Genomic DNA, 115,343 nt, shown 5'->3' on the forward strand with positions numbered 1-115,343 from the left:
GCCTCAAATACCTCATATCCTTCACTTTCAAGTATTTTAACTCTATTTGTTATATTTGCTTTTTGATTTTCAATCCAACCTGCTCTTGTTAATATTTTTTACTTTTTCTTCCAACATATTATTTCACCTTTCCTACATTATTTAATTTTCCAAATGTTCTTTTGCAATTTTCGCATGGTTTAGCATAATTTCCCCAAGTAGTTTCTAAACATTTAAAGCTAATATCATTAAATTTAGCACCATTTAATATTGCTTTTCTAATACTCCATACTTCTGCACAATTCTCTACATTCCAATCTTGAAAAGAAGGTTGCCCAGTAATTTCACTAAATTTTCCAGATATTCTAGCCTCATTCTTAGTATTTTCAATGGCATCTGTCAATTTCTTCATTTCAGAAATGACATCATCTTTTCTAAGACCTTTACTTGTGAAATACTCATCTGTTAATGTATTTTTTATATAACTTTCAGTTAATGTATTTTCATAATATTTTGAATAAGCAACTGATTCGTCTCCACACTCTTCAAGTATTTTATTATACATAATTTTGTATTGAGTAAAACATTGTTACTCATTGAATTTATCCCAAATTATTGTTCCTTTTTCATTAACAATATTATCTAATGCTTCCCAAACACTATCTCCTACCCAACCTATCGATTTGAATATTCTTCCAGACTCAGATATATATAAATTTATCTCAAAATCATAAAGCGAACCTATAAGCATAACTTTCTCATTTACATATTCCTCCAAACTAAAGTGTAAGCTATTTAACACTCCTATTGTTTCCTTAATACAAGTACTATGCTTAGATACATCTGTAGTTCCATCCTCATCAATCTCTTCAACATTTATTTTTAATTCGCCAAATTCCTCCATAAACCTTTTAGCACTCTCTAACACTTCAAATCCTCTTTCTTGAAGAAATTTTACATTTTCTGATATATCTATTTTTCTTCCCTCATACCATCCTGAATTCTTTAATACTTCTATTGTTTTATTTGATATTTCCATCTTAAATACCTCCTAATAATCAATGTTGTAAGTTCCTTTAAATGTTTTCCTGCAATTTTTACAAGGTTCCGCAAATCCACCACTTAAATTTTCTGTACGATAAACCAAATCATCATATCTTGCACCTTTTAAAATTGCATCTCTTGAACTCCAAATCTCTGCACAATTATCAACATTCCAGTCAGATTTAAAACTCGGTTCGCCATATACATTAAATTTACCTTTATCTGCAGCTTCACTTTTAACTCTTTCAATATCAGCTCTTAATTTAGCCATATCTTCTTTAACAAACTCTTTATTTTTTCCAATCCAAAAGCTATCAGGTAAACTTTCTAAATACTCATCTGATAATAAACTTCTATAATATTTAGTATAATCCTCAGTTGTTTTACAAAATTCTCTAGGATCAACTCCTGTATAATCTTTTATTGTTGGGTTATATTTCCAGATACCACTTCCAGCTTCACCTTTTAAGTTTAAATCTCCCAAATCCACAGTCGAACAAATTTTACTTATATCCTGTACATCTTCATTATTTATTAATTCTTTTCTATATTTTTTTAAAGTATTCGTTATTTGTTCTCTACAATTATTTAAATTAAATTGCTTTATTCTATCAGCTTCAGTAACTACATTTTCAGCTTCAGCCACCCCATTATTTACACTTCCACCTTCATTTGGTTTTATTATCCTATTTAATTCATTTTCAAAATCATCAATTTTATTTGCAGTTTTACTACATACTTTAGTGCCTTTTAATTTATCTATAAGTTCTTTTACTTTTTTACTTTTTGATAATGCAATTGATCCTTTAGCTGCTCCAATTAGTAAAGAAATGCCTCCTGACAATATTAATGTATTTTCATAAATATTTGTAAATCCTTCAAATGCTCTTTCATCACCTGAAAGATTCTTAAAAAACTTATGTACTCCTTTTTGAAGTTCAGTTATACGTTCTATACTTTCAGTATTTTCCTTATAGGTATTTTCGTCTCCAAGTCCTGTTTTCTCTCCAAACCATCTAGCACCCATAGGTAACCATTTTAATGGTTCAATTAGCAATTCTGCATGTACATCTGTAACAGCAGCTCCTACCAACTGTTCTGTTGGCTTCGCTTTTTCATATGATTCTTCTCCAGCTTTTATAAACTCACCATAATCATCTACTGCTGCATATAGTGATCCGTCTTTTTTAGGTTTCATAGTTGCCGGAAAATCTTTACCATTTAAATTTACTTTTACCCTGTCACCTTCATTATAATTTTTCTCTTTATTATATTGTGGTAAATCTCCTTCTGTTTTACTATCACCTGTGCTATTCACAACTGCATTAGCTCCATCAGCCGCTGCTAATAAAGCAGCTTCATTCATTTTCATTTGTTCTTCTAATGCCTCAGCTACTCCATTTTGTGGATCATCATCTGTAAATGCTTCATATGTGTCTCTACAGCTTCCATTTATGTGTCTCTACAGCTTCCATTTTCGTATACTGCATTACTTTGATTATAGCATTCTCCTTCAAGTGAAATATAGCTTGATTTGTTTTTTTGAACTAATACTTTATTACTTCCACTTATGGATACACTTCCTCCACTTAAGCTTATTCCACCTGATGCTCCTAAGCTTAAATTTCCTGAACTGCTTATATTAATTCCATTTTCATCATTTAAGTTGACATTCATTCCACCTGTATAGAAATTAATAGCTCCTGGTAATATGTCTAAATTATTTCCACTTTCAGTTGAAAAGTATCTATTATTTGTATTTGATATTTTAGAGCAGCTACTTCCATTTTTTCTTACACATCCAGTTACAATAGGTTCATCATATCTGTTAGGAAAATAGAGCATTACGCTTTCTCCTATGTTTGGCATTGCATACATTATGTTTCCTGTTGGTGGAGCATACTTAAACCATGATGCCTTGCTTATATCTTGGGTTTCATCTATATTTAAATGAAGCTTTACCCTTTCTCCATCTACTGCAAGAACTTTTCCTTCTATGGATATACCACTTAATTTTTCATTATATATTTTTTCTTGCCAAATTCCATTTTTTCTACAAAACCTATATTTATATATTAATTCCCTATTATGCATTTGTCCATAATATTGGTTTATATAAAAATCTCTTTCTTTAAATTTTATTAAATCTCCAATGTCCATTTTTTCTCTAAGCATTACTTCATAATAAAAGAAATCTGTATCATGGAAATCAATTCCTAAAGTTAAGACTTTATAATATTTTTCTAAATCTTTACTTGCCTTATAATTAATTTCATTATTTAAAGCATAAAATTTTAAGCTAGGCTTTCCAAAATAAATTATATTATTTGTATTTACTACATCGCAGATTAGTTCTAAACCTAGATAACTTCCTATTCTTTTTAAAAATTCATAATCTGTTTCTTTATATTGAAAGAGTGGCTTTTCAATACTCATAGGTCTATTCATGCATTGAGCAAATCCATATCCTTCATAATTTTTTAGGATTTCATTTATTAATTCATCATAACTCATATTTATATCTTGAAAAGATCTTGTCCTTTTTTCAATATCAAGTAATGAGCTACTAGATGAACCTTCTAATTCTAAATAATATATTCCATTAATATTAGTTGTTTTAATATTCTCTATTATTCCATTAAATATTATTGTTCTTTTTTCTTCATTTGATGTATTTTCATTATTATTTAAGTCTGTGTTTTCTATTTCTTCATAAACACATATTTTATCATTTGTGGAAGCTTCTATAGAATACTTAAAATTTACGCTATCATCTATTAAGCATTTTAAATATACTTTTCCATGTTCATTAGGTTTGCAGAAAATTTTAATATCTTCTATTTTAAGTATTTCATATGGACATTCTACTTTTAGTTTTTTTGTTGCTTCCATAATAACTCAAGTCACCTCCTTGCTATTAACCTTCTTGTCCACTAGTTACAAAAGTTATATTACCGCCACGACAGCAATATATTACTGAATCTGTTGTAAGTGCTGGTTCGCCTTCTACTATAGTATCACCTTTAGTTTTTATCCAATCATGAACTATTTGTGGTACACACTTTATCCCAGTTTTTATATTTCCATCTTTATCTATTACTGTTATTTCAGTTTTTTCTACAAAGCATCCCTTTTCTTCGCATACTCCAAAATAACTTATATTTTGTTCTGTATTGTCCTTTTTATTTAATATTGGATTACCATTTGCATAACTTCCATGACTTACAGGAATGTTTATCTTTCTTTCATTACTTCCTTTATTGCACTTCATTTTTGCTCCTCTTACTATATAGTAAACTGCCATGCTCTCACCTCCATTAATTATTTATTTTTCACTTCTAATTTTTCTAATAAAATTCCATTAAAATTACGTCTTAATATACTCTCTGCTACATCTAATCTAACAACGATTAAAGTTTGCTCACTTTCTTTAACTTTAAATATTTTCTTATTTTTAATTTTATTTTCATCTAACACTATTTTTTTAACTACACTTTTATTTAAATTGAATTCTGATTCTTCGCTCAAAGCTTGTACTTCTTCAAATATAGGCAAATAATAAATATGTTGCTCTAATTTTTTATAATCAGTTAATGCAATCATTTTAAAAATTATATTAGAATTATATTTTGATAATATCTTTTGCAAGTCTTCTGAAACTAAAAACATTGGGGTATAAAGAATATCCAAATACTCAATTCCTTGTGCTGATTTAACATAAAGAAGGTTATTATCTTCAATATTATCTGCTCTTACTAAATTCAAATCTTTAGTATTAAAATTCTTAAATAAGTTTAAAATTTGTGGAGTATTAGAGTATCTTTTATCTTGTTTTAATAAAAAAATAATATCTAAGGTGCTGTTTTACCACCTTAGATATTATTTATATAACTATAAAGGGATACATTCCTCTATAAGGTATGTATCCCCACATTATTATAAACTTATTTCTAAGTTCTTTCTTATTTCTTTTATGAATTCAAAGGTATTAACCTTTTTTATATTATCATGAATTGCAATTGCTGCTAAATCACCTGTCATTATTCCGTTCTCTATTGTTTTTAAAGATGCAGCTTCAAGCTTACTTGCAAAATCAATTAATGCTTTATTATTGTCTAGCTCTCCTCTTTTTCTAAGTGCACCACTCCATGCAAATATTGTTGCTATAGAATTAGTTGAAGTTTCTTTCCCATTCAAGTGATCATAATACTGATCTTGAACTGTTCCATGAGCCGCTTCATATTCATAATTTCCATCTGGTGAAACTAGTATTGATGTCATCATAGCTATTGATCCAAATGCTGCTGCAATCATATCACTCATAACATCACCATCATAATTTTTGCAAGCCCAAATCATTCCACCATGTGATTTTATTACATTTGCCACTGCTGAATCTATAAGCATATAAGTATATTTTATACCTAGTGCTTCAAACTTTTCTTTATATTCATTTTCATAAATCTCTTCAAATATATCTTTAAAAGTATGGTCATATTTTTTTGAGATTGTATCTTTAGCTCCAAACCATAAATCTTGTTTTAAATCTATTGAATAATTAAAACAACTTCTTGCAAAGCTTTTAATTGATTTATTTATATTATGCATCCCCATAACAATACCCTCATCATTGAAGTTATGTATAAGCTCTCTCTTTTCCTCACCATCTTCAGCTGTAAATACAAGTTCGCATTTACCTTTACCTTCTATTTTCATTTCAGATGCTTTGTATATATCACCATAAGCATGTCTAGCTATTGTTATTGGTTTACTCCAAGTTCTAACGTAAGGTTTAACTACATCAACTATAATAGGTGCTCTAAATACTGTTCCATCTAAAATAGCTCTAATAGTTCCATTTGGACTTTTCCACATTTCTTTAAGATTATATTCTTTCACTCTTGCGCTATTTGGAGTTATAGTTGCACATTTTACTCCTACTCTGTGTTTTTTTATTGCTTCTGCTGCTTGTACTGTAACATTATCATCTGTTGCATTTCTATTTTCTAAACCTAAATCATAATATTCTGTATTTAATTCGATAAATGGATTTAATAACTCATCCTTTATCATTCCCCAAACTATTCTTGTCATTTCATCTCCATCAATTTCAACTAATGGATTAGACATTTTTATTTTTTCCATTTAATTGCCCCCTTGTTTTAGATGATAGTGTAAAGCTGTTTACACCATTTTTTTAATTAAACTCTACTTTAGAAAAGTGTTGATATATGAATAAGCAAAGTGAACTAAGTAATTGAACTTAGGAATACTAAGATTAAAAGCACTATGATTTTTAATCTTTTATCTAAATAAATTTTATAAATATTATACATTACTTATATTATATATACAACTTTATATAGTTCTGATATATTTTAATTTATATCATTCTCTTAAGTCGTCTATCATATTAATGTAAAATAGCTAATAACTTTAAATAAAAATTATTAGTTTTTTTGCTTTATATTTTTAATAAAATATCTTAATTTGTTTTTACTGATTAAATTCACATATGTATTATTTTTAAAGTACAAATCTTATTAATGTAAGAGCAAATATTATTTGAAAACTTCCAACTATTAATCCATACATCATTGATTTTGGTCCTTCTTTTATTAAATCTTCAAACTTAACTCGCATACCAATTGCAGCTAGTGCAATGATTTCAAAATTACTGCTTATTAATTTAAATACTTTTTGAATTGAAGTTGGTACAAAACCTAAACTATTTATTATGCAAAAGATGAAGAATCCTATTATATACCAAGGCACACTAACTTTAGCTTTCTTTTCTCTTTCAATTATTGCTTTTTCTGACATATTCTCATTTTCATCAACTTTAATTCTAGAGAATGCAATAACTACAACAACTAAAAATATTATTCTTATTATTTTAAATATGGTTGCTAACGTAACAATATCTTCGTTTATAAATTTAGCTGACGCTATTACTTGACCAACTGATTGTAAAATTCCTCCAATCATTGCTGATGTTTGTATTAAACTATTTTTATATATTGCCATTGTAATTAGTGGAATTACAAACATTAATATTGTACCAGTTAAGTTTACAATAGTTACTGAAATTGCCTTATCTTTAGAATCTGCATTAATTGTTGGTGCTACTGCTGCTATTGCAGATGATCCACATACCGCATTTCCAGATGCCATAAGTAATGAGTATTTTTTAGAAAATCCTAATTTTTTTCCAACAAAATATGTAAGTAATATTGTAAAAGTCATTTGGATTGCTATAAATAAAACTCCTCTAAATCCAAGTGATTTTATTTCCATAAAGCTTATTGTTGATCCCATAAGTACTATTGAATATGATAAAAGGTCTTTTTCTGAAAACTGAGAACCTTTATTATATTTAGGTTTATTAAATATAGTATTTCCTAAAATAATTCCTAAAATTATTGAAAAACTCGCTCCGCCAATAGAAGGAAAAAAACTACCTAATATTTTTCCGAGTATTGCTATAATTATGCATATTAAAAGTCCTGGGATAATATCTATTATTTTTTCTTTCATTAACAATCACCTCTAAATCACTGTTTTTTCAACAGCTTTCTTTTGCTCGAGTTAATTATAATAAATTTGAGATTGAAAATGAAATACTTATTATAATATGATATTAATAGTCTTTTACTTATATATTATTTTAATGAATAACTTATAAAATTCTTCATATTTTTACTTAGGAATTTATCACGATGATGTATAAGTCTTAAATCTCTCTTTATTTTTCCTTCTTTTAACCTATACCCTTTTAAACATCCACTTTTGATTTTTTCGTCTACACTTCTAGAAGATAAACAACTAACTCCTAAGTTAGCTTCCACACTTTTTTTAATTGCTTCAGTATTACCAAGTTCCATAAAAATCCTATAATCTATCTTATTGTTTTTTAAATATGATTCTATTATTTCTCTTGTGCCACTTCCTTGTTCTCTCATTATAAGTTTTTCTTTTATTATATCTTTTTTACTTAACATTTCTTTTTTAGTCCAAGGATGATTTAAACTAGATATAAATATAAGTTCATCTTCCCATATTTTCGATTGAACTATTTCATCTAAATTAGTTGTTCCTTCAATATAAGCAAAATCAACTTTATTTTCTAATATCATTTTTTCTATATTGGAAGTATTATCTATTGCTAGAGAAATTTCTATTCCACTATGCTCTTTAAGAAATCCTTTTATTATATCCGGTAGTATATATATTCCAATAGTTGTACTAGCACCTATTTTTATCTTACCCTTTTCATTTGTATTTATGTCATTAATAGTTCTTATAGATTCATCATATAAATTAAGTATTCTTCTTGTATAGTTTAAATAAATTTCTCCCTCATGTGTTAAATAAAGTTTTTTACCTATTCTATCAAATAATTTAACTTCTAATTCATCTTCTATCTCATGTATCGCTTGACTTATAGATGGCTGACTTATATACAATTTCTTAGCTACACTGGTCATATTTAATTCAGTTGCTGTCTCATAAAATATCTTTAATTTTCTAAAATTCATCACTGTCACCCCATTTAAATTGATATTCTTTTTATTATTATAACCTTATATTATAAAAAATAGAGATAGACTTCAACAAGTCTATCTCTATACTATAACTTCAAATATTTCTTTTTTATCTATACTATATTTTTCATTTATATATTCCTTATTTTTATTAAAATTAAATATTAAAAGATATCCTTTATCTAAACCTTCTATATCTAAATAATTTTTAAGCTGTTTTAATCCCTTTTGATGTGCTATGTCTCCATGCCATATTTTTGTTTCTATAACATATTTATTATGATTATATTGAATTACTATATCTAGCCTTCTCTCTTCTGATATCTGTACTTCCTTATAGTCAAAACCCACACCATTTATTATTGGTTTTATAAATGATAAAAATAGTAAAACTCCTTGTCTTTCTAAAAATTCAGTATCTCTTGTGCTATAATTTTCTTTCATAAACTGTTGAAATCTTAAAAGTATTTTTTCCATGTGAAGTCCATTATTTTCAGTTATAAAGTTATCTTTAAAATTGTACTTAGACATTATCTTACTATCAGTTTTAGATACTAAATAATTATAAATCCTTTCTCTTATTATCTTATTTGATACAATAGTATTATTATTTTCATCCTTACTTAAATATCCAAACATAACCCCTAAATTTATAATTGGGTTGTCTATATTAAAAATAGATGTTACATTTAAAATAAGTAAATTATACAGGTATTCATATAGATTATTGTTATTTTCCATATTCTTTATTAAGTCATCAAACAATGTATTATTTTCTTGTAATAATATTTTTATAGCTTTTTGAATATGAATTTTATTCCAGGTAGTATCTCTATTTATTAATATATTTTCATCAATTATTTGACAGATTCTACTTACTAAAAATGGATATCCACTTGTGAATTTATATATTTCCTTACTTAAATTTTCTATATGAAAATTTAGCTTATTTTCATCTGAATATTCACTTAACATAGTTCCTATTTCATATTCATTAAAGCTCATATCCACATCAAATTTTACTGCAATATTCCAAGGTGAATTATACTTTATATCTGTAGCATCTCTAAATTTTATTTTAAGATTCTTAATATCATGAACTCCAGCTAATATTACAGATTTAAATGTATTACTATCTCCTTTAGCTCTTGATAAGTATAATGATCGAAGCATTCCTAAAAAATCTAAAAATAACTTATTATTTGAAGCTTTATCCACCTCATCAATAATTAATATAATATCTGTATCATTTGTAATTTCCTTTATAATATTAATTAAATCTAAAAATTCAAAAACTATAGGTAAGTCCAATTCAAGAGAAGAATTTATATGATTTATAAAATATCTACAAAAACTTTGCTCTGATTCAAATACATTTCCTAATCCTTCAAAATCTAAACTAACAACCTTATATCTAGTTTTTAATATTTTTTCAAGTCTACTAAGTATTGTTGTTTTTCCATACTGTCTAGGTCTATTGATTACAAAATAAGAATCATTTTGAATTAATTTAATAATATTCTTAATTTTATTATCTACATTAACCATATAATGCTTGGTTTCTATACATAATCCTGCTGTATTAAAATTTTTTTTATCAGACTCATATTCATCAAAAAATTCTAAATATTCTTCCATATACTTACCTCCTATCTTAATTAAATATTGAATTTATAATATTATTATAACATTACAATTTAATTACTGCTCTTATTTTTTTATTTACTCTTATACTAATAAAATACTTTCATTATCACTCTAAAACACAACATCAACTACTTATTTTTATTTATTTAAACCACAAAATTTTTAATAAGCTCATCAATTTTTAATGCTATATTAGCTTGTTCTTCTGCTGCCATTAAAACTTGTTTCATTGCAAGTGATGTATCATTTATACTATTTTTAATATTATCAATATTTTTAGCTGATTTATCACTATCTATTCCTATGTTATATATAGACTTGCCTACTTCTCCCATATTTGAATCTACTTCTTTTGATAATATTGCTAATTCATTTGACATATCACTCATGAAATTACCATCCTCAATATATTTACTACTTATTTCTGAATAGTCATTTAAATTCTTATTTATATCTTTTCCTATAAAACTCAATATATCATTGCTACTTTCTAATAAATTATTAACTGATAATTCAACTTTATTTATAGTATTTTTAATCGTACTTACTGCATTTGATGATTCTTCAGCTAATCTTTTTACTTCATTTGCAACAACACTAAATCCTTTTCCAGCTTCTCCTGCTCTTGCAGCTTCAATTGAAGCATTTAATGCTAAAAGATTAGTTTGCTCTGAAATATTATCTATTATATCAGCCATTTTTTTAATTTCATTTACTACTTTTACATCTTCAATTGCACTTAAAATTTCTGCTTTTTTATTTGAATATATATTGGATATATTATTTAGTGCTTTTTCACTATCTTTTTTTATTGTAATTGCTTTACTTTTAATCTTATTTGAATTAATATTACCATCTTCTGCTTTATGATATAATTTTTCCATATTATTATTAACATTGCTAATAGCATTATTTATTTCACTATAAGTTTTACTAGTTTGTTTCATTGAATTATTTATATCCTCTGTAGATGTATTTACCAATTCTACTTTTGAATTTACTTCTTGTACAGTAGCAGATAATTCTTCACTTAATGAGCTTAAATCATATGATTCTCTAATTATTAATGATATCAAAGCTCTAATATTTTCTTGAGATCTATTTAATAATTTTCCAGTTATTCCAAATTCATCTTCACTATTTAAATCTATATTTTCTGAAATATCATACTTAGACATTCTCTCTGCTAAATTTTCTATTTCCTTTAAAGGATTTATTATAAGTCTGCCTATTAGAAATATTAATATAAATGAAGTAGCTAATCCTATTAAAGCTATTATTATAGTCATTATTGAAACTGATTTAAATATTTTATTATTTTCTACATCACATTTTTCAGCATTACTTTCAGATAAATTAATGAGTGTTTTTAATAAATCATAAACGTTATTTTTCATTCTAAGCATATCTTTATTATATATTTCATTTGCTTCATTTATTTTTCCAGAATCTATTAAATTTAATATATCTAAAGAATACTTTTCCAGATTATTTATGTCATCTTTTAATTGTACAAATTTATTTATTTCAATTTCTGAAGTATTTATATTTTCGTAATTTTCTAGAAATGTATTTGTTTGTTGTAATAATATTTTAATTTTATTAGAATATTTATAACTCTCATTAGTGTCAGAACTCATAAATATATTCATAAAATATGAATCAAGTTCTTTTATATTTGAATTAATATTATCTATAGTTTGTATAACTTTAAAATTTATATTGTAGATTCTACTAGAGTTTCTACTCACAGTATCTATGCTTTTAATAGAGATTAATGCTATTAAAAATATTAATAAAGATAATATTATATATGAAGCTCTTAATTTAACTTTCACACTTAAACTTTTTAAAAACCCAATATTCTTTTTATAATTCTCTTTTTTACTCTTTGTATAAAATATATTTTTCCTCATGTAATATTCCCTTCTAATTATTTAAGTATAATTTATCAAATTTTAAATAATATAATAATTAGAACCGTTTCCAATTATTATATTATCATTGTAATTCCACTTTTTCAATTAATATTTTTCAATATTTTCTAAATTGTGAATTTTATCTTAATTATTCAATTTATTTATAATAAAATAAATTTTTCCCTTGTATAATACTTGAAAATTAAAATATGTGATGATATACTTAATTCAAGAAAACGATTTATATTGTTTTTTGTACAAGCTTATATCGTTTTTAGGAATCGTTTCCGATATATTTTATTAATATTTTTATTTTTCTAATCACAGTAAACGAATTCAAATGTTAAATATAAATTAAAGGTAAAAAAGATAGGCATATATTTAATATTATTCGTATATAATTTAGTAACATGTATTTCGGAATCGTTTCCATATATGGTTATATAGTCAACTATTTTATAGGAGGGGTACAAAATGAAATTAAGAATGAAAAAAACATTATCAACAGTATTAGCAGCTTCACTTCTATTAGGTACAGTAGCTGGTTGTTCATCATCTAATGCTGGAAATAGTGCTAAAAAGGATGGAAAAGGAAAAACAGTTAGAGTGTTTCAATTAAAAGTTGAAATCAATGATCAATTAAAAGAACTTGCTAAAAAATATGAAGATGAAACAGGTGTTAAGGTAGATATAACTTCTGTTGGTGGTGGTGCTGATTATGGTGCTGCACTAAAAGCTGAATTCCAAAAAGGTACTGAACCTGATATATTCATGATTCAAGGTGCTGGAGATTACGGTGTATGGCAACATAAAATTGATGAATTAACTACTGAACCTTGGGTAAAAGATGCAGTTCATGGTACATTAGATACAGTTACAGTTGATGGTAAGGTTTATGGTATGCCTGCTGCAACTGAAGGCTATGGATTAATGTATAATAAAGATATCTTAGATAAAGCTGAAATAGATCCTGCTTCTATAGATACTTTTGATAAATTAAAAGCTACATTTGAAAAATTAGATTCTATGAAAGCTGAATTAGGAATAGACAATGTAGTATCTTATACAACTAAAGAAACTTGGGTTACTGGTAACCATACTTTCAATATTCCTTTAGCAGTACAAGATAATCCTACTCAATTTGTTAAAGATTATATTGATGGAAAAGCTGACTTTGTTAATAATCAATATTTTAAAGATTGGATGAACTTAGTTGAATTACTTGTTAAATATGGCGGGGGTGCTACTCTAGATACAATAGATTATACTACTCAAGTTGGTAACTTTGGAGCATCACACAAAACTGCTTTCTTACATCAAGGTAACTGGACTAGTAAAGATTTAGCTGGCTTAGACGCAAACTTTCCTAAAGGTTTTATTCCATTAGCAATTAACAATGATCCAAAAATAAGTGGAAGTATTCCTGTTGGAGTACCTATGTACTGGGTTGTTAATAAAGATTCAGCTGTTAATAAAGAAGCTAAAGATTTCTTAAATTGGATGGTAACTAGTGAAGCTGGACAAAATTCTCTAGTAAAAGATATGAAGATGATTCCTGCATTCACAAACTTCACAGTTGAACCTGAAGATGAATTAGCTAAATCTATAGTTGAATTCAACAAAGCTGGTAAGACTATTCCTTGGGCATTCACAAATCTTCCTGATGGATTCACAATGAATAATATTGGACCTGTATTCTCTAAATTTGCCAGAGGAGAAATTGATAAAAATCAAATGCTTCAACAATTACAAGATGCTACTAAATAATGTTTTTTAAATTTAGCTCTGTTTTAGCAGAGTGTTGATATATGCATAAGCAAAGTGAACTTAGTAATTGAACTTATTGCATATATTAACACACATTTAAAACAGAGCTAAAAATTAACTTCATAAGGAGATTACTTTACCTTATGGATGTTTATCATTACATATAGCATTAATTACACATAAGTTGTATTTGTATATATAGTGATTTTTATTACAAAGGAGTGAAAATATGAAAAAGAATAGTAAAGAACAAAGAGACTTTTGGCTTTTTATAGGTCCATGTTTGTTCTCTCTTATCATGGTAGTAATAATCCCTTTCTTTATGGGTATTTATTACACATTTACAGACTGGAATGGTGCTAATCCAAAATATGGTTTCGTTGGATTTGAAAATTATTTAAGTATTTGGAAAGATACTCAATTTCTTTATTCATTTAAAATAACAATTCTATATACTATTGCAAGCGTAATTACTATTAATTTAATTGGGTTTGGACTAGCATATATAGTTACTAGAAATTTAAAAACTAAGAATATTTTAAGAACTGGTTTCTTCATGCCAAACTTAATAGGTGGATTAATTTTAGGATTTATATGGCAATTTTTATTCAACTCTGTATTTACTTCAATTGGCCAAAACATAGGTTCATCATTCTTAGGAACTTCACTATTACAAAATCCTGGTACAGCAATGTTTGCAATGTTAATAGTTGCTTCATGGCAATATGCTGGATATATAATGGTTATTTATGTTGCTTCCCTTGAAAATGTACCTACTGATTTATTAGAGGCTAGTCATATTGATGGAGCTAATGGCTTGCAAACTTTCAAACATATTACAATTCCTATGGTAAGACCTGCAATTACAGTATGTTTATTCTTAACATTAGCTAATTCATTTAAAATGTTTGATTTAAATTTCTCTTTAACATCTGCAAAGACAACTGAAATGTTATCTTTAAATATATATAGGGAAGCTTTTTTAGTAAACAACATGGGCGTAGGACAAGCAAAGGCTATTATTTTCTTTATATTTGTAACTGCTGTCTCATTAACACAAGTGTACTTTAATAAAAAGAAGGAGGTAGAAGCATAATGAAAACAAATGTTGTAGAAAACACTAGTAGTTCACCTAAAAAAGCCAAAAAATTATCAACATTAAATGGATATAGCCGTAAATTAGGCGTATTAGAAATACTAACATGGATTGCATTAATAATTTATCTAACTCCTTTTTACTTAATGTTTATAAACTCTTTTAAAACTAGAAGAGAAATCTTTGTAAATACAACTGGTTTACCATCTACATGGAACTTTATCAATTACTTAGACGCTATTGATAGAATGCATATGACTAGTGCTTTCATCAACTCTATCATAATAACTGTTATAAGTGTTGCTTTAATAATTTTATTTTCTTCAATGGCATCTTGGGTTTTAGTTCGTAATGAATCTAAGGCCAGTAAAATTATATTTTACTTATTTGTTGCTGCTATGGTAGTTCCTTTCCAAGCTGTAATGTTACCACTTGTTAAATGGATGGGCATTTTAGGCATCGATTCCATTAATTTTAGCATGTTAGGTACACATTATGGATTAATCTTTATGTATATTGGATTTGGATCAAGTATGAGCATATTCTTGTACCACGGTGTAATAAAAGGAATTCCTAAAGAAATTGAAGAGGCTGCTATCATAGATGGTTGTAGTAAATGGAAAGTTTTCACTAAAGTAATTCTTCCACTTTTAAAACCTACTACTGTAACTGTAGCTGTATTAAATGGAATATGGGTATGGAACGACTTCTTGCTACCATTCTTAACTGTCAATGGTAAGATAAACACTATTCCACTTGCTATGAATAATTTCTTTGGTGCTTTCTCAAAACAATGGGAACTTGCAATGGCTGCTTTAATATTAGCTATTATCCCAATAATTATCTTTTACTTCTTTGTACAAAGACAAATTATTCAAGGAATCGTTCAAGGCTCTATCAAATAAAATTATGTGTATAAAAAAAGGGCGTTATGCCCTTTTTTTAGTTGAGAGTTGAGAATTTACAGGTTGAAAGTCCTAAATATCTTCTTTAAAAATTATATTTTAAAATTCCAATAAAAAATTTTTTTATTTACTCTCCACTTTCCACTCTCAATTCTCACCTTTATTATTAGTATAAGATAATATTGTACTTAAAAATATACCTATACATATTACACTCGTTATAGCTATAACCACAGCCATAAGTTTAGCTTCTACTGTAACTGGCACTATATCCCCATAACCGATTGTAGTAAATGTCATTATTGTATAATAAAATAGATCAATATTACCACTTACATTTGTATAAGAATCTGGTGAAATACTATTTATAAAGCAAACACCTAAAAATAAATTTATTATTATAAGTATAATTATTAATATAGCTGACACTAGTATACTATTAAAACTATTTTCTTCCTTTATTTTAAGAGTTGCTGGATTTCTTATAACATTAACAAGTACCTTTAAATTTAATATGTAGCATATGACAACTCCTAACAATCCTATTATGTAATTCTTTTTAAATTCATCAGGTAACAATATTAATATAGTAAAATATGAACTTAATATAAAATAAGATAAAAGCAAGTCTATCTTAGTAGTTTTGTCTTCAACTCTATGAAATATAGCATGTATTCTACTTATAATTAATAATACATATCCAACAGAATAATGTATTACAGTTATTATTCCTAATATAAGTACCAATTTAACTAATAAATCCAATCTATGTGCTAAAAATAAGTCAAAATTTTTAATTATACCTACTGATACTGTTATACTTATAAAAAATTCTGCCCCTATTAACATAATAATTTGACCATTTCTAAGTAATAAAGATTTTTCTTTAAATAAATTTCTGTACGTTCTATTGGTCTCCTTTAATACTTTTTTGATTTTTTTATATATACTAACATTTCTATTAAGATTTCTTAAAAATATAATAATTATTGCTATTATTGTAGTTAGTATCATAAAGATTCTACCCATCATTAAACTCTCCTACTCTATCTTCTTTTCATATTTCTAATTATATTTTTTTCATCTTTATCAACTCTATATGATTCTATAATTTTTTGTAGAGTTTTATTATAAGTAAAATCATCTAATTCATTACTCTTTAAATATTTCATAGTTTTTTCAGGATATTTAATATAACATATTGAAATAGCCCAAGCTTCAAATATTTTTTCTTTTATATACTGTTTATCCATAATATATAAATTTCCTTTCTAAATTTTTTCCTTAATTATCTACATTATATTATACAGGAAAATATTCCTTTATTTTAGACTGTATTTTTGTTAAATGCTTATATACATTGATAATGTCAACATATTCATTTAAATTGACAACATATTATATTTTATTCCATTTTTTACATTATTTTAATTTAGAGGTATAATATTTATATATTATTTAAATATTAATTTTAGTTATTGAAAGGATAATAATTTATGAAAAGACTATTTACAATTCTTCTATCTACCTTAATGTTATTTTTAATAGGATGTAGTCCCAGTACTCCTACTTTAAGTAATACTGAAAATTTAAAACCATTAAGTACTGAAGAAAAATTAGAGGATTTTGAATATATGTATAAAATTCTAGAAGAAAACTATCCTTATTTTGAAGTTAACAAAAGAATGAATAATTTAGATTGGTTATCCAAAAAGGATGATTATATTTCTATGATAAAAAATACTACTGATGATATAGACTTTTTTAATACATTAGAAAAAGTTTTATCTGATCTTAACAATGGACATACTGATATGATTTCCAAAGAAAGATTTTCTCGCCTTAAAGCTTTATATGAGCAAGATCGCAAATCTAATAAAGCATGGGTAAAAAAATTAAATGAACATAAAGTGCTTCAAAGATATGCCTTTAATTCAAATGATAAAAATTCTGATTTATCTTCATCTAATAAAGATAAGATAACAAAAGATAATATAAATACTAAAATATTTGAAGAAGGTAAAGCTGCTTATCTGTCTATAAAATCACTTAATAGTTTTAATATAGAAAATGATTTTAAAATTATACTTCCATTTTTAAAAGAAATAAAAGACTATAAAGGATTAATTATAGATATAAGAGGTAATGGTGGTGGAGATACACGTTATTGGACTGACAATCTTGTCCCTGCTTTAATAAATGAGCCTTTGAGTAGTTCAAATTACACAGTTTACAGAGGCGGAAATTTAACTGAGGAATTTGTTCAATGTAGATGGAATGGTGGCTATAAAAATTTTAATTCTATTTCTGATATAGATAAAGAAAAACTAACAAATCCTCCTAAAGAATTAAAAGAAGATTTTAAATATTACTCTGCTGACACTATAAATATTTCACCAAAAAACCCTATTGATTTTAAAGGTAAAATATATTTACTAGTAGATAAATATGTTTTTTCTTCATCAGAAGCATTTGCAAGCTTTGCAAAAAATACTAAGTTTGCTACATTAATAGGTGAAAAAACTGGTGGAGATGGCATTGGTTCTGACCCTGCAATAGCAGTTCTTCCTAATAGTGGTTATATCTTTAGGTTTCCTAAAGAAATGGGATTAGCTGCTGATGGCAGTTGCAATTTTGAATGTAGAACAGATCCAGACATAATCATTGATGCTACAAAAACTTTAGATTTAAAAGATGATAACTCGATTCAAAAAGCTATAGAACTTATAAATTAATTAAAACCTCATAAATAGTTATTGTGATTAAAACTATTTATGAGGTTATATTATTTATTTGATATTATATTAAAATTTTCATCAATTGCTTCTGCAATTGCCTTTGCAACTTTCTTTTGATAATATGAATCTGCACATCTCTCTGCTTCTTCAGTATTGGTTATAAATCCAACTTCAACTAAGACTGCTGGCATATTAGTATTTCTAAGTACAAATAATGTACGTTCAGAATCACTCTTAGCTCCACGATTTTTAGTATCTATGACTTTTACAATACTATCATTTATAACTTTAGCCATTTTTTTGCTTTTTTCAAGTCTATTATAATCTAAATTCCCACCATACTTATCATCTTTAGGTGCAGTGCTATAATAAGTCTCAACCCCTTTAGCAGTTTCTACTGCTGAATTATGATGGATGCTTATAAAGAAATCGGCATTTTCATCATTAGCAGTATCTGTTTTATGAGAAAGACTTGCTGTTAAAGATCCATAAGATGGTCTTTCTTTAGCTTTTCTTGTCATTATTACATTAAATCCTCTATCTTCTAATTCACTTTTAAGTTTAGATGCAACTTGTATATTTAAATCTGTTTCACTATAGGTTGTTCCATCGATTTTATTTTCAGATCCATAATCTTTTCCATAATCATGACCTGCATCTATAACTATTGTTTTCTCTTCTGAATTTTTATCATTATCCTTCTTCATATCTTTGTCTTTATTTTTATCATTATACTTATTTGATTCTTTATCAGAAGATAAACCCAATCTCTTACCATCTAAACCAATAACATATCCACCTATCACACTATCTACTATCATTTTTCCTGTATTTCCATCTAAATAATAATTATCTCCATTGCTTAAAATCCAACCTTTTGCTAATGATCCATCATCATTTAAGAAATACCAATTGTTATCAACATTAATCCAGCCTTTTGCCATGGCTCCAGTGTCATATAAATAATAACTTGTTCCATTAATATTTAACCAACCTATTTGCATATCTCCACTTAAACTGAAGTAATACCAATAATTATTGACTTTTTCCCAACCAACTTTCATTGAACCACTATTATCAAAATAATATATTTTATTGTTTATCTTATTAAGTCCATTCACCATAGCCCCACTATCTTTTAAATAGTACCATGTACCATTAATGTTAAGCCATCCTTTTGCCATAGCTCCTGAGCTTTTTAAGTAATACCAAGTGTTATTTAAGTTTATCCAACCATTTTTCATATATCCATTTTGATCTAAATAATACCAATTTCCATCTGGATTTATCCATCCATTAGCCTTTGTATTATCTAATTTATAATATAACCAATATCCATTTGCATATTTCCAACCAATATTAGATGAAATATTAACATTATCACTATTTTGATTATTAGTAACTTCATTTATATTGGGTAAACTAGGCTTATTCTCTGGAATTGCTGGATTAGGTAATACATTTGATGAATTACCTTTATCATCACTATCTTCTACTTTCGCTCCAGAATATCTTAATAAATCATTATAAAGAGCATTTACTTCTTTACCATATGTAGAACTTGGAGCCCAAACACCACTTAATTCTTTAACTGTTTTTGCTTTTCCTTTTATAGTTCTAAAATTTCTTGGATCATAGCTGTCACTTTTAGGATATCCCTTGGCACCTGCATATAATGCTAAGTGATCCATGTGAGCTTGTACTCCTTCATCCCAATTATCAAATTTTTCATGGGCATTTTTATCATTGTCATCTCCACCTGCTGCTGTCTTAAGCCCACACGGATTATTATAACTTTCATCTAAAACACCAGTAAAATTACCATATCCAGTTTCTTTAGCTGATTGTACATATGCTATTGCTGGATTTACATCACCACAATCCTCTGCATATTCCCAATACAAATCTGCTAAACCAATAAAGGTCTTAGTTGCACCTTTAGATTTAGCCCAATTTTTAGCTTCTTTTACTGTTACATCATTATCTGATATTATTTTATTATCATTACTTGCAGCTTGTACATTCATTGTTGGAATACCAATAAACATTATTGCAACAGCAAATATAACAATAGTAAGTTTCTTCTTAATATTCAATATTATTCATCCCCTTTTATGTTATATTTTAACACTAAATACATGTTTTAACTACATAATATTCCCTTGTAATATATTAATTTTTTATTAAGACTACGTTTTAAATATGCGTGGATATATGCAATAGATTAAGTGGTATTGTAATTTGGCTTTAAGAATTCTTAATTTGAAATTTATTTACTTATACAAAAAATTCACAAAAAAAAGACCATAAATATTTAATTTATAGTCCTAAATTTCATAATAAAATTTTATTTTACTTATATATTTCAAAATTATTTTGGATAATATTTGAAAAATTTGGTATTATAATTTTTAAGTATAAAATTTTCTAACAAATAATTTTCTGATGCATTTTTTAGTATGAATTCACATCCATAATAATATAAATTATCCTTTTCATATTTTCTTTTAGTAATAGTTTCTATATATATTTTTTTATCTTCTATAGGTAATTCAATGAAAAAGTTAATATCTTCTGGAATGTCTAAAACACACTCTAATAGTATTCCTCTAATACTTAAATTTTTACTTGTCATAAAAATAGGTTTAGATAGCTGCATTACGTTTTCACATATGTTACGTATCTTAGCTACTTTTAAAGGTATATTTACAATAATTCTATTGTTATTTCTTCTTTCTTTATCTAGTAAAAACTTTATATTTTTAACCACTATAGTATTTTTTAATATATTATTTATGATACCATTGTATATGGAGATACCTTGATTATTATTAAAAATATTTATAAAAACTTCTTCCCCAACTTTTAACTTCGTTTTTTCATTAGCACATATAATTAAAATATCTTTCTGGAATTTTTGAACTATTCCCATAGTTATTATTTTTTCATCAATAGAAGTTAATTTTGCTAAAGAATATTCAATACTATTTTTTATTACCAAACTTATTAAACTCCTTCTAATATATATAGTTAATATTATAAATATAGTTTTCTATATAATATTAATATTTCCATATATATACTCGTGCTAAAATTTGCTAATATTAATAGTAAATTTTATAAATTATAAAATTTATAAAAATATAACATTAAAATATCAAATATATATTAAATAAGCTATTTAAAAATAATATTATTAAAATTTTTTCACATTAAACTTAAATGTCTCTTTACTTTTCACTCCATATTCTAACATTATATTTTTTCAATTTTAGATATATTTTTCCCTTTGTATACATTGATTATAATTCCAACTATAAACATGTTTATAATGGTACTTGTTCCTCCATAACTTATAAAAGGTAGTGGCATAGGGGAATGCACACTTATAGTAATTCCAAAAGTCATTAATACATTGCAAATAAATTGAATTGTTATTATGGATACAACTCCTAAAACTAAAGATTTAGCATAAGTATTTTTTACACATACTGCTACTTTAATCATTCTTATTATTAATACTCCAATTAAAGTAATAATTACAATTCCAACTATCCAACCAAAATTATATATTATATATGAAAGAATATAATCAATATAAAACTCTGGAATAATATTTTTATCAAAGTTAGTAGCTCTTCCAATTAATACTGACGAATCTCTAATTATTTTAAGTTGATTATAAATATATCCATATCCATTAATATTATTACTTCTATCAATGAAATTTGAAATAGTATCAAAACCTATTTTGCTTAAAATCATAATTAATGTTTCAATACTAATAAATAATCCTAATATCTTTTTGCTTGATTTTGATAAATATACTAATATAATCAATGAAATTCCATAAATAATAAAACTAAATAGTGAATTTGTTCTGACAAGTAATACCAATGGTAATAAGCCTAAAAATAAAGCTATTATAATTTTTCTTTTATTAGTCCAATCATACTTATCATATATTCCTGCTAAAGCAATTACTATTATTATTGGTGCAAAATATCCAATATTTATAGTTAATCCACCTATTGGTAACCATTGTCTTACTCCATTAAAACCTTGAATTCCTGAAAATACAGTATAAGCTAAAGAGAATAAACCAATAGCATAAATATATTTTGAATACTTTTTAATTTGCCTATAATCAATGAAGCATGACATTATAAATACAAATATGGCCAGTATGCTAAATATAATATTATTCTTTGATATATGATTATTTTCAAGTTCTACATTCCACTCAAAAAACCTTATTATTACAGCACTAAATAATACCAATCCAATACTTAACGCTATTATGCTCCATTCTGGCTTAGACTTATGTAGCATATTAAGTTCACTTCCTACATGTTTAGAAGAGCCCATTTCGTTAATTGCTTTCTTTAAAGCCTTCTCTTTTTTTTCTCCTGATTTTATATATTCATTTGTCTTTTCCTCTAAATGTGCACTTAGTTCATCTCTTATTTCATTATGCATTCTTTTATTCTTTACTTGTGAACACACATCATTAATATATTTTTTTATATCATCACTATCTTTTATATTCATCTTTCCATCACCTCACCAGATTATCATTCATTTTTAACTTATTAAACATTAACACTTTAACTACTTTTTATTATTTAAGTATCTTATTTTAAAATATACTTATGTTATCTTTTGTAATTTTCCCATATTTTCTAACATTTTAATGTTTTTAGTATCCTCAGCCCTAAATTTTAAATATCCTCTTCCTTTTCTAGTTAATCTATAATATTTTTTATCTATATTATCACTTTCACGAATCCAGTATGATTCTAATAAAGCATTTCTTTCTAAGTAATGTAAAATTGGATATATTTCACCTTCTTGCATTAGAAATGTATCCTTAGACTTAATTCCTAATTCTTTAATTATTGCATATCCATACATATCCTTTCTTTGAATTAATTCTAGTATTAATATTTCTAAATCAATTTTTTTATTTTCTATTTTTTCCTCTTCTCTCACTACATTTAAAATATTCTGTAATATTTCTTCTTTAGATTCTAATCCTTTGTGAATTGCTTTTTTAACTATATCCTCTTTATTCAAAATACACCCTCCTATATTTCAAATTCTTCATTTATTTTATTCATTGTTCGATACAGTCTATTTTTAACAGTGGACTCGCTTACATTAAGGCTCTTACTTATATCTTTTATTTTCAAATCACTTTGAAAATATAAAACAAATATCTTAAAAGTAAGCATATCCTTTTTCTTTATATACCCCCATATTTCCTCACATAATGCTTCTTCTTCATAGTTATATTCAATATTTAAATTCTCCTGAATGTTTTTAAATTGTTTCTCATCATTTAGTGAAAATATTGGAATATGATTTTGAAACATTTTTAATAATCCATAATGCTTATATACTTCATTTCTTGCAATTCTTATTAAATACTTTTTATATTCTTTTATTTCTCTTTTATTTTTTAAAGCTTTATAAAAATTCAAATATATATTTTGCATTATATCTGCTATATCATCACTACTTCTACATTTTGATACTACATATCTTAATACATCATCATAAGTATTGTTGTATATGTCAGTAATTAATTTTTCAATATTTGTTTCTTGCACATTTCACACTCCTTACACTAATAATGATACCTATATATTAAATTTTGTTTCAATAAAAATAATTTTTTTATAATTTATAATATATAATAAAATTATTTTATAAATTTAAAAACTCAAACAAACATTAAAGGAGAATGAAATGGATAAAAAAATTATATAATTAGGGACAATAAATAATTTTGTGTAAATTAGGAATTAACTCTCTGTATAAAAAAGAACCTATAGGAATAGACACTTTTTATGTATGTCCATCATCTAGGTTCCATTTCATTAAAAATCAGTTTAGCTCTTTATAGAATCCATATATAAATCATTTTATATAACATTCTTTACAATATTACCAACAAATCGCTCAAAATCATTTTGAACAATATCATATATCATCTCATCACTAATATCAAAATACATATGCACTATTCTATTCCTGAATTTAGCCATATTAAAATATATTAATACATCTTCTTCAGCTATTATCCCATTATCAAATAATATTTCAAAGTGTTCCTTATTATCCTTTGGTCTTCCCCATCTGTTCCTAGAAATCAAATGACTAGCTATACTAGCATTGCATCTATGCTCACTTATATATCAATAATTGGCTTTGCTGATAATCCTTCAACAGATGTGCTTCCTACATGTTCAATTGAAATAATTTTTCCAGATAAAACTGCTAATAATTCATCTTTTATACTTTCAAGACTCTCTTTCCATTTTGGATTATAATCTTCTACTATTACGTGTTTAGTTATCATCAAAAATCTCCCTTCCAAATTGGAATTTATCTATTGCATTTCCTTGCACGAACAATTATTACATCTGGTTTTTCTTTAACTCCAAAGCTTTCTTCATAAAAACCATCAATTACAAAACCACTTTGAAAACATAGATTAAATATGTCTTGTAATGAACGATGATAATAACATTGTAATACTGGCTGACCTGAAATAGCCTCACCAGTATAACTATTAGCAGACAAATATTTCTCTGTTAGAGTCACAAAACAAGGATGTTGTGTGGAAAATACGAATATACCATCTTCTTTAAGAAGGCAATTTACACATTGAAATAAAATAGATATATCTGAAATATCCATAATAGCCATATTAGATACCACTTTACTATATGGTTTATCCTTTTTAAGCGAGAGAAGTTCATCTCTATTTGTTGCATCTATAACATGAAACTCAATTTTATTATTGTACTTATACTGTCTTTTCTCTGCCAATGTTATCATTTTTGAGCTGTAATCAAAAGCAACAACATCTGCTCCTTTTTCTGCAATATAGGCAGAGTAATTTCCATTTCCACAGGCAATATCAAGTATAAAATCATTTTCTTTAATATCAAGCAATTCACTTACTCTTGGTTTTACAACTTCTCTATGAAATTGATTTGACTCATCACCCATGCAGTTATCCCAAAACTGGGCATTAAATTCCCAAGCTTTTAAACTGTCTTCAACTGAATGTTTACTCACAAATGGTTCCCCCCATTCAAATTACTATTTAACTAACTTATGAATTACTATTTATTTACTGGTAGATTATTTTTATTAGCACTATTAACATTTATAGTGTTACTTATAGATAAAATATCAAAAAAATAGTAGCCCAGACTCGCAATTGGAAGCTACTATTTTTACAAACTAAAAATTTAGTCATACCAGTTGCATAAGTAACTAGAATTATATCTAGTAGAGTGTTCCAACACTCTACTTTTTTATTATCTGTATTTTTTATTTATATTATATCAAATTTTTATATAAAATAAACATAAAATTTTATAAAGCTAAACTGATCTACAACTTGGAATTTATAAGCTTAAATTTATACTTATCTTAAATAAATAAACCTTATCATTACTTATAGATAAAATTTCTACACAAAAAATAAGATAGACTTTTTAGCCTATCTCTAATTTTAGATTTCTTCAATTTTACATTTATGTTCTTTATTCTTAGAATCATAACATATAGCTACTGCCAACACTTTTTTTCTCTTATTTTCATTTCTAAACTTTTCTATATATTCTTTTTGTTTAATTTGATTTATTGCTACTTCTGGCAATTCATCTTTCTTAAGTTCAACTATAAAAGGAATATCATTCTTTCTTCTTGGATGAAATGTAAAATCAGCATATCCTTTTCCCGTCTTTTCCTCTCTTTCAACTCTATATGTGTCCCTAGCTGAAAGATACGCTAAAGTTAGAACACATGAAAGGCTATTTTCATCATTATATTGAAGTATTGGAATCTCCGAGTTGTGAATATCATGTAAAATTTCTTCCACAACTTTTATATCCCAATTTACAGTGGCTTTTAACATGCTCTTAGAATTTTCAATTATTTCAGATACATATCCAAAAGATTCATCTCTTAAAGCTTTCTCAAATTCTTGCATAAGTTCCTTATTAGGAATTTTTAAGTATCCATCATAATAAGATAAAAATCCAAGGACTATCATAGCTGAATAAATTTCTTCTTTATTTCTTGGAACCCCTTGCCCTGCTCTAAATTCTTCATTTATTATTATATCAATTTCTTCACCTGAAACCATTTTTATAACATCGTCACGAATTTCTAAAATGTTATATTTCAAATACTCACACACTTCATCCATAGCCCCTGTATTAGTCCAATAACTTTCACAATAATTATTTTCTAATGACTTAATAACAGAACGTGGATTATAAATTTTAATTCCACTAGCTGTAGTATATCCGTTATACCAATTCTCCAATTCTCTAAAATTTATTTCACCATTTTTATTACATAATGCTATAACTTCATCTTCTGTAAATCCAAAATATTCTCCAAGTTTTCTATCTCTTAAAAATGTAAACTCATCAAACATATTAAGTGCAGAACCACTTGAATATTTTTTAATTGGTAAAACTCCAGTCATATAGCAAAGCGCAACATATGGTTGATCCTTTAGAAGATTTCTTAAAAATTCTAAAAAGTCATTTTGATTTTCTTCAAATAAATTATTATTAAAAATATAATCCCATTCATCAAATATAAAGATAAATTTATCATTTGTTGCATTAAACATATTGCTAATATTATAAAAACTTTTAATTTCAAGATTAGGATACATTGTTTTTATATCATATACTATACCCTCTTGAATTACTCTAATATATTCCTCATATGTTTTGTTTTTATCTGGTATTGTATTAAAACTTATATTTATTACATTATATTTATTTAAATTCTCTTCATATCCATAAGTCTTGCTTATTTTAAGTTTATCAAAAATATTCTTAGAATCTACTGCTTTAGAATAATACGCTCCAAGCATATCTGCAACACTAGATTTTCCGAATCTTCTCGGTCTCGTAACACACACATATTTACTCTTTGTATTTATTTTTTTATTTAATAGTTTTATAATCAATGATTTATCTACAAAATACTCCTCATTAAAGAGCTCATTATAATTTTTTAAAGGTTTATCAGTGTTTAAATACAAATTCAAAATATCATCTCCCTTCATATTTTTTCACTTCATTATACTTATCATTATTATAACATAAGCCAATGACACGTTAATATCATTGGCTTAATTTCATTCTTTTAAACTTATTACAATTAATTTTGTTTTCTACAAACTATAATAAATCTATGTTCTATACTTTCTATATAGCCTTTAACATTTATCTCTTCATTCAATTTACAAAGCTTATCAAAACAATTTTCTACAGAGAAATTTGGAAATTCCCACTCAATAATTTTAGCAAAATAAACTATTGCTCCAATATATCTTTGTAATTCCAAGGTAATTCTTCATCATCCCATCTATTTTTTAAATAAGAAAAATCTCACCCCTTAAATGCAGCATCTTCTTCCTTTTTCCATAATTCTTTTAATTCATCATAATTCATAACTGTTCCTCTTTTCATTTATTATTTAATTAATAGAAAATTGGTGCAGTTTTCTGATAGTATATAAAATTATTCTTGGTACAACCTACTATCAGCTATAATGACTGCACCAAGTTATTAATTCGCTCTTTTCTCATTTTGAGATTTCACCTACTTTCAAATTAATATTTATATATCATTATTTATAAAATATTCTATGAATACTTAAAAATCTATATTTTAAAATTATATTGTTATTTATTTTCTGAAATAGTTGTAAAAATCCTTGAGTATACATCTTCAATATTTTTCTTATTTTCTATATCATTATATAATCCATATTCAATACTTGATACTTTACTATCTTTTATATATATACCCACTGCATAAGATGGTGGATTACCTTGCTGTGGTACTTCTTCATATGATAGTTCTTCATCTATAAAAGGTATGTCTCCTTTTATAGATTCAACAAAAAAGAATGGAACTATTCCTTCTTTGTAGATACTTGAATATTTCCCTTCTGATGCCTCTATCAAATTATCTTTTGTAATAAAAATTGCATCATATTTGCTTAATATATTTTTTTCTTCTAAATCTTTAAATGTAATTTTATTAAATGCAACATTATCTTCTCTGACTTCAGGTATTTCACCTATAACTCCAACATTTAAATTTTCTCCAGTATATTTTTCAAACTTTATATTGTTACAACTACTCAAAAAAATTACAGCTATAATTATTGTAATTACTTTAAAATATTTTCTCATCAATTCTCTCCTTAATACCAATTACACTCAATATCATAAACAAAATAACAAACTGAATTTTATAGTATACAATCCTTAGTTTACTATTTACATTTATGCAAATTATAAAAATTCTTTAGTGCTTCTTTTTGTTCTTGTAGTAATGCTGTTTTCTTAATACCTTGAATTGCACCTTCTAGCGCTAGCAATCTATGAATACATGCTGAAACATCATTTTTTTGTATTTTTAGCCAAGCTTGCTCTGCTCCAATATTTTTTAATTCATCATATGTAAATATCCCCACTTTATTTAATTGACTTTCAACTTTTTTACCTATATTAGGTAGTTTTGATAATTCTCCCATAAAAATTTCTCCTTCAAATTACCATTTTTACTATTTGTTTTATGTGTTTTATTATATTTATATTCTTGCCTTTGCTTAGTAAAATAAAATTAAAATGTTTAATTATAAATAATAGTTCACTATTTTATCTTACTTATTTTTATGTACACAATAATAAAAATTTTATATTCCATGAATTAATCTTTGAAATCCCATTACAATACGGTACATAATAGGATATATTATAAACAAGAAACACCCAAATATTATATTTTCTAAATCCAAAGATATAATGTTTAATAATAAATTTAAAGGAATTAATATAATATAACAATACATAAAAAATTTTGCTCCAAAGTTAAGAATTTTACTTTTCCCTTCAAATTTATCTAACCAAAATAATTTATATAAATAGACTTTTAATTTTCCCATAATATTCCTCCTAATTTGCTAGTATGTTATACAATTATTTTCCTAATTGAAGTAATATACTTTGATGCTTATTTGCATCTTCTCTATCAATTGATTCTACTAATTCTTTACCACCTAAAATGAGTGCTGGTGTAAAGAAATATATCTGATTTAGTTCTAAACTCCCTTTAACAGCATATGCTTATTAATTGAATTTATCAAATAATCCCATGTTATCTCTCCTTTAAATAAAATTTATTTGTACATATAGATTTATATCTTTTAAGTATCTGTTCCAACTTTATCCCATTCTGCACTTTCATTGTATCCTACTAGCCAGTTTAATGATTTATGTCGTTCCAATACAACACCCTTGTCCATTTTAGCTGGTGCAGGCAGATTATGAATTCTTGTATCTACACAGGCCCAATCTAGGCAAAAAATCAAATCACATTCATCTAATAATGCTTCTTTTGATTTAGGTTTTGAGTTCTCTAAAATTTCTTCAATAGAACAATAATCTCTTAATAGACGAACTGTTAGTGGTACATCACATATATGATCTGGAAAATCTAATTCATCTATGAAGCCTAAAGCCCATTCCATAACAAATAAATTTTCATACTGCCATGAATATGCAATCTGTTCTTCTTTTGTAGGATTTGGATTTTGCAAATATTCCTTTTCTCTTGGTGAAAAGAATTTTTTTGCATCAAATCTTTCTATAATTTCATTTACAAATTCATATGCTTCACTGACTTTCATGTCTTCACTAATTAAACATTCTGAATATAATGAAACAATCATAAGTGCAATAGCTCTTTTTGCAATCTCTTCTTTCGATCTACATTTAGATTTTTCTGCTGTTTCAATTACTGGATACCATGCAGGAACATAAATAAATTTATCTTCTATAATTTTACGACTTTTTAATCTACGATTAATTTGTTCTTCTGTTATTTGTCCATCTTTTGGTGTAATAGTGAATTCTTGTTTAGGTAAATAATTAAATAGAGTACTTTTTCCACTTTCAGATAAAATAAGCTCAATACCTCTATCGCTTTCACAGTACAAACCATCTTCTTCATCACATAATAATAGAATTCCTTTAAGTTCAGGTAATGTTTTTGAAAATATCCCCATAATCATTGCTTTTTTATAATCTTCATCCTCAACATTAAAAGAATAATCAATAATAACAAATCCATGACTTAAATCAATCTTATATAAAACATTTATCTTATTATCTACGTATTCTGTATCAACATGATAATAATGTCCATAAGTACTATTAATTTGGTTCTTAATAAATGCTTTTGCATCATCCCCCATCTCTTCTGTTACTGCAGTAACAAAAATATCTATATCTTCATTATGTAGTTCAAGAGTATTACCATTTCCATCTGTGTTAATATTAAAAGCATGACAAAGAGCATTCATTATTTTGTTTAACTCTCTCTCTTCACAAAAAATAAATGCTTTACCAGAATGTTTTTCCTCATTGCTTATTTTTTCTTCCGTTGATATTACTTTACTTTGTCTTTTCTTTTTTAATTTATCAAACAACCTCATTATTATCGTCCTCTCAAATTGCTATTTAGTAGGTCTTTTTTATTAATTTACTTTTAGCTATATATATTTAATTTCGTTCAATTCCAAGAAAAATTTCCCCCTTTTGTAAAATATATAAAAAGAGTTAATTGACTAATTTATTACATTAATGTATATTGATAATAAATTAAAAGAAAATCTCTATTTTCAGGAGGAGGACTATGAATACATATTTTAAAAAAGCAATTAAATTAGGAACAGTAGCTATACTTACAGGAATTATATTATTTTTACCAAATCAAAAAGTTAATGCAGAAGAGGCTGTTTATGGCCAATGGAAAAATGACAATATTGGATGGTGGTTTGAGTCTGATAGATCATATGCAAAAGGATGGAATACTATTGATGATAAATGGTATTATTTTTACAATAATGGTTATATGGCACATGATACAACAATTGACGGATACTATATAGATTCAGATGGTGAATGGATAGATGACTCTGAAATAAGCTATGAAGAATTTTGTAATAATGTAGATAGCCAAATGCTTAATTTAATAAATAAACATAGAAAAAGCAATGGTGTTTTTGTATTAATTGAAACAAATCAACTTAGAAATTCAGCTAAAGAAAAATCAAAACATATGTCTAACTATGGATATTTTTCTCATTATTATAATGGACAAGATTCTCGTCAATTATTTAATTCTCAAATAAATGCAGAAAATATTGAATACAAGTGTTTTAATAATAAATACACAAAAAGAAGCGCAAAAGAATTAGCACAAAAATTATTTGATGGGTGGAAGGAATCATCTGGACATAATGCTAATATGTTAAATTCAGATTTTAGTGAATATGGTTTTTCTGTAGAAAAAGGTGTTTATAATGGATCAAATGTGTTCTTTGCAACACAAATGTTTAAGGTTAGAAATAGAATCGGAAATGAACATAATATGCATATGTACATAGACAAAAATGGGCAAGAATATATTTATGTACCAAACCCAAATAACAATTAATATATAATTCTAGATGTATTTACTGTATTTTGTTAAATTCATACAAACACAGTTTAATACACTATTATATTGATTTTTATTTATTAATCATTCTTCTTTTAGTTTTAAAAAAATTTCTAAAGATTCTCTAGTAGTACAATAAAGCCCTCCATGTATAAGGTTAACTCTTATACCTGGGGGGCATATATAATTCTATTTTAATTTATCTATAATTACTTTAAACTTTTTTATATACTCATCTTTCATACTAGAACTCAATAATTTTATTCCTACAAAAGATAAAATTAGTCCCATAAATAATTTTATTATTAGTAATATCATATTTTAAATAAAACCTTTCTTATTATTTTCTATTGTTAAAAAAATAATCTTCATTAAATTTTTTTAATTTTCTATGTATAATGTTATTAGTTATATATAGAATTTCAATTATAAGAAGTAGTAAAAGAACTAACCATATCAAATAAAAAAACCTAGACTTTCCATAACAAAAATATGTAATATATGATATAGCTTCTTAATACTTTTACGTTAATCTACAGACTTCAAATGTTAAATTCAGTAAAATTCCAAGGTTATCCTGTATGCTAATTTTTTCAAGCTTACCCCATTCTGTATCACCTAAAAATTCATAATAATCATCACACTGTGCAGGCCAATATACCTTCAATTAGTCCTATTATAGATGGAATTAAAAGTAACCCACTTATAACAATCGCAATAGTTGGTAATGTTTTTTTTGACTCTTTTTCAAATCTAGCAATAACTCCCAGTATAAAGCTAATAAATAAGATTATAATTAAAGTTGGTACTTCTATGTGACGTGGAATTATTTTAATCGGATTATGCAGAACACAAACAATATCTAATATTGTCACAACAATCATATAAATTATTATTACTAATGTGAGAATGAAGGATATAATACCTATCTTCGAGTGTTTTAATTTTTTCAAATTCTCACCTCCCTCCTTACAATAAATTCACTTATTATGCTTATAAAGCATCTTTTAATATTAAATTATTTAATTTTTAAAGAACTTTTTTATTGATTTTGCTTTTAGATTTTACTATGCAAAACATAACTATAGCACTTATAACATCCAAACAAAAAAGAAAATGTAAAATACAGTTTACTACAGCTGTTAATTTAGTGATTTTCTTTTCTCTATAGGCTTGAACTATTCCGTTAATACCATACATAGAAGATGGAAGTAACATAATAAAATCAAAAATAGCCAAAAAGAGTGCTATAACTACTCCAAATCCCAATGGCCAAATCATCATAATACTTCCGAACATAAAAACTACAATATAAATTGGTATATTACATAATTTAAGAAGCATGTCCCAAAATAATAATGTAGTACTGTTCTCTCCATGCTTTGCTAGTATAAATGGATAAATCATATTAGATATAAAAAATATAATTGAAAGAACTAAAAAAATTAAATTAAGATTTGCTAAAACCCCTTTATAATTCCCCTTAAAAGTGATCAATATCACTAAATAAGTCAATATTATCAACATTATTGGTAAAATACGTTTTTTCATTAATTAACTCCTTTTTCATTTATATATAAATAATAGTTAATTTATATATAAAAGTCAAAAATTCACACTTAAGATATTTAATTTACATATTATTTTAAAATTAAAGTTTACAAAATTAAGAAAAAACTCCTTTTAGTATATGATTAGCAATTCAAATATGAAAGGAAATGATGTACAAATGTTAGATTGGAAAGAAAAAAATGGAAAATGGTATTGCTACAAAGCTGGAACTTTAGTTAAAGGCTGGGTAAAAGATGAAAATGGAAGATGGTTTCATTTAAATGAACGTAATGGCAAAATGGATATTGACTGGGTTGAGATTGATTCAATCTGGTACTATTTCTATCCTAAAAAAACTGAAAAAGATGGTAATACTCATTATACAGGCGAAATGGCTACTGGTTGGATTGAAATTGATTCTAAATGGTATTACTTATATTCTAAGAGAACTGAAAAGGATGGGATTACTCATCCTAAAGGTGAAATGGCTGCCGGTTGGGCTGAAATTGATTCTAGATGGTACTACTTCTATTCTAAGAGAACTGAAAAAGATGGTATCACTTATCCTAAAGGTGAAATGGCTACTGGTTGGATTGAAATTGATTCTAGATGGTATTTTTTATACCCTAATAAAACTGAAAAATATGGGGTTACTCATCCTCAAGGGGAGATGGCTACTGATTGGACTGAGATTAATTCTAAATGGTATTACTTATACACAAAGAAGACTGAAAAGGATGGTAATACTCATTATACAGGTGAAATGGCTACTGGTTGGATAAAATTAAATGAAAAATGGTATTACTTATATTCAGATGGTAAAATGGCTTGCAATACTACAATTGATGGATGGTCAATAGATTCAAATGGTGTTGCAAATAATTCTGCTGTATCTGGAGATGGTTTAATTTCAGATGACTTAGTTAAATTCATAGCGGGATGGGAAGCTTTTTATGATCATGCTTATGAAGATCCTTATTATCCTGGTAATAAATCATGTTGGACTATAGGATATGGAACTACTTACCAAGTTAATTCTTCAGCTTTTCCAAATGGCTTATCTAGTACATGTACAAGATCTCAAGCATTAACATGGTTAAAACAAGAAATAAATAAAGTTGCAAAAGAAGTTAAATCAGTATTAAATGAAAAGGGTGCTTCACTATCACAACAAGCATTTGATTGTATTTGTGATATTGGATACAATGCTGGTACAGGAGATTTACTTTACGGAAAATGTGTCACACTTAACGCAGTTATAAGTGGTAATCCTGATAGAATAACATCTGCGTTAATGAGTTGGAATAAAGCTAATAATTCAGTTTCCGAAGGATTAACTAAAAGATGCAAAGCTAGAGTTAATATGTGCTTATATGGAATATATGACTCTACCCATTAAAAAATATATTAATTCTATAGATATTTATATATTAAATTAATTTCTATAAAACTTAACTAATGCAGTATCTATAGAAATTATTTAAGGGAAAGTGTACCCCTTTAAATAGAGTTCTTTTTTATTAGACTCTACCGTCTTTTGTACACTTTCCCTTTATTATATATAAAGTAATAAATTTTTTATTTATTTTTATCTGTTGATGAAATTCTTTTAACATCATAGAATATTCCTTCATCACAAGAAATTAAAGTATTATCATCCTTCACAATAAGCTTATCTTGAAAAGAAGAATCTTCACTTTTTACAGTTATAGTAGTAATAGAATCTTTATTAATACCTAATTTTGAGAAGTTAGTACGATAATCATACTCTAAATCATCTTTTTTCTCACTTTTAATTATATATTTAGGATTTTTAAAAGAATCTTTATCAAAAGTAGCTAAATCCTTAGACAAGCTTATCTTTGTATTAATTACTAATGATGTGTTCCTGCCTGCATGTACCTTACTATATCCTACTACCTCTTTTATTACCCAATTACCATAAAATGATTCCTCATTTTTATCATTACTTACTTCTTTAGTTACATCTTGTGAATCTCTCTTAGTACTTGTACTATTATTGCTATTACTAACAGTATTGTTATTACTACTACTAGAATTATTGCTTGTACTATTCTTTGCTGTATCAGAATTAGAACTAGCTTCTTTTACATCATTTTTATTTTTATTTAATTTATCAGTATTTTTTTCATTAGCACTATTAGATTCATTATCAGATTCACTACTAACTTCATTATCTTCCTTTATATTATTACTGGATACTTTTTTATCAGTACAACTAATCAATCCCAATGATAAAACTAAAATTAATATTATTGCATATATACGTTTCAATATTACACCTCCTGTTATATCTTGATACATATTATGGATTTTATGTTTATTTTACCATATTATTCTTTAAAATAACAAAAAAATAATAAAAATTCGTAATTATTAAAATAAGCCATATTTTTTTCATTAAATAAATTATAGAGAAAATTTAATTAATATATTAACAAAAAATACAATTAATGCTAATATTATTATGGATTAAAATGTAAATAAAGTAATATATAAAAACAAAAGCATTAGAAGGAGATTTAAAATTGAAGTTTTTAAGAATTTTTATATTAGTAGCACTACTAGTAACCCTAACTGGTTGTGGGACTGAAAAATCACAAAATAATCATATCCAAACAAATAATGATATTTCTACTGAAGCTACTGATACTGAAGACAACACTACAAATAACAATACTAATAGTAGTGAAAAAATTACAAATAATAATACTAAAAAAGAAAGCACTACTAATAAAGTAAATTCTAATAAAAATAATAGTAATAACAATACTGCTATAAATAAAAACTCTGAAAATAACCCTACAGAAGTTCAAAATGAAGAATCATTTTATGGACAATGGGTTATAGAAAATGTAGTAGGATCTGGTAAGGTAGGAACTTATAGTGATGACGATATAAAAAAAATATTAGGAAAAAAACTAAGTTTTTCAAAAGAGCAATCAAGTTGCTTTGGAGATGATGTAAGCTACCTAAATGATACAGTTAAAAATCCTACTTACAAAAAATCAGTTATTACATCTGATGAATTTTTAAGCAATTGGCTTGTACCTTTAAGCACTTTGAGTATAAATAGCGATACTGTAACAGAAATTGAGGTAAATGATTTAAAAAATCTTCCAGCATGTACTTTTTTTATAAAAGATAACAACACATTAATACTTTATGGTGGAGGTACTTTTTTTGAACTTAAAAAAGCAGCATGAAAAACAAATTAAATAAACATAATTCACTGGCTATTATAGCCAGTGAATAAAAAGAAACTATGATAAAACTTAATTTATAAAAAATATTTAAGAGTCCATATTTATGTTAATATGGACTCTTTCCTAATATAAAACAAGATTTATACTGTTTATATATTTTAAATGATAATCTTAAATTTTTAAGTTTATCTCTTTTTTTAAATTACTTAATATTTTCTATTAAAATATTAAGTAAAAGCTTTATACTATTACATATTAAAAATTTTACTATTTTTCAATACTACCTTCCTTAAAAGCAACATATTCGGAACTAGAATTCACCATATATATATAATATTCACCTGATTCATCTGCTGTTAATTTATAACTTCCTGATAAATCGCTGAATGTTTTTCCTTTTATCATTTTTCCATTTAGTACATATCCATGTCCACCATGTATCTCAACTCCATCAAAACCTGATTCCTTAACTCTTCTTGCTGCTTCTGAATATGCATTAACTAAATATTTTATTTCATCTTTAGTCATTTCCTTTGCCCAAGTCTTAGTAACTTCATTCTGCATAGTTGATGGACCCCAGATAGTTCTTTCTCCTACATTAAAAGTAGTCATAAATTCACCATAAACTATTTACATTATTATATTTGCACCTAAATCATGTATTTTATTTGTAAATTCTTTATATTCCTTTATAAACGAATCATTATATATTCCCATCATTCTTGGATTGGGTTGCTCATCTTCTGTTACAAAGGCATACCCTGTTATTATTGTACCTACTCCACCCTTTGTCAGTTCTTCATAGATTGAACTTAATTCAAGTGTTAAATGTCCTTTTTCATCTGCTAACTCTTCCCAAAGTACACCTCTAAAAAATCTATTTTTTAATTCCATTTTACAAATATTTGTTTTATCCCAAAGACTTTTCATTAAAATCTCTCCTTTGAATTAGGTTATCCGCGGTTCATACATACTATAACGCCATATTGAAAGTCTAACAAGTATGCACCTTTTAGTAACTTGATATTATTTAATCATTAAAATCAAATGTATTGACTAAATAAACTTTCTTTACTATCATCTTAAATAATTAATCTATTACTTAAGGAGATGTTGATTTGATCAAATATAATAATAAAAATATGTTTGTTTGCTTGATTTAGCAATGGATTTTATCCGTGGTAAATGGAAGGCTGTTATACTTTGCCACCTTCTTAATGAACCTAAAAGATTTAATAACTCTATGGCTTTGTGTTGCAAGTGGAACTTTAAATAAAGATGAAATTAAATCATTTGTATTAAAGAATAAAAGGTAGTAAAATATTTGCTTACTACCTTTTAGTGTTTTGTATTTAATTCGTTATAATTTCCCCTATAACTTCTTATTTATCTATCACTCAAACATTATCTTCTTCTTTTATCATTTCATTTTTTGTTAATTTGCCACTTATTGTAATACATTATTTTTACATACAAACTGCCCTATCCAAGTAATTTATATTAAGTGAAGTTTTTTCTAAATTGCTATATTTAATTTCATTCTCCCCAATTTTAATTTTTTCATAAGAAAAGAAGAAGTATTTCTAACAGAAACTTCCTCAATATTTATACTTTAGAGTAACCTTTAGTATAATGTACTTTTCTATGATCCTCTTAAGTAAATTTAAAATTACCGTGCTACTATTTACATATTATTTTCAACGTAGTCTAATATTAAGGTTGTAGTATCTTTTCTTTCAAAAGTTTTTCTATCCGAAAGAATTTCATTTATATCTCCTTTTTTACTAAGACTAGCCTCTATAACTTCAATAGCCTTCTTCAATACTTCATTAGTTTTATTATCATCTAAAAGAACTTTTTCTATAATTCTGCTATTTTCTTCTGATTTTTTATCTATAGTTAGAGTAAACTTTCCTTTAGGACAACATAAATACTTTAACAGCATTATTATATGCCATCTAGCTCTTCTAAACCTTTTTCCCTCATCCTGATTTTGAACAAATCTCTCTACTTTATACCATGCTAGTCCACTTACATAATATGAATTAAGAAATGATATATGTGAATCCTCAAATAATAATCCTCTAGTTTTTTTCTCTACCTTCCCATATTGTCCTGAAACTTCATGTGGCATATCAAAAAATAATGCTGATGTTGCTTTAATTTGAAATGGTATATTAACTATTTTAACTTTGGGAATATTTTCATCTCTATATTGTTCTGTTCTACGTTCATAATATAGTGGATATTTGTTTCCTTTAGACTTAGTAATATAATATTGTTCTAGAGTTTTTTGAATAGTCGATAATGCAACTAACTGCTCGGCTTTAAGTGGCGTTTGGCTATTTGTTGCTTTTATAATTGAATGTTTTGTATCTTCATCTTCTGTACCAATTAGTCTTACTGGAAGATAAATATCCTTAACACCAGAAATTTTTTCTAGGCATTCAAATATTACATTGCTAGTTTGGCATCCATTAACTATTTGATAGTTTGTAAGAGTTAATTCCTCTGAATTTATTGCAACGGAATCTGCAATTATTGTAATTCCATTGTTCAATAAGCCAAATAAATAACTTTCTTCACCTAATAATTGTTTCTTCATACTTGAATTAACTTCAAGTTTTTCAGAAGCACCTAAATAAAATCTTATATTATCATTAAAGATTCCTTTTCTAAGAACCTTTTCTCCATTGATATCTTCAGTTAATAACTTTTCGAATTCTTCCAGCTTCATTAGCCCATAATATCCATTTTTAATTTTATTGTGCATATCCTTAGGATATGGTACCGGTTGCTTCGATAATGTTACACAAACTTCTAGTCCTGATACAGTTTTTTCATGTAATTCCATTATCTCTTTTATTCCTAAAAAGTCTGGTTTCCTTACTTCACTAAAAAGACTTTTTTCTCTTAAATCAGCAACTCCCATTGATATCGTTGATTCTAAATGAACATCGTTTAGATTTATCTCTTTTGATGATAAGGTTATAAACTTCATACTTAAATTAGGTGCTTTTTTAAATCTTGAACTCTTTGAATATATATACTTAGTAATTTCCCATTGGTTTAAAAGTTCTGGTATTTCACACTTTGAAAAATTAAAAAATCTTCTAATTCCATTTAAAAAATCTCCAATTTCTGTACGATCAAACTTATCGGAAGTTTTTACTTGGGTAAACATGAAATTCACTTCAAATTTTTTAAGTCCTTCTATAACAGAATCAACATCTTCTACACTTGTTACAATTCTGTCAGCTACAAAAATTGCTATTCCATCTATCCCAAAAGCTGTACCAGTCTCCATGTCTTGATATGTAACACTAGGATCATTAGAGTAAACTGATAATATAAGTGAATTAATAAATTGTTCAAATACTGTATGTTGATCCTTTGCTTTATTTTTAGAAATTTCATTTTGCTCAATAAAATTCTCAATATATGATTGTATAACTGGATGTGAAACATTGGTTATTTTCGACATTATTGTTCTCCTTTGATTTTAACTTTTTTCTGCTAAATTACACCTTATACAACTAAATTATACCATATTAAGTATACTTAAATATATCTTCATACATAGAATAAAAATCCCATACTCTCTTATTTTTCGATTTACAAGTTTTGTAAAATCTCTTAAATTTCATTAGCAGCATTGCCAATCATATTTTACATTTGAAAAGTCTCTATTTTTTAAATCCTCTTCACTAATAAAAAAATTGCAATTTCCAGAATCACCAAACATAATTCCACATTCATCTTCTATATCTAGTTGTAATAATAAAATATTATGTTCTTTATAATGCTCTGATTCTGATTGAACAAAATATGGATAACCTCCAATTCTACTGCCTGCACCATCAAAATCATCCCACTTTTTATTTTCTTGTTCTTCATTAAGTCCATCAAATAATTTATTAAAATCTTCACAAGGACAAGTCATTGGCATTTCATTTATTTGAAAGTTCATTTTTCCTTCTTTATAAAATGGTAAAAAATCCTCATAATCCTTCTCATATGGATTTTCACTAATTAATTTACTCTCATCCATTGTATATTCTTCAATATATCTAACTTTACATGGATACTCATAACCATAACAGTCATCATTATGAACAAAAAATTGAAGCAATCCATTTTGTGGCATATTTTTTAATTCTACTAAATCAGATAAATTAATTTGAGCAATAAACATCATTGGATTGTTTTCCTCATCTAAGGGATAATCATTAATATTTTCAAGATAAGGACATCCCCCTAATTTACTTTCCCATGGCTTTGTTTTCCCTGCTTTAAAAGCAATTTCGTTACTTTTACGAATAGTTGTTTTTATAATTTCTTCATATTCCTTAAATAATTCTGGTACTTCATACTTCATTATTTTAATCACCTCTTAATAATAGTTTGTTCTGATTATATTAAAAGTGTGGAAATAATATTAAATTATTATTTCCACACCTTCAAATTTGATCAAATAATTGTATTTAAATAAATAAAATAAAGTCCTATTTATATTTATAGAGTGTTTAAATCTTTATTAAAATAGTCATTTTCAAGTAAAGTTTTTACCCCGTTAACTCTCTCATTTATCATAACAGGTCCAAAGACTATCTTCTCTTCATAGAAATAGCATACACCAATTAAATAGTCTATTATAAAATCTTCCATTGAAGCAAATTCTTCATTAATTAGATTATGTACTTTTGGTTTGAATTCTTCAAATTCTTCTAAATTTATTAAATCACATGTTAATGATTCTCTTAATAATAAGACAGCTCTTTGAATATTAAAAGCAGCTATATGTTTTGAACTTTTTTTGTTTTTAATATTTTCAAATTGTAAATTATGTTTTTTCAATATTTTTTCAAACCACTTATTCTTGTTTATATCAAAGTCTATATCTGAGAAATTATTTTTATCCATTAATTGTTCCAAATTTGCATAAAGCTGATTTTTATTCTCAATGTTCCAACTAGCACCAAGTGAAGCAAGAATCATTTCTTTCTCATCTTTACTTTTATAATCTCGTACTTCTAAACAATTAATAAATCCCTTTTTATTTTTTTCACCTTTATTATGTTTATCTAAAGTAGCTTCAGTAATTGAAAATAATGCTCCTATTTTAACTAAAAATTGAGATGCTTCATCTGTGCATTTAAAATGAATAGTTTTATTAATAGCCTTTTCAAATGAAATAACACTTGTTTTCCAAATAAATCTTACGACAAAAACAGCTAACCATTTAATAATATTTACAATAACAGCGGCTAAAAAAACGCCTATTAAAAGCTTACCTATTTTATCACCCATATAAACTGATATTAATTCCTTGAAATAAAATAAAATAACCACAATAATAATCGAGAGCAATGTTGTCCCTATATGCTTTTTTAATGTCCCCCCATACATATTAAAAAATCTCCTTCCATATTAATATTTTTATGTTTCTATATTTATTATACATAATTATATATAATAACCAAGTTAAAATATGTAACTAATGTAATAAGCTTACTACTAAGGTTTGGGACATTCATATAGAACTTAATGGCAAAGAGAAAAAGTACACATCCAACTATGAATAATAATTATTATTATAAACATAGTCATTTTCCACTTAAATGACTATGTTTATATGAAAATAATATATTTAACCCCTATTATCATAAACTTCCAAATTAAATTCATTATCAATTCTACCAACTGTAGCCAATAATAAATAACCATCACATTCATTACTGTTTATCTCAAATTCTAAACCATACTCTGATAATTCCATAAATGATGGCATAATAGTACTTAAAAGCTTTTCTACATCAATCATTGGTAAATATTTATTAAACACATCTATTCCAGATATAGTATCTACTGGTTTATTAAAGACTTCATTACAAGCCTCTTCATAATTTTTGCCACTAATTTTATCATAAAGTGTTTCTTCATTTATTATTTCTGGAATTTTATCTTTAATAATAAATGAAGGAAATTCAGCATTTGAACATTCCCAAAATTCAAAATAAGTATCCGTTAAATCTTCAAAAAGCCACATTATAAATTGATTTTTTATCTTATCAATATTTTCATTAACATTAGAAATAAATGTATTATATTTTTCTGTTAAAATTTTCATTTCCTCTTCTCTCTTTGACACTGTCTTTTCTATTTCAGAAAAACATACTTCTTCTTCAATACTAATCATATCTGAATTGTAAGTACCCAAAAAACCTAAATCGATACTATTATTACAATATAAGTTATTATTATCATCTATCTTAATTTGAAACATAATCATACCTACTTTCATTTTGCAATTAACTACCTTATTATGCTAAGTCCTATTTTCATGTCTACAACTAAATTATAATTCCCTCAAAATGATCCATTTCATGTTGAATAATTTGTGCTACAAATCCAGTAAACACCTGCTTCTTTTTCTTGAAATTTTTATCAAGATACTGAACTTCTATTATTTCATATCTCTTTGTTTTTCTAAATCCTGTTAAAGATAAGCAGCTCTCTTCTGTTTCATAAATCTTTTCTTTTTTTAATATAATTGGATTCACCATAGGTATAATAACTTTTCCTGCTACAAATACTAATATACGCTTTTTAACTCCAATCATATTTCCAGCCAAGCCAACACAATGTTCTATGTTTACTTTTAAAGTATCTATTAAATCATCAATAACAACCTTATCTCTTTTTGTTGCCTCTTCTGATTTCTCCCCTAAAAATAATACATCTTTTACAATTGGTTTTACCATAATTTATCTTCCTCTTCTTTCATTATCTGCTTTAAAATTATCTGCTTTAAAATTTATTCAACATATTGTTATTTAATTTTTTGCCATAGTTATCAGTCCACTTTTTCATGTTGTATATGATAAATAATAATTTTAATAATATCCATTTTCACATAATAGTTCATAGCAACTGTTTACTTCTTCATCAGTAAATAATTTTGCATATTTAGGTTCTACAATAGTCGCCTCCATTGTTAATTTAATGCATCCTTCTTCTACTAATTTAGTAAAACAATCAGATGTTCTACCTTTTCTTAAAATTTCTTGCGCAGTTCTAACTATTCCAAATCTCTCTATTGTTTCTAGAAATTTTGTCATTTTACAATCATGTTCTTTTTCTGCTATTTCACATTTTTTTATAACTTCCTCTTGAAGTTTCTTCTCTAAAGTTTCCATTTTTACACTCCACTATTAATTATTTTTTATATTACTATTTTTATTTATTATACCGTATTTTTACTTATAAGAATAGCTTTAGCCTAGTAATATCAATACTTAAGTATATAAATATCCCTTTCCAATATTAAGTATGCTTATTTATTATCCTTGATTATTAAAGGCTATAGAAGAGAATATTTTGATGCATTGATATTAATTTTAACTTTCTATTAAAACCGTCTATAGCTTCAAAAGCAAAAATATTGCAATAATAATGGATGATGTATTTAATATTTGGGCTATTTTCTTGTTATTATTTTTTTTATTTATAGTTATAAGACAAATTGTGAAAACTTGAATAATAAAGTATAACACTCCAAATATTTCAAAATATGTTTTGGTATCATATGAAATCATTATAATTTCTCTCTCCTTAAAAAGTAAACAGGCTATTCTCCAGTTATTAACGAATTCTATGATAATTTAGTTTAAAAAATTTAATATTAAATTTCTAAACTCTTTTTTATTGCTAAACATAGCAGGATGATTTCCATTCTTAAAAATAATTAATTTAGAATTTTCTATTTTTAAATTGATGCTTTTTAATATACTTTCAATATTAGGTATTAAATCATCTTTCAAGCTTCCTGTAATCAAAATATCATTTTTTATATTACTAAGATTACAATCAAAAAAATTACCTTTATTTCTTGAAAAGTTTATAATTAAATTTGTATTTTGATCAATAACATTTTTCCAATCAAAGCCATGCATAATAAACCAAAATAACTTTGAACTTAACTTACTTTTTGCTATTTTTCTATCATATAAAATTTTTTTAGCAAACTCATAAGATAAATTTTCTCCCATAAAACTATCCACAATTATTTTATTGAATAAAGCTGGTTCTTCTAATACAGCACTTAAAGCAATAATAGCTCCACCGCTTGTACCTAATAAATTAACATTGCTAATACCTATATGTTTACACAATTCAATAACTAACATAGCATTAAAATGCCAATAGTTTAATGGTAATTCATTTACTCTTTGAGATTTTCCCTGACCTACTAAATCTAACAAAATTACTTTAAAGTTTTTAGAATAGAATTTTAATTCTGGTATAAACATTTTTGAGGAAGCTGTATCCCCATGTATGATAACTAATGGTTTTCCTTCACCATATACTTTGTAATAAATATTAAAATTTTTGTATTTAAAATAAGACATTTTTTACCTCCACGTAATAAACATAATAATTTTTCTACATAGTCTACACGGGAGAATTAGTAATTACTCTTACATATAGACTATTAAAGTCTATTAAAAATTCCCATACTTTTCACTCCTTAATTATATTAGTTAACTGCTACTGATATGATTTTCTTCATTTTTCATAAATTCAGGAAAATTCTTCATGTTTAATACCTACATATTCTTATTATATTAATAACTCTTGCAAGAAAATTATAACATATTTTACAAATTTAAAATTGTTTAAATGTTAAACAATTTAGTTTATAATGTCTTGCTATTGTTTATAATATTTTAGAATTGAGCAATAAAAAATATGACACTTTCATTTCTGAATAATTCTATATTTCAATCTGCTTTTTTCATATGGCACATTATTCAATTTTTAAGGAAAATCTTCATGTTTTGTTTCATCAAATCCACATGCCCGTAGCAATTATAATATAAAAATAAAGCGCCATAACAATTAAAAATCATTACAACTCTTTATATATCTAATACTCTTATTTAACATATCTACTATTTGCCATTCTTCATATTGTATTAGAATTGCGAACTAAAAAATACCGCACATTCATTTTGAATAATACGGTATTTACATAAATTTAGTTTTGTAATTTTATAAAATTAAATTTACAAAGCTATATAAGTTACTATCCTTGGGACATTTCTTGTTTAACAACTGCAATTTCTTCTGGAGTTGCTGGTTGTGCTGGTATATAATATCCTTTTTCTTTAGCTTTAGTAAAAAGATTATATTGACGATATTCATCTTGATTTCTCATTTGCTGAATTGTTTCACGTAATTGTTGATTTTCACATTGAGAAATTATACCACCATATCCTGCTAAACTTGCATTTAATCCAGCAAGATAATCACTTATCATTTCTTTTTCTTGCATATTTTACACCTCCTAATTTAAAAATTCCATTAATTTTGCTTTACTTGCTTTTGCATCTTCAGAATCTTTTTTTAACATTTCTTTTAATGTTGGATCAGTACATTGTTGTGAATAGTATTCTAACTTTTTCTCAATAGTACAATGAGCTCCAATTAAATGACGTAGATTTTGTAGTTCAAGCTGATTTAAATTTGCCATTATTTGCACCTCCAATTTAATAACTTCACTACTTAATATTTTCAATATAGAATATGTTTATTCATTTTTTAATAAATTTTTTATTTCTGAATCTTTTACTCTAAACTTTGAGAAATATATTACATAGCTGCTTTAAGCTCTCCATTTCCATCACCTAACTGTTCGCATATTTAGGATTAGGTCTTTCAACTTTCACTTCATACAACAACTGTTTTTTGTGTTCAAAAATTTATATTTTTCTTGCTAATATTCAATACCATATTATTCAATTTTCAAAGATCAGTTTTTCTTAACAAGTTCGTAATATTTACAAATTGTACACTTAATAAGAATTACGTAAAAAAACACCTAAGATAACTAAATCCTAAGTGTTTCTAAAAAATTCTGATGGCCATAAATAACTTTATTCTATGAGAATTTTTTCATACTCTTTAAATAGAGTATATTTTCCTATAAAGACTTTATAAATAATCTTTATTCTTAATTATTTTATTTCCTATAATTTTATACTCAGCAGGATATTCCTCTACTTTAAAAGGTATTGGAGTTTCCTCTATTCTATTATTTTCAGCTAAATACCTTATATGAACATCTTCATATTTTTCACCTTTGCTTAACCAAAAGTAGTCCTCCATACACATTGCCCTAGTTCTTCTACATAATTCCCAAAAGTCATAATCTATTAATCCCATAACCTCTAATATCTCATCTATATTTGCTCTTTCTTTTGGAACAACCCTATCTTCAAGCCAAAATACAATATCATCATGAGAAGGTTTATAAGATATATTCCAGTTTTTATAACTATACATGCCTAATGGTAGATACTGTCTATTTATAATTTCATCATATTTTTCAAAACTAAATTTTTTAGTATTTGTATCATAAATAAGATCCCCAGCAGGAACATCTTTATACATTAATATATACTTGTCTATCATAAAATCTCCTTCTGAATTTTTGAATGTTTATTAAATTATTGATTACTCACTTCAATTTATCATTAATCTTGTCTATATTATATCAAATATTAATTTTTTTAAACTTAACTACATTAAATGTACAATAAAAAAGAATCTACCAAAATAGTCTTTTAAAAGTGTCTATTCTATAGGTTCCATTTTACTTTGTACATGGATTTTATATTATTATCTCCAAAATCATCTAATAACTTTTGAAAATAACTAATAATATTTCATTTTTTCATTATAAAAATCTAATTTCCCACATTTATTGAACCTATTCCAACTGATAAATCAAAAGTATACTTTTCCTCACCTGATGTTTGAGCCTTAATATTATAATGTCCATCCCCTTTTTCTGTTACTATATTAACTGGAGAATTTTTAGGTATTATAATATCAATATCACCAACGCCCCCTTCATATTCAAGATTTCCACCTACTTCTGCCATTTTAAGTTTTAGTTTTCCCACGCCTCCATTGATTTTAATATCTCCACATTTTTCTTTTAAATTTAAATCAAATTCACTAGCTCCTGACTCTAAATTTAACTTATCAAATTTAATATCTTCACATTTTGATTTTACTGAGCCACCGCTAATATCAATGTTTTTAGCTTTTATTCCTTCTATATCTAATATTCCTGCTCCTTGATCGAATTTAAAATTCCCTTTAAATTTTGAAGGAACCATAATATCTAATCTAGATATATTCTTTTCACCATTCATATCCAACCTACTTGATTTATATTCTTTTTCAATTATTTGAATTTCATGACCAGTTCTTTTTACGCCAAAACCATCACTTTTTTGAGAAAGTTTACCTGTCACCTTTACTTCTTCCCCATCGTAACTCTTAATAGATACCTGAGCTGCATAAATTTCTACGTTAATATCAGTTGCATTATCAAGCTTTATTTTTTCATCTATAAGTTTATTTTCATTTGAAACTTCGCTTTCTTTATTAGATATGGTAGTTTGAGTTTTAGTATTACATCCTACAGATGAAATTAATACTATTCCTACAATAGCTAAAATCAATATTTTTTTCATTATTATTACCCCTTAAAAACTTATTTACCTATTACTTAATTATATTATATAATTTTTTCCATAATAATTAATTTTTACTTAATTTAATGCTCAATAATTGTATATTTGGGTTTTAGAATATAAAAAAATATTACTGAAATTTTTCTTTTCAGTAATATTTAAAATAAATATGTTAATTATCTTTTATTTCTAAAATCTATTTCATCATTTCCAATCTTTCATAGCATAAGTTACGAAACAACTGACAGTATTTACGAAATCCACTTTGTCCGATTAAATAAATGTTTGACATATAACTCATTCTTTTTTGTGAATATGCAATACGTTCCAATCCATTATCTAGTCCTGTATGATTACTAAGTGCTATCTCTACATTTTTATCTTCAGCTTGTTCCATAAAGTAATCTAATGACTTCATGTAAATCACAATGCCTTCTATATTTTGAGGTGGATTAGATCCTCCCCATAAAGCTGCTTGATACGTCTTATTATTTTCTGTTACATTAAATATAAAACTAAGGCCACCTGGTGTATGTCCTGGAGTATCATAAACATAAATTATTTTATCCCCAAGAATAATTTTATCTCCATCCTTAACATAAACATCAATTTTATAGTCCTTCCATGTCTCAGGTCTATTCTTTTTTGCTGGCTTTTCTTCCCAAAATATATCATCTATTTTTGATAGATATGTTTTAGCATTAGAGGCATTTACAATCCACTTTCCACAGCCTGTATGATCTACGTGTCCATGAGTTAACACCAACTTTTTTATATCTTCTGGATTCCAACCAACATCTTTAATTGCAAAAACAATTGCATCAAATGCCTCTTCACATGGCCATATAGCATCTATAATAATTAATCCTTCAGTAGTTTTTAAAACAAAACAGTTTGTTTCTTTTTGTGCAATAATAAGCAAATCGTCAAATATAAGTGAATGAGTAAAATAAGACATATCCTCCATTCCTTTTATTGTTTCCATTGTAATTATTGGTTTTTCTAATCTTAACATATAAAATTCTCCTTTGATAATCGTATTATATTATTTGCTAAAACGATGTACAAAGTTTTATATTAAAATAACAATACTGCACTTAAAAAAGTTTAAAAATAAATATTCCTTTATTTACAATATCATTATTTTTGATGAATCTTTCTCTCTGTACAACGCCCATCATTTTATGTGCACAGAGTTAATTCGATTCTTTGGATGCATTTTTAAATATATTTTCATTATTTTCTTTCCTTTACTTTCATTAAATTATTTATATAATAATAGTGTCACGTATAATTAAATACTATAATATTTTTTATATAATTCCAACTGAATTTCTTTTCTCATAGTCCAAACGTCATGTTTTATTTAGATGATATTGGAAGTGTTGTGCAAGTCAATGCTCCACCTCCCTTTATTATTTCTGAGTAATCTATATAAATCACATTTATTCCATCTTTATCAAGGATTTCACATAGTTTTTTGCTAGATGAAATTACAGTATTATTTCCTATTGTTATAAAGTTTGCTGCTAAATTCTTTGCTTCTTCTTTTTCTATATAATAACACTTCTTGAAACTCTTTTCTATAATATCCATATCATATATATAATCACTAATTACACAACTATCTTGTGATATTACATTAAATACACAATCCAAATGCAGCATTTCCTCCTTATTAAATCTTATAGGTACAACCTTATAATCTTTATTTTCTTCCTTTAAAATTTTCTCAAGTTCATTTATCCCTTCTATTGATGTTGCATTGCTTTGTCCTACAAATACTGTGTTATCATGCAACACCACATCTCCTCCTTCTATAAAATTATTTATCTTTTTTACTTTTATATTATTCCCCTTAAAGAATTCTTCTAAGGCTTTATATTCTTCAGTCCTACTTTTAGCCTTCATTTTTCCTATAAATAAAATCTCATCTATAGCAAATGCTATATCCCTTGTATAAACTTGAGATATTCCATACTTAGGATCTAAAAAATAAGTTACAATACCCTCTTGTGATAGTATATTTATGAAGTTATTGTACTGCTTAAACATTATTTCTTTATTTATTTCCTTTTTTTCTACCTTATAATTTACTGGATAACACAATATTACTTCTTGTAGCTTGTTATATCTATTTTTCAAGTTTATATTCATATTTTATTTCTCCTTCTATATACTTAACACCCAAAACATTAGGTATTAATTACATTACCACCCTAATAGCCTCTTTTCCAAATCATCATAGTCATACTCCCTAGGTTCAAAATTATTAAATTTCAAATTAGTACCCTTTCTTTTTGATTTATCATGAACTCTTCTTTTTATCCTTTCCTTTAAACTTGTCATATTTACTTGGATACCATTCTTTTCTCCAATTTTTTAGTATGCCATTAATGTAATTCATATTTTCCTTAGTAAACTCTAATGCCTTATTACTTGCCATCTTAACATTATCATATCCATGACTAGAAATAGCTAGCTTAAGAGAACATAAGTTAAGTCCACCAATTACTCCTGTGATACTTTCATAATACTTAAGTAACTCTCCTGCATTAACTTAAAGACTGTCTATATTACTTACCACATTACTAATAGTATTTCCCCCATTTTCTATTACATGTGACTCATTATTATTTTTATAATTATTTTCAATTCTACATGAATTATTATCTTTATTTCCCACTTCACGTAATTCATCTAAAGTTTTATCTTCTTCAAAACGTTTATTATATAAGCAAAAAATAATCTTATTTCTAGACTATCTTTATTCTTTCAATAAATGATTATCTTCTTGGATTTTCAAATGCCTCTCTAGAATTAACTTTTATTTATCAACTATTTCTTAAATATATTTATACCAGATAAAATGCTTATTAGTAATAAAATACCAAGCCTTATCCAATCCATAATAAGTGCTAAATCTCCACCTAATACAACATCTAAAGATGTATTAAATTCATCAACATAAACTCCCGTATTCCAAAATAATTTAAAACCCTTTATGTTAAGTTCAATATTAAATTCACAATTTTTAGAATTATGTTTTAATGCTATCAATATCAATAATACCAATATAATTGATATTGATATTATTAACATTCCATGTAAAGAACACAAAAAATACCTATAGAGGAGATACTTTTTTCTAAGTGTCCACTCTATAGGTACCATTCTATAAAAAGAGCAACTAAAAAGTTACTCTTTTCATCTATATCAACATGAGTTATTAATGCATATATAAATCCGTTGACAATCCGTTGACAAATTAATATTTTGTTGTAACAACAAAAGACTATTTGTTCATTTCTTCTTCAACAGCAACAGCTACTGCAACAGTGCATCCTACCATCTAAGTTGTTACCCATTCCGATAAGACCCATCATTTCAATGTGAGCTAATATTATATTTTTTCTCCCATTCTCTAAATAATTCATCAACAATGTATTGAGAACTTTCAGCCCATAAAACAGATTCTGTGTTTTCAAGTGCTTTATATGTGTTAGATTCATAAAATTTTTTAAGGACTTTTTCAAATGTTTCCCCTGTTTTTTCACATATAATGCTAATAATTTTTTCAATCTTCATTATAATATCTAAAGTTATATCTTGTCCTTTATATGAATATTTGTTCATCATATTCATATCTCCTAAAATCTAGTTTATCTTTAGACTTCTTTAAATCTATTTTATCAAATACTGTATTAGTTCCATGAAATAATACTAATTCATTATTAATTAACATATCCTTTTCTCCTAATTACATCTTCAACAAAATTTATACTTTCCTCTAAACTTTGAGTATGTAAAACATCATATTGAGAACGTATTAACTTAATAATATCATACCTATTAAATATATCTAAAGCCTTACTACTACTTATGTTATGATTATATGCAAAACCTTCAATGGCTTCTATTACTAATAAATTTTTATCATGTTCTATACTATTCATACTAAGCCCCCAGCTATTCTTTATTACACATATCTTAACATTAAAATTACACCTCTTCAAATATATTAAAACCTATTTTTCCAAATACCTCATTATTAAACTCTAAATTCTTTATCATAACACTAATTGTTACCAAACATAAATTTATACAAAAAATACCCACATTCACAGATCCTAAAATCTATAAATGTGAGTATTCATATAAGCTAATTACTCAGCTTTAACAATTAGTCAAAAGACTATTTGTTCATTCCTTCTTCAACAGCAACAGCTACTGCAACAGTACATCCTACCATTGGGTTGTTACCCATTCCGATAAGACCCATCATTTCAACGTGAGCTGGAACTGATGATGATCCTGCGAATTGTGCATCTGAATGCATTCTTCCCATAGTATCAGTCATACCGTAAGAAGCTGGACCTGCTCCCATGTTATCTGGGTGAAGAGTTCTTCCAGTACCACCACCTGATGCTACTGAGAAGTATTTCTTACCTTGTTCCATACATTCTTTTTTGTATGTTCCTGCAACTGGATGTTGGAATCTTGTTGGGTTAGTTGAGTTACCAGTGATTGATACGTCAACGCCTTCCATATGCATGATAGCAACACCTTCTCTAACATCGTCAGAACCGTAACATCTTACTTTAGCTCTTTCTCCGTTTGAGTATGCTTTTTCTTTAACTACTTTAACTTCTCCAGTGTAGTAGTCAAATTTAGTTTGAACGTAAGTGAATCCATTAATTCTTGAGATTATGAATGCAGCATCTTTTCCAAGACCGTTTAATATAACTCTTAATGGTTCTTTTCTTACTCTGTTAGCTTTTTCAGCTATTTTGATAGCACCTTCAGCAGCAGCGAAACTTTCGTGTCCTGCTAAGAATGCGAAGCATTTAGTTTCTTCTCTTAAAAGCATAGCTCCTAAGTTTCCGTGTCCTAAACCAACTTTTCTATCATCAGCAACTGATCCAGGGATACAGAATGCTTGTAATCCTTCTCCGATTGCTTCAGCAGCTTCAGCAGCTTTTTTGCAACCTTTCTTTATAGCTATAGCAGCACCTAAAGTATAAGCCCATCCAGCATTTTCAAACGCTATTGGTTGAGTTTCTTTAGCTATTGTACATGGATCAATTCCTATTGATTCACAAACTGCTTGCGCATCTTCTAGAGTTTTCATTCCGTACTTTTCTAGTACTGGAGTGATTTGATTAATTCTTCTTTCATAACTTTCAAATATTGCCATAATAAAAATCCTCCTTTACAAATAATTATTTATGTCTTGGGTCCATTAATTCAGCAGCGTCAGCAACTCTTCCGTATTGTCCTCTAGCTTCTTCTAATGCTTTATTAGCATCCATACCCTTGCCTATGTTTTCCATCATTTTTCCTAAATTAACGAATTTGTATCCGATAATTTCTTTATCTTCGTCTAAAGCTACGTCAGTAACATATCCTTCAGCCATTTCTAAGTATCTAGGTCCTTTAGCAAGAGTTCCGTACATAGTACCAACTTGTGATCTTAGACCTTTTCCTAAATCTTCAAGTCCTGCTCCTACTGGTAATCCACCTTCTGAGAATGCAGTTTGAGTTCTTCCATAAACTATTTGTAAGAATAATTCTCTCATAGCTGTGTTTATAGCGTCACAAACTAAATCTGTGTTTAATGCTTCTAATATAGTCTTTCCTGGTAATATTTCTGAAGCCATTGCAGCTGAATGAGTCATTCCTGAACATCCTATTGTTTCTACTAAAGCTTCTTCGATTATACCGTCCTTAACATTTAGAGTTAATTTACAAGCTCCTTGTTGTGGTGCACACCAACCTATTCCATGAGTTAATCCTGATATATCAGTTACTTCTTTAGATTGTACCCATTTTCCTTCTGCAGGAATTGGTGCTGGTCCGTGATTAGGACCCTTAGCAACTACACACATTTCTTCAACTTCTTTTGAATACATCATATAAATTTGCTCCTCTCCCTAATTAATAGATAAGTACTATAATAAAAACTTAAAATTTATCTTTTTTAATATAGTACTGGGCTTAAAAACATCCCACCGGGATATCAATGCCCTATTCCTATTCTAGCAAATGATTTATTATGTAACAACCTTTATTTAAAAATTTTGATAAAAAAAACTTAAAAGATTTAACTTGAATTATATTTTATACTATGGTAAAATATCACTTGTTCAACAATATGAATATGCCGCTATGATGGAATTGGCAGACGTGGTGGACTCAAAATCCTCTGGTAGTGATATCGTGCCGGTTCGAATCCGGCTAGCGGCACCATTTATTTATAAGAATGGCTGTATTACTTGGTTTAAATACCTTGTAGTACAGCCATTTTTCTTTGTTTACTAATTTTTATTTATTGAATATTTCTAAAAGTTACTATTAATGAACAAGTAATTTTTTTATTTCTCTTACTTCTTCTATTGTAAGTCCTACTCCTTGTGCCACTATTTCTTCACTTACTCCAAGCTTTAAAAGATTTTCTGCTGATTTCTTTGCTTTTATTTCTTCACCTTTTTCTATTCCTTTTTCTATTCCCCTTTTTTCAACTTCAGGATCATATAAAGTTTTAGTCATCTTTAATACCTCCTCATTAAGCTTTTTATCATCATCATATTTATCATTTAAATATTCAAACAAGTTACCTATAACTGCGAGAATTTCTGAGGAACGTATTTCCTATGGAAATGTGGGCTATGTTGCTAATCTCATTCCTCGCTAAGCAACATATTCCTCTCCCCAAAACAACATCTAAAGTTCTATTTTACCCCCTTAGAAATTCTAAGCACCTTTACATTTACAAAATATGTTATAATCAATTTATCATAGAGATACATTTCAAAGCAAATAAAAAAAATACACTGAAGTCATATTAATAAACTTTATATAAATAAAAAGATACATTTTATATAAAATCAATTAATATATAAATAACTTCAAAACCGAATAATTTCCTATTATATACCTTACACACATAAAGCTATGAGCAAAAATTTTTAGGAGGAAAATATGTTTTATAAAGAAATAAAAGATTTATTAAATAAATTAGATAGTACCAATATTGAAGATCTCAAGCCAACTTTAACAAGAAAAGTTAATGAGCTTATTTTAAATATAGATGATGATAATATGTCTGATTGTGAGTTAGAAGAACTATGTGATTTCTTCATAATTAGAGAAACATTAAGAGAAGAAGTAAGACAAGAAGATTCCTTAAGTGAAGGATTACTTATAGAAAATTTCATAAAAGCATTTGATACATTTATAGAAGAAATTAATACTAAAGAATATATTTCAGATGCCATTGACTTAACCAATACTGCTATAAGAAGCATTGGAGGAATTGCACGAGGATTTAGGTTAATGAAAAAATACGCTCCAAAAGAAGGTGTTATTAACAATACTCCGTATTTAATAGAGTTAAAAGATGAATTTTATAAACAGTTACGATCATATGGAGCCAAAGGACTTTATGAAGAACACTTTGTAATATGTGGCCTTATTAATACCATAAAATTTGACTTAGAAGAGCAATCACAAGAACATGGAAGATACATTATTTCCTTTCTTACAGATTATGAAACACAAAAATTAAAAAGTTTTGAGGAATTTGAAAATGAACCTCATTTAAATGAATCTAAAATTAAAATGAAACGTGAGTTTGGAATAGAGCTTCAAAGAAGAATTTATTCATGGGATAACTTAACAAAAAAACTAACAGATCATTACTATTTAGAAAGTCTATATAAAGAAGAATGTGGTGATTAAACACGCATTTCACAAGCAAATTCTTAAATTCTAAAATTTATTTATTCTAAAAATCTAAACTTCTTTTCTTCTTAAAAATTTTAGATTTTTAGAATTCAAATCACAAATATTTTAACATTCGATAAATCAAAATAAGTACAACATTTAAAATACTGTTTAGCAAACCATCAAATATTTCAAAATTTAGCAAATTAAAATGAAGCATCTAATAAAAAATAAACATCTTAATTAATCGTATCCTCTGAAAATGTAACTGTAACTGCATTCACTATATCATAATCCTTTAACTCATCAGTATCATAAAAATTATTCATGCTAATTCCTATTTCAGATACATTTGATATAATTTGCATTACTAAAGGTATTTCCTTCTCACAAACAAAATCACATTCTTCATTCAATACCATAGCTCTTGTCATTCCTTTTGCATTATCATACAATTCTGCATTAGATTTAAACTTAACTATCCCGTCCCCATTTTCAATAGAAATTTGCAAATTTCCTTCATCTCTAAAACTCGAAATAGCTATCCTACCTTCTGTACTACTAATATCAGAAGATGCTCCCCCATTTCCTTGCCACTCACCATTAGAATTTAATGTTTTAAAATTCACATGTATTGACTTCACATTATTATTTAAAACATAATCATAAATCTTACAATCAGCTTCATTTTCAATTAACTTTAATAAACTTGCTTCCTTTTGCGTTAAATTAGAAAATTTGATTTCACCCTGATTTTTATTTTTACATCCAATTAATATAAAAATAAAACACATTATAATAAGAATAACTATTTTTTCTTCATAACATCCTCTCCTCCCAATTTTAGAGTTATTAATATGTTGTCATATCAATCTCTTACTTTAATTTAAATAACTTGTACTCTATAACCTTACTAACAACCAGTAAAATTCCTGCTAATATTATAAGAATTTCACCACTTATAATACCTAATTCTAAAAGTAGCCCTAAAATTATAATTACCACTCCTAAAATAGAATAATATAATTTATATAAATATACGTTATTTTTATCTGGAAATATATTAGCTAATAAAATATTCATTGCTCCCATTAATATAATAATTGCCCCTAATGTTTGCATTGACAAGGTATCATCTCCTATAAATTACTACTAAAAATATAAATTTAACATTGTTAATAAAAAGTAAAGATTTCTTAATTAAAATAAGATAAGAAAAATATTAAAGTAGATTTTAGTTCCTATTATTACATATATTCAATACCCCTTATTTATAACCTTCCTAAAAAATACTACAAATTAACAACTACTTTTCTATCAAATAAATTAATATACAAATCATGAATTTCATATCAATTAAAATTATTTGTTATGAAAAATTCCCCCTACCATGTAATTCTTCAATCCAACACATATATCCTATATGAAATCAAATTAAAGGAGGCAAAACATCATGGCTATTAGCAAAATTCAAACTGGTTATACCCTTGGTATCGAGGTATAAAAAGGAGAGGACAAATCAGATGTTCCTATTTACAATAAGAAAAATTTTTCATCTATAAATCCAAAAAGAACACCAGAAGAAATCTGGGAAGTTGCAGGGGCACTTGAAAAAATTCTGGCAAATGAATGTAGGAATTTCTTCATAACTGGAAAAGGTTCATTTGTAAAACCTCATTCAGCTTAATTAGTTCAAAGAGAAGTTAAAAAATTTGAAATAAAATAAAAGACTGTAATAAGATTTATTTTTATACAAATCTCATTACAGTCTTTTGATATTTTAATTTTTAACTAAAGCTCTGTTTTAAATAAACAATTTAGTTATTATAATAAAGACTTTCTGATGGATAATTAGGATCACATGTTACATCTATTCCTAATTTTCCTAAAGTTGTATCATCTGCTCTTGATAATATAGTTGTAGCGTGAGCTTGACAACCTCTTAATAAAGGTAATTTTTCCATAGCAACTTGTGCTGTTGGATTTGTTGCTGCTGAAATACTTAACGCTGTAAGAACTTCTTCACAATTTAATGATATATTCTTTTCATTAAAAGTCTTAGATTTTAAGTTCATTATTGGTTCTAATATAACAGGTGAAATTAAGTATATATCATCTGAAATATTAGCTAAATATTTTATAGCATTAATTGTTACAGCTGCAGCTCCATCCATTAAATCTGAACTCTTTCCTGTTAAAATTGTTCCATCATTTAATTCTAATGCTACTACTGGACAAATTTCATTTTCATCTGTAGCCATTTTTAACTTTGCAGATTTTTCTCTAGCTGGAAGAACAACTTTTCTATCAGTTTCCTTTAAGTCTACTTCTTCCATTATTAATTTAGATCTATCAAAAGTTTCTTTATCTGCATATCCTTTTTTATAATCGCAACCAGTTTTAAAGTATCTTCTTATTATTTCTTGCTTTGATGCTTCTTTAACTGCATCATCATCAACTATTCCAAACCCAACTCTGTTAACGCCCATATCAGTTGGTGATTTATAAATAGATTCTTTACCTGTAATCTTTTCTATTATTCTCTTTAACACTGGAAAGCTTTCAATATCTCTGTTGTAATTTACAGTAACCTTATTATATGCATCCATATGGAATGAATCAAGCATATTAACGTCCTTTAAATCAACTGTTGCAGCTTCATATGCAATGTTTAATGGGTGTTTTAATGGAACATTCCATACTGGGAATGTTTCAAACTTAGAATATCCCGCAGCATTTCCCCTTTTTGATTCATGGTATAATTGACTAAGACAAGTAGCAAGTTTTCCACTACCAGGACCTGGTGCTGTTACAACTACTATTGGTTTTGTAGTTTCAATATATGGATTTTGTCCGTAACCTTCTTCACTAACTATTGTATCAACATCTGTTGGATATCCTTTTGTTGATTTATGCTTATAAACTTTGATGCCTCTTCTTTCAAGCTTATTTATAAATACTGTAGTCGCTGGTTGACCATTATATCTTGTAATAACTACACTATTAACTTCTAATTCATAAGTTCTTAAGTCATCAATAAGTCTTAAGACATCCATATCATATGTAATACCAAAATCGCCTCTTATTTTGTTTCTTTCTATATCTCCTGCATAAACACATATTACTACTTCAACTTTTTCTTTTAACTTGTGCAGTAATTTAATCTTTGCATTTTCATCAAATCCTGGAAGAACTCTCATTGCATGTCTATCATTAAAAAGTTTGCCACCAAATTCTAAATATAGCTTATCATAGCTATCAACTCTCTCTAAGATATACTTTGATTGTTCCTCTAAATATTTTTCATGATCAAATCCTATTTTCATTATGTTACCTCACTCACTTCTTGCTTACTAAAAATTCATTATTACATTATTTCATAAAATAAGGTCATTGTAAATTTAATTTTTTCCACTTTATGAAATTTTAAATTAGCTTAATCTTGCTTGTATCATATCACCATAAATTCCCATCAACGCTAAAGTCATACTACATCAAACAAAAGTAATAAATCTTTTAATTTAATTCTTGATAAATTATTTTTTATATACAGCTTTTAAATTTTTTATATTCATAATTTTATATTTCCCTGTAATTGTTCACATAATTTATAAAAACAAAAAATATATTTAATATTAAAAACAACATATAATTGGTTTAATAAATATAAGTACATTGATTATGTTGATATGTATAAATAAATTATATTAAATATAATAATATGTGTTAAATATTGCAATTCTCCAAAACCTTAAATAAAACTATAATAAGTTTGTATTTTTTTATTTGGAGAACTTATTTTTTTAAAAGTATATGAATTTTTAAATATTCACCTATTAAGTTAAGAGAAAAGGTTCATCTTTTCTTTTATTTGTTCCCAAGAAATAGGAGTATAATTTATACGTTCTACACATGCACAAAATGATTGTTTTGAATAATCAACATACATTTCATTTCCATGTACATGACCATAAATATTGGCATAAGGCATATTTTTATTTAAATATAATGGTTTATGTGAAATCATCCAGAATTCATCCAAAATTATTGGATATTGATATACCTTCTTAAATCCGCATTCATAATAATATTCTTCTGAATTACTGTCATGATTGCCAACAATCAAGATCTTTTGCCCTTTTAATTTATTACATATCTCTGTAGTCTTTTCCTTAGGATAAAGAGAAAAATCACCTATCATAAAAACTGTATCATCATCTGTTACAACAGAATTCCATCTATTAATTAATTCTATATCCATTTCTTCTACATTAGCAAATGGTCTTTGTTCATAATCAATAATCTGACTATCTCCAAAATGAGTATCTCCTATAAAAAATATCTTTTTCATTGTATCTCCTTATAAAATAAAAATCCTCGCTCAGCTAAAAACTGAACGAGGACATAAAATACACGTTATAAATAAACCTTTCGTTAAAGCTTTAGCTTCATAGGGCAAATTAGAATACGCCTTAAAATCAACGTATCCTGCTAACCTTCTCATAGTGTCTCCACTACTCCGAGGCAGCAACCAGTATCCCTATGGTAACCTCACCTACTGATTCTTATTCAATTGTTATAATTTTTTTAATATTATATTAGTATATGTACCTGCATGAAATTTGTCAACAACTTTATTAGCAATTGGTTTCAATACTTCCCTTAACTTTATCTAATATTATTATTTGGGGAATATTTTCAATCTTTTACTTTATTTTTTATTTAGGCAACTTTGTATCATTTGTTGTGTTGGGCAAGTTCCTTGACAAGTTCCTTTACCATTAAATGAATTTTGACCTTCTATAACTTTAACGTTTGAACATTGATTTTCTGCACTAGTGCATCCGTTTGCTGAGTTTGTACAGTCAGTGTTACATTTGTTATCTGATCCATTTGCGCAAGAATTTGAACAATTATTTTCTGAATTTGTACAATCAGTGCTACATGTATTATCTGACGTGTTTGCACAAGAATTTGTGCAATTATTTGTAGATTTCGCTTCATTTTCACCTGAATTCACTGTAGCTTCATTACTAGTCTCAGGCACTGCTGTATTTGTAGATTCTGCTTTTTGATCATTAACTTCTGTATTAACTTCTGTATTAACTTCTGTATTACCTTTAGTAGCTTCATTACTTACCTTAGATGCTGCTGCATCTGTAGATTCTACTTTTTGATCATTAGCTTCTGGAATTACTTGATTAACTTCTGTATTTGCATCTTTAGACTCTGTATCCTCTTTAGTACCTTCAATTGCTTGTGTAGTTACTGCTTGTGCACTTACATTTCTAGTACAAGCAAAACTTGCTGTTCCTCCAATTAATAACGTACTAACTACAGATAAAATCACAATAAACTTCTTTTTATTCATGTTAATTCCCCTTTTAATTTAAATTTAGTAACTTAAAAAATTACTATTTTTAATTTTGAAGTTGTTACTTGTTTTATGTTCCTCAACTTCATGACCTTATTATAATTAAAAATTTCACTTAAATATATAGTTGATAATTGGACAATATAATATAAACTTCCTGTATATCCTTAGATTCTTTTTCAAAAATTGTTTGATTTTTCTTATAATTCCCTTAACCTTAAAACAAAATGTCCTATAGCTTATCTTAAATTTAATATTAATTTTTTTCTATCTATTTTCTTTAGTTTCATTTATTATGCTTTTCATTTGTTCCTTGCTTAAAGCACCATTTACATAGCCATAAACATTTCCATCTTTATCTATCATAAATGTAGTTGGTAAAGACATTATTCTATAATTATTAAATACCTCTCCACTCTCATCAAAAACTACTGGGAATGTATATCCCTGCTCATTTAAGAATTGTTTAATTCCTTCTATGTCCTTTTCTTCTCCACCTGGTTGAGCTAATCCTAAGATAATAACATCATCTTTATTATAATTAAATTCTTTATACAGCTCTTCTATATGAGGCATCTCCCTACGACATGGCGGACACCATGTTGCCCAGAAATTTAAAAATACAGTTTTACCTTTATAATCAGATAATTTATGAACATTTCCATACTGATCCTTTAACGTAAAATCAAATGATGGTTGCAAAGGTTCCTTTTCTATATCTTCATTACTTGAATTTGTACTATTAGAATTATTTCTTTCTTCTGATTCTTTAATATATTGTTCTTCTCTTTTAATTTCTTCTTTTTCTTCTGAGGTTAATTTAGTATTTTCATTACTTCCTACTTGATTTAAATAACCTGTAACATTATTTAACCATCCTGTAAAAGTCATTACTCCCATAATTATCATTAGGACTCCACCTATTTTTATTGTATACTTCATAACATTTTTATTATTTTTTATAAAATTTAAAGCTTGAGTTGTAAAAAGACCTAATATTAAAAATGGTATTACAAAGCCTAAGCAATATATTAAAACCAATAAATTTCCAATAGCTGCATCTTTAGCACTTGATGCAAGAATTAAAACTGATGATAATGCTGGACCAACACAAGGTGTCCATGCAAAGCTAAATGTAAATCCCATTATATAAGCTATTAAGGGATTTACCTTCTTTCCATTTAAGTTTATTTTTAATTTACGTTCTCTTTGCAAAAATTTAAATTCAAAAATTCCCATTTGAAATAAACCTAAAATAATTATTATAATTCCACTAATTTTAGTGAAAATCATTTTATTATTATTAAAAAATGTTCCTATTGTGGTAAATGAAATTCCTAATATGAAAAAAGCTGTTGAAATTCCTAGTACAAAAAATATAGTGTGAAATAATACTTTTTTTCTTTCATAAGTATATGTACCATCATTATTTTGTTTTTTAGCATTTCCTGCTAAATACCCAATGTAAAGTGGTATTAAAGGTAATACACAAGGGGATAGAAATGAAACTATCCCCTCAAAAAATACTAATAAATAACTCACATTACTTACAGAGGTTATTCCTTCAAACATTTTATAAATAAGCCTTTAATTTATTTGTTATATTTTCTTTTGGCATAAATCCAGTTAAGTTTTCTACTGCTTTTCCATCTTTAAATATTATCATTGTGGGAATAGAAAAAACTCCGTATTTTTGTGCTACTTCTCCACTTTCATCTACATCTAATTTAAACAATTTAGCCTTATCATTAAATTCGTTACTAACTTCTTCAAAGATAGGTGCTAACATCTTACATGGACCACACCAATTTGCAAAAAAGTCAACCACTACTACTCCCTTAGTATTTTCTACATTTTCCATAAATTCTCTGCTATTTATAATTTTAGCCATAATAAAGCCTCCTATCATATTTAAAACATATTATAATTGTATTTGTTAATTTTATTATACTTGTATTTCTATAATACTTAAGTGACTTAATCACATTAAATTACTATAAAATACTATATTTATTATTTTAATTATTAGTAGTAATGTTTAAAAATATATCGTCCTATAAAGCCTATGCAATATATTAATTGGTATTTATCCTCTGTTTTCTCTTTTTTTTCTAAAGTTTCTTGATTTTTGTCCGTATAAATAACCAGCACCAAATATTATAACTATACAAAAAAGGGGGAAAATTAAATGAAAACTACTAAAAAACTTCTTAAGTCATTTGCACAAGGATTATTAGCAGTTATGCTTATCAATGGATTTGCATATATTAGTGATTTTAAAACTAATAACAATGTTTTTCTATCAGGAATAACAGAAGATAATTCTGCAAAAGAAACTACAGATAAAAATGTGATTACTGAAAATATTAGTGATGAAACAAAAAATGTTGTATCAGATAATAAAACAGATAATAGTTTATCTGAAAAAAACGTATTAGATGAGGACACACAAACAGATGGTGACTTACTAAATACAGATTCTGTACAAGCTATTAACCCCATTACTATTAATCCTATAGTTGATCCTATCAAATCTATTGAGGAACCAATTATAGAAGATATACCTCTTATAAGAGATACTTTAAAAAATGAAATTAATGATATCGATAAAAATATCTATGGCTTATCATATAACCCTGATAAGATACTATCTTCAAAAGGTGAAAGCGTTGATAGCTTTGTGCCTGCTCAAGGTTTTGATACTCCAAATAAATATATTGTAGTAAAAAGAGAAAAGAAAAGTATATCTGACTCTACTGCAGATATTTCAATAATAGACTCAATTAACGATAGAACTTACCCTGGTGCTATTCAACTTGCAAATAGAAATCTTGTAGAAAACAAACCAGATATAATTTCTTGTAAAAGAAAACCAATAACTATAAGTGTTGACTTACCTGGAATGAGTGATGATGGTAGTAAAGTTGTTAATTCACCAACATACTCTACTGTAAATTCTTCAATAAATTCTCTATTAGATACTTGGAATACAAAATACGCATCTAAATATACTATTCCCACAAGAATGAGCTATACTGATGCTATGGTATATAGTAAATCTCAATTATCTACAATGTTTGGTTGCAATTTCAAAATTTTAGACAAAGCATTAAATATAGATTTCAATTCTATATTTAAAGGTGAAAAACAAGCTATGGTTGTTGCATATAAACAAATATTCTATACAGTTAGTGTAGATGCGCCTGAAAAACCTTCTGACTTATTTGGCGACAATGTACGCTTTGATGAATTAGCTTTAAAAGGTGTAGATAACGAAAATCCACCTGCATATGTTTCTAATGTAGCTTATGGTAGAACAATTTATGTAAAACTTGAAACTACATCTAAGAGTGCAAATGTTAAAGCAGCATTTAAAGCTTTAGTCTCTAACCAAGATATCAGTGGTAACACAGAATATGAAGATATCTTAGAGCAAAGTTCATTTACAGCTACAGTTCTTGGTGGTGGTGCTGAAGCCCATAACAAAGTAGTTACTAAAGATTTTAATGAAATACAAAATATAATACAAAACAATTCAGTATATAGTCCTAAAAATCCTGGCTATCCTATTTCATACACAAGTACATTCTTAAAAGATAATAGAATTGCTAGTGTAAATAATAAAACAGAGTATATTGAAACAACATCAACAGAATATACTAATGGTAAAATTGTTCTTGATCATAGTGGTGCTTATGTTGCTCAATTTGAAGTAACTTGGGATGAAGTTAGCTATGATAAAGATGGTAATGAAATAATAGAGCATAAGATTTGGTCTGGAAGTGATAAAGATAAAACTGCTCACTTTAATACAGAAATATATCTAAAAGGAAATGCTAGAAATATTTCCGTTAAAGCATGGGAGTGTACAGGCCTTGCATGGGAATGGTGGAGACAAGTTATAGATGCTCAAAATATCCCACTAGTAAAAGAAAGAACATTCTCAATATGGGGTACAACACTATATCCTAAAAAATCTGTTGAACCAGAAATTTAAATTTTAAAATTGGTGATATATACATAAACAAAATATCCTCAATGATTGTATATATCACCTCCTATTTTAAAACAAACTAAAATCTGACAAAAATAAAATAATAACACTTTTTATTAAACACCCAAAAATAAGGTTAAAATAAACTTAACTTACGTATAGTTTATTTTAACCTTTTATTTTAATTATATTTCTATTTTAATGTGATTTTATCATATCCTATTGCTTGTTTAGGGCATACTGTTACACATTGTCCACATTGTATGCAATCAGGATGACTTAAAATATCCCCCTTATATTCATAAGGAACTATTCCTAAAGGACATTTTTTTTCACATATTTTACAAGATACACATGAAGATGATACTTGCAATACTTTTTTGTTTTTCCTAAATTTTGATATAACTGATGCTATAGTTCCCATAGGACAAAAATGACACCAAGTTCTATGATTATAGAATAAAGATAATACTATTCCTATTAAAGTTGTTACAACGATCATTCTATAAAATACCATGCCAATACCATATAAATTTCCTAAGTTTTGTTTAATTCCTATACCAAACATAGACATCATAACAACAACTACTATTGCTCTAAAATAATAAGATTTTAAAAATTTAGGTACTTTTCTTTTATTGTTAAATTTAGAAACTACATTGTCATAAAAATTTCCTCTTGGACATAAATTACCACACCAAAATCTCCCCTTAGCAACAGAAACAATTATAGGTGCAACCATACATATAATAGCTAACAAAGCAAATCTTAAATCAATTAGTCCTAATATTATAAAAGCTATTAACATTATAAATGAATATTTTTTCCATAATTCTAAAAATTTTTTCACTAGAATTCCTCCCAATTTACATATTATATTAAATTAAAATTTCTATTTCATTGTGTACAGATCAGTTTATCTTTTTTCATTTTATTAGATAAACCTTTATTTTTCTGTAACTTTATCACATATTAAAAAACTTTTAATATATTGTTTTTTATATCTATTAAAATAGAAATTTATATTATTTTTAAAATAAACTATATATAAACAAAAAAATATAGTCTATGATACTAACAAATAGTTTTGTATCATAGACTATATTCTTGTAAACTTACATTCATATTATATTTTAGAAATTATTTATTTGTTTTTAATGTTTATTATTTATTTTAGAAATTTTTTATTTATTTTTTAATATTTATTTTGGAAATTGTAATCTTATTATACTAAATTTTTTATATACTGAATTTTTTATATACTTATTTTTTTATATACTTATTTTTATATAACCTGTGTTTTAACTGCTCATCCAAATTGTTTATGAATATTTGAACACAATACTAAAACACATCCTTATTAAACTATTCTACTACTACCTTAGCATTTTCAGCTAAGTTAAATAATTCTGAACTTACAAATATAGTATTATTTTTTACCATTGTTTTATTTCTTAAATAATACCCAGTATCTTCTGTTTCTAACATCTCGCTATCAATAGCTACAGTATAAGTTTTAAAACCTTCTTTTGTAATGTTAAGCATAGTTGTTTTATTAAAAGGTTTAACTTCATATCCAAGTTTTTTTGAAACTAAATTTAATGGAAGCATTAATGTTTCACCTTCCATAAATGGAGCTTCACTAGCTTTAAAATTAATATCTTCCCCATTAACACTTAACTTATCTGCAGAAGCTTTAATTAGTCCACTATATTCATAAGGCATAAGTAAGCACTTTTCTACATTTACCTTTTCTGGAAGCTGTAAAGTTTGAGGTTCATTTGGATTATACTTTGTCCATAAAAATATTTTTGATCCAACCTCAATATTATCCATAGTTACAATATTTCTTGTTAAGTAAGGAGATATATTCGTATCCTTATTTAATGTTGCTTGTAGTAATCCATCATCACTTGTAACAGTTATACTTCCATCATCATTTTTCTTTATATCCTGAACTTCCATATAATTAGGAACTTTAAAATCCTGGGGTATATTAACAATAATAGCTTCTGCCGTAGTTATAGGTGGTAAGCTCATTGTCATTATTGGGCTAGTATATGCATAAATATCATCATTTATATTTATATCATTAATAGCAACTGGTAATCCACTAACTGCATCTATTATCTTAGTTTCATCAGATATATTTAATATCATATCATTGTTCATGTTACTTGAATTTTTAATATGAATTTGCTTATTACCCTTCTCCTTTACGCTTCCCCATGCTGTTGAGAATTTTGGCATATTAAATACTTCTTGGCTTTCTGTTGCTGCCACATTATCTGATGTAGTTAGTACATTGGCAGATACATATTGTGGCACTCCCATAAGAACTGTTAAGGCTATAGCGCTTCCTAAAATTCTTTTTGTTATTTTCATTTTAATCATCTCCTTCACTTATAAAACAATTCTACTCAGGAAAATGTTGCACTTATTAGAAATTTATTATCAAAAAATTATTTTCTATTAAAAAATTATACTTAATATATTTTTTTGCAATAATATTTTCTCTATTTATGTACTTTAAGTTATAAATATATAAAAGGAGGAATAAGAAGTATTCCTCCCCTTTTTCACTTTACTTTTTTAGTTCTTTGAGTAATTTATTATACTCGTTTAGAACTTCATCAAGTTCTTGACTAGCTGCAATAACTTTAGGATTTAATAAATTGTTTTCTTCACTTATAAGTTTTTGCAAAGCTTGTCTTAATTTTAAGATTTTGTTATTCATTTCTTCAACCATTATAATATTACACCTCCTTTCGCTATTTAATTATCAGCGTCTGAAGGTCTCTTACTTTAAAATAAGACTGTGTTTTATAAAACATAATACAAATAAAAAGAACCCTATCCAATCAATAGAGTTCTTATATATACTTATTTAACTATTTAAGTTTTTTTAAATATCGCTTCTTATACTTAACTTTAGCTATCTTACTAATATCTTTTATAGTTTTATAATTAGTAAAACTACCTACAACACCGATTATAGGTAATCCTTGTATAAATTTGCTTGTCAGCATTGAAGATGCCATTTTTTTAGATGTTTCATTAATTAATTCGTCTACACTATGTTCTATTTTAATCCCATTATTTATTTGTTCTCCTACTTTATCAATCTCTTCAAGATATTTTCTTTTTTCTTCTCCTGTAGTCATAGCACTAGAAATAACGTTTAAAATATATATTCTTTCATCATCATTATCATAGTGGAAACCATATCCTAAGCTTATTTCATAAATAGTTTTTAATATAACCCCTATAAAAATTGGAATATCAGGTAAACCTATACCTAAAACTCCTAGTATTCCGCCTTCTAATACACCTATTGATTTATTTAAAAATACTTTTCTATTTGTTTTTTTATCAATTCTATTTATATTCTTTTTATTAGTTTGTATATTTACAGCATAATCATCTATATTAAACTCTTCATTTATTTTCTCTTTATCAAAACTTTTTTCAATAATTTTTACACCTTTTTTAAAAACAATATTAAAACCTTTTTCAAATGCTAATTGCAAAGTTTCTTCAAGTTTATCTGGAATTTTTTCTTCTAGCTTATTCTTATATGGTGATATTTTTTTATTTAAAAAGCTTTCTTTCTGTTCTACTAATAAATTTTCTTCTTTTTTACTAATAATTTTCAATTGTTTTGTTAAAACTTTTTCTTTTTTAGATAAAATTCTTTTCATAATTTTAATGCTCCCAATCAATATTAAATTTTATTTTATATTACCTTTTCAAAAGCTATTCTTTCACTTTTATCTTCTAAGTATATTATACCGCAATACTGAAAGTTATTCTTTTTAAGTAAATTTTGCATAGGTTTATTTTCTATATGTGTGTCTATTTTTATACTATGTATATCTTTATTTAAACAAATTTTTTCTATATTTTTAATAATTTTAGATGCTATCCCTTCCCCCTTATACATGTTATTTACAGCCATTCTATGAATAACCGCATATTTACAATTACTAATCCATTTGCCATCACAAATAGTATCATATGATTTTTCTTCATCAAAAGAAATTGCTACTGTAGCAACAATTTGTTTATCTTTTAAAAATACATATGAATAATCATTTTTAATATCTTCTTTTATTGTATCAATGTTAGGATAATTATTTTGCCACTGATTTATTTTTTGTTCTTTAAAATATATTTGTGCCTCATTAATAACTTTCATTATATTACTTATATCTTCTTCTATTGATTTTTTTAATTCCATATACACCCTTCTTTCATAAATAAAAATACATTTAAGTTGCTTTAAATTACTTAAATGTATTTTTACTTTCTAAATTATGTGATTATATTATAATATTTCTATTCTAAAAGTTCCAAAACTTTTTTACCATTAACATTGTGTTTACTGCAAAATTTCATAAATTCTTCATTATATTTTTCATCTGTCATATTAGCAGTCTTTGTAAATTTATCTATTTCTCCACTTTCTGATTTGAAAATACAATCTCCATAAGATGTTTTTCTAAATAATCCATTTTTCAAAATTACATCCACACATCCTAATTGTTTATTAACCATGTACTCCATTCTTCTTCCCCCTATTTTTATTGTAAATTTATCTTACAGCTAACATTTATTCATATCTTTTAATAAAGTATATACTAGTTCTAAAATTTTATTTACTAATAACATATAATTATTTTTAATATATATTTATAATCTCTCTTCTAAATTCAAATATATTCACTTTAATATCATTTTCCATTTATTGGTATAATAAAATATTTTAACACAACTAAATATTTTTACAAGTATAACAATTTGTAAAGAATATAAACATTATTCTTTAATATACAATATCATTGAAATCTTTTCTCTATTTCTATTCTACACTATATAACCTAAGAACAGTATAGATTAATAAAATCTATAATTTTTCAGGAAAATTTTGTAATAATGTATAAAGTTTCCTTAAACTAATTCGATAATATAAATATAATAATATTCTAAAATATAGCTTAATATTAAAAACTATTATAGAAAGAAAGTGTTTGTATGGAATTTATAAATATGAAAACTACCAATTCTAATATTGATAATTCTTTAAATATTAATAATAAATTGAATAAGCTTAAAGATTCCAATTTTGTTGACTTTCTAAATAAATCAAATAAAATAGTAAATCAATTAAAAACTCAAAACAATATATCTAATGAAGCAAAAACTGCTATATCAATTATAGAAAAAGCGCTAAATATTAATATAAGTAGTCATGATTATAAAAATAATGGTAAATTAGATATTATGGGTATTATAAGAAAACATGGTGATAAGCTTTCCACTAGAGATACTGCAGATTTTAAGGATAGTTTAATGGTTTTATTGAATCAAGGTTTAATTGAAAGTCATGATTATTTTGAAGCTATAAAATGGATTTCCTTAAAATCAAGCTTTAAAAAATTAGATGACAAATGTGAAGATGAATTAATTAAAAGTGTTGGTGAAATAGATAAAAAATCTGAATATAAATAATCATTAACTAACTTATTTATAAAAAAATAGTAGCTTCTAACTATTAGAAACTACTATTTTTATTTAATTTAAAACAGAACCTAATTTAAAATTAGTATTATATTTTATGACAAATTAGTATTAGGTTCCTTAGAAAATTTTATTGAATTGTTATTTTTTAAATTTACTAACTGTGGTAATGCAACCCCTATTAAAATTATTATAACTCCTACCCACTTTATCATAGAAACCTCTTCTTTTAGAATAACAATAGACGCTATAATAGCTACTGGTAATTCTCCTGCTCCAAGAATAGTTGATAGGCCTGTACTTAATTTAGGTGTCCCTATTGCAAAGAATAACACTGGTAATACAGCACCAAATATGCCTAATATAATTCCATATTTCCATATTCCTTGTGATAAACATCCATTAGAGAAATAGTTTGGACAAATAGCAAAGGCAACTAATAATGCTCCTGTTGTTACACAAAAGCTTCTATTAACTGATGGTATTTGAGTTTCCACTCTTCCACTAAAAAATACAAATAGAGAATATGAAAGCGCTGCCATAAGTCCAAATATTATTCCACTAAAGCTCCACTTAAAGTTATTACTATTAATTACCCCACTAGCTAATATAGTTCCAATAAATAATATTATAATAGATAATATTTTTATTTTTGATGGAAATTTCTTATCTACTATGGATTCAATCAATACTCCAATCCATGTAAATTGAAATAATAGTACAACAGCAAATGATGCTGGAATACTTTCAAGAGATAAGTAATAAAAAACAGTTGTTGCACATGTACTTATTCCGATTAATGCAAGTGAAATGAACTGTTTTATCGTAATATTTCTTCTAGATGAGATTAGCATTATGATTAACATAGTTAACCATCCAAATAAAAATTGACTCATAACAACATCTTTAAATACAAACCCATCATTATATGCTAATTTTACTAGTGTCGATAATACTCCATAACAACAAGCTCCTAAAAATACAAATAAAGAACTTTTAAATAAATTCATAATAAACTCCTTTTTTAATTTCAGTAATATAAAATAATTACTTTAAATTTTTATCATTAACGTATAACTAATTATGTAAATGTGTATATTCATCTCCTTTCATAAAGAATAAAAAAAGCCATATATTCTCCCGTTTTGAAACCAAAAAACTGAAAAATATATGGCCATTAGGCAATAATTATTTAATTACTTGGCTCTGTTTTTAAACATAGCCTATTATTTAAATTATAATATTAATATATATTTTTTTCAAGCATTTATATTAATACTCTTCCATTGTTTTTGTAATCATTTACAGAATGTAATTACTTTAAATACACATTTAATATCATTTATTCATCGTAACTTAAATTAGTATGAATAAATGATATAACTTTAAATATCCTATACTTTTCTTTTATAGTAAACTCTTGAACTTTTTCTTCTCCTCCCCACAGCTTTACATTAACTTTTAACTCATTGTTATTATTGCTATAAATAATAACTTCACCAATTATATTGTTAAACTTCATTAAATCTATTACTTTTTTATTAAATTCTTCATATGAATTCTTAGCAAATTCTGCTTTCACATCCTTAGGTAAATTATGTGCAAGTATTTCTTTAACTGTATCCATATTGTCCTTAATTTCATTTGTTACTATATAATTTATCTTATCTTCTATATTTTCAGTTTTAACTTTTTCCTCATTTATATTTTCTTCTAATGCCATCATATCTTGCTTTATAGCATTCATTTCACCAATCACTATGTTGATTCTTTTAGTTAATTCACCACTTGCCTTAATTATTTTACTAAATTCCTCTATATTATCTTTTTCCTGTTTTAAAATTGAATAGAAATCAGAAACCTTTTTATCCATTACTCTACACCCTAACTTTACTTATTTTTAAGATCATATTTTAAAGATAAGCTATGTCTTAAATATGTATTGACATATTAAATTAATACCTCTCACTTTGCTGATGTATATATTATTTTGCTAAAGCATTAACTAAATACATTATCAATTTGCACTAACTAATATCAAATATAAAATTCGATTCAAACTACACTTTTACATTACATTATTAAAATATATGATTACAAAATATAATTTAGCACCTTAACATAAACAATTTGACAATAACATTATGTAATGATATATTTTAGTTAAAATATGGAAAAATAATTAGAGCACTATACATAAAATACGGGGGTACTTATCATGGAAGAAATAAAAAAAGAAACTATATCAAGTAAAATTATTTTTTTAAAAGATTGGCTTATACCTATACTTATAGCTCTTATACTTGGAATTTTAATAAATAAATTTATGTTTTTTAGTGTTTTTGTTCCGACTGGTTCTATGATTCCAACTATAAATGAAGATAACAAGGCACTTGTAACTAGAGTTAATAATCTATCTAGTATTACAAGAGGAGATATAATAGTATTTCAATCTGATGAGCTTAATTTAACATTAGTAAAGAGATTAATTGGTTTACCTGGTGATAAAATAAAAATTAAAAATGGAGTTGTATTTATTAATGGTGAAGAACTGGTTGAAGATTATGTAAAGAATAAAGATTATTCCTACTCCGGTGAATTCGATGTTCCTGAGGGAAAGTATTTCTTTTTAGGTGATAATCGTCCTGATTCAAATGATGCTCGACTTTGGAAAAATCCTTATATTGACGGCTCTCATATAAAAGGAAAATTCAAATTCATTTTCTATCCATTTGAAGATTTTGGATTTGCAAAATAGTTTTTAATTCTTTAGGAATTTATATTATTAAAAAATTTGTGGATAACTTTTAAAATAATGTGTTTTAAAGGTATTATGAGTACCCCTAAAGAATAAAAAATAATCATATGCCGCACCATTATTCCTGCACTGCGTTTAGAAAGGGCGCATGGCTAAAAAAATCGACGGCTCCAAAGTCGCCTTAGCGATTTTGTTCTAAAAGCTATGTTTTAGCAAAGTGTGGATATATGTATACGCAAAATATATCCACACATATTTAAAACATATCTTAATATTTTATCATTTAAATATATAATTATTTTAAAGTAGAGCTAAATTTAACTATAAGATTTTTTTAATGCTTGCTTTAATATTCTTGGATCTTTTTTATATTGTGTTATTGGACAAATTTTTTTATGCTTTATATTAAATAAAGTATATACTGCTATCCTAGCTGCACGTACAGAGTACTCTTCTGTAAACACCATATCTCCTGGTATTTCAACAAATTGACTAATCATTGCAAAATTTGTTGAGCCATTAGGTACAACTTTAGGACGATCACTCATCTTGCGTGGTTGAAATTGTGAATCTATATATGGCATCATGCAAGGAATAACATTAACTATAGATTCTTTTATCTCATCAATTTTATCTTCAAAATGCAAATGATGTAATAACTCTATTAAGATTTCTTCTCCAGTACACTCACGCATAGGTTTCTTTACATAATCTCCTTCTCTATCAGTGTACAATCCATATCCCCAGAAAATAGTAGTATCAAGTGGTTGATTTTTGAAGTGTGGTTGAGCAGCTATAACTATGCTCATTAGCCAACTTGAATCTTTAAAAGTCATTAATGCTCCACTACCTGGAATATTTCCAGAAAATTGCTCTATAAGTTTTAATAATTTATTTCCTTTACAAGTTACAGTAAAGCTTTCCCAATTAGTTTTCTCTGGATATTTAAAAAATGGTTCAGGATTTCCAAGTCCAATTTTCTTTTTAGCTATTTTTTCCCAAAGTTCAGCCGACATTGGGTTATCTATTTTATACTCTGCTGGTGTATTGTAATCTCCTAATGTTGCATTATCAGTCATACAACCATTAGTCATAATACATACATCATCATCTTTTAATTCAATTATTTTTTCTCCTTCCGAATCTTTTATGTGTATTGCAGTAACTGTAATCTCTTCTCCTTCTTTAAAATCCAGATCTGTTACTGTTGCATTAATACTAAAATCTACTCCAAAGTCTTCTAAATAAGATTTTAATGGCATAATAACTGATTCATATTGATTGTATGTTGTACGAGTTACTCCTTCTAAAGTTTCAATACGTGAAAATTCAAATATCATGCGTTCCATATAGCGTTTAAATTCAAATAAACTAGACCACTTTTGGAATGCAAATGTTGTTTGCCACATATACCAAAAATTTGTTTCAAAGAAATGTGGTGTATGTTCAAACCATTCCTCAATAGTCATATCATCTAATTTTTCTTCTGGAGTTGCCATTAATTTTCCAAGTGCCATACGATCAGCATTATTAAATCCCATACTCTTTGTATCTTGTATTACACCATCTTTATCAACTAACCTAGCTTGTGCATGTGTTGGATGTAAATGATCAAAATTTAAAATTTCCTCAGTAACGCTTTTTCCTGGAAACTCTAATGATGGAATACTCGAAAATAGATCCCAAAAGTTTTCATATGTTTCTTCATTGAGCATTCTTCCACCACGACATATAAATCCATTAACTGGATTACCTCCACCATCATTACTACCCCCAAGTATTTTCATACCCTCTATAATATGAATATTTTCACCTTCAAAATTGCAATCTCTTATAAGATAAGCTGCACCAGCTAATGAAGCTAAACCTCCACCTACAAAGTACACATCTTTGCCTTCATTATTCATATATTCAAATGATTCTGTAAAAATTTTATTTTTAGCTTTATTTTTAACTTTATTTAATCCTAAAGTTGCTGCTGTTGCTACTCCTGTTATTGCACCTAAAGTAAGTAATATATTGACATTCTTATTTTTTTTCATCTTCTTACCCATATAACATTCCTCAACTTTCATTTTTAACTTATTTATTATTTTATCAATATTATATTTTAATCCAATTAAATTACAATTATACAAATTCTATTATAATTTAATTATAACTTATTTTTATTTGTAGAATAAAAAATTTAAGCTATAAAAAATTTAAGTATTTTTATAGCTTAAATAACATTAACATTTATTACATTATATTTTTTAAACATCCTCAAAAATTATCATACCATCTTCTTGTGCTACTAATCCTTTTTCTTCTAACTTTTCTAATTCTATATCTAAATCAAATTTCTTATTCATTTTATCGTCTTTTTCATTTTCATATTTTGAAAAAATCTTTTTAAGTTCATAATAACTTATTTCTTTTGCCTCACTTATTTTATTAATTAATTTTAAAGAATAATTAGAATATTTATTCACAATATCACTCCTTATTATAAATTTAGTATATAATTTATGTAATTAAGCAAGACTATAAGATATTTTCGTTTGTTGTTATATTATACTAAATGTGGTAACTCAATTATTACTATATTATTAATATTACTTCCTATCATTGTTAATATCAAAAAATTTATTGACATCATTTTATATATTTCATACAATTTTTACAAGAAACATTTTTATTAGGAGATAAAATATGAGGATTTTAAAGGATTATTTTGTAACATTTTTAATTTTAACTGTATTAATTATCACATTGTTTTTTTGCGTTTATTATTTTCCACAACAATCCGAGGACATAGTACAAGCTAAAAACATTGAATCAAATGAAGATAATGAAAATTATGATAAAGTTCATATTGATAGTGATAATTCTCATAGCTCCAATACAGAAAATATTGAAAATGTTAAAACTGTTGAACCTACTAAACTAATTACTGGCACTAAAATAAACAAAGATTTATTTAATGAAACTTTAAGTGATAATGAAAAATTGAAAATTTTAAATGATAGTAAATATAATCTTGAGGATAGAATCCTTTTTTATTTAGGATCTGATAGCGATCGTGTTGGATTTATATACTATGATTTAAACTATAATAAATATATTGAGCTTAATAAAAGTAATACTTTCATTGCTGCAAGTACTTATAAAGTTAAATTAAATGTATTGACATATGAAAAAAATAAGACAGATAAAAATTTACTTAATAAAAAATTAGATTATAAAGAGGATGATTATGAAGAAGGGACAGGAATACTTCAAAATTTATGTGACATTCCTCCTACTCCAATTAGTGAATTATTAGATTTATCTATAATTAATTCCGATAATATTGCTACTAATATGATTGGTTCATATTTAGGTGGACATGATCAAGTTAGAAAAGAAATTAATGAAATGTTTAATATTTCAATACCATATAATGAAAATATAACTACTCCAGAAACTGAATTCAGAATTTTAAAGCATATTTATGACAATAAAAGTGATGTAACTTACTCTCATTTAATTGATGTTTTAAAATCTACTGATTATCATGATAGAATAGATAAATATATCCCTCATAACATAGTTGCTCATAAAGTAGGTTCTAGTAATGAATACATACATGATATAGCAATAGTATTTCCAGACAACCCTTACATATTTATAATTTATACAAAAGATTTAGAAAATGCTGAAGAAAAAATAGCTCAGATTTCAAAGACAATTTATAATTATCAAGTTAATAATCGCATAATAAATTAAAGGTGGCTACGCCACCTTTTTTAGTTAAGAATGGAGAGTTGAGAATTAAAAGTTTTGGTTGAAAATCTTTAAGACTTTCTAAAAATATAATTTCAAAATTCCAATAAGGAATTTTTTCCTTAACTCTCCACTTTCCACTATCAACTTTCAACTAACATCTATTCATATCTTAGTGCCTCAATTGGATCAAGTTTCGCAGCTTTATTAGCTGGATAATATCCAAAGAACACTCCAATAAACATAGAAAACGTAAAACTAATTAATATTGTAGGAACAGATATAACAACTGGCGATTTTAAAACTAAAGATGTAATAATTCCCATCCCTATACCTAACACTATTCCTATTGTCCCACCTATTGCACATATTATAGCTGATTCTACTATAAACTGCATTTTTATATGAGAACTTTTTGCACCTAATGCTTTTCTAGTACCTATTTCTTTTGTTCTCTCTGTAACAGACACTAGCATTATATTCATTACTCCAATACCACCAACAAGTAATGATATTGCTGCTATGACCGAAATAGCCAAAGATACTTTTCCAAGAGCTGAAGTCATTTCTTTTAGCTCACTTTCCATATTACGAACCTGAACTGTCCAGTTTTTATTATTTTTATATAGATTTTTAAAATATTTACTAAAATCATTTGTTAATTTCATTATATCAGCATCTGCCTTTGGCTTTACAGTAAAATATGAATAATTTTTGTTCTTAGCAGATTCTTTAGATGTAGTTACTGGAATATATAAATTAGTTTGCATATCTTTTTCAGATGATCTACTACCTCCATCAAAAGGTGATGCTTCAAATTTATATACACCTACAACTACATAACTTTTAATATCATCTCCTACATATACCTTAATCTCTTTTCCTAAGGGATCTATATTTTTTTTAAATATATTATTTACAAATTTATCAGATACAACGGCAAGTTTTCTCTTTCCTTTTACATCCTTATCATTTATAAATCTACCTTTTAATAGCTTTATATTTTTGGCATCTTTATACCCGTCATTTACACCCATAATACTTACATTAGCATATGAATATCCTTCTTTTGCTTTTCCTGATCCGCCATGTTCAGATACACTTATACTATCAATGTCATTGCTAAATCTTTCTTTAAATTCATCAATCTGTTCTAATGAAAAGCAATCTTCTTCTGTCATTTTATCCCATGCATTTGAATCATAGCTCATTCCATCTTCTCCTTCACTCTTAGGAGAGATGGAAACATCTATATTTGTTGCTCCATTGCTAGCTAATGTACTTGTTAAAGATGAAGTTATGGCATTACCAATTGATACTATTCCTATAACAGAAGAAATTCCAATAATTATTCCAAGCATCGTAAGAATAGAACGCATCTTGTTTGATTTGATTCCAGCTATGGCAAGCATTATATTTTCTTTTATAAACATAACTTTTCACCATCTGGAAATTTCTTAGAATAATTCTTATTATAGTCATCAGATATTATCTTTCCATCCTTCAACGTTATAATTCTTTCAGTTTCTAATGCTAATTCATAATTATGAGTTATAAATACAATAGTCTTTCCTTCTGTTTCATGTACTTTATGAAATAAATCCATAACTAATCTTCCAGTTTCTGAATCTAATGCTCCTGTAGGTTCATCAGCAAGTATTATACTTGGATCATTAACTAAAGCTCTAGCTATTGCCACTCTTTGCTTCTGACCACCAGAAAGCTCATTTGGAAGATGATTAATTCTATCTTCCATTCCTACAAGCTCTAAAAGTTTTTTAGCACGTTCTATTCTAATCTTTTTATCCACTCCTGCATAAAGCATTGGTAACTCAACATTTTTAAGTGCACTACTTCTTGGTATTAAATTAAATGTTTGAAATACAAAACCTATTTTTTTATTACGTATTTCTGATAATCCATTGTCTGATATATCATTTATATTAGTACTATCTAATATATAAGTTCCAGATGTAGGTCTGTCCAAAGCTCCTATAATGTTCATTAAAGTACTTTTACCAGATCCAGAAGCCCCTACTATTGATATAAATTCGCCTTTTTTTACATTTATATCAATGTTTTTTAAAATATCTAATTGATTCTCAGTTCCTATATAGAAGCTCTTTACAATATTATTCATTTCAATTATATTATTGCTCAATAACCTCACCTCCAACGGGCTCAGCCATTCCTCCACCTAGTTCAACTATACTTCCAACAGTATAATTGCTTGGTTCAGAAAGTACTTTCATTCCATCTTGTAGTTCATCTCCATAGATTTCAACATTAAAATCTGATTCCATACCCTTATTTATAGCTACTTCTTTAATAATATATTTATTATCTTCTTGTGCTTCAGCTACATATATACTTAGACCATTTTCATTTTCAATTATGCTCTCATGAGGAATTGCATAAACATCATTTTTTTCTTCCAAAATAATATTTAATTTTGCTTTCATTCCTATCTTTATATTTTCATTCATCTCATTAATTTTTACTTTAGCTTCAAAAATAACATCTCCACTATTAGATGTAGAATTACCAGTAGCTACAGTAGGTTCATCAACTTTAGCTGTAGGACTTATTTCACTTATTTCTCCTAAAAGTTCTAAATCATCCGTTGCATCTGTTTTTATTATAGTTTTTTGACCAACTTTTATATTAGCAATGTCGACTTCCTTTATTGATGCTTTTATAACCAAATTGTTTAAATCTTCTATTTTAAATAATGTTCCTGTGCTTGGGCTTCCTACAGTTGCATTAACAGTAGTGATAGTTCCATCTACTGAAGCTTTAATTGTGCATTCATCTAATTCTTTCTTTTTATTTTCAAGTGCAACACGTTCACTTTTATTTTCATAAGCTATTTTAGCGCTTTCATAGCTATTTTGTGCATTTTTTAAATCTTCTTGTATTTTTAGTTTCGAATTTTCCAACTCAACATTAGCTTTGTTATAATCATCTTTAGCTTTATTATAATCATTTTCTGATTTTTTAAATTCCTGATTAGATATCTCTCCATAGCCTAAAATTGTCTTGTTATATTGATATAATCTTTCTGCATCTTCTAAAGTCATTTTGGCTGTTTCTAACATTGAGTTTGCATTTATAAGATCTGTATTAAGATTATTCTCATTTATGTAAACTATATTGTCATATGCTCTTTTTTTACTATCAAGATCTAACTTACCATTCGCCTCAGAAGCACTCAAAGTTTCTGTTAATTGCTCTATTTCCTCTTTTAATTTTTCAGTATCTAATATAGCTAGAACATCTCCAGTCTTAACTTCATCTCCAACTTTAACCTTAACTTCTTTGACTATATTACCTGAATTTGTATAAACATTTGTAGAATTTTCACTTTTTACTTCACCTAAAACATTAATACTATTAACAATATTAGCTTTGTTAAGAATAGTATTTTGAGCTTGTACATTAGGAGGTTTAGAAAAAAACATCTTAAATGCAATTCCTACAATAACTAGAATAGCTACAACTAACATAACCATCTTTTTTTTACTCATACGTTTTTTAGAATTTTTCACTTTTGAAATAATATTTTTAGGACTTAAATTTTTTATTTCTATTTTATTCATAATTTATACCACTCCACTCTAATATCCATCTTTCATTTTCATATAGCTTAAATAATCCATGTATAAATTATTTACTTGTGATATAAAATCTTGATTTTTATTATTTAAACCAACTTCTAACTCATCCACTTGTTTCTTTGATGCAAATCCATAATTATATTTAGTTTGCATTATTAAAGCATCATCTTGAGTTCTACTTAATTTATCATTGCTTGCTTTTAACAAGTTGCTTGAAAGAATAAGATTATTATATCTTTTTTGAAATTCTATTTTAACTTTTTCTTCTTCCTGCCTTAATGAAATTTTATTATTTTTAATTTCATAATCACTTATATCTGAGTCATCTTTTGCTTTATGATTTTCCATATCTTTTATTTTTAGGTCTATATTATTTAGTAACATATCATCTAAATCTTCTTCAAAATTTATTTTAGATATTTTATCAAGATCACCTTTTATATTAGTATCAACTTTTATACCTGTATTACTTGGAACCCCTAAAGAAAATAATAGATCTTTTAACTCGTTTTTTTCTTTAACCTGTATTTCTTTTAGCTCATTATTAAAGTCAGTAATATCATCTAAGTTTTTCTCATACTCTTTTTTAGATATAAATCCATTACCATACTTTATATTATTTATTTCTACTTGTTTATTTTTAAAATTAGTTTCATATTGCTTTAATTCTTTTTTTAATAATGTGTCTACATATTGTATATACTGTCTTTGTGCTGATTCAATTAAGCCTTGTAAATCCTTTTCATATCTTATATTAGATACTTTTAAATTGTGCTTTGCTGCTTGCTTTTCATCTTTTAATGAATCTAATTCTTTTTTGGCACTCCTTAGATCCTCATTCAATTTAATTTCTTTATCTTCCTTTTTACTCTCTGAAGATTCAGCTATCTCTTGAGGCTTAACTACATTTTTATAATTACTAATATCATTTTCTAGTCTACTGATTTCGCTTTCTTTATCATCAATTTCATCTAAAATATCTTTATACTTTTCTTTATCTTTTTTTAAATTATTCTTCATTATTTTTAAATCAGGACTATACTCAGTTATAATTTCTTCTATATTTTCCATAGAAAGTTGCATATTTTCCCGTGTTGCTGCTTGTACACTTATTTGATTCATAAATACAAACAATACTAGTAAAATTCCAGTTATTCGTTTCAAAATTTTATTCCCCCTAAAATAAATTAAAATATTTTACATTAAATCTTTTCTTATACAAGGTAAAAATTTATATTTTTACACATAATTTAGTATATATTCAATCTATTAAATAAATCTTTAAATAAACCTTAAGATAATATTATTTTTTAGTTTTTATTGACTTTTTCCTAATATAACCATGATATAACTTTAGAATTTAAAAAAGATGATTCCTATTTATTCAGAAATCATCTTTATACTTGGCTATGTTTTTAATATGTGTTGATATATACAATGGGTAAAATGGCATATACCGCTACTATTTTAAAATATGTTCATATATTTTTATATTATATATATTCTCTTTTTTATATTAATCCCTAAAAATATTCCTAAAAATATCTTTGCTAAATCAAAAATAACGAAAGGTAAAACCCCTATTTTTAAAGCACCTGAAAATGTTATATTTAAAATAAACGCTAATTGAGCTGTGCCTATAATATAACAAATTATAATTCCTAATGTGCCTGAAAAGCTAATAATAAAATAATTATCATTATACTTTTCTGAAAAATATCCAATAATTAATACCATTAATAAAAATGAAGTAATATATCCACCTGTTGGTCCTAAAAGTGCTTGAATTCCTCCTTTAAAGCCTGCAAAAACAGGTAACCCAATTGCCCCTAATAATATGTATATTATTTGTGATATAAACGCCTTTTTATACCCAAGAATAACTGCTGAGAGTACAATTGCAAAGACCTGCATTGTAAACGGAACTTGAAAAAATGGTATTGAAATTTGAGCGCATATAGCTGTAATAACAGCAAACATTGCACATACAATTTGATCCTTTAATATTAATTTACTAGATATAACTTTTTCCCCCCCTTAATAGTTTCTTATATTATATAATTATGGCTTTTCAATTGTCAACTATATTATCAATATAAGTTTACAATAAATTTATAAAAAAACAAAAGGCTATGTCACACTTTATTAATTAAAAATATACAAATGATGTTTTAGGTATTAAATCTAAAAATAGGTATATGGATAAATTTCCATATACCTACTTTCAGTAAATAAATATTATTTATAATATTGGATTTAGGGATAATTTAAGTTAAATTTTAAGCAATAATATAATTAATCACTATATTATGCAAAATATCTATCTAATAATCCTTTAAATGCTCTTCCATGTCTAGCTTCATCTTTACACATTTCGTGTACTGTATCATGGATTGCATCTAAATTTAATTGTTTAGCTAGTGTTGCTAAGTCTTTCTTTCCTTGACATGCTCCATGTTCTGCATCTACTCTTAATTGTAAGTTTTTCTTTGTATCTGCATTTACTACTTCACCTAATAATTCAGCGAATTTTGCTGCATGTTCTGCTTCTTCAAATGCTATTCTCTTATATGCTTCTGCTACTTCTGGGAAGCCTTCTCTATCTGCTTGTCTTGACATTGCAAGATACATTCCTACTTCTGTGCATTCTCCCATAAAGTTTGCTTGTAATCCTTCTACTATTCTTGGATCAACATCTTTTCCTATTCCAATTACATGTTCATCTGCAAATGCTAAGTCTCCACTTTGTTCTACAAATTTTTCTGGACCTACTCCACATAATGGACATTTTTCTGGAGCTGCTTCTCCTTCATATACATAACCACATACTGTACAAACAAATTTTTTCATAATTTAATTCCCCCTGTTTTCTTTTAATTTATATACACACTCTTTAATTTTTTATTTGATTTTTTCATTTATCTTTTGTTGTTTTTTTGTTTTATCTCTTCTACAGTTATTATTATATAATAATTATTATTACTTGTAAAGAGTTTTTTATAAAAAAATTTAAAATATTTTAATTAGCAATTTATATATATGGATATTCCTATATTAAAAAGGAACTTTGATAAGTTGAAAATTACTTTAAAGAATTTTTGTACTAAATATTCACTTTTAGTTCTCAATTCTATTTACTTTATTAAATTATATTTTATTTACCTCTCAGGTCTTAAAAATTTTATAAATTTCTAAAGAAAATAACTAGCCTCCCACCACCCGCTTAGTCAAGTGGTTTTCTTTAACTCTAAAGCACATAATAAAATAGGTACTAGAAATTAAATTTCTAGTACCTATTTATAATAGAGTTTTGGGTTTAATGGATAATTATCAATATATTGAAATTTAAGTATTATGCAAAATATCTATCTAATAATCCTTTAAATGCTCTTCCATGTCTAGCTTCATCTTTACACATTTCATGTACTGTGTCATGTATTGCATCTAAATTTAATTGTTTAGCTAGTGTTGCTAAATCTTTCTTTCCTTGACATGCTCCATGTTCTGCATCTACTCTTAATTGTAAGTTTTTCTTTGTATCTGCATTTACTACTTCACCTAATAATTCAGCGAATTTTGCTGCATGTTCTGCTTCTTCAAATGCTATTCTCTTATATGCTTCTGCTACTTCTGGGAAGCCTTCTCTATCTGCTTGTCTTGACATTGCAAGATACATTCCTACTTCTGTGCATTCTCCCATAAAGTTTGCTTGTAATCCTTCTACTATTCTTGGATCAACATCTTTTCCTATTCCAATTACATGTTCATCTGCAAATGCTAAGTCTCCACTTTGTTCTACAAATTTTTCTGGACCTACTCCACATAATGGACATTTTTCTGGAGCTGCTTCTCCTTCATATACATAACCACATACTGTACAAACAAATTTTTTCATAATTTAATTCCCCCTGTTTTCTTTAATTTATACACACTCTTTAATTTTTTATATTTAATCTATTTATTTTTCTTTTGTTGTATCTCTTCTACAGTTATTATTATATAATAGTAATTATTACTTGTAAAGAGTTTTTTATAAAAAAATAAAATAAATGAAATTTTTTGTATTCCATTTATCTTTAATTGCTTTGCTTTGCTTTACTTATATATTAACACTGTGCCAAAACACAGATTAATTTTATTTAATAACAATTATTTTTATGGAAATTTATTACAATAGTGATATAATAAACTTATATTAATTTATTAAGGAGCATTTTTTTGTTTGGTTATGTTACTCCATTAAAAAATGAATTAAAAGTAAAAGACTTTAACATTTTTAAATCTTATTATTGCGGACTCTGTCATGAAATCAAAAAAAATTTTGGGAATATTCCTAGAATAACATTAAATTATGATATGACATTTCTAGCAATATTATTTGATTCATTAAATGATAATAGTATAAATATAAATGAATTTAGATGCTTATTTCATCCTGTTTATAAAAGAACTATTTTGTTTGATAATAAATCTTTATCTTATGCTTCATTTATGAATATATCTTTAAATTATTACAAATTATTAGATGATTCTGAAGATGACTGTTCATTAAAAAGCAAATTAGAAGCTTTTTTTCTATTACAATATAAAAATAAATTTCCAAAATCAATAAGTTCCATTAATACAAAAATTAAAACAAACCTTAATACTTTAAGTTCCTTAGAAAAAAATAAGAACTTTAACTCTATAGATGAAATATGTGATCCATTTAGTACATTAGTAGGACATATTTTTAAAGACTATCCCTATACTTTAAAAGACGATTCTTATAATTTAAGAAATACACTATATACACTAGGATACTCTCTTGGTAAATGGATTTATCTTATAGATGCATTAGATGATTTAAAAGATGACATGAACAAAAATAAATTTAACCCTATAAATTTTTTATATAATGAAAATAATCTTACTTACACAGAGCTAATTAAAATTATTAAACCTAAAATTGAATTTTTAATTTTAAGTTGTGCTTGTTGTTGTAAAGATAATTTATCTAAACTTACTTTATATAAAAATGAAGATATTTTAAAAAATACACTCGAATTAGGATTAATCCATAAATATAGTCTAGTAATACAAGACTTAGATTGTTTCTTAAATAAACGTTAATACTTTACTATAAAAACAATTGATAGCAGACTATATTATAATTAAATTCACACATAAAAAGATAAACAATTCTATTAACAAACAAAATTGTTTATCTTACACTCTAAATTATTTATTTTAAAACAAACATTTTATAAACCATTTTCAATAATTGAAAAGTAACTATCATTATAATTATCCATGTTATAGACATTAATCCATCTTTTAATATATTACATATTTTTTTATCCATGATACTTTTCTACTAGGTCTTTTAAAAATTTAACTGTTTTTATAGGTGCTCTACCAATAGAAGTTTCTCCTGCTAATAAAAAACCATCAACTCCATTTTTAATAAAATTATATATACTTTCCACTTCACTTACACATGGCATTTTTCCACTTTTCATATTATCTAAAATGTGTGTCGCTATTATAATTTCCTTATTAGTATATTCTTTTACTCTCTTTATTATAAATTCTTCATATATAGGTGTATCTTCTATGGAAGTTTCAGCTATTAAATCACCCCTTCCTATCATAATTCCATCTACTTTAGCTATTATCTTATCTATATTTTTTATTCCCTCTAAAGTTTCAATTTTAGCCCATATTTTAGGATTATACTTTTCTTTTTTATTTAAATTTACAAATTCTATTATTTCATCTATGCAATCATCACTTTCAACAAAGGATTGACATATTATATCTACTTTATGTTCTATTCCAAATTTGATATCCTCTTTATCTTTTAAGTTAAGCTTTATTTTACTTCTATCAAAACCCTTTATATTGCATCCTTTGCCAGCTCTTACAACTCCACCTCTTACAGTAATTGCCTTTAAAAAGCCCTCTTCTTCTCCTAATATATTAAATATCATAGTATTGTCTTTAATACTTATTTCATCATACTTATTTTCCATTAAAATATTATTATTTATATTCAAAGGAACTATTTTATCATTATTTTTTAGTTTTTGATTTACTTTTTTATATTTATCTTCGCCACAAAAATAAACTTTTTCCTCGTCATATATTTTGTATACACCACAAAGTTTATTAGACACTCTTATTTTGCTTCCACATAAATCTAATATTATAACTACATCTTCTTTTATTGCCTTTGCCATTTCAATATATTCTAAAAACTCGTTACTACTACCATGTGAAAAATTAAATCTTAATGAATTTGCCCCGCTATAAAATATATCTTTTAATACTTTCTTATCCATTATGTTAGGTCCTACTGTAGCAATAATATGCATATATCCTCCTTTAAATTATTATCTCTTTGTATAATTCATACTCATTAAAATTATAAATATCACAATAATAAATTTATTTTATTTAAAATTACATTTAATTACTCCATACAGCTTTGCTTATACATATATCAACACTCTACTAAAATATGTCCTTAATTTAAATTTCATAATATAAAAACTGGAGTTCTAAACATGATTAATTTGAATAAATTTATTAAATAAAAGTAATTTTTAGGAGGTTTATTCATTGAAAAAATTTATTGTTATCTTACTAATTTTATTAAATACCACAATTATGATGGGCTGTAGTTTATCAAATGCTAAATACATAAATTTTTCTAAAAAACCTAATAATCATTATTATACTGAACAGCTTACAAAAAAAGTATTAAATAATGAAGAGTTTTCACTTTATGTATTTGATAAAAATTTATATAAAGAAATTAAAGTTACTGATGATGAAAAACTTATAGTAGAAAACTTTTTAAATAGTTTAATTACTGATAATTATTTAGAAACTTCTGATGCAATTAATGAAAGAGAACCTTTTAGAATTAAAGTAATATTTAAGGATAATATTTTTTTAATAAAAGTCTTTAATTCAAATCTTATAACTTTATCACCTTGGGATGGTAATTATACAGAAGATATAGTATCAATGGAAAATCTACCTATTGGATATAATTTATTTAATTTTTGCATTCATACTGAGTCTAAGCCTATTGAAAAATAAAATAAATGGATATTTCAAAATAACAACTTTAATTTGGAATATCCTCTTATTTTATAAAAATGATTTCAAAATCTTCATAATTATTGTATAGTATTCTTATATTAATGGTATTATATTGTTAATTCTAATTACATTTTAGTACAGACTAGTTAATGTAGTTTTTATAATTTTTTAAAGAATAAAAATAATTAATTTAAAATTATATAACAGAAAGGAGTTTATATATATGTATAAAATAGATTTCCATGTACATACTTCATGTTCAGATGGATTATTATCTCCTGTTGAAGTGGTAAAACGAGCTAAACAAAATTCTGTTTCTTACTTAGCAATTACAGATCATGATACTTTATCAGGATTGGATGCTGGAATAAAATGCGGTAACGAATTAGATGTTAAAATTATTCCTGGAATAGAATTATCTACTCAGTATAATAATGAAAGCATTCACTTACTTGGATTTTTTAAAGATAATAATTACAATAATTCTGAACTAATAAACGAACTTAATAAAATTAAAAATCATAGAATTATAAGAGCTAAAGAAATTATTAAAAAACTTAAAACTGAATTTAACATAATAATTAATTTTGATGACGTATTATCTAATGGAAAAGATACTATAGCTAGACCTCATATTGCTAGAGCAATAATAAATGCAGGTTATCCATACGATAACGAATATATCTTCCAAAACTTTATAGGCAAAGATTGTAAAGCTTATGTTCCTACTCTAAAATTATCCACTAAAGATGGTATATGCCTTTTAAAATCATATAATGCATTAGTGTTTTTAGCTCATCCAAAACTTATAAGCAATTCCAAAATTGATGAGTTTTTAAAAATGAATTTAGATGGATTGGAAGCATTTTATTTTCAAAATACAAAAGACGAAGAAGAGAAATTCATAAATATAGCCCGAGAAAATAATTTACTAATTTCTTGTGGTTCAGATTTTCATGGTAATTTAAAAGATGATAAAAAACATGGTGATATTGGAAGCATGACTATGCCTTCAATTTACTTAGAAAACTTTTTAAGTGCTTTGGCTATGTTTTAGTAGAATGTTGATATATACATAAGTAAAATTAACTTATTGTATATATCAACACCTATTAAAAACAAAACCTTTAATTAAAATTTTTATTTATTTCTATGCTTCTATTAAAAAGGCTCTATAGCCTCTCATAGTTTCATATATATCTGCTTTACTCGCTAATTCCCATGGTGCATGCATATTCAAAAGTGCTACTCCACAATCTATAACTTCCATATTATATTGAGCTAAAATGTATGCGATAGTTCCACCACCACCAGCATCAACTTTTCCAAGTTCTGCTGTTTGAATAGAAACATCGTGCTTTTCCATTATTCTTCTAAGCTCAGCCATATATTCTGCATTTGCATCATTACATCCTGATTTTCCTCTAGCACCAGTGTATTTATTAAATACCATACCTCTACCAAAGAATGCTGAATTTTTCTTTTCCATTACTGATGGATAATTTGGATCAAATGCTGCACTTACATCAGAAGATAACATTTTAGAATTACTAAGACATCTTCTTAATTTAATATCAGAGAATCCTTCGACTTTATCAAGAACTTCTGCAACTATATTTTCAAAGAATTTAGATTGCATTCCTGTTGCCCCTATGCTTCCTACTTCTTCTTTATCAACTAAAAGACAACAGCAAGTCTTATCGCATTCATCAATATCAAACATAGCCATTAATGAAGTATATGAACATACTCTATCATCATGACCATAAGCCATAACCATACTTCTATCTAAGCCATAATCTCTTGCTTTTCCTGCTGGAACTATTTCAATTTCAGCCGATAAAAAGTCTTCTTCTTCAAAATCATATTTTTCTTTTAATATTTTTAATATATTAGCTTTAACACTGTCTTTTTCTTCACCTTTTAAAGGCATACTACCAACTAATACATTTAAATCTTCTCCTTCAACTACTTTATTTCCTTTTTTAAGTAATTGATCTCCAGATAAATGTACTAATAAATCTGATACTCCAACAACTGGATCATTTTCGTCTTCACCAATACAAATATCAATTATTGAACCATCTTTTTTTACTACCACTCCATGTAGAGCTAAAGGTAATGTAACCCATTGATATTTCTTAATTCCACCATAATAATGAGTATCTAATAATACCATTTCATTATCTTCATAAAGTGGATTTTGCTTTGCATCTAATCTAGGTGAATCAATATGAGCGCCTAAAATTTTAAGTCCCTTTTCCATAGATTCTTTACCAATAATAAATAAAGCAATAGTTTTTCCTTTATTATTAGCATATACTTTATCTCCAGCTTTTAAAGTTTCTCCATTTTTTATTATATCATCTATGTTTTTATAACCGTTACTTTCTGCCATCTTAATAACTTCTTTTACACATTCTCTTTCAGTCTTACATATAGACATGAAATTTTTGTAACCATCACAAAAATCAAAGATTTCTTTTACTCCCTTTTCCTCATACTTATTCCATACATTCTTGTTGTTTTTTTCTGATTTCATATTTAATCCTCTCTTCTCTCTTTTGATAAATTTTACTTTAAAGAAAACTTATCATATATTTAAATAAACTTAGTTTAAATTTTAAGCTTCATCACTTACTGAACTCATTCTATTTTCTATTATATCAACAGGAGATACTTTAGACATCAATGAATATCTGTAGTTAACTGCTGCTGCCTCTATTATTACAGCAATATTTCTTCCTGGTCTAACTGGTACAGTTAATTTTTTTACAGGAATTCCTAATATGTCCATATATTGATTGTCTATTCCTAATCTATCATAATCATTGTCATCTTTCCAGTGTTCAAAATGCATTATTAGTTTTATTTCTTTTTCTTCTAATACAGAACTTAATCCATAAAGTTGAGTAACATCAATAATTCCTATTCCTCTTACTTCTAACATACCAATTGTTATCTTAGGTGAACTTCCTATCAATGTTCCATCACTTTCTCTAATATCAACAGCATCATCAGTGATTAATCTATGACCTCTTTTTATAAGTTCTAAGGCTGTTTCACTTTTTCCTATACCACTTTCTCCAGTTATTAATATTCCAATTCCTGAAACATCAACTAATACCCCATGTAATCTAGTTTCTGGAGCTAATTTATCTGCTAGATATAGTGTTATTTTACTTATAAGTTTTGTTGTTACAGACTTACTTCTTAATACCCATATATTATTCTTTCTTGCTTCTTTAATAAATTCTTCATGTGGCTCTAAACCTCTACTTATTATTAAACAAGTTATATTAAAGCTTAAATATTTTTTAACTCTTTTCTTTCTTACTTCAATTTGCATATCTTGTAAGAAGCTCCATTCAGCTTTACCTATAATTTGTATTCTTTCTGGAGCAAAGTAGTTATAAAATCCTGCTAATTGTAAGCCTGGTCTATTTACATCATTTACTTCGATTTTTATATCTTCATTTCCTTCAACTAATACTTCTAAATCAAAATCATTTATCAATCTTTTAACCGAAACCGCCACTCTCCATCATTCCTTTTATTTATTTTTCAGTTCTATACCATCTAATTGAGCTCTAAAGTTTTTCTTTACATTATCTATGTATCTTTTTCTTAATTTTTGTTGTAACTCCTTCTCTTCTTCTGTTAAACTTGCCTCTTTACTTTTCTTATATAATAAATTAATTTGTTCTATTACTTCTTCTATTTTCATATTTTCAATCTTCACTTTAAAATACATCCTTTCTCTTTCTATATCACTAATTTTACCTATTTTTAAAAATATAATCAACAAAAAAACTTACGACATTATTTTTTATTTTATTGTGTAATTTTAAACATATTTATTATACTGATCATTATAAATTGCTTTGAAAATATACATTTTTTAGTTTTTTCTGTAAATTTTTAAGATAATTTTTTTCTTGAATTTATTTCTTTTTTTGTACTTTATTTCTATTTTTGTAATATTGTGTATTTAAACCTCATTTTCTTGGTAATTAATGTCGGTAATTGTATAGCGAAATCTTTTTACAAAAGGCTACATTTTGTTTATAATTAATTTACATAAATTACTTAATTGACCTAAAATTCAATTTACTGCTTAAGAAAGTATACATGTGTTATTAGTTTAATAATAAATAATATAAGAGGTGATATAATTGAAAATTAAAGATTTGCTAAAATTAAAAAGAAAAATTATCATTAGAAAAAAATTGCTTAATTTCTTATTAGTTTGGTTTAATCCAAGAAACACTTTAATGATTGTTTTATCTAAAAATTTAGACAAGCATATTGCAAAATATCAAAAAATACTCTCTCTACAACATAAACACCAAAAATATAAATTAGATATGGTTAGATTAGCAATTGCTTAATTTAACTATAAAAATTATTATTACTCTCTTTAATAATTAACTTTTATATTAAATTAATAAGTCATTGATATTTAGTATTTAGAATATTAATTCCAATCTAGTAATCAATGACTTATTATTATTAAATTCACTCTTTATTTATAAATTAATCTATACTTTAAATTATCTATAATTGAATTTTACATTTTTTACATATGATTATTTTTTATTCTTTAGGGGTACTCACTACACCTTTAAAACATAGTATTCTAGAAATTATCCACAGATTTAAGATTTTTATAATTTACTAAAGAATAAAAAAACACCTCATAATGAGGTGTTTTAATTCATAAACAATAGCTCCCAACATGCCGTTTACTTACATATTCATACCTGCGCCTCGCAGGTGGGTTAAGTTCAACTTAATTTTGTCTTCTTCTGTAAATTAATTTAGAGAAGCCTGACAGACATAAGTATGTCACAAATCCCGAAAATGTCATGTAGGTTGAATATAATAAGCTATGCGAACATCTTAGGAAAACTACACTTTTATTATATCATAACTTCGTTTTAATTCAATAGAATTATTATACTATTATTTATTTTTTTTAATCATTATAATCATTTAAAACTTCGTCTAAATCTACTTCACTATCACATTTAGCGAATGCTGCTATAAACTTTACGTATCCCAAATTTCTAGTCTCATTTTCTACTTGCCTATACTTTCCTTCAACATCTAAATCTTCCATAGAATCTTCTATTATGCTTTCTATATTATCCATAGCAATATCTTTTAAGTAAGGCATATAAAAATCATTGTACCACTCATCACTCTCGTCATCAAAATCACATTCTTCATTGGCATAATTTTCAGCTGCATCTATTTCTTCTTTATCAAAATCATAAAAGAATTTAATTAGTGCATATTCATCAGTTTGACCTATTTCTTCAATTTCAGATAATCCGTTTTTTTCTAAATAATCTATTATCTCAGAACTTTTCATTTACTATCCTCTCCTAATATAATAATTTTTTATATTCTTTTTTTATTGCTTCAAATTCTTTATCATCTTCAACAATATTTAACTCTTCCTTACCATCCTTATCTGTATCTACTCTAAATGCAAAAATATTAGCATCTTCTGATGAATCATCAACTGGTGATAGTAATAGATATTCTATTTTATCTAAATAAATTCTAGCTATTGCTTCAAAATCAACCTTATTTCCAGTTTCATCTTTAAAAGACATTATCTCTTTTTCTTCCATTTTGTTCACCTCTTAATTTTTTTATAAAATATATAAGTTTATAACATATAACAAGCTTCCATAGTTGCTATTATTATATGCACTTTTATTTTTAATGAATATACTTTTTTAATTATTTTCCTCAATTAAATGAGTTAATGAATCAAGCTTTAAAATATATTCATAATGTAACGCTCTAGTTAACATAACATATAATAGTCTTTGATCTAATATATTATTTTGATAATTTTCCTTACTTGGATTATATATAATTGTACAGTCAAATTCTAATCCTTTAGTTAAGTAAGATGGTATTATAACATTATCCTCTAAAAAGCAAGTTTCTTTTCCTTTTATACGTTGAAATTTATATGCACTGTTATTCTTTAAAATCTTTTCTACTTTTTGTGCTTGCTTAGAGTCTTTAGTTATTATAGCTATACTAATTTTACCTAATTCTCTGATTTTTTCAATTATTTTATCTATAATTTTGTAAATATTTTTTTCACTTTCATCAAATTTAATAATTTTTGGCTCTTCTCCATGTCTTAATACAGCTTTTGCATCTTTAAGACCTAACTTTTGAGCCTTCAAAGTATGCTTTGCAAAATCAATTATTTCTACTGTGGATCTATAGCTTTGAGTTAATTGAACATAAGTTGCTTTATCTTTAAACAAGTCTTTAGTTATGTCTTCCCAACATTTCAACCCTTTATAATAATAAATTCCTTGAGCTAAGTCACCAACTAGAGTCAATGAGTTACCTTTAGAAAATGAATTTATTAAATGTATTTGAAATGGACTATAATCTTGTGCTTCATCTACAACTATATGTTTAAACTTTTCTTTTTCATCAATTCCTTCTAATAAATTTCTTATATACAAAAGAGGTGCTAAATCATCTTCATCAATAATCTTATTTTCATGATTAATTAAAAAATCCGCTTTCATAAAATCTAATAATTCATTAGAAATATCTTCTGGTCCTATAAAATCAAAAAGATCGTCAGTAAAAAATTTATAATATATATCACTAACGCCTATACCTTTCCAATTTTTAAAATACTCATTAAATTGTTTCTTATAATTTTTTAATATATGATTTTTAATTTCATCTCTCTTATCATATTCTTCTACTAATAGCCTTCTTCTTTCAACCAAATCTTCACAAGTATTTTTTATATTTTTTATTTTACTTTCCCATCTAAAATCAATTGAATACAATAAAACCTCTATTTTTTCTTTTATTTTCAAAGATAAATATCTCTTAATTTCGTCTTTTCTTTTATTTATAGCATAAGATTTTAAATCTTTTAAATATAATTTAACTATTTCTTTTTTTTCAAAAATAATATATCCATCTATAGTTATATCTTCTATCTCTCTTGTACTACTATCTACTAATGCAATATATTTATCTATCATATTTTTAAATTCAATAGAGCCTTTAAAACATGCAGATCTTATTATAAAATTTCTTTTATTATCATCATCTTCTTCCATTATGGCTCTAAGCTTATCATCCTTACTATAAATTTTTCCTTTAAGCTTAAATTTAGATTTTACAAGTTCTTCAAATGTGTTTTGTTGCACTTCTTCCGCACCTAAATTAGGCAATGTTTCGGATATATAGTCTAAAAATAATTTATTTGGTGCTAATACTAATATATCGTCTCCGTTCATACTGTCTTTATATCTGTAAATAAGATATGCTAATCTATGAAGAGCTATTGTGGTTTTTCCAGATCCTGCTGAGCCCTGAACTATTATTGGAAAATTCTTAGGCCATCTTATGATTTCATTTTGTTCCTTTTGTATAGTAGAAACAACTTCTTTTAACTTTTTCCCTCTACTCTCTTCAAGATTAATTTTTAAAAATTCATCTACTAGTTCTGTTCCTTCTTCTCCATTTATCATTAATTCATTTAATGAATCATCAAATATATCTTTAATTTTTCCCTCATCAAATAAAAACTTTCTTTTAAGTAACAGTTTTCCTTCAATTAATCCTGCTGGAGCTTTGTAGTATGCTTCTCCACCAGTTCCACTATAATATAAATCAGCTATAGGTGCTCTCCAATCTACTACAACTTCTTCACCTCTTATATTATTAGTAATTCCTTTCTTTCCAATATATATATTTTCTTCAAATCCAAATTTTTCTGCAAAATCAACTCTACCAAAATACGGTGTTTCAAGTGCTTCTTCATATCCATCTATATCTTTTTGTAATACACCATATATCTTTTCAGTCGTTTCCTTTTCTTCATTATAACTTCCCTTGGACTCTTTAGATAAATATCTAATCTTTGCATTTACTTTTTCTCTATTAATTCTTTTTTCATTTAATTCTTCTAAAATTAAACTTCTTTTTTCTTCTAATACTTCTTCTTCATATAATAATTCATTTTTCATACTTTACCTCTTATAAAAATAACTTAACATATCAATTATATCCAAATATTAATCATAATAATATAGTATATTTAGTAAATTATAAAAACATTGGCTTGTTTTAACAGAGTTTTTATATATGTATAAGTAAAGTGAAAACATAATAAGCAATAAAGAGGTATTCTAAAACTTTTTAGAATACCTCTTTATTGCTTATTATGTTTTAAATTTTTGCTTTTATATCTTTATACTCAAAAAACTCCCCAAAAACATGATATATGTCTGTCTTTCTTGCTTTTGACATAGCTTTTGCTAATGAATACGCAATTGCTCCATCTATAAAGTGATGTATAATAGTTCCTACTGCTGTAACTATTAATAATTGAAAAGGATCAAGTCCTATAAATGGGATTACAACTATCATTTCTGCTATACCGTGAACAGGTGCTGTAATCATTGTAGCTTTTTTATAATTTTTACTTTTCATAATAATTTTAGCTCCAACATATCCTACAAGTATATGTGTTGCTGCTCTAAATACTACTACCATTGGCATACCTGACATTAAAAAACCTAGTGTTGAACCAATCCCTACTACTATAGATACCGCTGGCGATATAAGCATTGCTAGCATCATTGGTACATGAGAAGCTAATGTAGCAGTAAATGGTGGCATTACTATCTTTAAGAATCCAAATTGTATAGGTATTATTATCGCTAATGCAGTTAATAATGCTGCATAAACCATTTGTTTAATTTTATTATTCATCACAAATCCCCCTTTAATGTATATACATTAGTATATCATTGTGTGTTACTTGTGTAAACTTAGTTTTTAAGATTTTTATTTAATATATTGATTTTTTTATTTAAAAGTTTACATATATAATTATTAATTTCAAAATATATAACCTTGGATTTATTTATACTTTTAAAAATTCTGAAATCTCTTTATGCATAAAAAAAACTATCCAAAACATATTTATGCATTCAGATAGTTCCTAGTCTTTTAAATCTTTATTTTTAGATTTCTTAAAGTAAATTCCTCTGCCCATGAGCTTTATACTATAATATCAACATTCATTTAAAATTATTCAAATATTTTTTTTGCTATTTCAACTGATTCTCTGGCATCCTTGGCATAATAATCAGCACCTATTTGCTTCGCATATTCATCAGTCAATACTGCGCCCCCTACAAATACCCTTCCTTTATAGCCATTATCCCTTAATCCTTTAATTGTTTCTTCCATACTTCTTAACGTTGTTGTCATTAAAGCACTAAGACCAACTAATTTAATATCATTTTTCAAAGAAACATCTACAACAGTTTCTACTGATACATCTTTACCTAAATCAATTATTTGATATCCATAATTTTCAAGAATTACTTTAACTATATTTTTTCCTATATCATGAATATCCCCTTTTACAGTTGCTAATACAATCTTACCTTTAGATATACTATTTGATTTGTTAATAACTAATCTCTTTTTTATAACTTCAAAGGCCTGTTTAACAGTTTCTGCACATTGTATTAATTGTGGTAAGAATATTTCACCTTTTTCGTATTTTAACCCAACTTCATCTAGTGCCGGTATTAGTATTTCATTAACTACACTAAGTTCATTCATTGTTTTTAAGATATGCTTTGTAGCCTCTTCTGCTTCATCCTTTAATCCTTTTATCACTATATATTTTAAATCAATATTTTCACTTTTAATTACTTCCATATTCTTTTTAGAATTATCTCTTAATTCTCTTTCAACTTTTACATTTCCATATATAGATATATATTTCTCTGATCCTTTATCTATATTAGCCAATACATTATATGAATTTATCACATCCATCATACCAGTACTATTAGGATTCATTATTGGAAGATCTAATCCATTAGCTATTGCCATTGCTAGAAATGTTTCATTTATTAATTCTCTGCATGGCAAACCAAAAGATATATTTGAAACTCCTAGTAATGTTTTTACACCTAATTCTTCTTTAACTCGTCTTAATGCTTTTAATGTTTCTTTCACTTCAGCTTGTTGTGCAGAAGCTGTTAATACTAAGCAATCAATAAATACATTATGTTTCTCTATTCCATATTCTTTAGCTTTTTTTACTATCTTCTCTGCTATCTTAAATCTCTCATCAGCAGTAGCAGGTATACATTTTTTATCTAATGTAAGCCCTACAACACTTGCTCCATATTTTTTTACCAAAGGTAATATCTTTTCTAATACCTCATCTTCCCCATTTACTGAATTGACAATTGGTTTTCCATTATAATTTCTTAATCCTACCTCAATAGCTTCTATGTTTGATGAATCTATTTGTAATGGTGCATCTATAATCCCCTGAATCTCTTTAACTACTTTCTTCATCATTTCTTTTTCATTTATTTCAGGTAATCCTACATTTATATCAAGTATCTCAGCACCAGCTTCTATTTGTTCTATTGCTTGTTTTAATATATAATCAATATCATTATTTTTAAGTGCTTCTTTAAATAACTTCTTTCCTGTTGGATTTATTCTTTCCCCAATTACCTTTATGCCTTCAATTTTAACAACATTTGATGGTGTACATACAGCTGAAAATTCGATTTTATCTCTTATTATTCTTTTATTATTGTCCGCAAGAACTCTTAATCTTTTAATAAACTCTGGAGTTGTTCCACAACATCCTCCAATTATACTTACACCTTCTTTAACAAATTCATTTACCCAATATTTAAATTCTTCTGAAGTAATGTCATATATTGCTTCACCAAAAGATAACTTAGGTAAACCAGCATTAGGTTGTGTCATTATAGGTAAATTAGTTGCTTTCTTTATTCTTTTTACTATTGGAAGTAATTCTTTAGGTCCTAAAGAGCAATTTATTCCTACAGCATCTGCTCCTATGCCCTCCAGAGTGATTGCCATACTTTCTGGTGTACATCCTGTAAAAGTCCTTCCATTTTCATCAAATGACATAGTACAAAATACAGGTAATCTAGTATTTTCTTTTGCTGCCAAAAGAGCTGCTTTTGCTTCGTAAAGATCTGTCATTGTTTCAATTAATATTAAATCTGCACCAGATTTTTCACCCTGCACTATTTGCCTTTTAAATATTTCATAAGCTCTATCAAAACTTAATGTACCCATTGGTTCTAAAAGTTCGCCTATTGGTCCTATATCTAATGCAATATATACTTTATCATTTCCTTTAGCTTCTTTTGCTAGAGAAATTGCTGCATTTATAATTTCTTCAACTGTATATCCTGTATTTTCTAATTTCAATTCATTTGCCCCAAAAGTATTTGATGTTATAACCATGGCTCCATTTTTAATATATTCTTCATGAATTTTCTTTACTTTTTCACTTTCCTCTATATTAAATATTTCAGGATTTTCTCCAAGTTTTAGTCCCTTTTTTTGAAGCATTGTTCCCATTGCCCCATCAAATACAAGTATATTATCTTTTATGAATTCTTTAAGCCCCACAATTATTCCCCTCTCTTCTAAAACTACAATTGTTATAATTCTTACAAACCTCACATCCTCTTTGTTTTTCCTCTTTTTCCTTTGGAATAACCCCAATTATTGCAGTTACTGATTTCCTAGGAAATAATAAATGATGTGATGATACTGTAAGACCTATTGCTTTATCTGCTTTTAATGTATTCACTATATCCCTTTGAATATCTAATGACAAATCTCCATATCCCGGACTATATCTAAATGTTATAGCACTGTTTTCTTTTCTTACATCTAATCTTATCTTTTCTTCTATTTCATCTAAAAACTCTTCTATTGCTACTGTTGCACAAGCATCTAAAATTAAAGCTTTTGTCAATTCTATTGTTTCATATAGCTTGATTTTTTTCTCTATTTTGCTCCCTACAGTACCTGCTATAAAAAATACTTCCTGTGCATAAAGAAGATGATTTTTAATGTCTTCTCCTTTTAATATTAAACTTGTTCCTTCTACATATATCCCATCCTTTTTAGCATGGTTTTTATACTTAGCACAAACATATTTAGGTATTATTAATTTCTTACATTCATCTATAGTTTCATCTATTAATACATCTATTGATGCTGTTAATTCTTGCTTTTTATAACCTAAATACCTAAGGACTTCATCCTTAGGTATTTTAAGTTGTTTAATATTATACATTTTATTCTCCGTATATATTAAGAGAAAAGCCTCTTTCTAATGCTTCCTTAGCATATTCTTTTGCACCAAATAAAGATAAATCTCTATAATTTCCACATTGAATATCATTAGCAGCAGGTATTTCTTTTGCTTCTAAAACTTTTTCTAATGAGTATTCTAACGCTTCTTTTATTTCTGATGCTTCTCTATCACCCCATATACTTAAATAGAAACCTGTTCTACATCCCATAGGTGATAAATCAATTATACCTTCTAATTTTGCTCTAAGTTCATGTGCTAATAAATGTTCAAGTCCATGCATTGCTGCTGTACCAAATTCTTCTTTGTTAGGTTGAAGAAATCTTATATCAAACTTTGTTACCTTATCTCCAAGCTTACCATCAAGCAAACAACATTTTCTTATGTATGGTGCTTTAACCTTTCTGTGATCTAATTCAAAACTTTCTACTTTTTCCATTATTGTATCCTCCTAAACGAATTGATTTTGATTTACTGTTAATAGAATATTTTCTATACTTTGGCTTATCCTTTTAGCTACATATGGATTATTCATAACATATAAATGTATTCCATCCACACCTGTAGAAATTAGGTCTACGATTTGTTCAACTGCATAAGCAATCCCAGCATCTCTTAAAGCTTCTGGATTATACTCATATCTTTCCATTATTCTTTTAAATTTATCTGGAAGTGATGCTCCGCTTAAAGATAAAATTCTTTCAATTTGTTTTTTATTTGTTACAGGCATAATTCCAGCTTCAATAGGTAAATTTATATTAGCAGCACGAACCTCGTCTTGAAAATTATAATATAAATTGTTATCAAAAAACAACTGAGATATAAAATAAGATGCTCCTGCCTCTTCTTTTCTCTTCATGCTCTCAATTTCTCTATACAATCCTTTATGCTCTATATGGCCTTCTGGATAACATGCTGCAGCTATATTAAATTGTCCATTATCACTTATATGCTTAATTAATTCGTTAGCATGATTTAATTCTCCTGTAATTTTACTTCCTATAGGAACATCACCTCTTAACGCAAGGATATTCTCTATATTATTCTTTTCAAATTCTCTTAAATAATATTCTATATCATTCTTAGTTGAACTAATGCAAGTTAAATGTGATACTGCTTCAATTCCATATTTATTCTTTATAAGAGAAGTTAGCTCAATAGTCTTATTGTTTTTAACACTGCCACCTGCCCCATAGGTAACACTTATATAATCTGGATTTAATCCTTTTAAATCATCTAATGTATTATAAATAGTTTGTATGGATGATGTTATTTTAGGTGGAAAAATTTCAAATGAAAAAACCACCTTTTTGTCTCTGAATAAATTTTTAATATTCATTTTTTGCCCCCTTTAAATAAAAAATTGTCAAAGCAACTGTAGAAAAGAATAAAAAAAATGCCTAAAGGGTATTCCTTTAGGCATAATAAACTTCTACACTAAAATAAAATTACCCTTATCTATCAGTCATTCACTGCAGGATTTAGCACCTTATATACATTATATATTGGTTGCCGGGTTTCATCGGGCCAGTCCCTCCACCACTCTTGATAAGAAATTATTTCTAATTATACATTACTCTATTTAATTTGTAAAGTTTTTCTTTTAAATAATCCATAATCTATATGTACTTTTCATTATTAAATTTTAATAAGTAAAAGTATAATAGAAATTAAACTAAAAACAGAACTTATTATCATTATGTAATTTACAACTTGCTTTGGTGTGAATCCTTTTTCTTCAAGTCTAAAATGTATTTGACTTCTATCTGCTTGATAAACAGGTTTTCCTTCTGAAAATCTTTTAAAAATAACAAATAAATTATCAAATATTGGTACAGCTAAAGCCAAAATAGGTATAAATAAACTCAGCACAGTAGCTTGTTTAAATGCACCGTCTAATGCTATAACACTTAATATGAATCCTAAAAAATTAGCACCTGAATCTCCCATAAACACTTTTGCTGGGTACCTATTATAACATAAAAATCCAAATATAGATCCTATTAATATTATTGATGTTTCTGCTGATACTTGTTGTCTTAATATTATTGCTGCAACCAAAAAAGTTATTGCTGAAATAAGTGAAATCCCACCTGCTAATCCATCCATACCATCAGACCAATTAATTACAGTTGTGACTCCAAATATCCAAGTTATTGTTAGTAAAAATTGTATGGTTTTACTTAACTCTATAAATTCTCCAGTAAATGGATTAGTAAATCCCATAAATGCTATTCCTGCCTTAAAAACAAGTACAGCTGATAACAATTGAATAATCAATCTTGGAAGTATAGCAAATTCTTTAAATCTTGTTTTATAATAATCATCTATAAGTCCTATTAATAATATTGCTGTTGCTGCTATAAATACAACTATTTGTTGTTTTATATCATCTTTTACAAATAAGAAAAAAGAAATAAAAAAACATATGTATAATACTATTCCACCACATAATGGGGTTTCTTTTTTATGTTGTTTTCTTTTTGTTGGTTTATCTGTAAATTTTAATTTAATTGATAGTTTCATTACTATTGGCATAATTAATAGCGATAACAATAATGTAACTATCATAGCTAATATATATTGCATTTTATTATCTACTCCTTAGCTAAATAAAAATACTATTAGTTAAAGTTATCCACGTTTGATTATACTATTAAAGCCATATCTTATCAATTACAAAATTATTAAGGTTTTCTAATTATAGAAAAAAGCGTATTAAAATTAATTTAATTCTTTATGACTCATTTCTTAAGCTTCAACTAAATTTGCATTTGACTTCTCTAGAAACTCTCAATAATATAATTTTTCAAAAAAAGCAGAAACATTTTTATCATGTTTCTGCTTTATTTATAACTAAAATAAATTATGCTGGAATTTTAATTTGATCTCCTACATATATTAAATCTGGATTTTGTAAATTATTATATTGTGCTAATGTTTGCCATGTAGTATTATTTCTTCTAGCTATTTTAGAAAGATTATCACCTGCAATTACAGTATATACAGTTTCTGTTTTAGTAGATACTTGTGATTCTTGAACTGTTGGTGCTGCTTGAACTGAAACTACGTTATTTTGATTTGTTACTACTTGTTTACCATTTTCTTTAACTTGTATTCTACCTAAAGTAATATCACTCTTCATACCATTGTCATTTAAATATTTTGCAAAAATATCATCATATGTTGCAAATTCTCCTACAACAGTAGTTTTAAGCATTGTATATCCATCTCCACCTTGAGATAAGAAATCATTTATTGCTACAGTATATTCTTTATTTAAATCAATTGGATTTTCGCCAACTTTTACATCAAAAACTCTATTTCCTTTTTCCTTTGTTGGATCAAATGAGAATGTCATTCCACTTACTTGTAAAAATCCACCTTGTTCTGTTGGATATGCCCCCACTGATACTTCAAGAGCCTTAACTATATCACTACCTGATAATTTTACAGTTTGTGCTACACTACCAAATGGAAATAATTCTGCAAGTTTTCCTTTAGTTATATCTCCTGGTTCTATTGAAGTTCTTAAAGATCCTCCATTTACAAATGCAATATCAGCTTTAGTTATATCTCTAGTTGCATCTGCTGTTATATTTCCAAGGTTTGTTTCTTTAGTTCTCACATTTCCTCTAACACCATCTAGTAGTACATCATTGCTTGCAACAACTTCTGAAAATACTTTGTCATTTTCAGCTTGTATATCTTTTAATAAATCTGTTACTTTTTCATCTTCTTTTAATTCTTTATAATCTTTTGAATTTAATAATTTTGCTTTTTTGTCTGTAACTTTTTTATCTTTAACTTCTAATTCTACTACACCAAGATTTTGATCATATTCACCTGTTTGTGCTATTAATGTATTATTAACTACTAAGCCATCATTTAAAGTTGTATGGCTATGTCCATCTATTATTACATCAATCCCTTTAACTTTTTCAGCAATTTGCTTAGATGTTACAACTGAACTATCATCTAACCCTACATGAGTTAAAGCTACAATAACATCTGTCTTATCTTTTAATTCTTTAACCATTTCTTCTGATACCTTTATAGGATCTTCAAAAGTTATATCCTTTACATTAGCAGGATTTGTTTTATATGCTGTTTCCGGGGTTGATATTCCAAAAACACCAATTTTAACATTTCCCTTTTCTACGATCTCATATGGTGGTAGCATATTTTTTCCATTCTTTTTTACATTAGCATCTAGCATCTTAAAATTTTTAGCTAATTTACTTAATTCCATTAACCTTTCATTTCCATAGTTAAAATCATGATTACCTGGAACCATAAAATCATAACCAGCTGCATCTAATATTTTAACAGCATTTTCACCTTTACTAACATTAACTATTGGTTTTCCATGTAAAGTGTCTCCAGCATCTACTAATAATGTATTTGGATTTTCCTTTTTAGTTTCATTTGCTATAGTTGCAATCTTTGCAAATCCAAACCCACCGTCTGCTGACAATACTCTGCTATGAGTATCATTTGTATGAATTATTGTTATTTTGGTACTATCATCTTTGCTAGCTGCCCACACAGCAGTAGTATTTAAACTAAAAATTAATGTAAGCGATAACATAGCACTTAAAATCTTCTTTTTCATATTTAATCCCCCCTGATTAATTATAAGTTATACACTTAATTATGGTATATATTTGAATTTTTTTCAAGTACTTCTTATATTTTAGTAATTTTATTTTATATATTAAGATAGAAAAAAAAAAGGAACGCTTAAGCGTTCCTTTTATATTAACCTCTTTGTTCAATCATGCTCTTAACTTTCATTAATCTAGTTGTAGCCGATCTTTCATTTTCATCAAGTCTCATTCTAATATACTTTATAGTCTCTTGAAGTTGAGGAATAGTCATATATTCAAGAGCATTAACTCTTCTTCTAGTACTTTCAATTTCGTTAGCCATTAACTGACATGACTTTTCTACTTCTGCAAGTTCTAGTAATTGCGGAAGAATTTCATAAAGTTTAGAAAGAGTATCATCAAGTTCTGATGATGTATTGGCAAATCCGTATGGATATATACTTCCTTCATCACCTTCAAGTTGTCTCTTAAAGTTCATAACAGGAACAGATACGCTCATTACGTTCTTTTCGCCAACTTCAACAGAAATATGTTCCTTAGGATATACAATAGCTTCTTCTAGGAATTCAGAGCTCATAACGGCTCTAGCCATAACGAAATCCTTAAGGGAACCTTGCAGATTATCTTCCACTTCTTTTCTTAGCTTATTATTATATTTAACAAGGTTAATGAATTGTCTCATTAATTCATCTTGTTTATCTTTTAAAAGCTTATGACTTCTTGTTGAGGTAGTTAATCTTTTTTTAAGTTTAGAGAGTTCCATTCTAGTAGGATTAACATTTAGCTTTGCCATAGACTACTCTTCCTCTCTTGGCATATATTTTTCAAGGTATTCGTCTCTAATTCTCTTAAGCTCAGTTCTAGGAAGCATCTTTAATAACTTCCATCCTAAGTTTAGAGTTTCTTCAATTGTTCTATTTGTATTAAAGCCTTGAGATACATACTCGTCTTCAAAAGCTTCTGCAAATTTAGCAAGTTTCTTATCAGTATCTGATAAAGCAGATTCTCCTAAGATTGCTGATAATTCTTTTGCTTGCTTACCTTGTGAATATGCCGCAAATAATTGGTTCATAGTATCTGCATGGTCTTCTCTAGTCTTGCCTTTACCAATACCCTTATCTTTAAGTCTTGAAAGTGATGGTAAAACATCTATTGGAGGCATTATACCCTTCTTATATAATTCTCTTGAAAGGATAATTTGACCTTCAGTAATATATCCAGTTAAATCTGGAATTGGATGAGTTTTATCATCTTCAGGCATTGTAAGTATTGGAATTTGAGTGATTGAACCCTCTTTACCTCTAAGTCTTCCTGCTCTTTCATATAATGTAGAAAGGTCAGTATAAAGATAACCTGGATATCCTCTTCTACCTGGAACTTCTTTTCTAGCTGCTGAAATTTCTCTTAATGCTTCTGCATAGTTTGTAATATCAGTCATTATAACTAGAACTTGCATTCCTTTTTCATAAGCTAAGTATTCAGCACAAGTAAGAGCCATTCTTGGTGTAGCTATTCTTTCGATAGCTGGGTCAGATGCTAAGTTCATAAATAGAACTGATCTATCGATGGCACCTGTTGATTTAAATTCATCTACGAAGAATTGAGCTTCTTCGAAAGTGATACCTATAGCTGCAAATACAATCGCAAACTTAGAATCTGAATTTAAAACTTTCGCTTGTCTTGCAATTTGTGCTGCAAGTTCTGCATGTGGAAGTCCTGCTGCTGAGAAAACAGGTAACTTTTGTCCTCTAACTAGAGTGTTAAGTCCATCAATTGCAGAAACTCCTGTTTGAATAAATTCTGATGGGAAGTCTCTAGCCATAGGGTTAATAGCTTCACCATTTATATCTACTCTTTTTTCGGGTATTATGTCTGGACCATTATCATTAGGTCTACCCATACCATCAAATACTCTTCCTAACATGTCTTCAGATACACCAAGTTCAAGTGGTCTACCTAAGAATTTAGCTTTAGTACCTTTTAAATTTATTCCTGAAGATCCTTCGAATATTTGAACCATTGCTTTTGATCCATTAACTTCTAGAACCTTACCTCTTCTTTTTTCACCAGTATGAAGTTCAATTTCAACTAGTTCATCATACTTAACGCCTTCAACACCTTCAACAACCATCAAAGGGCCAACAACTTCAGTAACTGTTCTATATTCTTTAAGCATTTGCTACCCCTCCTTTGCTTATTAGGTTATCAATTGCAGTTTTTAAGTCTACAGCGATTTGATCAATTTTATCTAAATCATCTTCGTGTATGTACTTACTTCTAGCAATTCTATCTTTTAAGTCTTCCATAGCTAAGATATCATTTAAGTATACTCCAGCTTCTAAAGCTCTTTCTGCTTCTTTTCTATATCCTAATATAAGACTTAGCATCTTATATTGTTTCTTTAATGATGTATAAGTATCAATTTCATGGAAACCATTTTGTTGTAAATAGTCTTCTCTGATTGATTTAGCAACATCTAATTTTAATCTATCTTTTTCAGATAATGCATCAATACCAACAAGTCTTACGATTTCTTGTAATTGAGCTTCATCTTGAAGTATAGTCATAGCTTCTAATCTTAATGCTCCCCAATTTTCAGCAACATTACCATTCATCCACTTGTCTATTGTATCAGCATATAATGAATATGATGTTAACCAGTTAATAGTTGGGAAATGTCTTTGATATGCAAGTTGTGCATCTAGACCCCAGAACACTTTAACTATTCTAAGTGTTGATTGTGATACTGGTTCTGAAATATCTCCTCCTGGAGGTGATACTGCACCGATTGCTGTTATAGAACCAATTCTTCCATCATTACCTAAACATTCAACTTTACCAGCTCTTTCATAGTAGTCAGCAAGTCTTGATCCAAGGTAAGCTGGATATCCTTCATCACCAGGCATTTCTTCAAGTCTACCAGACATTTCTCTTAATGCCTCAGCCCATCTTGAAGTTGAGTCAGCCATTATTGATACTGCGTATCCCATATCTCTGAAATATTCAGCTATTGTAATACCTGTATATATTGAAGCTTCTCTAGCCGCAACTGGCATGTTTGAAGTATTCGCTATAAGAACTGTTCTCTTCATTAAACTTTCGCCAGTCTTAGGGTCAATAAGTTCTGGGAACTCATTAACAACGTCTGTCATTTCGTTACCACGTTCTCCGCATCCAACGTAAACAACGATTTCTGCATCTCCCCATTTAGCAATTTGATGTTGTGTTACTGTCTTACCAGCTCCGAATGGTCCTGGAATAGCAGCAGCTCCACCTTTAGCAACAGGGAAAAATGTATCTATAACTCTTTGTCCTGTAAGCATTGGCTCAACTGGGTTAATCTTTGCTGAATATGGTCTTCCTTTTCTTACTGGCCATTTTTGCATTAATTGAACTTCTCTATCGCCTTTTTCAGTTTCAACTATAGCAATTGTTTCAGTAACTGTGAAGCTACCAGCTTTAATTTCTTTTATTTTACCTTCAACTCCAATTGGAACCATTATTCTTTGTTCAACAACTGGTGTTTCTTGTACTGTACCTATTACAGTTCCAGATTTAACTTCATCTCCAACTTTTGCTGTTGGTTTAAAATCCCACTTCTTTTCTCTATTTAATGAAGGAACTGATACTCCTCTAGTTAAGAAGCTTGACTTAGCAGCCTCCATAAATGCATCTAGCGGTCTTTGTATTCCATCAAACATTGATTCAATAAGTCCTGGTCCAAGTTCAACACTTAAAGGTTCTCCAGTTGTAACAACTGGATCCCCAGGTCCTATTCCTGAAGTTTCTTCATATACTTGGATTGATGCCTTATCGCCTCTCATTTCGATGATTTCTCCGATAAGACCCTTTTCTCCAACCTTACAAACGTCATATATATTAGCTTCATCCATACCTTCAGCAACTACTAAAGGTCCTGAAACTTTAATTATCTTTCCGGTCTTCACCTTACCAACCTACCTTTCTATAAAATATTAACGCCTACAGCTTTTTCTACGTTATCACTTATTCTTTGCATACCTATATTTAATGTTCCTTGATTGCTTGGAATTAATATTACAGCAGGAAGTACTTCTTTATTGTATCTTTCAATTGTTTCTTCGATACCTTGTGCAACATGTTCTGTTACAAAAACAACTGCGTAATCATTCTTTGCTAATTTATCAACAGTTTTTTTTGCTTCTTCGTTTCCAACTACAGGGAAAACGTCGATACCTAAAGCTTTAAAAGCTAAAACTGAATCCTTATCACCAACTACACCTATTTTCTTAAACATAAATATCACGCAGCCTTTCTCTAATTACTTCCGCAGAAATATTATTGAGTTTGCCAACCATTACAATTCTTATAATCTTTATTTCTGTTTCTTTTGCATAAATATAAGCTACTAAAGGCTCGACTCCAAAAGGTATTATTTTAGCGTCTTTCATCATATCCATGATATAGTTATCAACTAACTTTTCTAATAAACTCACAGAACCTGTCTTTGTATAGTACTCTATACCTGATTTTATTAAATCATTATAATCAGTGAACGAAAGCTTATTAGATATGTTTTCTACTGCATCATTTAACATTCCTAATAACTTATCTTTATCTAAAGAACCTCCTTCAATAATAACTGAAGCAAAGAATTCCCTGCCTTTGTTTTGCTTTTTAACTCTTAAAAGAGTTTTCAAGTTTGTAGAATCTATAAGAGCTTCTACGTATTTATTAACAAAGTTATCTTTTATTTCATTCTTAATTTGTACTAATTGTTTAAACATATATTTATCTAAAATAATGTCAAGTATTTGAGGATCTTTAGTATTTTCAAATTTATCCTTTGACTCTTCTATTGCTTCTCTCATAACTTTAGGTAAATCTCTTAATTCATTATTTTCTACTAAATACTTTAATCTTGAAGCTTCAATAGTTCCAACATGAATTAATAGATAAGATAAATCTTTCTTTAAAAAGATACCTTTTAATATTACTTTTATATTTTGATAATCATATTTAATACTCATTAAGTCAACAAGAGATTTCATTGGACTTATTTCATACATTAAATGAAACAATCTTTTTAATTCTTCACTTAATATAATTTCATAGTCTTCTGCTCTCTTAACATTTGTCATAACATTGGCATACTCTGTTTCTTGAAGCACTTTTAATGCTTCATTGGCAGAATTGGAATCGATCATTCTGTCAATCTTTGATTTATCAAGGAGTTTTGTTTCGTATACTCTTAGTCTCGGTATAACTTGACTAAATTGCATTATATCCATTAGTTAACCTCCTTAACTAAACAATACTCTTGCTACTTCAAGACCCATTTCATCTTTTAATGAATTTACTAAAGCTTCAAAAGTATTATTTATTTCTATGCCATCTTTCTCTAATACGAATCCGCCTTTAAAGTTTCCAGCTTTATCACTTAGAGTTATATTTCCTTTTGAACCAATTTCTCTATTTAATTCTGCTACAAAATCAGAATCAATCATTTTCTTCCCTTGTTCATTTAATATTAAATTTTCATCTCCTGAAATATTGCTATTTAATATTACAGTTTTTACAAATCCTTTAAAATCATCACTTGATGCATTACAAAGTTCTTCTATAGTAGTTTCAAAAACTTCACTAATAACTGTTTGTTTTGATTTTAACTTCTCGTTTCTTGCTTGTAATTCTGCACTAGAAATGATTCTTTCTTCTCTTGCTACAGCTTCTGTTTCAGCTTTTTTTACAATAATCTTTTCTTCCGAAGCAGCTTTTTCTTGCTTTTTAGCAATTATCTTACTTTTCTTCTCTTCAGCTTCTGATAAGATTATTCTTTTTTTATCTTCCGCATCTTTTACGATTTTAGAAGTTAAATTATTTATGTTAGACATAATCTTCACATCCTAATTCTATAATAAGCTATTATTAAAATACACCATTTACTAATAAGAATGATACAACGAATCCTAATAATGCATAAGTTTCAACCATCGCTGCAAGAACCATACCTTTAGTGTTGTGTTCTGGGTTTTTAGCTAATATTTGAATACCAGCAGCTGCTGCTTTACCTTGAGCAATTCCTGACCATAAACCAGTGATAGCTATTGGTAAACAAGCAAATAATAAGTATAAACCTTGTGAAAAAGTTGTTTCTGGACTTAATTGTAAAAATACTAATAATCCTATAACGAATCCATAAAGACCTTGTGTACCTGGTAATAATTCAAGAATTAACGCTTTACCAAATTTTTCTGGTTGTTCTGATAATAATCCTGCTGCTGCTTCACCTACGATACCAACACCTTTTGATGATCCTATTCCTGACATTCCTACTGCTAAAGCAACACCTAGTGCTCCCATAACAAATCCACCGTTATTTTCTAAAAAAAACTTAATCCAACTCATATCCATTTTAAATGTCCTCCTACTCTTCTCTTAAATTAATGTATTCATTTTTTGCTTCAAGTGGCTCAAATGCTTTTCCACCACCATCGTAAAATTTTGAGAAATATTCTACATAAGTAAGTCTTAATGTATGAACATATCCACTTAATAATGATAATAATAAGTTTACTGTTTGGAACATGATAAATATTAATGGTGCAAACAGAATAGTTCCTAAAAGTGAATTACCATTATCTGATACCATTCCCATAATCATGTTTATAGCTCCTGCTATAGATCCACCTGATAAACCTATTGCCATAAGTCTTGTGTATGATACTAAGTCACTTATGTATCCTGTAATACCATATAATTCATAAAGACCTTGGCCTATTTTTCCACCTGTTGATTCCATTTGTCTTCCTTGTGTTAAAACAATTAATATAGAACCAATAATGGCACCTGCTATAGATGCTGTTTTTAGTACTGGTATATTAAGCATTGATCCAGCTCCAATTCCTCCAATAGAACATAGAGTTATAAGCCATGATCCAACATCCATAAAAGCATCTAATTTCTTTCCTGCCCTTATTAATACAGCTGCTTTTATAAATAATCCAAACACAATTTGAATTGCACCAAATACTACTGACATAACTAGTATTGTCATAACATCTGTACTTGTATCAATTAAACCTTTAATACCTATTAAGTCTCCAAAGAATGAACCATAAATTAATCCAAATATAATTGTTGGGAAACTTAAATACATAAAGAACTTAACCATTTTTTTCGTTTCTGCATTAAAATTAAATAACTTTAATGCTCCAAGAGTTCCTAATAACAATAATAATCCATATCCTGCATCTGCAACCATCATTCCAAAGAAAACCAAATAGAATGGTGTAACAAATGGAGTGGGGTCTATATCATTATACTTAGGTAAAGCATACATTGATGTTACTGATTCGAATGATGCATTTAAATCATTGTTTTGCAATTTAATAGGTACATCATCAATTTCTTCTTCTTTAACATCTTCAAAAGCTAAATAGTAATCCTCACCTAATACATCCTTAGTAATTTGAGTTAACCTATCATTTTTTTCACTAGGAACCCATCCTTGTAATAAGACTGTTTTATCAGTCTTCAAAAATCTATTAGTAATAGATTTTCTATTTACTAAGTTATAGTAATATTCATAAGCTAATTTCAAGCTTTCTAAATTTTCCTCAAATCCTGCTAATTCTTCTTTTACTAAGAACTTTTCAGAATCAATTAAGGACATTCTTTCATTATATTCTTGAATAAGCTTTAAAGGGAGTTCTTTCTCATCTGTTTTAAACGGACTAAATCCAAACCCTCTTAGTACCTCTTCCACTTCTTCTTTCTTATCCTTATGAGCTAAAAGGAAGAAGTAAGTGTCTTGATTGTCTTTTGATATAATTTCTAAATAACAATCACTCAAATCATTTTTCAATGCTTCCTCATATTGGTTAGCAATGCTTCCTAAGAAATATTCAGTTACTTTTAAATCATCTAAAGATCCTAATGCTAAATCAAAATTCTCATATGGTTTTAAACTTTGAACATTTCCTTGTAATCTAGTCTTTTCATTGTCTAATGAAGCTAAAGTATGCTCTTTTTCTTTAACTTTATCATAGACACCTTCCCATTCTCCATTTAATACTTTTTTTTCTAGTTCTTTAGGAGTTAATGAAAGTTTTTCTGTACGTAAAGACTTTATTAATGATTGTTTAGGCACATAGTCCTTTAAGAACTGTAGGGCAAATTTAGCTTTTGATAATTCTTCTTCCCACCTTGATATGTCAGAATCAATTTCATCCTTATCTAACTCATTAAGAACTTCATTTTTTTCTTGAATATTCTCATCTTGTAGATTGATAAATTCAACTTCTGCGAAGTTTTGTACTCTTTCAAGAAGTTCATTTTTCTTTGATTCAAAGGCTAACAAGGTGAACTTATTCATCTTAACTATTGCCATGAATCTTCACTATCCTCTCAATCACTAATTTAACAGCATTATTTTTCTTATCTGCAGATATATGTAGTATATCTTCTGATTCTTGCTTGCCCTTATTTATTATAGGCTCTGCTTTTTTATTTGCTGCTTCTACAGCATTTGAAATAATTTTATTTGCTTTTTCTTTTGCAGAAGATAAAGTATCAAGATATTGCTTTTCTGCTTCATCTGTAGCTTTCATAACAATATCTTTAGCTTCATTATTAGCTTCTTTAAGAATTTCTTCTGCTTGAGCCTCAGCTTTTTTTATTTCTTCAATTGCTTCTAATGCCAAAATATCACCACCTTCATGCCCTTAAATATAAAAATAATATATATATTAATACTTTATATAGTATTAATTACTTTGTGTCTATTTTATTATACACTCTTTTTGTATATTTTCAAGAATTTTAAATTATTAAATGCTAAAATCGGTCAAAATTCAGTAAAGTATCTGTTATGTAAATGTTATCTTTATTTTACATCCTTTTACTTCTTCTAACTTATTTTTAGATTTATATAATCACCAGTATTATTAAACAAATAATAACTTTCTGATATTTGTATATTTCCATTTAAAATATACTCCTCAATATTTATTGAGAATTTTTCTAAATAATACTCCTTAAATGAATATTTATGCTTTAATTTATCTTTTATATCTTTTTCATCTTCTTTTTTAATATTACTTCTTAAAAAATCTGGTAATCCACGCTTTTTATTGAATATTAAATAATCAAATTTTAGTATTTCATTTAATATATCGTTATTATCTTTCAAAACTTCATTATTAAAGTCTAAAAATACTTTATAATATTCTATATTTCCAATGTTTTTATTAAAATATCCTTTTCTATGAAAAAATTTTCCTAGTGAATAATAAAATTCAAATGGTGTATCAAATTTACTCTCAAAAAATCTAATAATATTATTGAATTTTTTGGAATTATAATATTTATCTACCATAGCTTCTACCTTTTTTAATTTTAGTAGTTCATCATAATTAATGCAATCAGTCTTTAATATTTCATATGGTGGATAAGGCGAAAATTTCATTTTATACTTTTCAGCTTCTTCTCTCATTGAAGATCCCTTTAATAGTTTTAAAAAACCTAATTGAATTTCTTCTGGTCTTATTTTATAAACATCATTAAAAGAATTAACAAATGAATCATAATCCTCCCCTGGAAGACCAGCTATTAAATCTAAGTGTTGATTAATATTTTTTATAGCCATAAGTTCATCAACCTTTTCTTTTATGTCTTCAAAATTAACAAATCTATTTATATTATTAAGAACCTTGTCATTTGTCGTTTGAACTCCAACTTCAAATTGAAATCTTCCCTTTGGTGCTTTTGATAATAACTTAATTTCTTCTTCTTTTAAAATATCTGCTGATATTTCAAAATGAAACTTTGTTTCTGTATCTGTTTCTATCAAAAACTTCCATATAGCCATTGAAAATTTATAATTACAATTAAATGTACGATCTACAAATTTAACTAACCTAACTCTTTTATCGATGAAATACTGCAATTCCTTTAGTACTCTTTCAATATTTAAAAATCTCACACCATGACTTGTTGATGAAAGACAATATTTGCAATTAAAAGGACATCCTCTTGAAGCCTCATAATAAACTATCTTATTATCTAAATTTTCATAATCTTCATATGGAAATACTAAGTCATCCATAGACATAAGAGGTCTTTTTTCATTAGAATATACATTTCCATCTTTTTTATAGTGAAGACCTTTTATCTCATTTACATTCTTTAAACCAAGTTTATATA

The 115,343-nt window shown here is 26.6% G+C and carries 114 protein-coding genes, 1 tRNA gene, 1 other RNA gene, 7 pseudogenes and 2 riboswitches (1 of these 125 running past the window's edge); of the genes and pseudogenes, 19 read left to right on the forward strand and 104 right to left on the reverse strand.

Annotation, left to right across the window (positions count from 1 at the left end; translation table 11 throughout):
• Window positions 1–118 precede the first annotated feature (118 nt).
• From NG901_RS08310 to NG901_RS08360, 11 genes are all read right to left on the reverse strand, one after another.
• Entirely contained in the window at window positions 119–544 is a 426-nt protein-coding gene (locus NG901_RS08310; RefSeq protein ID WP_252213540.1) for a hypothetical protein, read from the reverse strand.
• A gap of 24 nt (window positions 545–568) precedes the next feature.
• Complete coding sequence (locus NG901_RS08315; RefSeq protein WP_252213542.1) at window positions 569–1,018, reverse strand: SUKH-3 domain-containing protein; 450 nt, start codon at window positions 1,016–1,018, stop codon at window positions 569–571.
• Between the two features lie 12 nt (window positions 1,019–1,030).
• Complete coding sequence (locus NG901_RS08320; RefSeq protein WP_252213544.1) at window positions 1,031–2,395, reverse strand: hypothetical protein; 1,365 nt, start codon at window positions 2,393–2,395, stop codon at window positions 1,031–1,033.
• Window positions 2,396–2,475: 80 nt separating this feature from the next.
• Complete coding sequence (locus tag NG901_RS08325; protein WP_252213546.1) at window positions 2,476–3,915, reverse strand: late control protein D; 1,440 nt, start codon at window positions 3,913–3,915, stop codon at window positions 2,476–2,478.
• A 25-nt stretch (window positions 3,916–3,940) separates the two neighbouring features.
• On the reverse strand, window positions 3,941–4,327 hold the full coding sequence (locus NG901_RS08330) for a DUF4280 domain-containing protein (RefSeq protein ID WP_252213548.1): 387 nt from the start codon (window positions 4,325–4,327) through the stop codon (window positions 3,941–3,943).
• Between the two features lie 17 nt (window positions 4,328–4,344).
• A complete protein-coding gene (locus tag NG901_RS08335; protein WP_252214017.1) occupies window positions 4,345–4,872 on the reverse strand; it encodes an imm11 family protein in 528 nt (175 codons plus the stop codon).
• 87 nt (window positions 4,873–4,959) lie between these two features.
• Complete coding sequence (locus NG901_RS08340) at window positions 4,960–6,168, reverse strand: NADP-dependent isocitrate dehydrogenase (RefSeq protein ID WP_252213550.1); 1,209 nt, start codon at window positions 6,166–6,168, stop codon at window positions 4,960–4,962.
• A gap of 381 nt (window positions 6,169–6,549) precedes the next feature.
• On the reverse strand, window positions 6,550–7,560 hold the full coding sequence (locus tag NG901_RS08345) for a YeiH family protein (RefSeq protein WP_252213552.1): 1,011 nt from the start codon (window positions 7,558–7,560) through the stop codon (window positions 6,550–6,552).
• Between the two features lie 125 nt (window positions 7,561–7,685).
• Complete coding sequence (locus tag NG901_RS08350; RefSeq protein WP_252213554.1) at window positions 7,686–8,561, reverse strand: LysR family transcriptional regulator; 876 nt, start codon at window positions 8,559–8,561, stop codon at window positions 7,686–7,688.
• A gap of 87 nt (window positions 8,562–8,648) precedes the next feature.
• Complete coding sequence (locus tag NG901_RS08355; protein ID WP_252213556.1) at window positions 8,649–10,205, reverse strand: GxxExxY protein; 1,557 nt, start codon at window positions 10,203–10,205, stop codon at window positions 8,649–8,651.
• Between the two features lie 155 nt (window positions 10,206–10,360).
• The gene (locus tag NG901_RS08360; RefSeq protein WP_252213558.1) at window positions 10,361–12,130 is read right to left on the reverse strand and encodes a methyl-accepting chemotaxis protein; all 1,770 of its coding nucleotides are present in this window, start codon (window positions 12,128–12,130) and stop codon (window positions 10,361–10,363) included.
• 477 nt (window positions 12,131–12,607) lie between these two features.
• On the opposite strand from NG901_RS08360, the gene NG901_RS08365 reads away from it, so the two are divergent.
• The 3 genes from NG901_RS08365 (at window position 12,608) to NG901_RS08375 (ending at window position 15,901) form a co-directional block, all read left to right on the forward strand.
• On the forward strand, window positions 12,608–13,900 hold the full coding sequence (locus NG901_RS08365; RefSeq protein WP_252213560.1) for an ABC transporter substrate-binding protein: 1,293 nt from the start codon (window positions 12,608–12,610) through the stop codon (window positions 13,898–13,900).
• 229 nt (window positions 13,901–14,129) lie between these two features.
• On the forward strand, window positions 14,130–14,996 hold the full coding sequence (locus tag NG901_RS08370) for a carbohydrate ABC transporter permease (RefSeq protein WP_252213562.1): 867 nt from the start codon (window positions 14,130–14,132) through the stop codon (window positions 14,994–14,996).
• Window positions 14,996–15,901, forward strand: coding sequence for a carbohydrate ABC transporter permease (locus NG901_RS08375; RefSeq protein ID WP_252213564.1), 906 nt, complete (start codon window positions 14,996–14,998; stop codon window positions 15,899–15,901). Before NG901_RS08370 ends, NG901_RS08375 begins: the two co-directional genes overlap by 1 nt.
• A 147-nt stretch (window positions 15,902–16,048) precedes the next feature.
• On the opposite strand, the gene NG901_RS08380 is transcribed toward NG901_RS08375, so the two are convergent.
• Both NG901_RS08380 and NG901_RS08385 read right to left on the reverse strand, forming a co-directional pair.
• Entirely contained in the window at window positions 16,049–16,933 is an 885-nt protein-coding gene (locus NG901_RS08380) for a potassium channel family protein (RefSeq protein ID WP_252213566.1), read from the reverse strand.
• 14 nt (window positions 16,934–16,947) lie between these two features.
• Window positions 16,948–17,130 (reverse strand): annotated as a pseudogene (locus tag NG901_RS08385) (DNA alkylation repair protein); the annotation flags it as partial.
• Between the two features lie 267 nt (window positions 17,131–17,397).
• Between NG901_RS08385 and NG901_RS08390 the strand changes: the two are divergent.
• Window positions 17,398–18,636, forward strand: coding sequence for a S41 family peptidase (locus tag NG901_RS08390; protein WP_252213568.1), 1,239 nt, complete (start codon window positions 17,398–17,400; stop codon window positions 18,634–18,636).
• 50 nt (window positions 18,637–18,686) lie between these two features.
• On the opposite strand, the gene NG901_RS08395 is transcribed toward NG901_RS08390, so the two are convergent.
• The 15 genes and pseudogenes from NG901_RS08395 to NG901_RS08460 form a co-directional block, all read right to left on the reverse strand.
• Window positions 18,687–20,735, reverse strand: coding sequence for an N-acetylmuramoyl-L-alanine amidase (locus tag NG901_RS08395; RefSeq protein WP_252213570.1), 2,049 nt, complete (start codon window positions 20,733–20,735; stop codon window positions 18,687–18,689).
• A gap of 275 nt (window positions 20,736–21,010) precedes the next feature.
• Window positions 21,011–21,640, reverse strand: a complete 630-nt coding sequence (locus NG901_RS08400) for a PilZ domain-containing protein (protein WP_252213572.1) — start codon at window positions 21,638–21,640, stop codon at window positions 21,011–21,013.
• A 254-nt stretch (window positions 21,641–21,894) separates the two neighbouring features.
• The gene (locus tag NG901_RS08405; protein ID WP_252213574.1) at window positions 21,895–23,190 is read right to left on the reverse strand and encodes an FtsW/RodA/SpoVE family cell cycle protein; all 1,296 of its coding nucleotides are present in this window, start codon (window positions 23,188–23,190) and stop codon (window positions 21,895–21,897) included.
• Between the two features lie 99 nt (window positions 23,191–23,289).
• Window positions 23,290–23,715, reverse strand: coding sequence for a PadR family transcriptional regulator (locus NG901_RS08410; RefSeq protein WP_252213576.1), 426 nt, complete (start codon window positions 23,713–23,715; stop codon window positions 23,290–23,292).
• A gap of 11 nt (window positions 23,716–23,726) precedes the next feature.
• Complete coding sequence (locus NG901_RS08415; RefSeq protein ID WP_252213578.1) at window positions 23,727–24,251, reverse strand: RNA polymerase sigma factor; 525 nt, start codon at window positions 24,249–24,251, stop codon at window positions 23,727–23,729.
• A gap of 315 nt (window positions 24,252–24,566) precedes the next feature.
• A complete protein-coding gene (hepT, locus tag NG901_RS08420; RefSeq protein WP_252213580.1) occupies window positions 24,567–24,797 on the reverse strand; it encodes a type VII toxin-antitoxin system HepT family RNase toxin in 231 nt (76 codons plus the stop codon).
• 38 nt (window positions 24,798–24,835) lie between these two features.
• Window positions 24,836–25,003, reverse strand: a pseudogene (locus NG901_RS08425) (GrpB family protein); the annotation flags it as partial.
• Window positions 25,004–25,029: 26 nt separating this feature from the next.
• Window positions 25,030–25,728, reverse strand: coding sequence for a class I SAM-dependent methyltransferase (locus NG901_RS08430; RefSeq protein ID WP_434062231.1), 699 nt, complete (start codon window positions 25,726–25,728; stop codon window positions 25,030–25,032).
• A gap of 442 nt (window positions 25,729–26,170) precedes the next feature.
• Window positions 26,171–27,730, reverse strand: a complete 1,560-nt coding sequence (locus NG901_RS08435; protein WP_434062232.1) for an AAA family ATPase — start codon at window positions 27,728–27,730, stop codon at window positions 26,171–26,173.
• 113 nt (window positions 27,731–27,843) lie between these two features.
• Window positions 27,844–28,029, reverse strand: coding sequence for a hypothetical protein (locus NG901_RS08440; RefSeq protein ID WP_252213584.1), 186 nt, complete (start codon window positions 28,027–28,029; stop codon window positions 27,844–27,846).
• Window positions 28,030–28,369: 340 nt separating this feature from the next.
• Window positions 28,370–28,885 carry a transcription elongation factor GreAB gene (locus NG901_RS08445; protein ID WP_252213585.1) on the reverse strand — a complete coding sequence of 172 codons (516 nt, stop codon included), beginning with the start codon at window positions 28,883–28,885 and terminating at the stop codon, window positions 28,370–28,372.
• A gap of 83 nt (window positions 28,886–28,968) precedes the next feature.
• Window positions 28,969–29,229, reverse strand: coding sequence for a TfoX/Sxy family protein (locus tag NG901_RS08450; protein WP_252213587.1), 261 nt, complete (start codon window positions 29,227–29,229; stop codon window positions 28,969–28,971).
• 162 nt (window positions 29,230–29,391) lie between these two features.
• Window positions 29,392–29,640 carry a hypothetical protein gene (locus NG901_RS08455; RefSeq protein WP_252213589.1) on the reverse strand — a complete coding sequence of 83 codons (249 nt, stop codon included), beginning with the start codon at window positions 29,638–29,640 and terminating at the stop codon, window positions 29,392–29,394.
• 34 nt (window positions 29,641–29,674) lie between these two features.
• A pseudogene (locus NG901_RS17150) lies at window positions 29,675–29,797 on the reverse strand (T6SS immunity protein Tdi1 domain-containing protein); the annotation flags it as partial.
• Between the two features lie 104 nt (window positions 29,798–29,901).
• Window positions 29,902–31,191: a DUF4272 domain-containing protein gene (locus NG901_RS08460; RefSeq protein WP_252213591.1), complete on the reverse strand. Its 1,290-nt coding sequence runs from the start codon at window positions 31,189–31,191 to the stop codon at window positions 29,902–29,904.
• 200 nt (window positions 31,192–31,391) lie between these two features.
• Here NG901_RS08460 and NG901_RS08465 point away from each other — a divergent pair, with 200 nt between their 5' ends.
• Window positions 31,392–32,195 carry a CAP domain-containing protein gene (locus NG901_RS08465; protein ID WP_252213593.1) on the forward strand — a complete coding sequence of 268 codons (804 nt, stop codon included), beginning with the start codon at window positions 31,392–31,394 and terminating at the stop codon, window positions 32,193–32,195.
• 641 nt (window positions 32,196–32,836) lie between these two features.
• On the opposite strand, the gene NG901_RS08470 is transcribed toward NG901_RS08465, so the two are convergent.
• Together NG901_RS08470 and NG901_RS08475 are read right to left on the reverse strand one after the other, a co-directional pair.
• A complete protein-coding gene (locus NG901_RS08470; RefSeq protein ID WP_252213595.1) occupies window positions 32,837–33,151 on the reverse strand; it encodes a hypothetical protein in 315 nt (104 codons plus the stop codon).
• A 76-nt stretch (window positions 33,152–33,227) separates the two neighbouring features.
• Window positions 33,228–33,749: a DUF6652 family protein gene (locus tag NG901_RS08475; protein ID WP_252213597.1), complete on the reverse strand. Its 522-nt coding sequence runs from the start codon at window positions 33,747–33,749 to the stop codon at window positions 33,228–33,230.
• A 157-nt stretch (window positions 33,750–33,906) separates the two neighbouring features.
• Here NG901_RS08475 and NG901_RS08480 point away from each other — a divergent pair, with 157 nt between their 5' ends.
• The gene (locus NG901_RS08480; protein WP_252213599.1) at window positions 33,907–35,148 is read left to right on the forward strand and encodes a glycoside hydrolase family protein; all 1,242 of its coding nucleotides are present in this window, start codon (window positions 33,907–33,909) and stop codon (window positions 35,146–35,148) included.
• 179 nt (window positions 35,149–35,327) lie between these two features.
• Here NG901_RS08480 and NG901_RS08485 read toward each other — a convergent pair whose 3' ends face one another.
• Window positions 35,328–36,044, reverse strand: a complete 717-nt coding sequence (locus NG901_RS08485) for a hypothetical protein (protein WP_252213601.1) — start codon at window positions 36,042–36,044, stop codon at window positions 35,328–35,330.
• Between the two features lie 254 nt (window positions 36,045–36,298).
• Here NG901_RS08485 and NG901_RS08490 point away from each other — a divergent pair, with 254 nt between their 5' ends.
• Complete coding sequence (locus NG901_RS08490) at window positions 36,299–36,976, forward strand: hypothetical protein (protein ID WP_252213603.1); 678 nt, start codon at window positions 36,299–36,301, stop codon at window positions 36,974–36,976.
• A 267-nt stretch (window positions 36,977–37,243) separates the two neighbouring features.
• Here NG901_RS08490 and NG901_RS08495 read toward each other — a convergent pair.
• Window positions 37,244–37,906 (reverse strand): annotated as a pseudogene (locus NG901_RS08495) (oxidoreductase).
• 188 nt (window positions 37,907–38,094) lie between these two features.
• On the opposite strand from NG901_RS08495, the pseudogene NG901_RS08500 reads away from it, so the two are divergent.
• Window positions 38,095–38,210, forward strand: a pseudogene (locus tag NG901_RS08500) (winged helix-turn-helix transcriptional regulator); the annotation flags it as partial.
• A 450-nt stretch (window positions 38,211–38,660) separates the two neighbouring features.
• On the opposite strand, the gene NG901_RS08505 reads toward NG901_RS08500, so the two are convergent.
• The 22 genes and pseudogenes from NG901_RS08505 to NG901_RS08605 all read right to left on the reverse strand — a co-directional run bounded on the left by NG901_RS08505 (window position 38,661) and on the right by NG901_RS08605 (window position 54,440).
• Window positions 38,661–40,460 carry an AIPR family protein gene (locus tag NG901_RS08505; protein WP_252213605.1) on the reverse strand — a complete coding sequence of 600 codons (1,800 nt, stop codon included), beginning with the start codon at window positions 40,458–40,460 and terminating at the stop codon, window positions 38,661–38,663.
• A gap of 162 nt (window positions 40,461–40,622) precedes the next feature.
• Window positions 40,623–41,354 carry a YwqG family protein gene (locus NG901_RS08510; protein WP_252213607.1) on the reverse strand — a complete coding sequence of 244 codons (732 nt, stop codon included), beginning with the start codon at window positions 41,352–41,354 and terminating at the stop codon, window positions 40,623–40,625.
• 137 nt (window positions 41,355–41,491) lie between these two features.
• On the reverse strand, window positions 41,492–42,385 hold the full coding sequence (locus NG901_RS08515; RefSeq protein WP_252213609.1) for a DUF1266 domain-containing protein: 894 nt from the start codon (window positions 42,383–42,385) through the stop codon (window positions 41,492–41,494).
• A 241-nt stretch (window positions 42,386–42,626) separates the two neighbouring features.
• Entirely contained in the window at window positions 42,627–43,262 is a 636-nt protein-coding gene (locus tag NG901_RS08520) for a hypothetical protein (protein WP_252213611.1), read from the reverse strand.
• A 67-nt stretch (window positions 43,263–43,329) separates the two neighbouring features.
• Window positions 43,330–43,740 carry a peptide deformylase gene (locus NG901_RS08525; RefSeq protein WP_252213613.1) on the reverse strand — a complete coding sequence of 137 codons (411 nt, stop codon included), beginning with the start codon at window positions 43,738–43,740 and terminating at the stop codon, window positions 43,330–43,332.
• A 132-nt stretch (window positions 43,741–43,872) separates the two neighbouring features.
• Entirely contained in the window at window positions 43,873–44,175 is a 303-nt protein-coding gene (locus tag NG901_RS08530) for a hypothetical protein (protein WP_252213615.1), read from the reverse strand.
• Window positions 44,176–44,640: 465 nt separating this feature from the next.
• The gene (locus tag NG901_RS08535) at window positions 44,641–45,387 is read right to left on the reverse strand and encodes an alpha/beta fold hydrolase (RefSeq protein ID WP_252213617.1); all 747 of its coding nucleotides are present in this window, start codon (window positions 45,385–45,387) and stop codon (window positions 44,641–44,643) included.
• Window positions 45,388–46,064: 677 nt separating this feature from the next.
• On the reverse strand, window positions 46,065–46,313 hold the full coding sequence (locus NG901_RS08540) for a spore coat protein (RefSeq protein WP_252213619.1): 249 nt from the start codon (window positions 46,311–46,313) through the stop codon (window positions 46,065–46,067).
• A gap of 12 nt (window positions 46,314–46,325) precedes the next feature.
• Entirely contained in the window at window positions 46,326–46,511 is a 186-nt protein-coding gene (locus tag NG901_RS08545) for a hypothetical protein (RefSeq protein ID WP_012424239.1), read from the reverse strand.
• Between the two features lie 122 nt (window positions 46,512–46,633).
• Window positions 46,634–46,740: pseudogene (locus NG901_RS08550) on the reverse strand (manganese catalase family protein); the annotation flags it as partial.
• Between the two features lie 232 nt (window positions 46,741–46,972).
• On the reverse strand, window positions 46,973–47,452 hold the full coding sequence (locus tag NG901_RS08555; protein WP_252213621.1) for a hypothetical protein: 480 nt from the start codon (window positions 47,450–47,452) through the stop codon (window positions 46,973–46,975).
• Window positions 47,453–47,727: 275 nt separating this feature from the next.
• The gene (locus tag NG901_RS08560) at window positions 47,728–48,525 is read right to left on the reverse strand and encodes a DUF4097 family beta strand repeat-containing protein (RefSeq protein ID WP_252213623.1); all 798 of its coding nucleotides are present in this window, start codon (window positions 48,523–48,525) and stop codon (window positions 47,728–47,730) included.
• A 196-nt stretch (window positions 48,526–48,721) separates the two neighbouring features.
• Window positions 48,722–49,540 carry an MBL fold metallo-hydrolase gene (locus NG901_RS08565; RefSeq protein WP_252213625.1) on the reverse strand — a complete coding sequence of 273 codons (819 nt, stop codon included), beginning with the start codon at window positions 49,538–49,540 and terminating at the stop codon, window positions 48,722–48,724.
• Window positions 49,541–49,887: 347 nt separating this feature from the next.
• On the reverse strand, window positions 49,888–50,682 hold the full coding sequence (locus NG901_RS08570) for a dimethylarginine dimethylaminohydrolase family protein (RefSeq protein ID WP_252213627.1): 795 nt from the start codon (window positions 50,680–50,682) through the stop codon (window positions 49,888–49,890).
• Between the two features lie 151 nt (window positions 50,683–50,833).
• Window positions 50,834–51,049 carry a DnaD domain protein gene (locus tag NG901_RS08575; RefSeq protein WP_353847552.1) on the reverse strand — a complete coding sequence of 72 codons (216 nt, stop codon included), beginning with the start codon at window positions 51,047–51,049 and terminating at the stop codon, window positions 50,834–50,836.
• A 36-nt stretch (window positions 51,050–51,085) separates the two neighbouring features.
• Window positions 51,086–51,211 carry a hypothetical protein gene (locus tag NG901_RS17155; protein WP_286675187.1) on the reverse strand — a complete coding sequence of 42 codons (126 nt, stop codon included), beginning with the start codon at window positions 51,209–51,211 and terminating at the stop codon, window positions 51,086–51,088.
• Between the two features lie 152 nt (window positions 51,212–51,363).
• A complete protein-coding gene (locus tag NG901_RS08580) occupies window positions 51,364–51,627 on the reverse strand; it encodes a hypothetical protein (protein ID WP_252213629.1) in 264 nt (87 codons plus the stop codon).
• Window positions 51,628–51,912: 285 nt separating this feature from the next.
• A complete protein-coding gene (locus NG901_RS08585) occupies window positions 51,913–52,164 on the reverse strand; it encodes a hypothetical protein (RefSeq protein WP_252213631.1) in 252 nt (83 codons plus the stop codon).
• A complete protein-coding gene (locus tag NG901_RS08590; protein WP_252213633.1) occupies window positions 52,142–52,270 on the reverse strand; it encodes a DUF3990 domain-containing protein in 129 nt (42 codons plus the stop codon). Before NG901_RS08590 ends, NG901_RS08585 begins: the two co-directional genes overlap by 23 nt.
• Window positions 52,260–52,481, reverse strand: a complete 222-nt coding sequence (locus NG901_RS08595) for a DUF3791 domain-containing protein (RefSeq protein WP_003372001.1) — start codon at window positions 52,479–52,481, stop codon at window positions 52,260–52,262. Before NG901_RS08595 ends, NG901_RS08590 begins: the two co-directional genes overlap by 11 nt.
• A 239-nt stretch (window positions 52,482–52,720) precedes the next feature.
• Window positions 52,721–53,722, reverse strand: coding sequence for a GGGtGRT protein (locus NG901_RS08600; RefSeq protein WP_252213635.1), 1,002 nt, complete (start codon window positions 53,720–53,722; stop codon window positions 52,721–52,723).
• Between the two features lie 25 nt (window positions 53,723–53,747).
• Window positions 53,748–54,440, reverse strand: coding sequence for an iron-sulfur cluster assembly scaffold protein (locus tag NG901_RS08605; RefSeq protein ID WP_017826199.1), 693 nt, complete (start codon window positions 54,438–54,440; stop codon window positions 53,748–53,750).
• 247 nt (window positions 54,441–54,687) lie between these two features.
• On the opposite strand from NG901_RS08605, the gene NG901_RS08610 reads away from it, so the two are divergent.
• Window positions 54,688–54,774: transfer RNA gene (locus tag NG901_RS08610), tRNA-Leu, on the forward strand.
• Between the two features lie 105 nt (window positions 54,775–54,879).
• Here NG901_RS08610 and NG901_RS08615 read toward each other — a convergent pair.
• Entirely contained in the window at window positions 54,880–55,074 is a 195-nt protein-coding gene (locus NG901_RS08615) for a hypothetical protein (RefSeq protein WP_252213637.1), read from the reverse strand.
• 432 nt (window positions 55,075–55,506) lie between these two features.
• Here NG901_RS08615 and NG901_RS08620 point away from each other — a divergent pair, with 432 nt between their 5' ends.
• Window positions 55,507–56,265, forward strand: a complete 759-nt coding sequence (locus NG901_RS08620; protein ID WP_252213639.1) for a hypothetical protein — start codon at window positions 55,507–55,509, stop codon at window positions 56,263–56,265.
• Window positions 56,266–56,489: 224 nt separating this feature from the next.
• Here NG901_RS08620 and NG901_RS08625 read toward each other — a convergent pair whose 3' ends face one another.
• Window positions 56,490–57,044: a hypothetical protein gene (locus NG901_RS08625; protein WP_252213641.1), complete on the reverse strand. Its 555-nt coding sequence runs from the start codon at window positions 57,042–57,044 to the stop codon at window positions 56,490–56,492.
• A gap of 82 nt (window positions 57,045–57,126) precedes the next feature.
• Window positions 57,127–57,372 carry a hypothetical protein gene (locus NG901_RS08630; protein ID WP_252214020.1) on the reverse strand — a complete coding sequence of 82 codons (246 nt, stop codon included), beginning with the start codon at window positions 57,370–57,372 and terminating at the stop codon, window positions 57,127–57,129.
• Between the two features lie 397 nt (window positions 57,373–57,769).
• On the opposite strand from NG901_RS08630, the pseudogene NG901_RS17305 reads away from it, so the two are divergent.
• Window positions 57,770–57,937 (forward strand): annotated as a pseudogene (locus tag NG901_RS17305) (DUF1659 domain-containing protein); the annotation flags it as partial.
• A 130-nt stretch (window positions 57,938–58,067) separates the two neighbouring features.
• On the opposite strand, the gene NG901_RS08635 reads toward NG901_RS17305, so the two are convergent.
• The 5 genes from NG901_RS08635 to trxA form a co-directional block, all read right to left on the reverse strand.
• Entirely contained in the window at window positions 58,068–59,576 is a 1,509-nt protein-coding gene (locus tag NG901_RS08635) for a DUF1846 domain-containing protein (protein WP_252213643.1), read from the reverse strand.
• A 515-nt stretch (window positions 59,577–60,091) separates the two neighbouring features.
• The gene (locus NG901_RS08640; RefSeq protein WP_252213645.1) at window positions 60,092–60,601 is read right to left on the reverse strand and encodes a metallophosphoesterase; all 510 of its coding nucleotides are present in this window, start codon (window positions 60,599–60,601) and stop codon (window positions 60,092–60,094) included.
• 68 nt (window positions 60,602–60,669) lie between these two features.
• Window positions 60,670–60,820, reverse strand: a riboswitch (M-box (ykoK) riboswitch).
• A gap of 141 nt (window positions 60,821–60,961) precedes the next feature.
• Entirely contained in the window at window positions 60,962–61,621 is a 660-nt protein-coding gene (locus tag NG901_RS08645) for a hypothetical protein (protein WP_252213647.1), read from the reverse strand.
• A 270-nt stretch (window positions 61,622–61,891) separates the two neighbouring features.
• Complete coding sequence (locus NG901_RS08650) at window positions 61,892–63,196, reverse strand: cytochrome c biogenesis protein/redoxin (RefSeq protein ID WP_252213649.1); 1,305 nt, start codon at window positions 63,194–63,196, stop codon at window positions 61,892–61,894.
• Between the two features lies 1 nt (window position 63,197).
• Window positions 63,198–63,515, reverse strand: a complete 318-nt coding sequence (gene trxA / locus NG901_RS08655; RefSeq protein WP_035785593.1) for a thioredoxin — start codon at window positions 63,513–63,515, stop codon at window positions 63,198–63,200.
• A 297-nt stretch (window positions 63,516–63,812) separates the two neighbouring features.
• On the opposite strand from trxA, the gene NG901_RS08660 reads away from it, so the two are divergent.
• On the forward strand, window positions 63,813–65,621 hold the full coding sequence (locus tag NG901_RS08660; protein ID WP_252213651.1) for a thiol-activated cytolysin family protein: 1,809 nt from the start codon (window positions 63,813–63,815) through the stop codon (window positions 65,619–65,621).
• 190 nt (window positions 65,622–65,811) lie between these two features.
• Here the strand turns inward: NG901_RS08660 and NG901_RS08665 are convergent, their stop codons facing one another.
• The 6 genes from NG901_RS08665 to NG901_RS08690 all read right to left on the reverse strand — a co-directional run bounded on the left by NG901_RS08665 (window position 65,812) and on the right by NG901_RS08690 (window position 70,184).
• A complete protein-coding gene (locus NG901_RS08665) occupies window positions 65,812–66,468 on the reverse strand; it encodes a 4Fe-4S binding protein (RefSeq protein WP_252213653.1) in 657 nt (218 codons plus the stop codon).
• 515 nt (window positions 66,469–66,983) lie between these two features.
• The gene (locus NG901_RS08670) at window positions 66,984–68,003 is read right to left on the reverse strand and encodes a stalk domain-containing protein (RefSeq protein WP_252213656.1); all 1,020 of its coding nucleotides are present in this window, start codon (window positions 68,001–68,003) and stop codon (window positions 66,984–66,986) included.
• A 199-nt stretch (window positions 68,004–68,202) separates the two neighbouring features.
• Complete coding sequence (locus NG901_RS08675) at window positions 68,203–68,367, reverse strand: aspartyl-phosphate phosphatase Spo0E family protein (RefSeq protein WP_252213658.1); 165 nt, start codon at window positions 68,365–68,367, stop codon at window positions 68,203–68,205.
• A 142-nt stretch (window positions 68,368–68,509) separates the two neighbouring features.
• Complete coding sequence (locus NG901_RS08680; protein WP_252213660.1) at window positions 68,510–69,319, reverse strand: EcsC family protein; 810 nt, start codon at window positions 69,317–69,319, stop codon at window positions 68,510–68,512.
• 35 nt (window positions 69,320–69,354) lie between these two features.
• Window positions 69,355–69,858 carry a GNAT family N-acetyltransferase gene (locus NG901_RS08685; RefSeq protein WP_252213662.1) on the reverse strand — a complete coding sequence of 168 codons (504 nt, stop codon included), beginning with the start codon at window positions 69,856–69,858 and terminating at the stop codon, window positions 69,355–69,357.
• Between the two features lie 98 nt (window positions 69,859–69,956).
• On the reverse strand, window positions 69,957–70,184 hold the full coding sequence (locus NG901_RS08690; RefSeq protein ID WP_252213664.1) for a hypothetical protein: 228 nt from the start codon (window positions 70,182–70,184) through the stop codon (window positions 69,957–69,959).
• A 468-nt stretch (window positions 70,185–70,652) separates the two neighbouring features.
• Here NG901_RS08690 and NG901_RS08695 point away from each other — a divergent pair, with 468 nt between their 5' ends.
• Window positions 70,653–71,129: a hypothetical protein gene (locus NG901_RS08695; protein WP_252213666.1), complete on the forward strand. Its 477-nt coding sequence runs from the start codon at window positions 70,653–70,655 to the stop codon at window positions 71,127–71,129.
• A gap of 104 nt (window positions 71,130–71,233) precedes the next feature.
• Here the strand turns inward: NG901_RS08695 and NG901_RS08700 are convergent, their stop codons facing one another.
• Entirely contained in the window at window positions 71,234–72,148 is a 915-nt protein-coding gene (locus tag NG901_RS08700) for an EamA family transporter (protein ID WP_252213668.1), read from the reverse strand.
• A 332-nt stretch (window positions 72,149–72,480) separates the two neighbouring features.
• Window positions 72,481–73,011 carry a hypothetical protein gene (locus tag NG901_RS08705; RefSeq protein ID WP_252213670.1) on the reverse strand — a complete coding sequence of 177 codons (531 nt, stop codon included), beginning with the start codon at window positions 73,009–73,011 and terminating at the stop codon, window positions 72,481–72,483.
• 345 nt (window positions 73,012–73,356) lie between these two features.
• On the opposite strand from NG901_RS08705, the gene lepB reads away from it, so the two are divergent.
• A complete protein-coding gene (gene lepB / locus NG901_RS08710) occupies window positions 73,357–73,896 on the forward strand; it encodes a signal peptidase I (RefSeq protein ID WP_252213672.1) in 540 nt (179 codons plus the stop codon).
• A 317-nt stretch (window positions 73,897–74,213) separates the two neighbouring features.
• Here lepB and NG901_RS08715 read toward each other — a convergent pair whose 3' ends face one another.
• Together NG901_RS08715 and NG901_RS08720 are read right to left on the reverse strand one after the other, a co-directional pair.
• Entirely contained in the window at window positions 74,214–75,950 is a 1,737-nt protein-coding gene (locus tag NG901_RS08715; protein WP_252213675.1) for an oleate hydratase, read from the reverse strand.
• Window positions 75,951–76,151: 201 nt separating this feature from the next.
• A complete protein-coding gene (locus NG901_RS08720) occupies window positions 76,152–76,370 on the reverse strand; it encodes a DEAD/DEAH box helicase (protein ID WP_252213677.1) in 219 nt (72 codons plus the stop codon).
• Window positions 76,371–76,590: 220 nt separating this feature from the next.
• Here NG901_RS08720 and NG901_RS08725 point away from each other — a divergent pair, with 220 nt between their 5' ends.
• Window positions 76,591–77,646, forward strand: coding sequence for a serine hydrolase (locus tag NG901_RS08725; RefSeq protein WP_252213679.1), 1,056 nt, complete (start codon window positions 76,591–76,593; stop codon window positions 77,644–77,646).
• Window positions 77,647–77,804: 158 nt separating this feature from the next.
• On the opposite strand, the gene NG901_RS08730 is transcribed toward NG901_RS08725, so the two are convergent.
• The 7 genes from NG901_RS08730 to NG901_RS08760 all read right to left on the reverse strand — a co-directional run bounded on the left by NG901_RS08730 (window position 77,805) and on the right by NG901_RS08760 (window position 85,155).
• Window positions 77,805–79,076, reverse strand: coding sequence for an ABC transporter permease (locus NG901_RS08730; protein ID WP_252213681.1), 1,272 nt, complete (start codon window positions 79,074–79,076; stop codon window positions 77,805–77,807).
• Complete coding sequence (locus NG901_RS08735) at window positions 79,067–79,804, reverse strand: ABC transporter ATP-binding protein (RefSeq protein WP_286674011.1); 738 nt, start codon at window positions 79,802–79,804, stop codon at window positions 79,067–79,069. The genes NG901_RS08730 and NG901_RS08735 overlap by 10 nt, the downstream gene beginning before the upstream one ends.
• Complete coding sequence (locus NG901_RS08740) at window positions 79,794–81,242, reverse strand: HlyD family secretion protein (RefSeq protein ID WP_252213683.1); 1,449 nt, start codon at window positions 81,240–81,242, stop codon at window positions 79,794–79,796. Before NG901_RS08740 ends, NG901_RS08735 begins: the two co-directional genes overlap by 11 nt.
• A gap of 18 nt (window positions 81,243–81,260) precedes the next feature.
• Window positions 81,261–82,424: a coiled-coil domain-containing protein gene (locus NG901_RS08745; RefSeq protein ID WP_252213685.1), complete on the reverse strand. Its 1,164-nt coding sequence runs from the start codon at window positions 82,422–82,424 to the stop codon at window positions 81,261–81,263.
• 324 nt (window positions 82,425–82,748) lie between these two features.
• Entirely contained in the window at window positions 82,749–83,282 is a 534-nt protein-coding gene (locus tag NG901_RS08750) for a biotin transporter BioY (protein ID WP_502800128.1), read from the reverse strand.
• 285 nt (window positions 83,283–83,567) lie between these two features.
• The gene (locus NG901_RS08755; protein WP_252213688.1) at window positions 83,568–84,110 is read right to left on the reverse strand and encodes an NADH peroxidase; all 543 of its coding nucleotides are present in this window, start codon (window positions 84,108–84,110) and stop codon (window positions 83,568–83,570) included.
• A gap of 502 nt (window positions 84,111–84,612) precedes the next feature.
• Window positions 84,613–85,155 (reverse strand): NADH peroxidase, encoded by a 543-nt coding sequence (locus NG901_RS08760; RefSeq protein ID WP_252213688.1) that lies wholly within the window; start codon window positions 85,153–85,155, stop codon window positions 84,613–84,615.
• 323 nt (window positions 85,156–85,478) lie between these two features.
• Between NG901_RS08760 and NG901_RS08765 the strand changes: the two genes are divergently transcribed.
• Complete coding sequence (locus tag NG901_RS08765; protein WP_252213690.1) at window positions 85,479–86,372, forward strand: DUF5685 family protein; 894 nt, start codon at window positions 85,479–85,481, stop codon at window positions 86,370–86,372.
• A 224-nt stretch (window positions 86,373–86,596) separates the two neighbouring features.
• Here NG901_RS08765 and NG901_RS08770 read toward each other — a convergent pair whose 3' ends face one another.
• Window positions 86,597–87,616, reverse strand: coding sequence for a pyruvate kinase (locus NG901_RS08770; protein WP_252213692.1), 1,020 nt, complete (start codon window positions 87,614–87,616; stop codon window positions 86,597–86,599).
• A 247-nt stretch (window positions 87,617–87,863) separates the two neighbouring features.
• Here NG901_RS08770 and NG901_RS08775 point away from each other — a divergent pair, with 247 nt between their 5' ends.
• Together NG901_RS08775 and NG901_RS08780 are read left to right on the forward strand one after the other, a co-directional pair.
• The gene (locus NG901_RS08775; protein ID WP_252213694.1) at window positions 87,864–88,349 is read left to right on the forward strand and encodes a DUF4883 family protein; all 486 of its coding nucleotides are present in this window, start codon (window positions 87,864–87,866) and stop codon (window positions 88,347–88,349) included.
• Window positions 88,350–88,575: 226 nt separating this feature from the next.
• Entirely contained in the window at window positions 88,576–89,409 is an 834-nt protein-coding gene (locus NG901_RS08780) for a PHP domain-containing protein (protein ID WP_252213696.1), read from the forward strand.
• A 93-nt stretch (window positions 89,410–89,502) separates the two neighbouring features.
• On the opposite strand, the gene NG901_RS08785 is transcribed toward NG901_RS08780, so the two are convergent.
• The 3 genes from NG901_RS08785 to NG901_RS08795 form a co-directional block, all read right to left on the reverse strand.
• Window positions 89,503–90,894: an aminopeptidase gene (locus NG901_RS08785; protein WP_252213698.1), complete on the reverse strand. Its 1,392-nt coding sequence runs from the start codon at window positions 90,892–90,894 to the stop codon at window positions 89,503–89,505.
• A gap of 81 nt (window positions 90,895–90,975) precedes the next feature.
• Window positions 90,976–91,890 (reverse strand): HPr(Ser) kinase/phosphatase, encoded by a 915-nt coding sequence (gene hprK / locus NG901_RS08790; RefSeq protein ID WP_252213700.1) that lies wholly within the window; start codon window positions 91,888–91,890, stop codon window positions 90,976–90,978.
• 15 nt (window positions 91,891–91,905) lie between these two features.
• Window positions 91,906–92,094 carry a DUF896 domain-containing protein gene (locus NG901_RS08795; RefSeq protein WP_252213702.1) on the reverse strand — a complete coding sequence of 63 codons (189 nt, stop codon included), beginning with the start codon at window positions 92,092–92,094 and terminating at the stop codon, window positions 91,906–91,908.
• A 433-nt stretch (window positions 92,095–92,527) separates the two neighbouring features.
• Between NG901_RS08795 and NG901_RS08800 the strand changes: the two genes are divergently transcribed.
• Window positions 92,528–92,743, forward strand: coding sequence for a hypothetical protein (locus NG901_RS08800; RefSeq protein ID WP_252213704.1), 216 nt, complete (start codon window positions 92,528–92,530; stop codon window positions 92,741–92,743).
• Between the two features lie 335 nt (window positions 92,744–93,078).
• Here the strand turns inward: NG901_RS08800 and ssrS are convergent.
• From ssrS to NG901_RS08905, 21 genes are all read right to left on the reverse strand, one after another.
• A non-coding RNA gene (gene ssrS, locus NG901_RS08805) (6S RNA) lies at window positions 93,079–93,264 on the reverse strand.
• Window positions 93,265–93,330: 66 nt separating this feature from the next.
• Window positions 93,331–93,729 carry a hypothetical protein gene (locus tag NG901_RS08810; RefSeq protein WP_252213706.1) on the reverse strand — a complete coding sequence of 133 codons (399 nt, stop codon included), beginning with the start codon at window positions 93,727–93,729 and terminating at the stop codon, window positions 93,331–93,333.
• A gap of 13 nt (window positions 93,730–93,742) precedes the next feature.
• Window positions 93,743–93,994 (reverse strand): DUF1292 domain-containing protein, encoded by a 252-nt coding sequence (locus tag NG901_RS08815; protein WP_252213707.1) that lies wholly within the window; start codon window positions 93,992–93,994, stop codon window positions 93,743–93,745.
• A 108-nt stretch (window positions 93,995–94,102) separates the two neighbouring features.
• A complete protein-coding gene (gene helD, locus NG901_RS08820; protein ID WP_252213709.1) occupies window positions 94,103–96,388 on the reverse strand; it encodes an RNA polymerase recycling motor HelD in 2,286 nt (761 codons plus the stop codon).
• A 202-nt stretch (window positions 96,389–96,590) separates the two neighbouring features.
• The gene (locus tag NG901_RS08825; RefSeq protein ID WP_252213711.1) at window positions 96,591–97,136 is read right to left on the reverse strand and encodes an ECF transporter S component; all 546 of its coding nucleotides are present in this window, start codon (window positions 97,134–97,136) and stop codon (window positions 96,591–96,593) included.
• Window positions 97,137–97,457: 321 nt separating this feature from the next.
• Window positions 97,458–99,854 (reverse strand): homocysteine S-methyltransferase family protein, encoded by a 2,397-nt coding sequence (locus tag NG901_RS08830; RefSeq protein WP_252213713.1) that lies wholly within the window; start codon window positions 99,852–99,854, stop codon window positions 97,458–97,460.
• Window positions 99,844–100,530: a methionine synthase gene (locus tag NG901_RS08835; protein ID WP_252213715.1), complete on the reverse strand. Its 687-nt coding sequence runs from the start codon at window positions 100,528–100,530 to the stop codon at window positions 99,844–99,846. The genes NG901_RS08830 and NG901_RS08835 overlap by 11 nt, the downstream gene beginning before the upstream one ends.
• 1 nt (window position 100,531) lies before the next feature.
• On the reverse strand, window positions 100,532–100,987 hold the full coding sequence (locus tag NG901_RS08840; protein ID WP_012423319.1) for an S-ribosylhomocysteine lyase: 456 nt from the start codon (window positions 100,985–100,987) through the stop codon (window positions 100,532–100,534).
• 12 nt (window positions 100,988–100,999) lie between these two features.
• Complete coding sequence (gene metF / locus NG901_RS08845; RefSeq protein ID WP_252213717.1) at window positions 101,000–101,887, reverse strand: methylenetetrahydrofolate reductase [NAD(P)H]; 888 nt, start codon at window positions 101,885–101,887, stop codon at window positions 101,000–101,002.
• A gap of 112 nt (window positions 101,888–101,999) precedes the next feature.
• Window positions 102,000–102,103: riboswitch (SAM riboswitch) on the reverse strand.
• Window positions 102,104–102,186: 83 nt separating this feature from the next.
• Complete coding sequence (locus tag NG901_RS08850) at window positions 102,187–103,137, reverse strand: glycosyltransferase family 4 protein (RefSeq protein WP_252213719.1); 951 nt, start codon at window positions 103,135–103,137, stop codon at window positions 102,187–102,189.
• A gap of 277 nt (window positions 103,138–103,414) precedes the next feature.
• Complete coding sequence (locus NG901_RS08855; RefSeq protein WP_252213721.1) at window positions 103,415–105,163, reverse strand: 5'-nucleotidase C-terminal domain-containing protein; 1,749 nt, start codon at window positions 105,161–105,163, stop codon at window positions 103,415–103,417.
• Window positions 105,164–105,309: 146 nt separating this feature from the next.
• Complete coding sequence (locus tag NG901_RS08860; protein ID WP_003374514.1) at window positions 105,310–105,951, reverse strand: V-type ATP synthase subunit D; 642 nt, start codon at window positions 105,949–105,951, stop codon at window positions 105,310–105,312.
• Window positions 105,952–105,954: 3 nt separating this feature from the next.
• Window positions 105,955–107,334, reverse strand: coding sequence for a V-type ATP synthase subunit B (locus NG901_RS08865; RefSeq protein ID WP_252213723.1), 1,380 nt, complete (start codon window positions 107,332–107,334; stop codon window positions 105,955–105,957).
• A complete protein-coding gene (locus NG901_RS08870; RefSeq protein ID WP_252213724.1) occupies window positions 107,327–109,105 on the reverse strand; it encodes a V-type ATP synthase subunit A in 1,779 nt (592 codons plus the stop codon). The genes NG901_RS08865 and NG901_RS08870 overlap by 8 nt, the downstream gene beginning before the upstream one ends.
• A 17-nt stretch (window positions 109,106–109,122) precedes the next feature.
• Window positions 109,123–109,434, reverse strand: coding sequence for a V-type ATP synthase subunit F (locus NG901_RS08875; protein WP_003373988.1), 312 nt, complete (start codon window positions 109,432–109,434; stop codon window positions 109,123–109,125).
• Window positions 109,427–110,428: a V-type ATP synthase subunit C gene (locus NG901_RS08880; RefSeq protein ID WP_252213725.1), complete on the reverse strand. Its 1,002-nt coding sequence runs from the start codon at window positions 110,426–110,428 to the stop codon at window positions 109,427–109,429. The genes NG901_RS08875 and NG901_RS08880 overlap by 8 nt, the downstream gene beginning before the upstream one ends.
• A gap of 12 nt (window positions 110,429–110,440) precedes the next feature.
• The gene (locus NG901_RS08885) at window positions 110,441–111,031 is read right to left on the reverse strand and encodes a V-type ATP synthase subunit E (RefSeq protein ID WP_252213726.1); all 591 of its coding nucleotides are present in this window, start codon (window positions 111,029–111,031) and stop codon (window positions 110,441–110,443) included.
• A 34-nt stretch (window positions 111,032–111,065) separates the two neighbouring features.
• The gene (locus NG901_RS08890) at window positions 111,066–111,551 is read right to left on the reverse strand and encodes a V-type ATP synthase subunit K (protein WP_252213727.1); all 486 of its coding nucleotides are present in this window, start codon (window positions 111,549–111,551) and stop codon (window positions 111,066–111,068) included.
• A gap of 13 nt (window positions 111,552–111,564) precedes the next feature.
• The gene (locus NG901_RS08895; protein ID WP_252213728.1) at window positions 111,565–113,529 is read right to left on the reverse strand and encodes a V-type ATP synthase subunit I; all 1,965 of its coding nucleotides are present in this window, start codon (window positions 113,527–113,529) and stop codon (window positions 111,565–111,567) included.
• Window positions 113,516–113,842, reverse strand: coding sequence for an ATPase (locus NG901_RS08900; RefSeq protein ID WP_252213730.1), 327 nt, complete (start codon window positions 113,840–113,842; stop codon window positions 113,516–113,518). Before NG901_RS08900 ends, NG901_RS08895 begins: the two co-directional genes overlap by 14 nt.
• Before the next feature lie 206 nt (window positions 113,843–114,048).
• On the reverse strand, window positions 114,049–115,343 hold the 3' portion of the coding sequence (locus NG901_RS08905; RefSeq protein ID WP_252213732.1) for a B12-binding domain-containing radical SAM protein. It continues 370 nt past the right edge of the window; only the last 1,295 of its 1,665 coding nucleotides appear in the window; the start codon falls outside the window, past its right edge; its stop codon occupies window positions 114,049–114,051.

The organism is Clostridium sp. CMCC3677, from assembly GCF_023845585.1.
GTDB classification, from domain to species: Bacteria; Bacillota; Clostridia; order Clostridiales; family Clostridiaceae; genus Clostridium; species Clostridium aquiflavi.

What these genes read in the sequence shown, in the direction of transcription:
- NG901_RS08310 (WP_252213540.1), bottom strand. Translation starts at nt 544, where the DNA reads ATGTATAATAAAATACTTGAAGAGTGTGGAGACGAATCAGTTGCTTAT.
- NG901_RS08315 (WP_252213542.1), bottom strand. Translation starts at nt 1,018, where the DNA reads ATGGAAATATCAAATAAAACAATAGAAGTATTAAAGAATTCAGGATGG.
- NG901_RS08320 (WP_252213544.1), bottom strand. Translation starts at nt 2,395, where the DNA reads ATGAAAATGAATGAAGCTGCTTTATTAGCAGCGGCTGATGGAGCTAAT.
- NG901_RS08325 (WP_252213546.1), bottom strand. Translation starts at nt 3,915, where the DNA reads ATGGAAGCAACAAAAAAACTAAAAGTAGAATGTCCATATGAAATACTT.
- NG901_RS08330 (WP_252213548.1), bottom strand. Translation starts at nt 4,327, where the DNA reads ATGGCAGTTTACTATATAGTAAGAGGAGCAAAAATGAAGTGCAATAAA.
- NG901_RS08340 (WP_252213550.1), bottom strand. Translation starts at nt 6,168, where the DNA reads ATGGAAAAAATAAAAATGTCTAATCCATTAGTTGAAATTGATGGAGAT.
- NG901_RS08345 (WP_252213552.1), bottom strand. Translation starts at nt 7,560, where the DNA reads ATGAAAGAAAAAATAATAGATATTATCCCAGGACTTTTAATATGCATA.
- NG901_RS08350 (WP_252213554.1), bottom strand. Translation starts at nt 8,561, where the DNA reads ATGAATTTTAGAAAATTAAAGATATTTTATGAGACAGCAACTGAATTA.
- NG901_RS08355 (WP_252213556.1), bottom strand. Translation starts at nt 10,205, where the DNA reads ATGGAAGAATATTTAGAATTTTTTGATGAATATGAGTCTGATAAAAAA.
- NG901_RS08360 (WP_252213558.1), bottom strand. Translation starts at nt 12,130, where the DNA reads ATGAGGAAAAATATATTTTATACAAAGAGTAAAAAAGAGAATTATAAA.
- NG901_RS08365 (WP_252213560.1), top strand. Translation starts at nt 12,608, where the DNA reads ATGAAATTAAGAATGAAAAAAACATTATCAACAGTATTAGCAGCTTCA.
- NG901_RS08370 (WP_252213562.1), top strand. Translation starts at nt 14,130, where the DNA reads ATGAAAAAGAATAGTAAAGAACAAAGAGACTTTTGGCTTTTTATAGGT.
- NG901_RS08375 (WP_252213564.1), top strand. Translation starts at nt 14,996, where the DNA reads ATGAAAACAAATGTTGTAGAAAACACTAGTAGTTCACCTAAAAAAGCC.
- NG901_RS08380 (WP_252213566.1), bottom strand. Translation starts at nt 16,933, where the DNA reads ATGATGGGTAGAATCTTTATGATACTAACTACAATAATAGCAATAATT.
- NG901_RS08390 (WP_252213568.1), top strand. Translation starts at nt 17,398, where the DNA reads ATGAAAAGACTATTTACAATTCTTCTATCTACCTTAATGTTATTTTTA.
- NG901_RS08405 (WP_252213574.1), bottom strand. Translation starts at nt 23,190, where the DNA reads ATGAATATAAAAGATAGTGATGATATAAAAAAATATATTAATGATGTG.
- NG901_RS08445 (WP_252213585.1), bottom strand. Translation starts at nt 28,885, where the DNA reads ATGAGAAAATATTTTAAAGTAATTACAATAATTATAGCTGTAATTTTT.
- NG901_RS08450 (WP_252213587.1), bottom strand. Translation starts at nt 29,229, where the DNA reads ATGGGAGAATTATCAAAACTACCTAATATAGGTAAAAAAGTTGAAAGT.
- NG901_RS08455 (WP_252213589.1), bottom strand. Translation starts at nt 29,640, where the DNA reads ATGGGAAAATTAAAAGTCTATTTATATAAATTATTTTGGTTAGATAAA.
- NG901_RS08460 (WP_252213591.1), bottom strand. Translation starts at nt 31,191, where the DNA reads ATGAGGTTGTTTGATAAATTAAAAAAGAAAAGACAAAGTAAAGTAATA.
- NG901_RS08465 (WP_252213593.1), top strand. Translation starts at nt 31,392, where the DNA reads ATGAATACATATTTTAAAAAAGCAATTAAATTAGGAACAGTAGCTATA.
- NG901_RS08475 (WP_252213597.1), bottom strand. Translation starts at nt 33,749, where the DNA reads ATGAAAAAACGTATTTTACCAATAATGTTGATAATATTGACTTATTTA.
- NG901_RS08480 (WP_252213599.1), top strand. Translation starts at nt 33,907, where the DNA reads ATGAAAGGAAATGATGTACAAATGTTAGATTGGAAAGAAAAAAATGGA.
- NG901_RS08505 (WP_252213605.1), bottom strand. Translation starts at nt 40,460, where the DNA reads ATGTCGAAAATAACCAATGTTTCACATCCAGTTATACAATCATATATT.
- NG901_RS08510 (WP_252213607.1), bottom strand. Translation starts at nt 41,354, where the DNA reads ATGAAGTATGAAGTACCAGAATTATTTAAGGAATATGAAGAAATTATA.
- NG901_RS08515 (WP_252213609.1), bottom strand. Translation starts at nt 42,385, where the DNA reads ATGTATGGGGGGACATTAAAAAAGCATATAGGGACAACATTGCTCTCG.
- NG901_RS08520 (WP_252213611.1), bottom strand. Translation starts at nt 43,262, where the DNA reads ATGTTTCAAATTAAGATAGATGATAATAATAACTTATATTGTAATAAT.
- NG901_RS08525 (WP_252213613.1), bottom strand. Translation starts at nt 43,740, where the DNA reads ATGGTAAAACCAATTGTAAAAGATGTATTATTTTTAGGGGAGAAATCA.
- NG901_RS08530 (WP_252213615.1), bottom strand. Translation starts at nt 44,175, where the DNA reads ATGGAAACTTTAGAGAAGAAACTTCAAGAGGAAGTTATAAAAAAATGT.
- NG901_RS08535 (WP_252213617.1), bottom strand. Translation starts at nt 45,387, where the DNA reads ATGTCTTATTTTAAATACAAAAATTTTAATATTTATTACAAAGTATAT.
- NG901_RS08540 (WP_252213619.1), bottom strand. Translation starts at nt 46,313, where the DNA reads ATGCAAGAAAAAGAAATGATAAGTGATTATCTTGCTGGATTAAATGCA.
- NG901_RS08545 (WP_012424239.1), bottom strand. Translation starts at nt 46,511, where the DNA reads ATGGCAAATTTAAATCAGCTTGAACTACAAAATCTACGTCATTTAATT.
- NG901_RS08555 (WP_252213621.1), bottom strand. Translation starts at nt 47,452, where the DNA reads ATGATAGACAAGTATATATTAATGTATAAAGATGTTCCTGCTGGGGAT.
- NG901_RS08560 (WP_252213623.1), bottom strand. Translation starts at nt 48,525, where the DNA reads ATGAAAAAAATATTGATTTTAGCTATTGTAGGAATAGTATTAATTTCA.
- NG901_RS08565 (WP_252213625.1), bottom strand. Translation starts at nt 49,540, where the DNA reads ATGTTAAGATTAGAAAAACCAATAATTACAATGGAAACAATAAAAGGA.
- NG901_RS08570 (WP_252213627.1), bottom strand. Translation starts at nt 50,682, where the DNA reads ATGAATATAAACTTGAAAAATAGATATAACAAGCTACAAGAAGTAATA.
- NG901_RS08580 (WP_252213629.1), bottom strand. Translation starts at nt 51,627, where the DNA reads ATGTTAATAATATCAATATCAATTATATTGGTATTATTGATATTGATA.
- NG901_RS08585 (WP_252213631.1), bottom strand. Translation starts at nt 52,164, where the DNA reads ATGATGAACAAATATTCATATAAAGGACAAGATATAACTTTAGATATT.
- NG901_RS08590 (WP_252213633.1), bottom strand. Translation starts at nt 52,270, where the DNA reads ATGTTAATTAATAATGAATTAGTATTATTTCATGGAACTAATACAGTA.
- NG901_RS08595 (WP_003372001.1), bottom strand. Translation starts at nt 52,481, where the DNA reads ATGAATAGTATAGAACATGATAAAAATTTATTAGTAATAGAAGCCATT.
- NG901_RS08600 (WP_252213635.1), bottom strand. Translation starts at nt 53,722, where the DNA reads ATGGCAATATTTGAAAGTTATGAAAGAAGAATTAATCAAATCACTCCA.
- NG901_RS08605 (WP_017826199.1), bottom strand. Translation starts at nt 54,440, where the DNA reads ATGATGTATTCAAAAGAAGTTGAAGAAATGTGTGTAGTTGCTAAGGGT.
- NG901_RS08615 (WP_252213637.1), bottom strand. Translation starts at nt 55,074, where the DNA reads ATGACTAAAACTTTATATGATCCTGAAGTTGAAAAAAGGGGAATAGAA.
- NG901_RS08620 (WP_252213639.1), top strand. Translation starts at nt 55,507, where the DNA reads ATGTTTTATAAAGAAATAAAAGATTTATTAAATAAATTAGATAGTACC.
- NG901_RS08625 (WP_252213641.1), bottom strand. Translation starts at nt 57,044, where the DNA reads ATGTGTTTTATTTTTATATTAATTGGATGTAAAAATAAAAATCAGGGT.
- NG901_RS08630 (WP_252214020.1), bottom strand. Translation starts at nt 57,372, where the DNA reads ATGCAAACATTAGGGGCAATTATTATATTAATGGGAGCAATGAATATT.
- NG901_RS08635 (WP_252213643.1), bottom strand. Translation starts at nt 59,576, where the DNA reads ATGAAAATAGGATTTGATCATGAAAAATATTTAGAGGAACAATCAAAG.
- NG901_RS08640 (WP_252213645.1), bottom strand. Translation starts at nt 60,601, where the DNA reads ATGAAAAAGATATTTTTTATAGGAGATACTCATTTTGGAGATAGTCAG.
- NG901_RS08645 (WP_252213647.1), bottom strand. Translation starts at nt 61,621, where the DNA reads ATGAATAAAAAGAAGTTTATTGTGATTTTATCTGTAGTTAGTACGTTA.
- NG901_RS08650 (WP_252213649.1), bottom strand. Translation starts at nt 63,196, where the DNA reads ATGTTTGAAGGAATAACCTCTGTAAGTAATGTGAGTTATTTATTAGTA.
- trxA (WP_035785593.1), bottom strand. Translation starts at nt 63,515, where the DNA reads ATGGCTAAAATTATAAATAGCAGAGAATTTATGGAAAATGTAGAAAAT.
- NG901_RS08660 (WP_252213651.1), top strand. Translation starts at nt 63,813, where the DNA reads ATGAAAACTACTAAAAAACTTCTTAAGTCATTTGCACAAGGATTATTA.
- NG901_RS08670 (WP_252213656.1), bottom strand. Translation starts at nt 68,003, where the DNA reads ATGAAAATAACAAAAAGAATTTTAGGAAGCGCTATAGCCTTAACAGTT.
- NG901_RS08675 (WP_252213658.1), bottom strand. Translation starts at nt 68,367, where the DNA reads ATGGTTGAAGAAATGAATAACAAAATCTTAAAATTAAGACAAGCTTTG.
- NG901_RS08680 (WP_252213660.1), bottom strand. Translation starts at nt 69,319, where the DNA reads ATGAAAAGAATTTTATCTAAAAAAGAAAAAGTTTTAACAAAACAATTG.
- NG901_RS08685 (WP_252213662.1), bottom strand. Translation starts at nt 69,858, where the DNA reads ATGGAATTAAAAAAATCAATAGAAGAAGATATAAGTAATATAATGAAA.
- NG901_RS08690 (WP_252213664.1), bottom strand. Translation starts at nt 70,184, where the DNA reads ATGGAGTACATGGTTAATAAACAATTAGGATGTGTGGATGTAATTTTG.
- NG901_RS08695 (WP_252213666.1), top strand. Translation starts at nt 70,653, where the DNA reads ATGGAATTTATAAATATGAAAACTACCAATTCTAATATTGATAATTCT.
- NG901_RS08700 (WP_252213668.1), bottom strand. Translation starts at nt 72,148, where the DNA reads ATGAATTTATTTAAAAGTTCTTTATTTGTATTTTTAGGAGCTTGTTGT.
- NG901_RS08705 (WP_252213670.1), bottom strand. Translation starts at nt 73,011, where the DNA reads ATGGATAAAAAGGTTTCTGATTTCTATTCAATTTTAAAACAGGAAAAA.
- lepB (WP_252213672.1), top strand. Translation starts at nt 73,357, where the DNA reads ATGGAAGAAATAAAAAAAGAAACTATATCAAGTAAAATTATTTTTTTA.
- NG901_RS08715 (WP_252213675.1), bottom strand. Translation starts at nt 75,950, where the DNA reads ATGGGTAAGAAGATGAAAAAAAATAAGAATGTCAATATATTACTTACT.
- NG901_RS08725 (WP_252213679.1), top strand. Translation starts at nt 76,591, where the DNA reads ATGAGGATTTTAAAGGATTATTTTGTAACATTTTTAATTTTAACTGTA.
- NG901_RS08730 (WP_252213681.1), bottom strand. Translation starts at nt 79,076, where the DNA reads ATGTTTATAAAAGAAAATATAATGCTTGCCATAGCTGGAATCAAATCA.
- NG901_RS08740 (WP_252213683.1), bottom strand. Translation starts at nt 81,242, where the DNA reads ATGAATAAAATAGAAATAAAAAATTTAAGTCCTAAAAATATTATTTCA.
- NG901_RS08755 (WP_252213688.1), bottom strand. Translation starts at nt 84,110, where the DNA reads ATGAAAAAATTTGTTTGTACAGTATGTGGTTATGTATATGAAGGAGAA.
- NG901_RS08760 (WP_252213688.1), bottom strand. Translation starts at nt 85,155, where the DNA reads ATGAAAAAATTTGTTTGTACAGTATGTGGTTATGTATATGAAGGAGAA.
- NG901_RS08770 (WP_252213692.1), bottom strand. Translation starts at nt 87,616, where the DNA reads ATGCATATTATTGCTACAGTAGGACCTAACATAATGGATAAGAAAGTA.
- NG901_RS08780 (WP_252213696.1), top strand. Translation starts at nt 88,576, where the DNA reads ATGTATAAAATAGATTTCCATGTACATACTTCATGTTCAGATGGATTA.
- NG901_RS08785 (WP_252213698.1), bottom strand. Translation starts at nt 90,894, where the DNA reads ATGAAATCAGAAAAAAACAACAAGAATGTATGGAATAAGTATGAGGAA.
- NG901_RS08810 (WP_252213706.1), bottom strand. Translation starts at nt 93,729, where the DNA reads ATGAAAAGTTCTGAGATAATAGATTATTTAGAAAAAAACGGATTATCT.
- NG901_RS08815 (WP_252213707.1), bottom strand. Translation starts at nt 93,994, where the DNA reads ATGGAAGAAAAAGAGATAATGTCTTTTAAAGATGAAACTGGAAATAAG.
- helD (WP_252213709.1), bottom strand. Translation starts at nt 96,388, where the DNA reads ATGAAAAATGAATTATTATATGAAGAAGAAGTATTAGAAGAAAAAAGA.
- NG901_RS08825 (WP_252213711.1), bottom strand. Translation starts at nt 97,136, where the DNA reads ATGAATAATAAAATTAAACAAATGGTTTATGCAGCATTATTAACTGCA.
- NG901_RS08835 (WP_252213715.1), bottom strand. Translation starts at nt 100,530, where the DNA reads ATGTATAATATTAAACAACTTAAAATACCTAAGGATGAAGTCCTTAGG.
- NG901_RS08840 (WP_012423319.1), bottom strand. Translation starts at nt 100,987, where the DNA reads ATGGAAAAAGTAGAAAGTTTTGAATTAGATCACAGAAAGGTTAAAGCA.
- metF (WP_252213717.1), bottom strand. Translation starts at nt 101,887, where the DNA reads ATGAATATTAAAAATTTATTCAGAGACAAAAAGGTGGTTTTTTCATTT.
- NG901_RS08850 (WP_252213719.1), bottom strand. Translation starts at nt 103,137, where the DNA reads ATGCAATATATATTAGCTATGATAGTTACATTATTGTTATCGCTATTA.
- NG901_RS08855 (WP_252213721.1), bottom strand. Translation starts at nt 105,163, where the DNA reads ATGAAAAAGAAGATTTTAAGTGCTATGTTATCGCTTACATTAATTTTT.
- NG901_RS08860 (WP_003374514.1), bottom strand. Translation starts at nt 105,951, where the DNA reads ATGGCAAAGCTAAATGTTAATCCTACTAGAATGGAACTCTCTAAACTT.
- NG901_RS08865 (WP_252213723.1), bottom strand. Translation starts at nt 107,334, where the DNA reads ATGCTTAAAGAATATAGAACAGTTACTGAAGTTGTTGGCCCTTTGATG.
- NG901_RS08875 (WP_003373988.1), bottom strand. Translation starts at nt 109,434, where the DNA reads ATGTTTAAGAAAATAGGTGTAGTTGGTGATAAGGATTCAGTTTTAGCT.
- NG901_RS08880 (WP_252213725.1), bottom strand. Translation starts at nt 110,428, where the DNA reads ATGGATATAATGCAATTTAGTCAAGTTATACCGAGACTAAGAGTATAC.
- NG901_RS08885 (WP_252213726.1), bottom strand. Translation starts at nt 111,031, where the DNA reads ATGTCTAACATAAATAATTTAACTTCTAAAATCGTAAAAGATGCGGAA.
- NG901_RS08890 (WP_252213727.1), bottom strand. Translation starts at nt 111,551, where the DNA reads ATGGATATGAGTTGGATTAAGTTTTTTTTAGAAAATAACGGTGGATTT.
- NG901_RS08895 (WP_252213728.1), bottom strand. Translation starts at nt 113,529, where the DNA reads ATGGCAATAGTTAAGATGAATAAGTTCACCTTGTTAGCCTTTGAATCA.